This is a genomic window from Parafrankia sp. BMG5.11 (genome assembly GCF_004337455.1).
On record NZ_SJXI01000015.1, the window covers coordinates 172,281 to 282,528 of the forward strand.

111 protein-coding genes, 4 tRNA genes, 1 other RNA gene and 2 pseudogenes (2 of these 118 only partly in view) are annotated in these 110,248 nt (G+C 66.0%); 70 read left to right on the plus strand and 48 right to left on the minus strand.

Annotation, left to right across the window (positions count from 1 at the left end; all coding sequences use genetic code 11):
* A protein-coding gene (gene thiC / locus E0504_RS11680; protein WP_131624220.1) for a phosphomethylpyrimidine synthase ThiC crosses the window boundary here: on the plus strand, positions 1–1,067 show its 3' portion. Its footprint begins 790 nt before the window's first position; 1,067 of the gene's 1,857 nt are visible here — the last part of the coding sequence; the start codon falls outside the window, past its left edge; the stop codon is at positions 1,065–1,067.
* 154 nt (positions 1,068–1,221) lie between these two features.
* On the plus strand, positions 1,222–1,569 hold the full coding sequence (locus E0504_RS11685; RefSeq protein WP_131624222.1) for a hypothetical protein: 348 nt from the start codon (positions 1,222–1,224) through the stop codon (positions 1,567–1,569).
* Positions 1,570–1,571: 2 nt separating this feature from the next.
* Here the strand turns inward: E0504_RS11685 and E0504_RS54190 are convergent.
* Positions 1,572–1,769: pseudogene (locus E0504_RS54190) on the minus strand (Mpo1-like protein); the annotation flags it as partial.
* 118 nt (positions 1,770–1,887) lie between these two features.
* Between E0504_RS54190 and E0504_RS11695 the strand changes: the two are divergent.
* Positions 1,888–2,091 (plus strand): hypothetical protein, encoded by a 204-nt coding sequence (locus tag E0504_RS11695; RefSeq protein ID WP_131624224.1) that lies wholly within the window; start codon positions 1,888–1,890, stop codon positions 2,089–2,091.
* Positions 2,092–2,117: 26 nt separating this feature from the next.
* On the opposite strand, the gene E0504_RS53430 is transcribed toward E0504_RS11695, so the two are convergent.
* The 4 genes from E0504_RS53430 to E0504_RS11710 all read right to left on the minus strand — a co-directional run bounded on the left by E0504_RS53430 (position 2,118) and on the right by E0504_RS11710 (position 4,037).
* Positions 2,118–2,249 carry a hypothetical protein gene (locus E0504_RS53430; protein ID WP_282595934.1) on the minus strand — a complete coding sequence of 44 codons (132 nt, stop codon included), beginning with the start codon at positions 2,247–2,249 and terminating at the stop codon, positions 2,118–2,120.
* Between the two features lie 97 nt (positions 2,250–2,346).
* Entirely contained in the window at positions 2,347–3,234 is an 888-nt protein-coding gene (locus E0504_RS11700) for a hypothetical protein (protein WP_131624226.1), read from the minus strand.
* Between the two features lie 33 nt (positions 3,235–3,267).
* Positions 3,268–3,507, minus strand: a complete 240-nt coding sequence (locus E0504_RS11705; protein WP_131624228.1) for a hypothetical protein — start codon at positions 3,505–3,507, stop codon at positions 3,268–3,270.
* A gap of 53 nt (positions 3,508–3,560) precedes the next feature.
* Positions 3,561–4,037: a YaiI/YqxD family protein gene (locus E0504_RS11710; protein WP_131624230.1), complete on the minus strand. Its 477-nt coding sequence runs from the start codon at positions 4,035–4,037 to the stop codon at positions 3,561–3,563.
* Between the two features lie 98 nt (positions 4,038–4,135).
* Here E0504_RS11710 and E0504_RS11715 point away from each other — a divergent pair, with 98 nt between their 5' ends.
* The 4 genes from E0504_RS11715 (at position 4,136) to E0504_RS11730 (ending at position 6,218) form a co-directional block, all read left to right on the plus strand.
* Positions 4,136–4,699: a YbhB/YbcL family Raf kinase inhibitor-like protein gene (locus E0504_RS11715; RefSeq protein ID WP_131624232.1), complete on the plus strand. Its 564-nt coding sequence runs from the start codon at positions 4,136–4,138 to the stop codon at positions 4,697–4,699.
* A gap of 132 nt (positions 4,700–4,831) precedes the next feature.
* Positions 4,832–5,404: a DUF4142 domain-containing protein gene (locus E0504_RS11720; RefSeq protein WP_165938488.1), complete on the plus strand. Its 573-nt coding sequence runs from the start codon at positions 4,832–4,834 to the stop codon at positions 5,402–5,404.
* A 301-nt stretch (positions 5,405–5,705) separates the two neighbouring features.
* On the plus strand, positions 5,706–5,918 hold the full coding sequence (locus tag E0504_RS11725) for a cold-shock protein (RefSeq protein ID WP_131624236.1): 213 nt from the start codon (positions 5,706–5,708) through the stop codon (positions 5,916–5,918).
* A 69-nt stretch (positions 5,919–5,987) separates the two neighbouring features.
* Positions 5,988–6,218: a hypothetical protein gene (locus tag E0504_RS11730; RefSeq protein ID WP_131624238.1), complete on the plus strand. Its 231-nt coding sequence runs from the start codon at positions 5,988–5,990 to the stop codon at positions 6,216–6,218.
* On the opposite strand, the gene E0504_RS11735 is transcribed toward E0504_RS11730, so the two are convergent.
* Positions 6,197–6,679, minus strand: coding sequence for a hypothetical protein (locus E0504_RS11735; protein ID WP_131624240.1), 483 nt, complete (start codon positions 6,677–6,679; stop codon positions 6,197–6,199). The two genes, E0504_RS11730 and E0504_RS11735, sit on opposite strands and share 22 nt — an antisense overlap.
* Positions 6,680–6,808: 129 nt before the next feature.
* Here E0504_RS11735 and E0504_RS11740 point away from each other — a divergent pair, with 129 nt between their 5' ends.
* Complete coding sequence (locus E0504_RS11740) at positions 6,809–7,270, plus strand: COG3650 family protein (protein ID WP_131624242.1); 462 nt, start codon at positions 6,809–6,811, stop codon at positions 7,268–7,270.
* On the opposite strand, the gene E0504_RS11745 is transcribed toward E0504_RS11740, so the two are convergent.
* Complete coding sequence (locus E0504_RS11745; RefSeq protein ID WP_131624243.1) at positions 7,267–7,995, minus strand: folate-binding protein YgfZ; 729 nt, start codon at positions 7,993–7,995, stop codon at positions 7,267–7,269. The genes E0504_RS11740 and E0504_RS11745 overlap by 4 nt on opposite strands.
* Before the next feature lie 38 nt (positions 7,996–8,033).
* On the opposite strand from E0504_RS11745, the gene pyrC reads away from it, so the two are divergent.
* Positions 8,034–9,074 (plus strand): dihydroorotase, encoded by a 1,041-nt coding sequence (pyrC, locus tag E0504_RS11750; protein WP_131624245.1) that lies wholly within the window; start codon positions 8,034–8,036, stop codon positions 9,072–9,074.
* On the opposite strand, the gene rarD is transcribed toward pyrC, so the two are convergent.
* On the minus strand, positions 9,049–9,945 hold the full coding sequence (gene rarD, locus E0504_RS11755; RefSeq protein ID WP_131624247.1) for an EamA family transporter RarD: 897 nt from the start codon (positions 9,943–9,945) through the stop codon (positions 9,049–9,051). The genes pyrC and rarD overlap by 26 nt on opposite strands.
* A gap of 200 nt (positions 9,946–10,145) precedes the next feature.
* Between rarD and E0504_RS11760 the strand changes: the two genes are divergently transcribed.
* Positions 10,146–10,601, plus strand: a complete 456-nt coding sequence (locus E0504_RS11760; protein ID WP_131624249.1) for a glycine zipper 2TM domain-containing protein — start codon at positions 10,146–10,148, stop codon at positions 10,599–10,601.
* Positions 10,602–10,724: 123 nt separating this feature from the next.
* Complete coding sequence (locus tag E0504_RS11765; RefSeq protein ID WP_131624251.1) at positions 10,725–11,438, plus strand: hypothetical protein; 714 nt, start codon at positions 10,725–10,727, stop codon at positions 11,436–11,438.
* On the opposite strand, the gene astD is transcribed toward E0504_RS11765, so the two are convergent.
* Positions 11,435–12,868: a succinylglutamate-semialdehyde dehydrogenase gene (gene astD / locus E0504_RS11770; RefSeq protein ID WP_131624253.1), complete on the minus strand. Its 1,434-nt coding sequence runs from the start codon at positions 12,866–12,868 to the stop codon at positions 11,435–11,437. The genes E0504_RS11765 and astD overlap by 4 nt on opposite strands.
* A gap of 84 nt (positions 12,869–12,952) precedes the next feature.
* The gene (locus E0504_RS11775) at positions 12,953–14,398 is read right to left on the minus strand and encodes a protein adenylyltransferase SelO family protein (RefSeq protein ID WP_131624255.1); all 1,446 of its coding nucleotides are present in this window, start codon (positions 14,396–14,398) and stop codon (positions 12,953–12,955) included.
* 76 nt (positions 14,399–14,474) lie between these two features.
* Between E0504_RS11775 and E0504_RS11780 the strand changes: the two genes are divergently transcribed.
* The 5 genes from E0504_RS11780 (at position 14,475) to E0504_RS11800 (ending at position 20,219) form a co-directional block, all read left to right on the plus strand.
* A complete protein-coding gene (locus tag E0504_RS11780; RefSeq protein WP_131624257.1) occupies positions 14,475–15,377 on the plus strand; it encodes an alpha/beta fold hydrolase in 903 nt (300 codons plus the stop codon).
* Positions 15,374–16,528: a glycosyltransferase gene (locus E0504_RS11785; protein WP_131624258.1), complete on the plus strand. Its 1,155-nt coding sequence runs from the start codon at positions 15,374–15,376 to the stop codon at positions 16,526–16,528. Before E0504_RS11780 ends, E0504_RS11785 begins: the two co-directional genes overlap by 4 nt.
* Before the next feature lie 132 nt (positions 16,529–16,660).
* The gene (locus E0504_RS11790; RefSeq protein ID WP_131624260.1) at positions 16,661–17,425 is read left to right on the plus strand and encodes a tetratricopeptide repeat protein; all 765 of its coding nucleotides are present in this window, start codon (positions 16,661–16,663) and stop codon (positions 17,423–17,425) included.
* A gap of 23 nt (positions 17,426–17,448) precedes the next feature.
* Positions 17,449–18,798, plus strand: a complete 1,350-nt coding sequence (locus E0504_RS11795) for a PQQ-binding-like beta-propeller repeat protein (RefSeq protein ID WP_131624262.1) — start codon at positions 17,449–17,451, stop codon at positions 18,796–18,798.
* Positions 18,799–18,851: 53 nt separating this feature from the next.
* Entirely contained in the window at positions 18,852–20,219 is a 1,368-nt protein-coding gene (locus E0504_RS11800) for an isoprenylcysteine carboxylmethyltransferase family protein (protein ID WP_131624264.1), read from the plus strand.
* 4 nt (positions 20,220–20,223) lie between these two features.
* Here the strand turns inward: E0504_RS11800 and E0504_RS11805 are convergent, their stop codons facing one another.
* From E0504_RS11805 to E0504_RS11815, 3 genes are read right to left on the minus strand one after another with little or no spacing between them, the layout of a single operon-like run.
* Positions 20,224–20,523 carry a putative quinol monooxygenase gene (locus E0504_RS11805; RefSeq protein WP_131624265.1) on the minus strand — a complete coding sequence of 100 codons (300 nt, stop codon included), beginning with the start codon at positions 20,521–20,523 and terminating at the stop codon, positions 20,224–20,226.
* Positions 20,524–20,538: 15 nt separating this feature from the next.
* The gene (locus tag E0504_RS11810; RefSeq protein WP_131624267.1) at positions 20,539–21,909 is read right to left on the minus strand and encodes a glutamate--cysteine ligase; all 1,371 of its coding nucleotides are present in this window, start codon (positions 21,907–21,909) and stop codon (positions 20,539–20,541) included.
* Positions 21,910–21,950: 41 nt separating this feature from the next.
* On the minus strand, positions 21,951–22,688 hold the full coding sequence (locus E0504_RS11815; protein WP_131624555.1) for a 16S rRNA (uracil(1498)-N(3))-methyltransferase: 738 nt from the start codon (positions 22,686–22,688) through the stop codon (positions 21,951–21,953).
* A 54-nt stretch (positions 22,689–22,742) separates the two neighbouring features.
* Between E0504_RS11815 and ubiA the strand changes: the two genes are divergently transcribed.
* The 3 genes from ubiA to E0504_RS11830 are packed head-to-tail and all read left to right on the plus strand — an operon-like array spanning position 22,743 to position 25,551.
* A complete protein-coding gene (gene ubiA / locus E0504_RS11820; protein WP_131624269.1) occupies positions 22,743–23,663 on the plus strand; it encodes a 4-hydroxybenzoate octaprenyltransferase in 921 nt (306 codons plus the stop codon).
* A complete protein-coding gene (locus tag E0504_RS11825; RefSeq protein WP_131624271.1) occupies positions 23,663–24,307 on the plus strand; it encodes an SOS response-associated peptidase in 645 nt (214 codons plus the stop codon). The genes ubiA and E0504_RS11825 overlap by 1 nt, the downstream gene beginning before the upstream one ends.
* Positions 24,308–24,366: 59 nt before the next feature.
* Entirely contained in the window at positions 24,367–25,551 is a 1,185-nt protein-coding gene (locus E0504_RS11830; RefSeq protein ID WP_131624273.1) for an MFS transporter, read from the plus strand.
* On the opposite strand, the gene E0504_RS11835 is transcribed toward E0504_RS11830, so the two are convergent.
* Positions 25,548–26,075 carry a histidine phosphatase family protein gene (locus tag E0504_RS11835; RefSeq protein ID WP_131624275.1) on the minus strand — a complete coding sequence of 176 codons (528 nt, stop codon included), beginning with the start codon at positions 26,073–26,075 and terminating at the stop codon, positions 25,548–25,550. The two genes, E0504_RS11830 and E0504_RS11835, sit on opposite strands and share 4 nt — an antisense overlap.
* 1 nt (position 26,076) lies before the next feature.
* Entirely contained in the window at positions 26,077–28,809 is a 2,733-nt protein-coding gene (locus tag E0504_RS11840; RefSeq protein ID WP_131624557.1) for an ATP-dependent DNA helicase, read from the minus strand.
* A 222-nt stretch (positions 28,810–29,031) separates the two neighbouring features.
* Between E0504_RS11840 and E0504_RS11845 the strand changes: the two genes are divergently transcribed.
* Both E0504_RS11845 and E0504_RS11850 read left to right on the plus strand, forming a co-directional pair.
* A complete protein-coding gene (locus E0504_RS11845; RefSeq protein ID WP_131624276.1) occupies positions 29,032–30,645 on the plus strand; it encodes a lysine--tRNA ligase in 1,614 nt (537 codons plus the stop codon).
* Positions 30,642–31,196, plus strand: coding sequence for a DUF1003 domain-containing protein (locus E0504_RS11850; protein ID WP_131624278.1), 555 nt, complete (start codon positions 30,642–30,644; stop codon positions 31,194–31,196). The genes E0504_RS11845 and E0504_RS11850 overlap by 4 nt, the downstream gene beginning before the upstream one ends.
* Here E0504_RS11850 and E0504_RS11855 read toward each other — a convergent pair.
* Positions 31,193–31,861 (minus strand): 2OG-Fe(II) oxygenase, encoded by a 669-nt coding sequence (locus tag E0504_RS11855; RefSeq protein ID WP_131624280.1) that lies wholly within the window; start codon positions 31,859–31,861, stop codon positions 31,193–31,195. The genes E0504_RS11850 and E0504_RS11855 overlap by 4 nt on opposite strands.
* A 113-nt stretch (positions 31,862–31,974) precedes the next feature.
* On the opposite strand from E0504_RS11855, the gene E0504_RS11860 reads away from it, so the two are divergent.
* Positions 31,975–32,496: a cytochrome b gene (locus E0504_RS11860; RefSeq protein WP_207912494.1), complete on the plus strand. Its 522-nt coding sequence runs from the start codon at positions 31,975–31,977 to the stop codon at positions 32,494–32,496.
* A gap of 93 nt (positions 32,497–32,589) precedes the next feature.
* Here E0504_RS11860 and E0504_RS11865 read toward each other — a convergent pair whose 3' ends face one another.
* Together E0504_RS11865 and E0504_RS11870 are read right to left on the minus strand one after the other, a co-directional pair.
* Positions 32,590–33,564, minus strand: a complete 975-nt coding sequence (locus E0504_RS11865) for an RcnB family protein (protein WP_131624284.1) — start codon at positions 33,562–33,564, stop codon at positions 32,590–32,592.
* A 253-nt stretch (positions 33,565–33,817) separates the two neighbouring features.
* Positions 33,818–34,393 (minus strand): FMN-dependent NADH-azoreductase, encoded by a 576-nt coding sequence (locus E0504_RS11870; protein WP_131624286.1) that lies wholly within the window; start codon positions 34,391–34,393, stop codon positions 33,818–33,820.
* A 96-nt stretch (positions 34,394–34,489) separates the two neighbouring features.
* On the opposite strand from E0504_RS11870, the gene E0504_RS11875 reads away from it, so the two are divergent.
* The gene (locus E0504_RS11875; protein WP_131624559.1) at positions 34,490–34,870 is read left to right on the plus strand and encodes a helix-turn-helix domain-containing protein; all 381 of its coding nucleotides are present in this window, start codon (positions 34,490–34,492) and stop codon (positions 34,868–34,870) included.
* Between the two features lie 21 nt (positions 34,871–34,891).
* Here the strand turns inward: E0504_RS11875 and E0504_RS11880 are convergent, their stop codons facing one another.
* Positions 34,892–35,113: a hypothetical protein gene (locus E0504_RS11880; protein WP_131624288.1), complete on the minus strand. Its 222-nt coding sequence runs from the start codon at positions 35,111–35,113 to the stop codon at positions 34,892–34,894.
* Positions 35,114–35,167: 54 nt separating this feature from the next.
* On the minus strand, positions 35,168–35,389 hold the full coding sequence (locus tag E0504_RS11885; RefSeq protein ID WP_131624290.1) for a hypothetical protein: 222 nt from the start codon (positions 35,387–35,389) through the stop codon (positions 35,168–35,170).
* Between the two features lie 330 nt (positions 35,390–35,719).
* On the opposite strand from E0504_RS11885, the gene E0504_RS11890 reads away from it, so the two are divergent.
* Positions 35,720–37,018, plus strand: coding sequence for a L,D-transpeptidase family protein (locus E0504_RS11890; protein WP_165938489.1), 1,299 nt, complete (start codon positions 35,720–35,722; stop codon positions 37,016–37,018).
* Positions 37,019–37,126: 108 nt separating this feature from the next.
* Here the strand turns inward: E0504_RS11890 and ettA are convergent, their stop codons facing one another.
* Entirely contained in the window at positions 37,127–38,800 is a 1,674-nt protein-coding gene (gene ettA, locus E0504_RS11895) for an energy-dependent translational throttle protein EttA (protein WP_131624294.1), read from the minus strand.
* Positions 38,801–38,915: 115 nt separating this feature from the next.
* Between ettA and E0504_RS11900 the strand changes: the two genes are divergently transcribed.
* Positions 38,916–40,289, plus strand: coding sequence for a M20/M25/M40 family metallo-hydrolase (locus E0504_RS11900; protein ID WP_131624296.1), 1,374 nt, complete (start codon positions 38,916–38,918; stop codon positions 40,287–40,289).
* Here the strand turns inward: E0504_RS11900 and E0504_RS11905 are convergent.
* Positions 40,273–41,040, minus strand: coding sequence for a potassium channel family protein (locus E0504_RS11905; RefSeq protein ID WP_131624297.1), 768 nt, complete (start codon positions 41,038–41,040; stop codon positions 40,273–40,275). The genes E0504_RS11900 and E0504_RS11905 overlap by 17 nt on opposite strands.
* 137 nt (positions 41,041–41,177) lie before the next feature.
* On the opposite strand from E0504_RS11905, the gene E0504_RS11910 reads away from it, so the two are divergent.
* Positions 41,178–41,747, plus strand: a complete 570-nt coding sequence (locus E0504_RS11910) for an NADPH-dependent FMN reductase (RefSeq protein ID WP_131624299.1) — start codon at positions 41,178–41,180, stop codon at positions 41,745–41,747.
* Between the two features lie 37 nt (positions 41,748–41,784).
* Here the strand turns inward: E0504_RS11910 and E0504_RS11915 are convergent.
* From E0504_RS11915 to E0504_RS11930, 4 genes are all read right to left on the minus strand, one after another.
* Positions 41,785–41,861: transfer RNA gene (locus tag E0504_RS11915), tRNA-Pro, on the minus strand.
* 43 nt (positions 41,862–41,904) lie between these two features.
* A tRNA-Ile gene (locus E0504_RS11920) sits at positions 41,905–41,980 on the minus strand.
* A gap of 80 nt (positions 41,981–42,060) precedes the next feature.
* Positions 42,061–43,059 carry a polysaccharide deacetylase family protein gene (locus tag E0504_RS11925; protein WP_131624301.1) on the minus strand — a complete coding sequence of 333 codons (999 nt, stop codon included), beginning with the start codon at positions 43,057–43,059 and terminating at the stop codon, positions 42,061–42,063.
* 30 nt (positions 43,060–43,089) lie between these two features.
* Entirely contained in the window at positions 43,090–44,661 is a 1,572-nt protein-coding gene (locus tag E0504_RS11930) for a sensor histidine kinase KdpD (protein ID WP_207912495.1), read from the minus strand.
* A 287-nt stretch (positions 44,662–44,948) separates the two neighbouring features.
* On the opposite strand from E0504_RS11930, the gene E0504_RS11935 reads away from it, so the two are divergent.
* Together E0504_RS11935 and E0504_RS11940 are read left to right on the plus strand one after the other, a co-directional pair.
* The gene (locus E0504_RS11935) at positions 44,949–45,416 is read left to right on the plus strand and encodes an Lrp/AsnC family transcriptional regulator (RefSeq protein WP_131624303.1); all 468 of its coding nucleotides are present in this window, start codon (positions 44,949–44,951) and stop codon (positions 45,414–45,416) included.
* A gap of 89 nt (positions 45,417–45,505) precedes the next feature.
* Positions 45,506–46,021: a hypothetical protein gene (locus tag E0504_RS11940; protein WP_131624305.1), complete on the plus strand. Its 516-nt coding sequence runs from the start codon at positions 45,506–45,508 to the stop codon at positions 46,019–46,021.
* Between the two features lie 64 nt (positions 46,022–46,085).
* On the opposite strand, the gene accC is transcribed toward E0504_RS11940, so the two are convergent.
* The 4 genes from accC to E0504_RS11960 form a co-directional block, all read right to left on the minus strand.
* A complete protein-coding gene (gene accC, locus E0504_RS11945; RefSeq protein WP_131624307.1) occupies positions 46,086–47,435 on the minus strand; it encodes an acetyl-CoA carboxylase biotin carboxylase subunit in 1,350 nt (449 codons plus the stop codon).
* A 7-nt stretch (positions 47,436–47,442) separates the two neighbouring features.
* Entirely contained in the window at positions 47,443–47,928 is a 486-nt protein-coding gene (accB, locus tag E0504_RS11950) for an acetyl-CoA carboxylase biotin carboxyl carrier protein (protein ID WP_207912496.1), read from the minus strand.
* A 62-nt stretch (positions 47,929–47,990) separates the two neighbouring features.
* The gene (locus E0504_RS11955) at positions 47,991–48,425 is read right to left on the minus strand and encodes a type II 3-dehydroquinate dehydratase (protein ID WP_131624309.1); all 435 of its coding nucleotides are present in this window, start codon (positions 48,423–48,425) and stop codon (positions 47,991–47,993) included.
* Between the two features lie 92 nt (positions 48,426–48,517).
* Positions 48,518–48,931, minus strand: coding sequence for a holin family protein (locus E0504_RS11960; RefSeq protein ID WP_131624311.1), 414 nt, complete (start codon positions 48,929–48,931; stop codon positions 48,518–48,520).
* A 128-nt stretch (positions 48,932–49,059) separates the two neighbouring features.
* On the opposite strand from E0504_RS11960, the gene E0504_RS11965 reads away from it, so the two are divergent.
* The 3 genes from E0504_RS11965 (at position 49,060) to E0504_RS11975 (ending at position 53,800) form a co-directional block, all read left to right on the plus strand.
* Positions 49,060–50,832 carry a DUF885 family protein gene (locus E0504_RS11965; protein WP_131624313.1) on the plus strand — a complete coding sequence of 591 codons (1,773 nt, stop codon included), beginning with the start codon at positions 49,060–49,062 and terminating at the stop codon, positions 50,830–50,832.
* A 165-nt stretch (positions 50,833–50,997) separates the two neighbouring features.
* On the plus strand, positions 50,998–52,239 hold the full coding sequence (locus E0504_RS11970; protein WP_165938490.1) for a DUF2254 domain-containing protein: 1,242 nt from the start codon (positions 50,998–51,000) through the stop codon (positions 52,237–52,239).
* Between the two features lie 343 nt (positions 52,240–52,582).
* Entirely contained in the window at positions 52,583–53,800 is a 1,218-nt protein-coding gene (locus tag E0504_RS11975; RefSeq protein ID WP_131624316.1) for a site-specific integrase, read from the plus strand.
* Between the two features lie 369 nt (positions 53,801–54,169).
* On the opposite strand, the gene E0504_RS11980 is transcribed toward E0504_RS11975, so the two are convergent.
* The 3 genes from E0504_RS11980 to E0504_RS11990 all read right to left on the minus strand — a co-directional run bounded on the left by E0504_RS11980 (position 54,170) and on the right by E0504_RS11990 (position 57,576).
* The gene (locus tag E0504_RS11980; protein WP_131624318.1) at positions 54,170–54,940 is read right to left on the minus strand and encodes an NUDIX domain-containing protein; all 771 of its coding nucleotides are present in this window, start codon (positions 54,938–54,940) and stop codon (positions 54,170–54,172) included.
* Positions 54,941–55,028: 88 nt separating this feature from the next.
* The gene (locus E0504_RS11985) at positions 55,029–56,612 is read right to left on the minus strand and encodes an AarF/ABC1/UbiB kinase family protein (RefSeq protein WP_131624320.1); all 1,584 of its coding nucleotides are present in this window, start codon (positions 56,610–56,612) and stop codon (positions 55,029–55,031) included.
* 472 nt (positions 56,613–57,084) lie between these two features.
* Positions 57,085–57,576: a MarR family winged helix-turn-helix transcriptional regulator gene (locus tag E0504_RS11990; protein WP_131624322.1), complete on the minus strand. Its 492-nt coding sequence runs from the start codon at positions 57,574–57,576 to the stop codon at positions 57,085–57,087.
* A 124-nt stretch (positions 57,577–57,700) separates the two neighbouring features.
* Between E0504_RS11990 and E0504_RS11995 the strand changes: the two genes are divergently transcribed.
* Genes E0504_RS11995 through E0504_RS12005 form a run of 3 tightly spaced genes read left to right on the plus strand, consistent with a single transcriptional unit; the run spans position 57,701 to position 61,870 of the window.
* Positions 57,701–58,831 carry an HlyD family secretion protein gene (locus tag E0504_RS11995; RefSeq protein ID WP_131624324.1) on the plus strand — a complete coding sequence of 377 codons (1,131 nt, stop codon included), beginning with the start codon at positions 57,701–57,703 and terminating at the stop codon, positions 58,829–58,831.
* Positions 58,828–60,399 carry an MDR family MFS transporter gene (locus E0504_RS12000; protein WP_131624326.1) on the plus strand — a complete coding sequence of 524 codons (1,572 nt, stop codon included), beginning with the start codon at positions 58,828–58,830 and terminating at the stop codon, positions 60,397–60,399. Before E0504_RS11995 ends, E0504_RS12000 begins: the two co-directional genes overlap by 4 nt.
* Positions 60,400–60,406: 7 nt before the next feature.
* The gene (locus E0504_RS12005; RefSeq protein ID WP_207912498.1) at positions 60,407–61,870 is read left to right on the plus strand and encodes an efflux transporter outer membrane subunit; all 1,464 of its coding nucleotides are present in this window, start codon (positions 60,407–60,409) and stop codon (positions 61,868–61,870) included.
* A gap of 29 nt (positions 61,871–61,899) precedes the next feature.
* On the opposite strand, the gene E0504_RS12010 is transcribed toward E0504_RS12005, so the two are convergent.
* From E0504_RS12010 to E0504_RS12025, 4 genes are all read right to left on the minus strand, one after another.
* The gene (locus E0504_RS12010; RefSeq protein WP_131624328.1) at positions 61,900–62,295 is read right to left on the minus strand and encodes a hotdog fold thioesterase; all 396 of its coding nucleotides are present in this window, start codon (positions 62,293–62,295) and stop codon (positions 61,900–61,902) included.
* Positions 62,292–63,197, minus strand: a complete 906-nt coding sequence (locus E0504_RS12015) for an alpha/beta fold hydrolase (protein ID WP_131624330.1) — start codon at positions 63,195–63,197, stop codon at positions 62,292–62,294. The genes E0504_RS12010 and E0504_RS12015 overlap by 4 nt, the downstream gene beginning before the upstream one ends.
* 142 nt (positions 63,198–63,339) lie before the next feature.
* The gene (locus E0504_RS12020; RefSeq protein WP_131624332.1) at positions 63,340–66,366 is read right to left on the minus strand and encodes a TonB-dependent receptor; all 3,027 of its coding nucleotides are present in this window, start codon (positions 66,364–66,366) and stop codon (positions 63,340–63,342) included.
* Positions 66,367–67,342: 976 nt separating this feature from the next.
* On the minus strand, positions 67,343–67,996 hold the full coding sequence (locus E0504_RS12025) for an outer membrane protein (RefSeq protein ID WP_131624334.1): 654 nt from the start codon (positions 67,994–67,996) through the stop codon (positions 67,343–67,345).
* Between the two features lie 99 nt (positions 67,997–68,095).
* On the opposite strand from E0504_RS12025, the gene E0504_RS53435 reads away from it, so the two are divergent.
* Positions 68,096–68,224 carry a hypothetical protein gene (locus E0504_RS53435; RefSeq protein ID WP_306769235.1) on the plus strand — a complete coding sequence of 43 codons (129 nt, stop codon included), beginning with the start codon at positions 68,096–68,098 and terminating at the stop codon, positions 68,222–68,224.
* A gap of 886 nt (positions 68,225–69,110) precedes the next feature.
* On the opposite strand, the gene E0504_RS12030 is transcribed toward E0504_RS53435, so the two are convergent.
* Positions 69,111–69,719, minus strand: coding sequence for a hypothetical protein (locus tag E0504_RS12030; protein ID WP_207912499.1), 609 nt, complete (start codon positions 69,717–69,719; stop codon positions 69,111–69,113).
* Between the two features lie 1,296 nt (positions 69,720–71,015).
* A tRNA-Pro gene (locus E0504_RS12035) sits at positions 71,016–71,092 on the minus strand.
* A 197-nt stretch (positions 71,093–71,289) separates the two neighbouring features.
* Between E0504_RS12035 and yajC the strand changes: the two genes are divergently transcribed.
* Genes yajC through secF form a run of 3 tightly spaced genes read left to right on the plus strand, consistent with a single transcriptional unit; the run spans position 71,290 to position 74,216 of the window.
* Positions 71,290–71,610 (plus strand): preprotein translocase subunit YajC, encoded by a 321-nt coding sequence (gene yajC, locus E0504_RS12040; RefSeq protein ID WP_131624336.1) that lies wholly within the window; start codon positions 71,290–71,292, stop codon positions 71,608–71,610.
* 13 nt (positions 71,611–71,623) lie between these two features.
* Positions 71,624–73,222, plus strand: a complete 1,599-nt coding sequence (gene secD / locus E0504_RS12045) for a protein translocase subunit SecD (RefSeq protein ID WP_131624338.1) — start codon at positions 71,624–71,626, stop codon at positions 73,220–73,222.
* Positions 73,223–73,238: 16 nt separating this feature from the next.
* Positions 73,239–74,216 (plus strand): protein translocase subunit SecF, encoded by a 978-nt coding sequence (gene secF / locus E0504_RS12050; protein ID WP_131624568.1) that lies wholly within the window; start codon positions 73,239–73,241, stop codon positions 74,214–74,216.
* Here the strand turns inward: secF and E0504_RS12055 are convergent.
* Positions 74,213–75,394 carry a glycosyltransferase gene (locus tag E0504_RS12055; RefSeq protein WP_131624340.1) on the minus strand — a complete coding sequence of 394 codons (1,182 nt, stop codon included), beginning with the start codon at positions 75,392–75,394 and terminating at the stop codon, positions 74,213–74,215. The genes secF and E0504_RS12055 overlap by 4 nt on opposite strands.
* Before the next feature lie 8 nt (positions 75,395–75,402).
* Positions 75,403–75,975, minus strand: coding sequence for a helix-turn-helix transcriptional regulator (locus E0504_RS12060; protein WP_131624342.1), 573 nt, complete (start codon positions 75,973–75,975; stop codon positions 75,403–75,405).
* A gap of 87 nt (positions 75,976–76,062) precedes the next feature.
* Here E0504_RS12060 and E0504_RS54195 point away from each other — a divergent pair.
* Positions 76,063–76,537, plus strand: a pseudogene (locus E0504_RS54195) (DUF6456 domain-containing protein).
* Here the strand turns inward: E0504_RS54195 and E0504_RS12070 are convergent.
* Positions 76,522–77,211, minus strand: coding sequence for a CDP-alcohol phosphatidyltransferase family protein (locus E0504_RS12070; protein ID WP_131624344.1), 690 nt, complete (start codon positions 77,209–77,211; stop codon positions 76,522–76,524). The pseudogene E0504_RS54195 and the gene E0504_RS12070 overlap by 16 nt on opposite strands.
* A gap of 40 nt (positions 77,212–77,251) precedes the next feature.
* The gene (locus tag E0504_RS12075; protein WP_131624346.1) at positions 77,252–79,069 is read right to left on the minus strand and encodes an ABC-F family ATP-binding cassette domain-containing protein; all 1,818 of its coding nucleotides are present in this window, start codon (positions 79,067–79,069) and stop codon (positions 77,252–77,254) included.
* Between the two features lie 105 nt (positions 79,070–79,174).
* On the opposite strand from E0504_RS12075, the gene E0504_RS12080 reads away from it, so the two are divergent.
* The 4 genes from E0504_RS12080 to E0504_RS12095 all read left to right on the plus strand — a co-directional run bounded on the left by E0504_RS12080 (position 79,175) and on the right by E0504_RS12095 (position 82,472).
* Complete coding sequence (locus E0504_RS12080) at positions 79,175–79,882, plus strand: SIMPL domain-containing protein (RefSeq protein ID WP_207912502.1); 708 nt, start codon at positions 79,175–79,177, stop codon at positions 79,880–79,882.
* Between the two features lie 82 nt (positions 79,883–79,964).
* Positions 79,965–80,288 (plus strand): PepSY domain-containing protein, encoded by a 324-nt coding sequence (locus tag E0504_RS12085; RefSeq protein ID WP_131624348.1) that lies wholly within the window; start codon positions 79,965–79,967, stop codon positions 80,286–80,288.
* Between the two features lie 95 nt (positions 80,289–80,383).
* The gene (locus E0504_RS12090) at positions 80,384–81,064 is read left to right on the plus strand and encodes a response regulator transcription factor (RefSeq protein WP_131624350.1); all 681 of its coding nucleotides are present in this window, start codon (positions 80,384–80,386) and stop codon (positions 81,062–81,064) included.
* Positions 81,065–81,158: 94 nt separating this feature from the next.
* A complete protein-coding gene (locus tag E0504_RS12095) occupies positions 81,159–82,472 on the plus strand; it encodes a sensor histidine kinase (protein ID WP_373693894.1) in 1,314 nt (437 codons plus the stop codon).
* 24 nt (positions 82,473–82,496) lie between these two features.
* Here the strand turns inward: E0504_RS12095 and E0504_RS12100 are convergent, their stop codons facing one another.
* A complete protein-coding gene (locus E0504_RS12100; RefSeq protein ID WP_131624571.1) occupies positions 82,497–82,787 on the minus strand; it encodes a chorismate mutase in 291 nt (96 codons plus the stop codon).
* A 67-nt stretch (positions 82,788–82,854) separates the two neighbouring features.
* Between E0504_RS12100 and E0504_RS12105 the strand changes: the two genes are divergently transcribed.
* The 9 genes from E0504_RS12105 to E0504_RS12145 all read left to right on the plus strand — a co-directional run bounded on the left by E0504_RS12105 (position 82,855) and on the right by E0504_RS12145 (position 92,551).
* Positions 82,855–83,874: a polyprenyl synthetase family protein gene (locus E0504_RS12105; protein WP_131624354.1), complete on the plus strand. Its 1,020-nt coding sequence runs from the start codon at positions 82,855–82,857 to the stop codon at positions 83,872–83,874.
* Positions 83,875–83,982: 108 nt separating this feature from the next.
* Positions 83,983–86,436 carry an ATP-dependent helicase HrpB gene (hrpB, locus tag E0504_RS12110; RefSeq protein ID WP_131624356.1) on the plus strand — a complete coding sequence of 818 codons (2,454 nt, stop codon included), beginning with the start codon at positions 83,983–83,985 and terminating at the stop codon, positions 86,434–86,436.
* Positions 86,437–86,454: 18 nt separating this feature from the next.
* The gene (locus E0504_RS12115) at positions 86,455–86,733 is read left to right on the plus strand and encodes an ETC complex I subunit (RefSeq protein ID WP_131624358.1); all 279 of its coding nucleotides are present in this window, start codon (positions 86,455–86,457) and stop codon (positions 86,731–86,733) included.
* Positions 86,734–86,904: 171 nt separating this feature from the next.
* An RNA gene (ffs, locus tag E0504_RS12120) (signal recognition particle sRNA small type) lies at positions 86,905–86,999 on the plus strand.
* Positions 87,000–87,042: 43 nt separating this feature from the next.
* Positions 87,043–88,848, plus strand: coding sequence for a DNA polymerase III subunit gamma/tau (locus tag E0504_RS12125; RefSeq protein ID WP_131624360.1), 1,806 nt, complete (start codon positions 87,043–87,045; stop codon positions 88,846–88,848).
* The gene (locus tag E0504_RS12130) at positions 88,845–89,186 is read left to right on the plus strand and encodes a YbaB/EbfC family nucleoid-associated protein (RefSeq protein WP_131624362.1); all 342 of its coding nucleotides are present in this window, start codon (positions 88,845–88,847) and stop codon (positions 89,184–89,186) included. Before E0504_RS12125 ends, E0504_RS12130 begins: the two co-directional genes overlap by 4 nt.
* An 82-nt stretch (positions 89,187–89,268) precedes the next feature.
* On the plus strand, positions 89,269–89,541 hold the full coding sequence (locus E0504_RS12135) for a hypothetical protein (RefSeq protein ID WP_131624364.1): 273 nt from the start codon (positions 89,269–89,271) through the stop codon (positions 89,539–89,541).
* A gap of 84 nt (positions 89,542–89,625) precedes the next feature.
* Complete coding sequence (lon, locus tag E0504_RS12140; protein WP_131624366.1) at positions 89,626–92,013, plus strand: endopeptidase La; 2,388 nt, start codon at positions 89,626–89,628, stop codon at positions 92,011–92,013.
* A gap of 265 nt (positions 92,014–92,278) precedes the next feature.
* The gene (locus E0504_RS12145; protein ID WP_131624368.1) at positions 92,279–92,551 is read left to right on the plus strand and encodes an HU family DNA-binding protein; all 273 of its coding nucleotides are present in this window, start codon (positions 92,279–92,281) and stop codon (positions 92,549–92,551) included.
* 65 nt (positions 92,552–92,616) lie between these two features.
* Here the strand turns inward: E0504_RS12145 and E0504_RS12150 are convergent, their stop codons facing one another.
* A complete protein-coding gene (locus E0504_RS12150) occupies positions 92,617–93,450 on the minus strand; it encodes a hypothetical protein (RefSeq protein WP_207912504.1) in 834 nt (277 codons plus the stop codon).
* Between the two features lie 99 nt (positions 93,451–93,549).
* Positions 93,550–94,365, minus strand: a complete 816-nt coding sequence (rlmB, locus tag E0504_RS12155; protein ID WP_131624371.1) for a 23S rRNA (guanosine(2251)-2'-O)-methyltransferase RlmB — start codon at positions 94,363–94,365, stop codon at positions 93,550–93,552.
* Between the two features lie 115 nt (positions 94,366–94,480).
* Here rlmB and E0504_RS12160 point away from each other — a divergent pair.
* From E0504_RS12160 to rpmE, 18 genes are all read left to right on the plus strand, one after another.
* Positions 94,481–94,566 (plus strand) — tRNA-Tyr (locus E0504_RS12160).
* Positions 94,567–94,623: 57 nt separating this feature from the next.
* Complete coding sequence (locus E0504_RS50335; protein WP_165938492.1) at positions 94,624–94,767, plus strand: hypothetical protein; 144 nt, start codon at positions 94,624–94,626, stop codon at positions 94,765–94,767.
* Positions 94,768–94,809: 42 nt separating this feature from the next.
* On the plus strand, positions 94,810–95,940 hold the full coding sequence (locus tag E0504_RS12165) for a beta-ketoacyl-ACP synthase III (protein WP_131624373.1): 1,131 nt from the start codon (positions 94,810–94,812) through the stop codon (positions 95,938–95,940).
* Between the two features lie 67 nt (positions 95,941–96,007).
* Positions 96,008–96,757: a phosphatidylserine decarboxylase gene (locus E0504_RS12170; protein WP_131624375.1), complete on the plus strand. Its 750-nt coding sequence runs from the start codon at positions 96,008–96,010 to the stop codon at positions 96,755–96,757.
* Complete coding sequence (locus E0504_RS12175) at positions 96,754–97,617, plus strand: phosphatidylcholine/phosphatidylserine synthase (protein WP_131624376.1); 864 nt, start codon at positions 96,754–96,756, stop codon at positions 97,615–97,617. Before E0504_RS12170 ends, E0504_RS12175 begins: the two co-directional genes overlap by 4 nt.
* Positions 97,618–97,693: 76 nt before the next feature.
* Positions 97,694–98,011, plus strand: a complete 318-nt coding sequence (locus E0504_RS12180) for a hypothetical protein (protein WP_131624378.1) — start codon at positions 97,694–97,696, stop codon at positions 98,009–98,011.
* 143 nt (positions 98,012–98,154) lie between these two features.
* Positions 98,155–98,952: a 30S ribosomal protein S2 gene (gene rpsB / locus E0504_RS12185; protein WP_131624379.1), complete on the plus strand. Its 798-nt coding sequence runs from the start codon at positions 98,155–98,157 to the stop codon at positions 98,950–98,952.
* Positions 98,953–99,047: 95 nt separating this feature from the next.
* Positions 99,048–99,974, plus strand: coding sequence for a translation elongation factor Ts (gene tsf / locus E0504_RS12190; RefSeq protein ID WP_131624381.1), 927 nt, complete (start codon positions 99,048–99,050; stop codon positions 99,972–99,974).
* Between the two features lie 166 nt (positions 99,975–100,140).
* Complete coding sequence (gene pyrH / locus E0504_RS12195) at positions 100,141–100,875, plus strand: UMP kinase (RefSeq protein ID WP_131624383.1); 735 nt, start codon at positions 100,141–100,143, stop codon at positions 100,873–100,875.
* Complete coding sequence (frr, locus tag E0504_RS12200; protein ID WP_131624385.1) at positions 100,875–101,432, plus strand: ribosome recycling factor; 558 nt, start codon at positions 100,875–100,877, stop codon at positions 101,430–101,432. Before pyrH ends, frr begins: the two co-directional genes overlap by 1 nt.
* 22 nt (positions 101,433–101,454) lie before the next feature.
* Positions 101,455–102,138 (plus strand): polyprenyl diphosphate synthase, encoded by a 684-nt coding sequence (uppS, locus tag E0504_RS12205; protein WP_207912508.1) that lies wholly within the window; start codon positions 101,455–101,457, stop codon positions 102,136–102,138.
* Positions 102,139–102,181: 43 nt separating this feature from the next.
* A complete protein-coding gene (locus E0504_RS12210; RefSeq protein ID WP_207912509.1) occupies positions 102,182–102,850 on the plus strand; it encodes a phosphatidate cytidylyltransferase in 669 nt (222 codons plus the stop codon).
* On the plus strand, positions 102,850–104,004 hold the full coding sequence (dxr, locus tag E0504_RS12215) for a 1-deoxy-D-xylulose-5-phosphate reductoisomerase (RefSeq protein ID WP_131624389.1): 1,155 nt from the start codon (positions 102,850–102,852) through the stop codon (positions 104,002–104,004). The genes E0504_RS12210 and dxr overlap by 1 nt, the downstream gene beginning before the upstream one ends.
* 1 nt (position 104,005) lies before the next feature.
* Positions 104,006–105,124, plus strand: a complete 1,119-nt coding sequence (rseP, locus tag E0504_RS12220) for an RIP metalloprotease RseP (protein ID WP_373693895.1) — start codon at positions 104,006–104,008, stop codon at positions 105,122–105,124.
* Between the two features lie 169 nt (positions 105,125–105,293).
* Entirely contained in the window at positions 105,294–108,047 is a 2,754-nt protein-coding gene (bamA, locus tag E0504_RS12225; RefSeq protein WP_131624391.1) for an outer membrane protein assembly factor BamA, read from the plus strand.
* Positions 108,047–108,727, plus strand: a complete 681-nt coding sequence (locus E0504_RS12230; RefSeq protein ID WP_131624393.1) for an OmpH family outer membrane protein — start codon at positions 108,047–108,049, stop codon at positions 108,725–108,727. The genes bamA and E0504_RS12230 overlap by 1 nt, the downstream gene beginning before the upstream one ends.
* 28 nt (positions 108,728–108,755) lie before the next feature.
* Entirely contained in the window at positions 108,756–109,238 is a 483-nt protein-coding gene (fabZ, locus tag E0504_RS12235) for a 3-hydroxyacyl-ACP dehydratase FabZ (protein WP_131624395.1), read from the plus strand.
* A gap of 98 nt (positions 109,239–109,336) precedes the next feature.
* Positions 109,337–109,561: a 50S ribosomal protein L31 gene (gene rpmE / locus E0504_RS12240; protein WP_131624397.1), complete on the plus strand. Its 225-nt coding sequence runs from the start codon at positions 109,337–109,339 to the stop codon at positions 109,559–109,561.
* 107 nt (positions 109,562–109,668) lie between these two features.
* On the opposite strand, the gene E0504_RS12245 is transcribed toward rpmE, so the two are convergent.
* Together E0504_RS12245 and E0504_RS12250 are read right to left on the minus strand one after the other, a co-directional pair.
* Complete coding sequence (locus E0504_RS12245; RefSeq protein WP_131624399.1) at positions 109,669–110,211, minus strand: MOSC domain-containing protein; 543 nt, start codon at positions 110,209–110,211, stop codon at positions 109,669–109,671.
* A protein-coding gene (locus E0504_RS12250) for a 2OG-Fe(II) oxygenase (RefSeq protein WP_131624401.1) crosses the window boundary here: on the minus strand, positions 110,208–110,248 show its 3' portion. The gene runs 592 nt beyond the window's last position; 41 of the gene's 633 nt are visible here — the last part of the coding sequence; the start codon falls outside the window, past its right edge — the gene reads right to left on this strand; its stop codon occupies positions 110,208–110,210. The genes E0504_RS12245 and E0504_RS12250 overlap by 4 nt, the downstream gene beginning before the upstream one ends.

Consider the following 110,248-nt stretch of genomic DNA (forward strand, 5'->3'; position numbering starts at 1 on the left):
TCGGCACCGTGCCGATCTATCAGGCGTTGGAGAAGGTCGGCGGCATCGCCGAGGACCTGACCTGGGACATCTTCCGCGACACGCTGATCGAGCAGGCGGAACAGGGCGTCGATTATTTCACCATCCACGCCGGCGTGCGCCTGCCGTACATCCCGATGACCGCCAAGCGCGTGACCGGTATCGTCAGCCGCGGCGGCTCGATCATGGCGAAATGGTGCCTCGCGCATCACAAGGAGTCGTTCCTCTACGAACGCTTCGACGAGATCACCGAGATCATGAAGGCGTACGACATCGCCTATTCGCTGGGCGACGGCCTGCGTCCCGGCTCAATCGCGGACGCCAACGACGAGGCGCAATTCGCGGAGCTCTACACCCTGGGCGAGCTGACCAAGCGCGCCTGGGCGCAGGACGTGCAGGTGATGATCGAAGGGCCCGGCCACGTGCCGATGCACAAGATCAAGGCCAACATGGACAAGCAGCTGGAGGCGTGCGGCGAGGCGCCGTTCTATACCCTCGGGCCTCTCGTCACCGACATCGCGCCCGGATACGACCACATCACCAGCGGCATCGGCGCGGCGATGATCGGGTGGTTCGGCACCGCGATGCTCTGCTACGTCACGCCTAAGGAACACCTCGGTTTGCCCGACCGCGACGACGTGAAGGTGGGCGTGGTCACCTACAAGCTCGCCGCCCACGCCGCCGACCTCGCCAAGGGCCACCCCGCCGCCAAGGTCCGCGACGACGCGCTCAGCCGCGCCCGCTTCGAATTCCGCTGGCGCGACCAGTTCAACCTGAGCCTCGACCCCGACACCGCCGAGCAATACCACGACCAGACCCTGCCGGCGGAAGGCGCCAAGACCGCGCACTTCTGCTCGATGTGCGGACCCAAGTTCTGCTCGATGAAGATCACCCAGGAAGTGCGCGACTTCGCCGCGAAGCAGAACGCCGGGGTGGAGACGTTCGTCGCAGCCGAGGAGGCGGAGGCCGGGATGGCTGAGATGAGCCGGGTTTATAACGAGGGTGGGCGCGAGCTATACATTGGGACCGGTGGTAGGGAGCACGATTGAGCTTCGGGCCGTTGCTTCCTGAATCAAATAATCGCCAGCAAATAGTGGCGTCTTGTTGCGCGAGCTATGAGCGATTGAACTTTCACTGAGTTTCCGATCTGTCTGCGATCTCGGAAAAGATTAATTTTCGGCCATTCTGAAACGGAAATTTCTTATGAAAATTTTGTTGTACGTTTCAATTCTGGCCGCGCCGGTGGCCGTATCCGCTCATGAGATTACCGAGACGCTCGAGACGCCGATTAGGGCAACGTTGCATAGCCCAAAGCAGCCATTTGATCTGGAAATCTGTGTCGCTGATGCCATCACCCAGATTGGCGGTGCAGTTCCAGTCGCACTACGAAAGGGGCCGTCGGACGTTATGATGCTCGGCTACGGGAACACGCCGAAGATCATAATTATGTTGAGCGCTACCCCCTCTGGTACGACGCTCGAGGTGCGCACAAGGTCGGGTGACATGGACGACAAACTCGTGCGCAATCTCAGAGAAAGCTGTCAGATGTAGGTTCAATCAGGCCTTGCAATCCGTGCCGCCCTTAACTCCGGCCTCAGCGGCCCGGTCAGCCACAGCCACCGAATGCGGAAGTCGGCGGCGAGGCTTCATAGGGGGTAGGTGAAGGTCGCGGCGCGGTTCTTCTCGATGGTGAAGTGCGCGAGCACGGCGAAGAGGTAGCCCGCCACCGGCATCGCCAGCAGCCTCCACCAGCGGCTAGCACTACAGCGAAAACCGCTATCCCCGCCACCCGGCGCGGAGCCGGCGAGCGGCGCGCGCCCAGTCGGGCGCGGGGTTTACTCCCGCCGCTTGCGGTTCCACAGGACGCCCATGGCCGATCTGTATGCGAAAAAGCTCGAATCCGAACGCAAGACGCTGTGGGCGACCTGCCGGTTGAAGGGGCTGCCGGTGGGCACGCCCGAGCGCCAGCGGATTGCCGAGATCGATCAACTGATCGCCGAGCATAAGACCAGGCAGGGCGCGAAGCTGGCGGGCAAGCCGGCGCCGAAGCCGGACCGCAAGACCCCCGACTGACCGGCGGCCGGCGGCCGGCGGGCGGCTTACTTGTTGCGCATGTTCTCCAGCCCCTTGACCTCGCCGTGCTTCAGGGTCGGCGTGGAGGCGTTGGCCTTGGGCTTCTCCGCCTTGGGTTTGCGCTTTTCCTTGTTCGATTTAACCTGACCCTTGGCCATCTGCTCTCTCCGCTGGACGTGACGCCTAGGCGCTCTCTAGCCGCAGGGGCGGCGGATAGCGACAGGAGCCGGCAGACAGGTCGATCGCGGTCCGGTGTCAGCTCCGCGGCGGGTATGCCCCGATATAGAGCGCCGAGGGCTCCGAGGGTTCGTCGGCATCGTTCACGCACAACAACTCGGGCCCGCTGGCCGTTTCGCGGATGGCGATGCCTTCCACCTTGAGAGGCGGGTCCAATGGATGGATCGCCGCGACGGCGAACTCCGGGTCGAGCTCCACGATGGCGGCGCCCATCAGGTCCCCATCGGCGTAATTGTCCTCCGTTTCCTCGGCAACGGTGGACAGCAGGATGCGGCCGTCAGGCAAGCGGCACGCGTCGGTCACGTTCAGCGGCACGCCCGACACCACCGGCAGCGCCAGTTCTGCCCGGACGGAGGCCTTGACCGGGCCGCCCGCCAGCACCGCGCCCAAAGGCACCTCGAGCATGTGTGACGCGGGTGAGCGCATGTTTCCGCGATTGAACAGCAGCAGCCCGTCACCCGCCAGCACGGCGCCCTCCACGTTGATCTCCGGCACCAGCGGCTCCAGCGCGGCGAACAGCGGCCGAAGGTCGATCGGGCGGGCGCGGGACTGTCCGCCAGCGTCGCCCAGTCCGATGACCGCCCCGCGCATCCGCTGAGCGGTCGATCCGCTGCCAAGCGCCAACAGGCGGCCTCCCGATGCGCCGGGCACGTCCACCAGCGTCTCGAAATCCGGCTTCGCCCGTTTGCGGTCCGCCTTGTCGCTCGGCAGATCGCCCTCGATGAGGGTGATCAACTCCCCCGGCCTGTCGCCGTCGAGCGTGAACACCGCCAGGCAATGGGCATCGTCGGCGACCACGTACAGCCGGTTTTGCCGCACCACGATCCCGCTCGCCGCCGACACGAACGCGTGCCCGGAAGCGAGCGGGGATTCCACTGTCAGATCGCGCAGGTGGTTCAGCTTCATCGGGCGCTCGTCAGGTTCAGGGACCTGCGGCATTCAGGGGTCCTTGCTGACCCCGTTGTCGTTGTCCTGCTCATCGACATCCTTCTCACCCAGCTGGCCGTGCCCGTGATAGGCGGCGCCGCTCTGGCCGCCGTGAAAACCGTCGGTATCCTTGGGCCCGACCGGCCCGCCGCCGCCCGCGCCGCGGGTGTCCCGGGGGCCGCTGGTGCCGTCGTATTCGCCTTTGTGTCCGTCGTCGGGCGCCATGTCGGGGGTCGGGTGCTTGTCAGCCATGGGGGTTCTCCTTCCCCCGGCAACGAGCCGCTCTGCCGCGGCGTTCCCGGAAGCTATCCGCGCGCGAGCCGGACCAACGCCTGGTCGAGCGCCTGCAGGAACCGCGAGCGGTCGGCCTTGCTGAACGGTGGGGGGCCGCCGCCGCTGCCGCCAAGCGGGCCGTCCATCCCGGCGCGCAAGTCGGCCATGATGGCACGCGTGGCGATCGCCGCGCCGATGCTGCCGGCGTCGAACGGCTTGCCGGTGTGCGCCAGGACCTGGGCGCCTGCCTTGAGGCACCGCTCGGCCAGCAGGATATCATCAGTGACGACCACCGACGATGGCGAGGCGTGGTCGGCGATCCAGTCATCCGCGGCGTCGAACGCGTCCGACACCAGGACCCTGCGGATGAGCGGACTGTCGGGCACCCGGAACGGAGAGTTGCTGACCACGAATACCAGAGCCTTGTGACGCTGAGCGACGCGGTACACCTCGTCCTTCACCGGGCACGCGTCGGCGTCGACCAGCACGGTGGGGGGTTGGCGCTCCATGGCTTTGTCGCCTAGCGCGCTTTCGCGCCCACCGCCAACGGCGGAACCGTCCCGCCTCGCGCGGTTTTTTCGCACAACTGCAAGTTTAAGGAATAACGATGCTGGAACACGTCCCCGCTTTCCTCGGTCGCGCGCTCAAGAACGTGCGGGCCGGCCACGGCAAGCTGGCGATTGCACGGCTGGGCGCCGAGGACACGCTGCATAAGGACGGCTTTGCCCTGACGAGCGCGGCGTTCGCTGACGGCGAGGAGCTCGACCCGATGTTCACCGCCGATGAGGAGGATGCCTGCGCGCCGCCGCTGGCGTGGACCGCGCCGCCGGCCGGAACCCGGCAGCTCGCGCTGATCGTCGAGGATCCCGACGCTCCGAGTCCCGAGCCGCTCGTGCACCTGATCGGCTGGGGGTTCGACGGCAAGGCGGGCGATCTGTTCGAAGGCGACGAGCCGCCGATGGTGGGACTCAACTCGTACAATCAAGCGGGCTGGCTCGCGCCCGATCCGCCCACCGGCCATGGCGTGCACGATTACGTGTTCCAGCTGTTCGCGCTCGATCGCGCGCTCGATCTGCAACCCGGTGCCGGGCGGTCGGCGCTGGTGGACGCGATGGAAGGGCACGTGCTCGCCGCTGCCGTTCTGACCGGCACTTATCGCCGGGCAAGCTAGGTCTCGCTTAGGGGTTAATCCTCACAATTGTCAGGGTTTTTCCCTTTCCTTACGTGGAACCCGACGGGCGATTGAAGGTTGCGTGAGCACGAGCTTTCAATGCCCGTTCCACTCAATCGAAGGGATGCCATCATGAAATATCGCTTGCTGATATCCGCTGCCGCTGCGCTCGCTTTGTCCGCTTGCGGCGGAGGGACCGACACCGCCGATGCGGACGCGGTGGCGACTGATACTGCCATGGCCGGCGACACGACGACCGCCACCCCCGCCGGAGCGGACGCTTCCGCGATGACCGCGCAGGCGTTCGCCGACAAGCAGGCGGCGAGCGACATGTTCGAAATCGAAGCGGGCAAGCTGGCGCAGTCGATGGGCAAGAGCCAGGCGGTCAAGGATTTCGGCACGATGATGGTGACCGAGCACACCAAATCGACCGCCGATCTCAAGGCTGCCGCGGGTCAGGCGAGAGGCGCGACCGTGACGCCCAAGCTTGACGCCATGCAGCAGTCCAACCTCGATGCGCTGAAGAATGCCGGCGACCAGTTCGACGCGACTTACAAGCAGCAGCAGGTCCAGGCGCACGAGATGGCGCTGGCGACCCTGCAGGGCTATGCGCAGAACGGTGATACCGAGGTGCTCAAGCAGTTTGCCAGCAAGACCGCGCCGGTTGTCGAGAAGCACCTCGCTGAAGCGCGTGGGCTGAACTGACCCGCAAGCCGGGGCGGGCCCGTTGGTCGGCCCCGGCACCACCGGCGCTGCGATGAAATGAATGTCGCGCGCCGAGGGGCAGCCGCTCACGACCGTGTTTGATTCGCTTTTGTTAAATGCCTGTGCTAGGCAACTGTCGCTGACGTCGAAATGTGCGACGGACTTCGACTTTTGACGACCGCCCCCGCTTTAGCGAGCCTTGGCGTAACCCAGACGACGACTTCCTTTCATCAGACGATCTGACGCCTCTCGTCCGCAAGTGCGGGCGGGTTGAACCACCTGTTTCTTGAAAGGAAACACCATGTCGAAAACCGGCACCGTAAAGTTCTTCAACACCGACAAGGGCTATGGCTTCATCCAGCCCGATGATGGCTCGCCCGACAGCTTCGTGCACATCTCGGCCGTTCAGGCCGCTGGGATGCAGACGCTCGACAAGGATCAGCGCCTCAACTTCGAAATCGAACAGGGCCGCAACGGCAAGGCCAGCGCAGTCAACCTGAGCGCTGCCGACTGATCAACCGATCGGCCCCTCCCGGCGTGTCCGGGAGGGGCTTATCGCCCGTCCAAAACAGGAGCATCGCCGTTGAGCCAGACCTTCGAATTCTACAACGCCCGCGCCAACGAGGCTGCGGCCGAAGCGGACGCGGCAACGCTGGACAACGTGCGGGACCGTAATCTGCGGGCAGCCAAGACCTGGCGCGGCCTGGCGGATCAGGCACGCAAGGTGATGGTGGACCGGGTTACCTCGGAACGCGAACGGGCCGAGCGCCGCTCCGCCGAAGAAGCCGCGCTTCAGCCGCCGGCGAGCGCCTGATCCACGTCGATCAGGCGAGCCTCTCCGACAGGGGTGGGCTCCTCCTCGACTGAATAGTGGGCGGCATCCGCCACCTGCACTGCCGCATTGGCTGCTTCCTGAGCATCGACACGGACCGGTTCCGGCAGCGAATTGTCCGAACTGTAATCCTCCACGCTGTAATCGGGCAGTGGCGGCGGGTTCCATGCCGCTTCACGCCAGCCGAACCGGCGCTGCGCGTATAGCCCCCGCGTCGTCAGTTCGCCGACCTCCACGTTGCCTTCGGGCGTTTTCATCGCATAGTGATCGGGCAGCGATGGCTGATCCCGCAGCGGGGCGTCGATATCGATGACCGGGCGGGTGATCTCGTCCATGCCGATCCCCCCGCGCTGAATCGGGTTGGTATTGATGCTGGTGCCGCTGACCATTCCGGCGATCGAAACGAGTGCACACGCACCGAGGAACAAGGGCGTCGCCTGCATGGCTTTCGCTCCCAATAATGTTGCTTTGGTATTTTAATGCGCTGTATTCGGCAGTGTTCCCGCATCCCGCCACAACGAGCGGGTTTCAGGAGATCGTTTGTGCGCCGACCGACTTTACCGCTCCGCGCGATGCTCCTCGCCGTGCTGCCGCTCGCCGCCTGTCAGGGGGCGCAATCTTCCGGAAGCGGATCGGAGGCTGCGTCTGGCGCAGGCTCGATGCCGGGCGACATGAGCGAGACGCAGGCATACAGCGGCATCCGCGCGGACGAGACCGTGGGCTTCACCGGCACGGAGCCGTTCTGGGGCGGACAGGTCGCCGGGCCGACGCTGACGTATTCCACGCCGGAAACTCCCGACGGTACCCCGATTGCCGTCACCCGCTTCGCCGGGCGCGGCGGGGTATCATGGACCGGGACCTTGCAGGACCGGCCGTTTCATCTGGCGATCACCGAAGGCCAGTGTTCCGACGGGATGAGCGATCGCACCTATCCGTTCACCGCGACGCTTCAGGTGCTTGGTGAACAACGCCAGGGCTGCGCCTGGACTGAGCGGCGACCGGCGACGCTGCCGGACGGCGCGACGGCGCCCTAATCGCGAAGCTGCATCCAGGCGGGGGCGTCCCCCGGCTCGACGGTTTCGACCCGCAAGAGATCGACCGCCAGGCCAAGCTCCGGGTACGCGGCCTTGCGCCGGTTTTCCGCCGATCGGGCGAGTGGAACCACAAACAGGCGCCGGTTGACCTTCTGGCGCCAGTTCATCCGCGCCGTATTCTCCTGCCCGATGTAGCAGCCCTTGGTGAAGCTGACCCCATGCAGTTCCGAGGCATTGGTCTCCAGCCACAGCACGTCGCCCAGTTCTCCGCGCCCTTCCGCGATACCGAGCGACAGGCGGTGCGCGCGCCAGGCCGCGTCGGCCGCCTCGTCCTGAGCTGACACCGGTGCCAGCCACCGGTTGCCGAGGTCGGGCAACCGCGGGTCGGGGTGCGCGTCGCCGGCGGGCTGCGGTGACCAGTGCACCGCCAGTTTCGGCTCGCGTTCGATCGCGAGCTTGCGCCGCAGCCGGTAAAGCGACAGCCGTTTCACCAGTTCGTCCGCCACCGCCGCTTCGCAGTCCAGCAGCAGCGCGCCGTCCTCGCCCGGCCACACGAGCAGGTCGAACAGCGCCTTGCCCTGGGCGGTGAGCAGACCGGCGTAGACCGGCAGCGGCCCCGCGACATCGTTGGTCAGCAATCCTTGCAGGAAGCCCGCCGCATCTTCCCCCTCGGCTTGGGGAGAGACACGGACAATGGCGCGATCGAACAGGCGGGTGGCAGGCATGGGTGACAGATAGGAGCGCGCTCGCATAAGGGGAAGCAATGGCCGACTCCCTCACCATCCGCCGCCCCGATGATTGGCACGTCCACCTGCGCGATGGCGCCATGCTGCACGGGGTGGTCGCGCACACCGCCCGTCAGTTCGCGCGCGCGATCGTGATGCCCAACCTGTCGCCGCCGGTCACCGCCACCGCGGCGGCGCAGGCATATCGCGAGCGGATTTTGGCCGCGCTGCCTGACGGGTTGCCGTTCGAGCCGTTGATGACCGCCTATTTGACCGACCACACCGATCCTGCCGACCTGGTGCGCGGCAAGGGCGAAGGCGTGCTGACGGCGGCCAAGCTCTATCCCGCCAACGCCACCACCAACTCCGCGCACGGGGTCAGCGACATCCGCCACCTCGCCCCGGTGCTTGGCGCGATGGAGCAGGCCGGGCTGGTGCTGTGCGTGCATGGCGAGGTCACCGATGCCGAGGTCGACATGTTCGACCGCGAGGCGGTGTTCATTGACCGTCACCTGCAGTGGATCGTGCGCGAGTTTCCTGCGCTCAAGGTCGTGCTGGAGCATGTGACGACCGAGGACGGGGTGCAATTCGTCGAGGCTGCCGGCCCCACCGTCGCGGCCACCATCACGCCGCAGCACCTGCACCTCAACCGCAACGCCATGCTGGTGGGCGGGATGCGTCCGCACGCCTATTGCCTGCCGGTCGCCAAGCGCGAGCGGCACCGGATCGCGCTGCGCAAGGCGGCGACGTCAGGTTCGGCGAAGTTCTTCCTCGGCACCGACAGCGCGCCACATCCCCGGCACGACAAGGAATCGAGCTGCGGCTGTGCGGGCATCTTCAACGCGCCGTTCGCACTGGAAAGCTACCTGCAGGTGTTCGACGACGAAGGGGCGCTGGACCGGTTCGAAAGCTTTGCCTCGCTGAACGGTCCGGCCTTCTACGGCTTGCCGATCAACGAGGCGACGGTCACCCTCGTGCGCGGGGGAGTGCAGGTGTCCGATGAAATCGCCGCGGGCGAGACGGTGATCGTTCCGTTTCACGCGGGCGAGACGCTCAGGTGGCGATTGGCGTCCGGTTAGCGCGCAGGTCCCACACGAAGATGGCGATCGCGATCCAGATCGTCACGAACGCGGCGAGCTGGACCGGCAGCAGCGGCTTGTGGAACACCGTCAGGCCGAGGATGAACACGATCGTCGGGGCGAGGAATTGCACGAAGCCAAGAGTGGAATACGCCATCCGCCGCGCCGCCACCGCGAACAGCCATAGCGGGATGGCGGTCAGCGCGCCGCCGAGCATGATCAGCAGGCTGAGCTGCGAGTCATGTCCGAATGAGGAACCGACGGGCGACGCCGCGTACCACGCTGCCACCCCGATCGCCGGCGCCAGCAGGATCAGCGACTCGATCGTCAATCCCGGCAGCGCGCCCACCGGCACCCGCTTGCGCAACAGGCCATACGAGCCAAAGCTGAGCGCCAGGGTCAGGCTGATCCACAGCGTGGTGAGGGCACCGCCCAGCAACAGCGCGATGCCAGCAGCGGCGACGCCGACGGCGGTCCACCCGCGCGCGCTCAGCCGTTCTCCCAGCAGCAGCGTGCCCAGCAGCACGTTAATCAACGGGTTGATGTAATAGCCAAGGCTGGCGGCATAGACCTCGCCGGTCTGGATCGCCCAGATATAGACCAGCCAGTTCACCCCGATCAGCGCCGCGCTGGCCGTCAGCGTCAGCATGATGCGCGGATCGCGCAGCGCGGTCAGGATTTCCGGCAACTGGTGGCGCAGCCCCGCGATCAGCAGGCATAGCGGCAACGTCCAGACGATCCGCCAGGCGACGAACTCGACCGCCGGGACCGCGCTGACCAGAATCAGGTACAGCGGCAGGATGCCCCACGTGAGGTAGGCTCCGAGGGCCGCTGGCAAGCCGGAGGGGGTGGCGGGGGCGCGATCGTTCATCTTGGCGCGGGCCGTAGGCTCCCTCCAACGGCCTCACAAGCGCCAGCCTACGGACGCGCGAGATCAAAAATGTCGGCCGGTGAAGTTTTTTCAAAGCTGCACCCTTGGTTGCGCGTCGTTCAGCTTCGCCCCGCTATTTATGAACACATCAAATGAGGCTTCCACTCCGCCTCTCCGTTCAAGAGTGAAAGGAAGACCCGATGCAGATTTCTCAGTTCAAGAGCGCAGCGCTGGCGCTGGCCGTCCCGGGTCTTGCGATCGCCACCCCGGTGCTGGCCGCGCCCGCGCCGCATAGCGCCGCCTATGCCAACAGCGCAGTCTGGGGCGACCAGAACGTGAACCAGTCCCGCAAGCACAAGCGCCACTACGAGCGTCAGGATCGGCGCTATTACGGCGGCAGCAATTATCAGCAGCAGAGCTATTACGGTGAGCCCGTCTACGCCAACACCCGGGTGTGGCGCGGCGACAACAACCAGTACTACTGCAAGCGTTCCAACGGCACGACCGGCCTGCTGATCGGCGGCGCGGCGGGTGCCTTGCTGGGCCGTGAGGTTGTCGGCCGCAACGGCGACCGTACCCTAGGCGCCATTCTCGGCGCGGCGGGCGGTGCACTCCTCGGCCGCTCGATCGACAATGGCGGCGCCCGCTGCCGCTAGGCGGAAGGCTCAACAGCTTTGCGACCGTGCCCACCCACGGTCGCAAGCCGCGAACTCTCTAGGAGATCGCGGGAAGGCGTCTCTTGCTTCGGCAAGAGGCGCCTTCTTTCCTATGCGGTCGGGATGGGTTACGCCGTTTCGATGATCCGCGGCGCGCTTTTCGGTCTTCTGGCGCTTTGCCTTGCGGGCTGCGGCGATGACACCCAGCCCGCTGCTCCGGCCCCGCTCGATCCCGCGATTGCTCAGGCGCTGAACGAACCGCTGATGACCGACCCCGACCTGTCGTCCAGCAACGAAGGGGCGGCCGCCATCACCGTGCAAATCGATGGACCGCTGCCCATCCTCCCGCCGCGCGACCAGGCGGTCGAACAGGCGCGTGCCGAGGCCCGGAGGTTGCTTGGTGCCGGCAAGCCGGTGCCGGTCCCGCAGGCGTCGGGGCAGGTGGCCCGGTTACCGAACGATCGTGAGCCTGCCGACCACCTTGAATTGCTCAAGAACAGGACCTCGTGCCAGGCGAAGCTGAGTAATTCCGCCATCTGGGCTGCGCGCCTGCCGCCAGCGCTGCCGATATACCCCCGCGGCGCCACGCAGGCCGCCACCGGCGGTGACGGCAGCGGGTGCCGCGTGCTGGCGGTGATCTTCACCACCCCGGTACCGCTGGACGAAGTGCGCGCCTTCTATTGGCACAAGGCGCAGGGTGCAGGGCTTGCGCCAGTTCACCGCTCGGCGGGGGAGTGGGCCGTGGTCCAAGGGCAGGACAGCGCAATCGCGTTCGACTTGCGCCTGCGCGAACGCGGTGGTGAGACCATCGCCCAACTGGCGGTGGTCACCCGCTAGGTCACCGGCTTGCGCGTTTCCTCGCGAAACCCTGCGCCCAGGCTGGCGCGGGGCTGCTCCATCTCGGTGCTGGCCACCGGGTAAGCGCAGTAATCAGCGGCATAGAACGCCGCCGGCCGGTGGTTGCCCGACAGGCCCAGCCCGCCGAACGGCGCCTTGCTGCTCGCCCCGCTGGTCGGGCGGTTCCAGTTGATGATGCCGGCGCGCACATTAGCCCAGAAGCGGTTGTAATCCTGCGGATTGCCCCCGACGAGCGAGGCGCTGAGGCCGAAGCGGGTGTTGTTCGCCTCTGCAATCGCCTGATCGAAATCGTCGACCTTCACCACCTGTAACAGCGGCCCGAACAGCTCCACATCCGGGCGGTCCGTCATGGCCGAGACATCGATGATCGCCGGGCTGACGAAGGGCAGGTCTTCGCTCGGCCGCTGCATGTGCTTGATCGCGCGCCCGCCGTTGGACAGCAGGTACAGGAAGCTTTCGGTCAACTGGTCCGCCGCCCTATTGTCGATCACCGGGCCCATGAACGGCACGGGGTCGGCGAACGGATGATCGTACACGATCCGGTCGGCCAGCTTCTTCACCTCGCTCACCAAGGCATCGTACAAGCTCGCCTTGACGATCAGCCGCCGCGCGGCGGTGCAGCGCTGGCCCGCGGTCATGAACGCACTCTGGATCACCAGAATGGCGGCGTCGGTGACCAGCGGCGTGTCGATCACCACGATCGGGTTGTTGCCGCCCATTTCCAGCGCGACGATCTTGCCGGGGTTGGTGGCCAGTTTCTTGTTGATCGCGATGCCAGCCTGCACGCTACCGGTGAACAGCACCCCGTCGACATCGCGGTGCGCGACCAGCGCCTGACCCTCGCCGGGTCCGCCGACCAGCAGCTGGATCACCGCAGCGGAAATCCCGGCGCGGTGGAAGCAGCCGACCAGGAATTCGCCCACCGCGGGCGTCTTCTCGCTCGGCTTGAAGACCACCACGTTGCCCGCGATCAGCGCCGGGATGATGTGACCGTTGGGCAAGTGCGCGGGGAAGTTATACGGGCCCAGCACGGCCATCACCCCATGGGGCTTGTGGCGCACCGCGGAGCTGCCCTGCAGCGCACTGTCGAGCCGTTTCTGGCCGGTGCGTTCGGCATAGGCACTGACCGAGATATCGACCTTGGCGATGACCGCTTCCACCTCGGTCCGGGCCTCCCACAGGGGCTTGCCGGTTTCCCGCGCGATCAATTCGGCGAACGTGTCGCTTTGCTTGCGTACCTCGTTGGCGAACCGGCGGCACAATTCGATCCGGGTGGCGAGCGGCTGGGCCGCCCACGCTGGCCAGGCACGACGGGCGCGGTCGACCACCGCGTCGACGTTCCCGGGCGTGCCGCGCCACAGTTCAGCGCCCGTCGCGGGCTCGATGGAAATGATCTCACTGCTGGGCAATCGAGGATATCCGAAGTGAGGCGCCGCCGCGGCCGCGCGCGAAAGATGAACGTCGCGCGCTTTCTAGCGCAGGGGGTCTTGCGGTCAAATGGCCGGGCGTGGTGAAGAATGCGTAGTGGCCGCGCCGGGTTCCGCGTGCCCCGCAGCCTGGGGAGCGGGGCCGAGCCGCTCTCCGAAACTCCGGATGGCCGCGACTTGCGCCGTCAATGGCTGCCAGTCGTCGCGCTCGGCGATGGCGGTCCAGATGCGCTCCACCTGATCGATCACCAAGCTGGGCGGCGCTTCGTCGCTGTCCAATGGATCGCCCGTTGGCTGAAAGTCTGCCAGCGCCACGGCCAGCGCGCCCTCTGCCGCGCGCCCATGGCGATGGCGGTGGAAGAAAGCATCGGGTGACGCGCCGCTTTCGCTCATCGCCGCCTCGCTGGCAGCGACGACGGCCGTGTCGCGCTCCTCGCCCAGGCTGGCGAGGCCGAGCCGCCACAGCCAGCGGCGGCGGATATTCGCCATGTACAGCGGGCCGAACCGCTCCAGCGCGGCCAGCAGCGGCGCCCCGTCCGCCAGGGTGCGCAGCGCCATCGCCAGCTGTCCGCAGTTCCAGTACAGCGCTTCGGGCTGGCGACCGAAGGCGTACAGGCCCGCGTGGTCGAAATAGGCGGCGGTAAAGCCCGGATTCCACTCCGGCAACCAGCGCCACGGACCGTAGTCGAAGCTCTCGCCGGTCACGTTCATGTTGTCGGTGTTGAGCACCCCGTGGACGAACCCCGCCACCATCCAGCTGGCCGCCAGGTCGGCCAGCCGCTCGACCACCTGATGAAGCAAGATCACCGCGGGCTCATCCCGGCCCGGCGCGTCGGCGGGGGGCAGGGGTCCGGGGAATTCGCGGAGGCAATATGCCACCAGCTGCGCCATGTGGTCCCGCTCCTCCAGCGCCGCCAGCCGCTGAAACGTACCGATGCGGATGTGCCCGTGGCTGAGGCGGACCAGCACCGCGGAACGGGTGGGGGAAGGTTCATCCCCGCGCACCAGTTCCTCACCGGTCTCGACGATGGAGAACGTCTTGCTGGTGTTGACGCCCAACGCCTCCAGCATCTCGGTCGCCAGCAGTTCGCGCACCGCTCCCTTCAGCGTCAGGCGGCCGTCCGCCGTGCGGCTGTGCGGCGTGCGGCCGGAACCCTTCGTGCCAAGCTCGAGCAGCCGGCCGCGCCCGTCGCGCATCTGCGCGAAGGTGAACCCGCGCCCGTCGCCGATCTCGGGATTGTACACCCGAAACTGGTGCCCGTGGTAGCGCAGCGCGAGCGGGCCGGGCAACGTATCCGCCAACGGTTCGAACCGCGCGAAATGGCGCACCCAATCAGCGTCCGACAACTCCGCCAGGCCGATCCCGGCGGCCGCGCGATCGTTGCGCCAGCGCAAGGTGGTTTCGGGAAAATCGGCCGGGGCGACGGCGTCCGCGAGCCACTCGACAAGCTCCATCAGCGGTGCCCGCGGTTGATAGGCCTGCTGTTCGGCCTGTTGCGGTTCGCGTTCCATCAAGCGATAGTGGGGGCATGGGGACGACCGTTCAAGCGGCGCGTCCGATCGCTAGACCAGGAAACCGGACGCACCGATGGACATTCACGACCGCGCCGGTCCGGATCGCAGCGCTGCGGCAGCCAAGGGGTGGAGCGACCGGTTCTGGCACTCGGCCGACGGACTGCAACTCCACTACCGCGACTATGCGGGAGCCGCCGACCGCGCCCCCGTGATCGTGCTTCACGGGCTGACCCGCAATGCCCGTGACGGCGCGGAACTGGCCCAAAGGCTGGCAGGGACGCGCCGGGTGCTGGTCCCCGAAATGCGCGGGCGGGGCATGTCCGACTATGCGCCCGACAGCGCGAGCTACAATCCGGTGCAGTATGTCGCCGATCTCGTGGCGCTGCTCGATCAGGAAGGCATTACGCGGTTCGTAGCCGTGGGCACCTCGCTGGGCGGGCTGATGACGATGCTGCTGGCGCTGCAGCAGCCCGAACGGATCGCCGCCGCCGTGCTGGTGGACGTGGGGCCCGAGATCGACCCCGCGGGCATCGAACGGATCCTAGAATACGTGGGCCAGGGCGGCAGCTTCGCCACCTGGATGCACGCCGCGCGCGCGCTGCAGGAACTGCACGGCGACGTGCACCCCGACTTCGCGCTGGAGGATTGGCTCGCGATGGCCAAGCGGGTGATGGCGCTGGGCGCCAACGGCCGCGTGGCATACGATTACGACATGTCGATCGCCGACCCCTTCCATGCCGAGGCGGCACCCCCGGCAGCCGACCTGTGGCCGGCGTTCGAAGCGCTTGCCAACCGGCCGCTGCTGCTGCTGCGCGGTGAAAGCTCGGCGATCCTGTCCGCCGCGACAGCGCGCGAGATGCAGCGCCGCGTGCCGGACCTGACCGTCGTCACCGTCCCTCGCGTCGGTCACGCGCCGACGCTTGCCGAGCCGCAGTCCATCGCGTCGATCGAGGCCCTGCTCGCGAACGTGGCATGAGCGCTGCAAACCGCGCGCCCACAGCGCGCATCCTTCACCTGCACTCGACGTTCTCTGCCGGCGGCAAGGAACGCCGCGCGGTGCGGCTGATGAACGCGTTCGGGCCCAGGGTTGCGCACACGGTGGTCACCGGCGTCCCGGGCGAGACCGGCGCGGCGCGGGAATTGTCACGGGCGCTCAAGGTCGCGTACCCTACCGATTTCCCCGCGCTGGCCGGACGGCCGACGCCCGCGCGCCTGCAGAAGATCGCGCGCGCGATGCAGGGCCACGACCTCGTGCTGACCTATAACTGGGGGGCGCTCGATGCGGTGATGGCGCACACGCTGTTCGCCGACTTTTATCGCCTGCCGCCGCTGATCCATCACGAGGACGGCTTCAACGCCGACGAGCAGGGCAGCCTCAAGAAAAGCCGTAACTGGTACCGAAGGATCGCGCTGGGCCGCGCCCGCGCGCTGGTGGTCCCGTCCGAGGTGCTGGAGGAGATCGCGTTGACCGCCTGGGCCCAGCCTTTGGGCCGGGTGCACCGGATCCCCAACGGGATCGACACCGCCGCCTTCGCCAAAAAACCGCGCGCGGACGCGTTGCAGGGCATCATCAAGCGCAAGGGCGAACTGTGGGTCGGGACGCTGGCGGGTATGCGGCCAGTCAAGAACCTGCCGGGTCTCGTCCGCGCTTTCGCGCCGTTACCTGCGCAGTGGCAGCTGGTGATCGTGGGCGACGGCCCCGAACGGGCGGCGATCCGCGCCGAGGCCGAACGGCTGGGCATCGAGGATCGGGTTCATCTACCGGGCTTCGCCCCCGACCCCGCGCGGTTCGTCGGCCTGTTCGACATATTCGCGCTGTCTTCCCACAGCGAGCAATTTCCGCTTTCCCTGGTCGAGGCGATGGCTGCCGGCATCGCCGTCGCCGCGCCGGCTGTGGGGGACATCGCCGACATGGTGTCGCCAGACAACCAGCCCTTCATCACGCCGCGCGCTGACGAGGCCGCGCTGTCCGGCACGCTGGCGGCGTTGGCGGTGGACACCGGTCTCAGGAACCGGCTGGGCCAGTCGAACCGGCTTCACGCCCGCGCGCACTTCGAAGAACGCGCCATGATCGAAGCGTACCGCCGGCTCTATGCAGCGGCGATGGGCCGAGAGAGCCTGCCATAGCGCTTCACTTGGCGTTCACCGCCGGGGACGCATCCGGTTTGCAAGTTGAATTGGCCTGTCCTTAAGGTAAAGACGCCCGCGCGACCGGTTGGCGGATCGCATGGCACTACATAAACGAACGGCATCACGCGCTTGGCCCTGACCCCCGACAAATCACTCGCTCCTGACGACAAGCGCGCACGCGCCGCGGCGGCGCAGAACGACGTTCTGCTGCGCGAGGTGGACGATGCCGTGCGGCAGGACCAGTATGCCGATGCGGCCCGACGCTATGGCCGCCCGGCGCTGATCGCGGTCGTGGTGGTCCTGGCCCTGTTCGCGGCCTACCTTTTCTGGAACAGCCGGCAGGAAGCTGCGCGGGAACGCGATTCCGAAGCGCTGGTCGGCGCGCTCGACCAGGTGGAACGCGGCAATCTGGCAAGCGGCGCGACCGCGCTCGACCCGCTGATTGCCGATGGCACGGATGGTGCGAAGGCGGCCGCGCAGATGCTCAAGGCAGGGATCGCCATGGAGCAGTCCAAACCCGATGACGCCGTCAAGCTGTATGAGGCGGTCGCCGCCGACGGCGATGCGCCCCAGGCGCTGCGCGATCTGGCGACGATCCGCGGGGTCACCGCCCGTTATGACCGGCTCGCTCCGGCTGACGTGATCGGCCGGCTGAAGCCGCTGGCGGTGCCCGGCAACGCCTGGTTCGGACCTGCCGGGGAACTCGTCGCAATGGCGTATCTCGACCAGGGCAACACCGCCGAAGCCGGCGCGCTGTTCGCGGCGATCGCCAAGGACAAGGGCACGTCTGAAACGCTCAGGTCCCGCATCCGTCAGATGGCCGGCTTGCTGGGCGTAGACGCGATCGATGATGTCGACACAGTGCTCAACCGCCCGCAAGGCGCCGGCGAATGATTAGAACGAGGAACCGACCGCCGATGACCACTGCCAAGGCTCTATCAACAGCCGGGCGCGCGACGCTGACCCTGGCACTGGCGCTGGGGCTGTCGGCCTGTGGCGGCGGACTGTTCGGCGGCAAGGACAAGAAAGTCACGCCCACGGTCGGCAACCGCATCCCGGTGCTGTCGCGGATCGAAGGCGTGAAGATCGACCCGGCGCTGGCCGGCGTTTCGGTCGTGCTCCCGCCAGCTTCGGCCAATACCGACTGGGCGCAGGGTGGCGGCACTGCGGCCAAGTCTTACGGCCACCTCGCGCTGGGCGAGAACCTGTCACAGGCATGGAGCGCGCAGATCCCCGGATCGACGCAGCGCCGCCGGCTGGCCGCTGCGCCGGTGATCGGCGGCGGGATGCTGTTCGTCCAGGACAGCGCGGGCGTGGTCCACGCGTTCGATGCCCAGAGCGGCGCGCGCAGCTGGACCCACACCGCCGAGGTCGCGAGCAACGTCAGCTCGTCCAATTTCGGCGGCGGGGTCAGCTACGATTCCGGCCGGGTCTACGTCACCAACGGCGTGGGCGAAGTGATCGCGCTCGATGCCTCGAACGGCAGCCAGATCTGGAAGGTCAAGCCCGGCGGGCCGCTCCGCGGTGCTCCCACCGTGGCGTTCGGTTCGGTCTATGTGATGACGCAGGACAACCAGATCTTCGCGCTCTCCAGCGGCGACGGCAAGCTGCAGTGGACCGAATCCGGCTCCAGCGCGCAAACCGGCGTGTTCGGGGTGGCAGCGCCGGCCGCCGCGCAAGGGACGGTCATCGCGGGCTATTCCAGCGGCGAACTGGTTGCGTACCGGTACGAAAACGGCCGCTCGTTGTGGGCCGACGCGCTCGCCCGGACCTCGATCTCGACCGAGGTCGGCGCGCTGACCGACATCGACGCCGATCCGATCATCGATTCCGGCCGCGTCTATGCCCTGGGGCAGGGCGGGCGCATGGCGGCGTACGAACTGGTTACCGGCCAGCGCATCTGGGAACTCAACCTCGCGGGGATTTCCACCCCCGCGGTCGCGGGCGAGTGGATCTTCACGCTGACCGACGACGCGCGCCTGCTGGCGATCGCCCGCGGCACCGGCAAGGTGCGCTGGATCACCGACCTCGGCCAATGGCGCAACGCGGAAAAGAAGAAGGATCCGCTGTTCTGGACCGGGCCGGTGCTGGCCGGAGGCAACCTGTGGGTCGCCAATTCCGCAGGGCAAATCCATCGCGTAAGTCCGGCCGAAGGGTCGGCAACGCTGTTCCAGACGGTCAAGTCACCCGTCAGCCTGGCCCCGGTGGTCGCGAACAACACGCTCTACGTGCTGGATGACGGCGGCACGATCCACGCATACCGCTGACCCGTTCGCGCTTTGCCGCACTGTTAACCGTTAGCGGGTAATGCCGGGCGCCAATGAGCGCGCCCGATCGTCCCGCCGTAGCCCACCGCCCGCCGAGTGATGTCTCGGCGTGGGTAGGGTTGGCAGGTCTTGCCGGGCTGTTCGCCTGGTTCCTGATCTGCCGCCATTGGCCTGAGGTCGCCGCTTCCTTTGGTGTGCCCGGTCCACGGTTGCGGATGGACGGGCCATACGCCGCGCTGGCTGCGATGGTCTGGTCGGTGCTGCCGATGATCGCCGCCACGCTGGTGATCGACAAGGCGCACCGCCGCGCCTCGACCGGCATCGACTGGTCGCGCAAAAAGCTGCTGCGCGAGACGTGGCCGGTTTCGGCGGTCAAGCTGCTGGCGCTGTGGGCGACCTGGCTGGTCATCGCCGGCGTGTATTGCCTCGCCCGGTGGTACTGGGCCGAGCCGTACCTGTTCGCGATGGGCGTGCTGAAGGCGGCGGCCATCCCGCTGTTTGTTCTCGCGGTGCCGTACGTTGCGTGGCTGGATCGCTACATGGTGAACCCCCGCGATCATGCGTGGCACTTTGGCGCGATGCTGTTGGGCCAGCCGTTCGACGCAGCCGAGGTGAAGCGGCACTGGCGCGCGTGGATCATCAAGGGGTTCTTCGGCGCGTTCATGATCTCGATCCTGCCCGCCGGTTGGCAGGCTGCGGTCAATGCCGATTACGCCGCGATGCTGGGCAATCCCGCGGCGCTGGGCATGGCGCTCATCACCCTATTGTTTCTTATCGACGTGCAGATCGGCACGGTCGGCTATCTTGTCACGTTTCGCCCGCTCGACGCGCATATCCGCAGCGGCAATCCGCTGCTCGCCGGTTGGGTCGCGGCGCTGATATGCTATCCGCCGTTCGTCTACGGCTTCTTGGGCAACGGCATCCTGGGGTATGAGTTCGGCACGCCGGGCAGGGGCGATGCCAACTGGACCGTCTGGCTTGCCGCTCACCCCGGGCTGATGTGGCTGTGGGCCGGACTGCTGGTGACGCTGACCGCGATCTATGCTTGGGCGACGTTCGCTTTCGGCCTGCGGTTCTCCAACCTTACCTATCGCGGCGTGCTGACGAACGGCCCTTATCGCTTCACCCGCCACCCGGCGTACCTGTCGAAGAACGCGTTCTGGTGGGCCTCCACCCTGCCGTTCCTCGTCACCAACGGATCGCTTACCGACACCATCCGCAACACGGTGTGCCTGGCCGCGGTCAACGCGATCTATTTCTGGCGCGCGCGCACGGAGGAGGAGCACTTGTGGGCAGAAGACCCAAAGTACCGCGCGTACCACACATGGATGAGCGAGCACGGGCTGATCACCGCCCCGCTGGTGCGCCTGAAACGCCTGCTCCGACCGCGCGGAGGCGCGCTTCCCCTGCCGGCGGAGTGACCCGCTAGAGCGGGGTGCCTTCGCCGACCTCGTACCATTTGAGATCGCGTTCGACGACGCCAGCCTCGCGCATCGCGGACCCCCAGATCTTCATGTGCGTCGCGGCGCCGTGCGCCTTAAGCGCATCCATGTCGCGCCACAGCTCCGACACGTGCATCAGATCCGGATCGAGCACGTCGCGGGCGTAGGCGTACTGGATGCAGCCATCTTCCGCGCGGGTGGCGCTGAGAACCGTCTCCATCGCATCGCGCACCTTGTCGAGCCCGCCTGCAGCCACTCGAACCGTTCCGGCAATCAGGATCATCGGGTCATCCCCTCCTTAGAAGCTTTCTTCGTACACGCGGGTCAGATCGCCCGCCCACTCACCGTGATAGAGATCGAGCAGCCGCTGGGCCGGAACCTTGCCGCTTGCCACGATGTCTTCGAGCGGGCTCAGGAACCCCGTCTCGTTGTCGCCCCCGCTGCTCAGCTTGCCGCGCGCCGCAAGGCCCGCGCGGGCGATTCGCAGCGCCTCGGGCGCAATATCGCGCAAGGTGCGCCCGCCGCCCAATGGCGCGTCGAGGCCGAGCTTCGGCACCGCGTTGCGCAGCGCCTCACGCTCGTCCATCGTCCAGTCCTTGACCAGATCCCACGCGGCATCGAGCGCGCCCTGGTCGTACAGCAGCCCGACCCACAACGCGGGCAGCGCGCAGATGCGGTTCCAGGGGCCACCGTCGGCGCCGCGCATTTCGAGGAACGACTTAAGCCGCACCTCGGGAAAGGCGGTCGATAGGTGATCCCACCAATCCGACTGCCGCGGCTTCTCGCCCGGCAGCACTGACAGGTTGCCGTCAAGGAAATCGCGGAAACTGAGGCCGGAGGCATCGATGTACCGCCCGTCGCGGAACACGAAGTACATCGGCACGTCGAGCATGTAGTCGACGTAGCGTTCGTAGCCGAAGCCGTCTTCGAACACGAACGGCAGCATCCCGGTGCGCTGCGGATCGGTATCGGACCAGATGTGGCTGCGGTAACTGAGGTAGCCGTTCGGCTTGCCTTCGGTGAACGGCGAATTGGCGAACAGCGCGGTCGCCAGCGGCTGCAGAGCCAGGCTGACGCGGAACTTCTGCGCCATGTCCGCCTCGCTCGAATAGTCGAGGTTGGTCTGGATGGTGCAGGTCCGCAGCATCATGTCGAGGCCCAGGGTGCCGACCCGCGGCATGTGCCGCATCATGATCTCGTACCGGCCCTTGGGCATGATCGGCAGTTCGGCGCGGGTCTTGTCGGGCCACATGCCCAGGCCGAGGAAGCCCACACCGCAGCGGTCTCCGATGGCCTTGACCTGATCGAGGTGCCGCCCGGTCTCGGCGCAGGTTTCGTGCAGCGTTTCCAGCGGTGCACCGGACAGTTCAAGCTGACCCGCCGGCTCAAGGCTGACCGCGCCGTCCGGGCCGGTAAGCGCGATGACCTTGCCGCCTTCCTCAACCGGCCTCCACCCGAACTCCCGCATTTGCAGCAAGATGTCGCGGATACCTCCGGGCTCGTCATAGCTGGGGGCGGCGTGGTCGCTCCTGCGATAGACCAGCTTCTCGTGCTCGGTACCGATGCGCCAGCTCGCCTTGGGCTTCTCGCCCTTGGCCATGGGCTCCACGAGCTGGTCGCGGCTGTCGATGATCGGATCGTTGGCGTCGGAGGCCTGCCGCGTGCTCATGCAGGTTGCACTAGAAAACCCGCTTGAACCGCGCCAGCGAATTAATCGCGCCAGTCACCCGCCGCGCTCATCCACAGCGAAACGGCGGCGATGGCGGCAGTCTCGGCGCGAAGGATTCGCGGACCCAGCGAGATCGGCACCGACTGAGGCAGCCTGCGGATCGCCGCGTTCTCGCTGTCGTCAAAGCCGCCTTCGGGGCCGATCAGGATGGCCGCCGGACCGGGTCGGGCTGCCATTGCCGGCGCCGCCGGCACTCCGCCGCGCTCGTCGCAGAAGAACAGCGTGCGCTCGGGAGGCCAATCGGCGAGCAGCTTTTCCAGCCGCACAAGAGGTTCAACCTGCGGCAGGGCGGTGCGCTCGCACTGTTCGGCCGCCTCGATCATTCGCTTGGTGAGGCGGGACGCGTTGATCTGGCGAATCTGCGTCCGGCGCATCTCGACCGGCACGAACTGGCGCACCCCCAGCTCGCACGCTTTCTCCGCCGCCAATGCGAAGTTGTCGCGCTGGATCGGTGAGACGCACAGCCACAGGTCGGGGACTTCCTCGCGGGCGGCCAGCAAGCTGTCGATGGTGACGGAGGACCGCTCTTCCAGCCGGGCGACGTATTCGCCGGTGCGGTCGTCGAACAGGCGGACCGGGTCGCCCACTTTCAGCCGCAGCACGGTGCGCAGGTAGCGCGACTGGCCGGCGTCGAGCGGCACCTCGGCACCCACTGCCAGGGGCTGGTCGACAAACAGCCGCGGGGTCGATCGGGGCGGCCAGGCGGGGACCTGTGGCAGGTGCGGCGGGGTCATCGCTTTGCAGGTGGCATGCGCGGCGGTAGGGAACAAGCCATGGCGGATGCGATCGTCCCTGACAGCGAACAAGTTCCTGACAGTGAGTACGGGGGCCTAGTGGCGCGCCTGCCGCAGCGCCCGCGCGATCTGGCGATGCTGGCCCGGTTCGACCGGCCGATCGGCTGGTGGCTGTTGTTCTGGCCCTGTGCCTGGGGGGTGTGGCTGGCGGGGGCGGGGTGGCAGATCGGCCTGATGCTGTGGCTGCTGCTCGGCAGCATCGCGATGCGCGGGGCGGGGTGCGTGTACAACGATATCGTCGATGCCGATCTTGATGCGCGCGTGGCGCGCACCGCCAGCCGGCCGGTGGCGAGCGGGCGGGTATCCGCAAGACTGGCGTGGACGTGGCTGCTGGTCCTGTGCCTGATCGGCCTGGTGGTGCTGCTCCAGCTGAGGTGGCAGGCGCAGCTAGTCGCGCTGGCGAGCCTGGCGCTGGTGGCGGCCTATCCCTTCATGAAGCGCATCACCTGGTGGCCGCAGGCGTGGCTGGGGCTGGTGTTCACCTGGGGCGCGCTGGTCGGCTGGGTGGCGCTGCGGGGCGACCGGCTGGAAGTAGCGGGCGCGCTCTACGCGGGCGCGTTCTTCTGGTGCATGGGGTATGACACGATCTACGCGCTGCAGGATCGCGAGGACGATGCGCTGGTCGGCATCCGCTCCAGCGCGCTGCGGCTGGGTGCGCGGGTCAAGACGGGCGTCGCGCTGTTCTATGCCGCCGCGGTGATGCTGTGGTGCCTTGCGCTGTGGTTGCTGCGAAGCGATCCCATCGCCTTGCTCGCGCTCGCGCCGGCGGCGGCGCACCTGGGTTGGCAGGTGGTGACGCTTGACCCAGCGGACCCGGCCAACCCGCTGGCGCGTTTCCGCTCCAACCGCTTCGCCGGGGCGCTGGTCGCCGCGGCCTGCTTCGTTGCCGGAAACGCCTGATGTGCAACCTCTACCGCATGACCAAAGGCACCGACGAGGTTGCCCGGATGTTCGCAGTGACCAACGGGGCGGTCGGTGCCAATTTCGCAGAGGAAGTCTATCCCGGCTACCCCGGGCTGGTGGTGGCCGAGGGGCAAGTGCGCCAGATGGCGTGGGGCTTTCCGGTGGTGCTGAAGGGCAAGCAAGGCCAGCCGCTGAAGCCAAAGCCGGTCAACAACGCGCGCGACGACAAGCTGCTGACCGGTTTCTGGCGCGACAGCTTCGTCAACCGCAGGTGCCTGATCCCGGTGACCCAGTGGGCCGAGGCGGAGGGCGAGGCGGGGCGGATGACGCGCACCTGGTACCGGCTGGCAGGCCACGACCTGTTCGCGGTCGCCGGCCTGTGGCGCCCGACCGCGGAATGGGGTCATGCCTATACGATGGTCATGGCGGATTCGTGCAGCCAGATGGCCGAGGTGCATGACCGGATGCCGGTGATCATGACCCGCGAGCAATACGGCCAGTGGCTGGACGGCACGGCGGACGAGGCGCTGCGCCTGGTGCAGACCTGCGATCTTGAACTGCACACCGAAAAGACCGCCGAACTGTGGGTCGGCCGGCCGAAACCTGCAGAGCCGGCTGAACGCCAGGGCACGCTGCTTTAGCAGCGCCAACGATTTCGCCGGTTGACCCGCGCCCAAACCGCCCCGACAGGCCGCCGGGCATGACCGGCCATCTCACGCGAACTCAGGAATATCTGCTCGCGGTGGCCGCCGCTGTGGTGACCGCCAACGCGTATTACATCCATCCGATCATCGGCGAGGTGGCCCAGCATTTCGGCGTCAGCACCGCGCGGATCGGGATCGCTCCGGCGCTCAACCAGCTGGCCGTGGCGGTCGGCATCCTGCTGCTGTTGCCGCTGGGCGACCGGTACTCCAACCGCCTGCTGACGATCCTGTTCACCGGCGGGCAGACGGTGGGCCTGCTGGTGATGACGTTCGCGCAAGGGTTCACCCTGTTTGTCGCCGGATCGACCGTGCTCGGCTTTTTCACGGTCGCGCCCTACCTGCTGCCGGCATATGCCTCGAAGCGGGTCGCGCCGGAACGGCTCGGCCATGTGACCGCGATCCTCACCGCAGGGGTCATCTTCGGCATCCTGGTGGCGCGGGTCGGCGCCGGCGTGGTGGCCGAGCATTTCGGCTGGCGCACCGTTTACTGGATCGCCAGCGCGGCAATGATCGCGATCACCCTGGCGATGCCGCGGATCATGCGCGCCGAACCCGATGCGGCGCGCAAGGAGGGGCTCGGTTACCTGACGCTGCTCGGTTCGCTGATCGGCCTGGCGCGGACCCACCGGGAAATCCTGCTGTCCGGCGCGATCCAGGGGATCGGCTTTGGCCAGTTCATCGCCTTGTGGCTGGGCCTGGCTCTGTACCTCACCTCACCAGAGATGGGCTATGGCACCGACGTGGTCGGTTACCTCGCCGGGTTTGCCGCGATCAGCGTGTTCACCACGCCGATGTGGGGCCGGCTGGCCGATCGCGTTGGCCCACGGCGGGCCCGGCTGTGGTTCGCCGGGGCCCAGACTGCCGGCGTCGCGCTGCTCTATCCCTTCAGCGGCAACCTGATCCTGCTCGCGATCCCGCTGATCCTGGGCAACATCGTCGGTCCGGCGATCGACGTCACCACCCGGATGACCTTCCTCGCGCTCGACCCCGCGCTGCGTACGCGGCTGACCACGATCTACATCGTGCTGATGTTCGTCGGCGGCGCGGTCGGCAGCGTGGCCGGCACCGCGGTGTACGACGCGTTTGGTTGGGCAGGCACGGCGGCGTACGCGTTCGCTTCGTGCCTGGCGTTGACGGTGCTCGCCGCGATCGGATTGCGGCTCTACGGCAACCGGGTCTAGCTTTCCGGCCCGAGGGCGGGATCGAGATCGCGCGGCCGGGCGAAGTGGACCAGCTTGCCGCGTTCCTTTTCCAGCGAGGCCCAGTCGTCGATCGCGAGTTCAAGCGCCGCAAACGACGCGGTGGGAAACTTGACCGTGGCTTCATCGAACAGCTCGTTCTCGGCCGCCGGGGCGACCATCGCGAACAGCACGTCCTGCAGGCCCGGATTGTGCCCCGCGATCAGGACCGCTTTCGCGTCCCCCGCCTCGCGCAGCACATCCAGGAGGGTTTCGACATCGGCGAGGTAGAGCCGCTTGTCATAGCGCGGCTCGATCCCCGGCAACGCGGCCTCCAGCGTCTGCTTAACCCGTGCCGCGGGGCTGGCGATCAGCGCGTCCCACTTGACGCCGTGATCGCGGATGTGCGCGCCGATCAGCGCCGCGCCGCGCCGGCCCCGGTCGTTCAGCCCGCGGTCGAAATCGCGCATCCCGATGTCGTCCCAATCGGACTTGGCGTGGCGCAGGAGGCCGAGCAGCTTGGGCAGGTCAGGTCATCCCGTCAGCGGCCGCTTCGGCCGACTCTTGCGCGCCCGAAACACCGGATGCGAGGCGTTGTAAAGCCTCGTCGAGCGTGCAGCGGATCACCGGCGTGCCGGCGGGGAAGGCCGGCAACAGGCGGCTGGGGAACGCAGGTGACAGGACGACGAAGTGCCCCCGGTCGTCCTTGGACCGGATCAGCCGCCCGAACGCCTGCGCCAGCCGCGCGCGGATGATGCGGTCGTCGTACGCGCTGCCGCCGCCCGCCGCCCGGCGCGCGCGGTGCAGGATCGTGGGGCGCGGCCACGGGACCTGCTCCATGACGACGCACCTCAGACTTCGCCCGGGAACATCGACCCCGTCGCGCAAGGCATCGGTGCCGAGTAACGAAGCGGCGGGATCGTCGCGGAAGATATCGACCAGCGTGCCGGTGTCGATCGGATCGACGTGCTGCGAATAGAGCGGCAAACCCGAACGCGCGAGCCGGTCGGCGATGCGGCCGTGTACCGCGCGCAGGCGGCGGATGGCGGTGAACAGCCCCAGCACCCCGCCGCCGCACGCCTCGATGATGCGGCCGTATGCACCTGCCAGCCCCGGAACGTCGCCGCGCTGGATGTCGGTGACGATCAGCACCTCGGCGTTGCTGGCGTAATCGAACGGGCTTTCCGCCTCGCTCAACCGGGGCTGGGCGTCGAGATGCCGTGCCCCGCTACGCGCGACCGCCGCGTCCCAGTCCGGCCCGTCCTTTAGAGTCGCGCTGGTCAGCATCACCCCGTGCGCCGGCTCCAGCACCACCTGGGCGAACGGCTTCATCGGGTCGAGCCAGTGGCGATGCAGCCCGACGTCGAATTCGCGCGTATCGCTGCGCTCCACCGCCAGCCAATCGACGAATTCGGGGTCGCCCGGCCCGCCGAGCCGGTCCAGCAGCGCTTCCCACGCGGCGAGCAGGTCGCAGCGCCATTGCAGCGAATGACGCGCGCCTTCGATCCGGGCGCGGCCTTGCCCGTCCAGCCAATCGGGCGGATCGGCGATCACCGCCTCCAGCCGGCCGCCCAGCTTCATCAGGGGGGAACGGATCGCGGCGAGGGCACCGGCGGCTTGCGCGGCGAGCTCCACCACCGGCCCATCGAGGCCGGCGGCCTCGGTCTCGATGCCGTAACCCGCTTCCTGCCCGCCGCTTTCGTCGCGGGCATAGGTCGTCGCGCGCACCGCGCCGAGCAGCGCCTCGACCGGTCCCGCCGGCACGCCTTCGACCAGGCGCTGCAGCCAGCCTTCGCTCGGCAGTGCCTGCGCGGCATCCAGCGCCGCCTCGATCGCGGCGCCGCCCGCGTCATCGTAGCTGGCGACATCGGCCAGTCGCGCGGCGAGCCCGCGCCGCCGTCCGCGCGATTGCTTTTCCGGGCCGACGATCCAGCGGCGCAGCTCGATCGCCTCCGCCCCGGTCAGCGCGGCGGCAAAGGTCGAATCCGCCGCCTCGAACACGTGGTGCCCTTCGTCGAACACGATCCGCGTGGGACGCTGCGCATGATCCCTCCCGCGTGCGGCGTTCACCATCACCAGCGCGTGGTTGGCAATGACGAGGTCGGCCTGCGCGGAGGCGCGCGCGGCGTGCTCGATGAAGCACTTCCGGTAATGCGGGCACCCGGCATAGACGCATTCGCCGCGTTGATCGGTCAGCGCGGCGATCCCGCGCTTGCGGAACAGCGTGCCCAACCAGCCGGGCAGGTCGCCGCCGATCATGTCGCCGTCCTGGCTGAACGCCGCCCACCGCGCGACGAGCTGGGCCAAGATCGCCGCGCGCCCGCCGAACCCGCCTTGCAGCGCGTCTTCCAGATTGAGCAGGCACAGGTAGTTCTCACGTCCTTTGCGCACCACCACCGGGCGGGTGCCGTCCGCACGCGATTGCGGCCACGCACGGCCGCTTTCGCGGCGAAGCTGACGCTGGAGGTTCTTGGTGTAGGTGCTGACCCACACCGTGCCGCCGGACTTCTCGCTCCACAGATGCGCCGGCGCGAGATAGCCCAGCGTCTTGCCGATCCCCGTACCGGCTTGCGCCAGCAAAACGTGCGGCACCCCGCGCTTGGGACGCGGGGCGAACACTGCACCGGCTTCACGGGCGTAGCGGCGCTGGCCGGCGCGATGTTCGGCGCCTTCGCCGGTCAGCCGTGCGAGGCGGCCCTCGACCTCCTCCTCCTCGATCAGCACGTGACCGGGGGCGGGGCGCTCGGGCGCTTCCTCCCACTCGGGCAGGCGCGCGAACAGCCAGCGCTCGGCGCGTTCGGGCTTGCGGACATGGGGAACCAGCACCTGGGCCCACGGCCAGCGCATCCGGACCAGCGACTGGAGGGTGGACCACGCGCCCTCGCGCTCGGGCCAGTCGGCACTTTCGCAGGTGGCGATCAGCTTGCCCGCGGCTGCTTGCAGGAACGCCGGCACCGCGTCGTCGGCCCCCGGCTCGTCCAGCCCCAGCGCATGCGCCAGCCCCTTGGGCGTCGGCACCGCGAACCGCGCGGGGTGAACGAACGCGAACAGCTCCAGCAGATCCAGGCCCGACAGGTCGGGATAGCCGAGCCGGGTCGCGACCAGTGGCGCGTTGAGCAGCAGCAGCGGGGTGTCGGCCGCCGCCATCACCGCATCGCCCTTGCCGCACCCGCGGGTCACCTCGCGGTCGCGCAGCCAGGTGCCGGCATGGCTCGCGTGGAGGGCGGGGAGGGGCAGCAGCGCGCTCACCTGGCAATCCATGCGGAGCGGGGAACGAAAAGTAAACACGGCTTTCCTACAGCCGTACTGGCCGCCTAGAATCTAGACATGCAACTGTTCACGCCCGTAATGGCCAGCGATCCGGTGAGGTTCGCACAGACTGTGATATTTGCGCCGAGGACAGTGTGACACGTGTGACACAAGTCCCGTCGCGGCGGGCCGCTTGCCCTTGCGTCTGCGGCCGTTTCACTAAATGAAGCCCCGATGATCGATGATGCCCTGACCGAAGCCGCCCGCGTATCCAAGGCCTGGCCGTTCGAGGAGGCGCGCAAGCTGTTGAAGCGCTATCCCGACGGACGCCGCCCGGATGGCCAGCCGGTGGTGTTCGAAACGGGCTATGGCCCCAGCGGCCTGCCGCACATCGGCACTTTCCAGGAAGTGCTGCGCACCACGCTGGTGCGCCGCGCGTTCGAGGCGTTGACCGGCGGCGCGCCGACCCGCCTGATCGCGTTCAGCGACGACATGGACGGGCTGCGCAAGGTGCCCGACAACGTCCCCAACAAGGAGATGCTGACCCGCCATCTCGGCCTGCCGCTCAGCCGCATCCCCGATCCCTTCGGCACGAACGACAGCTTCGCGGGGCGCAACAACGCGATGCTGCGCGCGTTCCTCGACCGGTTCGGGTTCGAATACGAATTCGCCGCTGGCAGCGACCGATACAATTCGGGCGCGTTCGATGCCGAGCTGAAGAATGTCCTGCGAAACTACGACGCCATCATGGACATCATGCTGCCGACCCTGCGCGAAGAGCGGCGGCGGACGTATTCGCCGGTGCTTCCCGTCAGCGCGCTCAACGGCGTGGTGCTGCAAGTGCCGGTGGAAGTCGTCGATGCCGATGCCGGCATGATCCGTTTCGAGGACGCCGGCCGCACGGTCGAGCAATCGATCCTGGGCGGGCGGGCCAAGCTGCAGTGGAAGGTCGACTGGGCGATGCGCTGGGTCGCGCTGGGCGTCGATTACGAGATGTACGGCAAGGACCTGACCGACAGCGGCGTGCAGTCAGGCAAGATCGCCCAGGTGCTCGGCGGCCGGAAGCCCGAAGGACTGATCTACGAACTGTTCCTCGACGCCAATGGGGAGAAGATCTCCAAGTCGAAGGGCAATGGCCTGACGATCGACGAGTGGCTGACATATGGCACCGAAGAGAGCCTGGGGTTGTACATCTTCCCCAATCCCAAGAGCGCCAAGAGCCTGCATCCCGGCGTGATCCCGCGCGCGGTGGACGACTACTGGCAGTTCCGCGGGGCACTGGCCGAACAGCCGCTCGACAAACAGCTCGGCAATCCGGTGTGGCACCTGCTGGGCGCGACCGATCCCGCGCGGACAGGAGCGGGCGACACGGTGCCGGTGACCTATGCGCTGCTGCTCAACCTCGTAGGCGTGCTCGGCGCAGGAGCGACGCGCGAGCAGGTGTGGTCGTATCTGGAGAACTATGTCCCTGATGCCGATCCTGCCGCGCACCCCGAACTCGACAAGCTTGTCACCACTGCACTCGCCTATAACCGTGACCTCGTGGCGCCGGGGCTGCATCGCCGGGCGCCGAGCGAGAACGAGGCGGCCGCGTTGCGGGAACTGGACGCGCAGCTTGCCAAGCTTGGCAGCGATGCTTCGGCGGAGGAGCTTCAGACGATGGTGTACGAGATCGGCAAGCGCGAGGAATTCGGCTTCACCTCGCTGCGGGACTGGTTCCAGGCGCTGTATCGCACGCTGCTGGGCAGCGACCAGGGGCCCAGAATGGGCAGCTTCATCGCGCTTTACGGAGTGGACAACACCCGCCGCCTGATCGCGGAGGCACTGGCCCAGACTTCGCCCGCATGATCGGCGCGGCCGACCCGGAAACGCTTGCGCGCGAGTTGCTGGGCCGCGAACTGCACGAGCTCGATGACGAGGAGCAGGCGGTCATCTGCCGGGTGGCCGCGGGAACTTACTCGCAGCTTGATGCCGATGAGGCGGCGCAGATCGCATCCACCTTCGGCGACCGGCTGGCGGACCGGGTGGCGCGCGTCGGGGGAAGCTGGGGCTTCATTGTGTTCTTCGCCTGCGTGTTGCTGGCGTGGGTCCTGATCAACGCCGGTTACGTTTACGGCGTGCCGGTTTTCGACCGCTTCCCGTACATCTTCCTCAATCTGATGCTGTCGATGCTGGCCGCGATGCAGGCGCCGGTAATCATGATGAGCCAGAACCGGCAGTCGAAGAAGGACCGGATCACCGCCCGGCACGATTACGAGGTGAACCTGCGCACCCAGCTCGAGATCGTGCGGCTGTCACGCAAGCTGGACAAGATGGTTCACCTGGCGATCCGCGAGGCGAAAAAGGCGGAGGATTCCATCCAGGAGGTAGCGCAGGAGATGCGCAACACCACCGACTAGCTGTGGCGGCGGGTCCGGTACCACTTGGTCAGGACGTACTTTACGCCCTCCAGCACCGGCGTGCCGGCGTGCAGCGTGTTTTCGTTGGGTGAGCCGTCCGCCAGCGCGTTGTTCCACACCATCAGCACGCCGGCCTTGGGTTCGATCTTCGCGCCGACCTCCACGAAGTGGGTCTCGCCGCCCTTGTCCACGTTGTTGAGGAACGCCATCGCGGTCCAGCTGCGCTGGCCGCCGCGCTTCCGCTCGGTCTTCCAGTATTCCTCGCTGGTGTAGAACCAGTCGTTGTGCGGCTTGAATTCCTGCCCCGGATAATACCGCTGGCCCTGGATGGATTCGCCGCAGATGCCGTTGATTCCCAGGAGGTCGTCGATCCGCCGGCCGATCGCCTTGACCAGCGGGTCATGCCCGTTGAGGTCCCCGGAGTACGAGGTGCGAAAACCGGTCGAATAATCCTGGTCGTACAGCTTGCTCGGCTGCGCGACGGTGTCGATCATCCGCATCAGCCGCTGGCATTCGGACGGGGTGATGAAATCGCCGACCGCGAAGATCTCCGCCTTTTCGGTGGGCACTTTGTACACCCGCGGATCGGCTGCCAGCCGGGCGCGGACGGTTTCGCCCACCCGCCGCAGGGCGTCCTTGTCGGGAATCAGTTCGGTCGTCGGCATGGTGCGCCTCCTAGCAATCGGCTTGCCGCCCGCAAAGCCGGAGCTAGTGTGGCACGACAGGATAGAGAGGGGAGGCACTGATGCAGGCGGAGCAAGGCGCGCGATATTCAGGGGTGGCGATGCTGCTGCACTGGGTCATCGCGATCGCGGTGATCGTCAACTGGCGGCTCGCCGAAAGCGCCCACGATGGCCCGCGCGAAGCGGGCGCGAGCCTGATGGCGACGCACAAGGCGATCGGCATGACCATCTTGGCGCTGACGCTGGTCCGGCTCGCCTGGCGACTGGCGCATCCTTCGGCGGTGCGAACGGGCGATCTCAAGCCGTGGGAGCGGGTCCTTGCCAAGACCGTGCACGTGACGTTCTATGTCCTGCTGGTGGGACTGCCGCTGCTCGGCTGGCTGGGCTCCTCGGCGTTCGACAAGCCGGTGGACTGGTTCGGGCTGTTCCAGATACCCGCGCTGCCGGTGGGCCGGAATCCCGACACTGGCGAGACGCTGTTCGAGATCCACGAAACGCTGGGCGGGGCGATGGTCTGGCTGATCGCGCTGCATGTGGCGGGCGCGCTGAAGCACACGTTCTGGGACAAGGACGGCACGCTGTGGCGGATGCTGCCGTTCGGCAATCCCCGCGGCTGAGTTGGCGGAAAAGAACCCCCGCCGGCCGAAGCTGACGGGGGTCCAGTTTTTCCCGGACAGGCCACTCAATCCCACCCGGGAAGAGCGTGTCCGTTACCAGAAGAAGTCGTAGATCACGTCAGCCACCTGACCGGTGTAGACGTTCACCAGCAGCGCATCGTCATAGTAGCGCACCCAGCGATACGGGCCGTATGCTTCCGGCAGGCGGTACTGCCAAGGATCGTTGATCCAGTAGCGGTTGCTGTAGAACAGGCTGCCGAGACGGAAGCCGATGCTCAGCCGGTTGTAGCGATAGTTGTTGTACGGCGAGTAGTAGCGACCCAGCCGGTACCGATCCTGGTACTGGTTGCGGTAGCTGTACCAGTTGTACCGGTTGTCCTGCCGCCAGTCGCGGCTCCACGTCCGGTTATTGTCGCGGTAGTTGCCGTCCCGGCGCCCGTCGCGCCAGCTGTCGTTGCGGTCACCGTCGCGATAGCCGCTGCGATATGCATTCTGCGTCTGCTGCCGATCCCGGACATTGTCGATCCGGCGCCCGTCGCGATAGCCATCACGGTAGGTCTGGTTGCGCGTGTTGTCGGTGTAGGTCCGGTTGCGCTCCCAGGTGTTGTCGGTGCTGCCGGTGCGACCGTTCCAGCCCGAGCGATCGCGGCCCGCAGTCTGGGCCTGCGCGCGTGCCTGGGCTTGCGCCTGGGCACGGGCTTGAGCCTGCGCCTGCCAGTCGCCGCCGCTGCGGTTCCAATCGCGGCCTGAGCGAGCGGTGCCGGTGTCGCTGCGCCGATCACCGCGGTTCCAGTCGCGGCCGCTGCGCTGTTGCGCCACCGGTGCCGCCTGAGCGGCCTGGCGCTGCGGGGCTTGGTACGAACGCTGCGGAGCCTGCTGCGGAGCTTGGGCGGCCCGCTGCTGCTGGCGCGCCTGGCGTGCCTCGGTACGGACTTCGCGCTGTTCGGCGCGGCGGTTCTTGTAACCGTCCTCGTCCTGCGCATGGGCGATGGCAGGGAGGGCGCCGAACGACAGGGCAGCAGCAATCGCCGCGGCGCTTCCGGTGCGCAGAAGGGTCTTGATATTCACGGGCGTTCTCCAGATCGAAGAAGCCGCTCCACCACCTGCGGCCGTATGTCGATGAGTCGTTTTCTAGTTAATCCTGGCTGTCGCGAAACTGAACGATACGGCCAAAGTGTCACACGTGTCACACTGTTCATGGCAGCAGAAAACTTCCCCCTCCCATGCCCCGGTCCGTTTGTGGGTGAACGCAGACGGGGGTCGGAGGTGAGCCTTTGCTAGCAAGCGCCCGCGGATGTAGGAAAGCGGGAACCCCGCGTCCTCACGCAGCCAGCGGCGCGAGCCGGCTGATGTCGCGATGCGCGCCGGCGATCGCCTCGGCCTGCGCCGTCTCGCTGACCTTGAGCCCCTCGGCCACAATGAAGCGCAGATCGGTCACGCCGATGAACGCGAACACCGCGCGCAGATAGCTTTCGACGTGCTCGAAGGCGGCCTGGCCGCTGCCTTCACCATAGAGCTCGCCGCGCGCCACCGCGACGATCACCCGCTTGTCGCCCGACAGTCCTTCGGCAGCGCCAGTTTCGGTATAGCGGAAGGTTTCCCCGGCGATGGCGATCCGGTCGATCCACGCCTTGAGCTGGCTCGGCACGCCGAAGTTGTACATCGGCGCGCCGATCACCACCGTGTCGGCCGCCTTGAACTCCGCCAAGGCGGACTGCGATTCCTCGCTGGCGAACGCGGGCAGGGTGAGGTGCTCGATCGGCGCGGCGGCCAGGTCGCGGTAGACGACGCGCGCTTGCGGATCAGCGGCGGTCAGTTCGCGGACGATGGCGGCAGTCAGTTCACGGCTGGCGCTCGCCTCGCCGGTGATGGCGCTGTCGAGATGCAGGATGGTCATTAGCAGAAACTCCGGTCTGGAATGTTGACCAGCACCACATAAGTGACCACATCAGGGTCACAAGAACGCAAATTTTACAGACCAGGTCACATCGATATGACTACCTCTCCGCATCCCCACGCCAACCCGGACTGCCGCGCGGTCAGCGAACTGCTGAGCCGCGTGGGCGACAAGTGGACCGTGCTGATCGTCAAGTCGCTGGAGGGCGAAGCCTGCCGTTTCAACGAACTGAAGCGCGAAGTCGGCGGCATCAGCCAGCAGATGCTGACCCGCACCCTGCGCACGCTGGAGCGCGACGGGATGGTCGAACGCATCGTCCACCCGACCGTGCCGCCATCGGTGGAATACCGCCTGACCGCGCTCGGCCGATCGCTTGCCGTGCCGGTGATGGCGCTGGCGGACTGGACGTTCGCGCACCTGCCGCAGATCCACGCGAACCGGGCGGCGTATGACGGGGCGATCGACCAGGCCGCCTGAGCGGGCGGCCGGTCGCCCGGCTTACTTCATCGCAAATTCGCCGGGCTTCGCGCGGAACTCCGCAGCCGCATGCTGGCGCGCCTTGGTCGCGGTTTCGAACGCCTGGTCGACCACGGTCGCGGTGACCAGCGGATAACCCTGGCTGTTGTAACGCGTCTCGCGCACCGTCAGGCGGATCATGCCGTCGTCATTCTTGGTGATGAGGAACGGTTTTAGGGGAACGTAGGCTTTATCGGGCTTCATGGGCGGGACCTTTGCGCGTGGGGGTTAAGAGGACGATCGGGCGATCGAGGGACGTCACCAGCACTGCCATGCGCCGCGGTGGCGTTCGGCCTCAGGTAAGGCGGGCGTGGACCACCAGGCGGACGCTTCGGCGCCAAGCGCGGCCTGCGCCGCGGCGATATGGTCGGCAATGGCCGCCGCGCTGAGCAGATGGGCAGACCGCTTGTCGTTGGAACAGGTCCGGTCAGCCGCGATCAGCGACGCCTGATGATCGAAATAAAGGCGGTTGAGATCCATCTGTAGCTCCGGTCACAAGCGGGAGCACAAACAATCTCTCAGTCGCGGGGCGCTTATTCAGATCGACCGCGATGTGGATGAACTAGCACAGATCGCCCGAAATCCCAAATGGCTCGCGGGATGAAGCATACAGCTGATCAGCCGGCTGCTGTGGTCGGGCAGCTATCCGCCCGCTTCGCATTCTGACCGCTTCAGGGGCGAAACAGTCGGCCGCGCATGTCCAGAAACGGGTGGAAAGCGGTCAACGCTGCGGTCATCGGGTTCAGCCTACTGAAATTCCAATGCCGTAGGGCCTGGTCAGAGGCTGATCGCAGCCTGGAGAAAAACTGCATGAAAATCAGTCTGCTCTTGGGTGCCGCTGCATTAATGGCCGCCAGCCCCCTGTCGGCGAATCCACGAGGCGATGAGCCGATCGCGATCCCCGCTTCGATTAAGCAGGGGATCGACTTCATCTATGTTGATCCGCAGATGGCCGAAGTTGCGAAGCCGAAGCAAAAGCCGCGAAATTGGCTCCAGCGCATCTTCAAGGGTCGCGAAGAGACGCGAGGGAAAGAACCTAACTCGGTTTTCCTCGGCCTCGCGGGCGGTCTCGAACGGTACAAAACAAGTTGGGGCGGTTTGCCGCAGATCAAGGTTGCCGCGGGCGGTCCGCTCAAGGCGGGCTCTAAGGGAAGGCGCGTGGAGCAGCTTCGGACCCGCTTAGGGCTGCCTGAAGGGGGCGGCTATGACGAGACGCTTTTGCGCGCGGTGACCGAGTACCAGCGCGTGCATGGCCTTGACGCCGATGGCGTTGCTGGCCGGTCGACGATCGCCTCGCTCAACTTGGGCGCGGATCATTATGCTCGCCGGATCGCAATCAACATGGAACGTGCCTACCGCCTGCCGGTCACCCGCACGTTCGACCGATATGTGGTGGTCGATTCAGGCGCGGCCGAAGCATACCTCGTTCAGGGTGACAAGGTGGTGGCCAGCATGCGCGTGATCGTCGGCGCGCCGAAGACCAATACGCCAATGCTAGCGGTTCTGATGCAGCGCGCGAAGGCCAATCCGTACTGGAACGTGCCGCCGGACATGATCCAGACCGTGACGGCCAAGCGCGTGCTCAATCAGGGCGTCTCCTACTTGAAGAACTTTCATTACGAGGTGCTGTCCGATTGGACGCCCGCTGCCCAGGTGGTCGATCCGAAGACCGTCAACTGGAAGCAGGTCGCAGCGGGCAAGAGCAACATCCGCGTGCGCCAGCTGCCCGGCCCGTGGAATTCGATGGGTGAGATGAAATTCGAGATGCCGAACGACTACGGCATCTATCTCCACGATACCCCGACCAAGGAAGTGTTCGACTCAAAGGACCGCTGGCTGAGCAATGGTTGTGTTCGGCTGGAGGACTATCGCCGATTCGCATCGTGGGTGTACGGCGGTGTTCCGCAGCCCGGGCCGGCAGCTGAGCAAGTTCTCGAGCTGCCGAAGCCGGTCCCTGTATTGATGACTTACCTTACCGTGATGCTCAGCGGCACAAGCGTCCAGTTCCGCCCCGACCCCTATGGGTTTGACGCGCTGGCGATGCCGCAGATGTTTGCAGCCACCCGCAGCGCAGGCCTCGAACCCATGGAGAAGGGAGCCCAGTCCTAACGCTGCTTGGTGTCTCTGGCATCGTCACCTGTGTTCGAAGCACCTTCTACGGAACGTCGGCAATGGGCCGATACCCGGCAGTATGCAGGCAGGCGCGTTGCTGCCAATTTACCGCGTCAGCTTCTTGTAGGCGAGCCGCGTCGGCCGGTCCGCTGCATCGCCCATGCGGCGGCGCTTGTCTTCCTCGTACGCCTCGAAGTTGCCTTCGAACCATTCGACGTGGCTGTCGCCTTCGAACGCCAGGATGTGCGTCGCCAGGCGATCGAGGAAGAAGCGGTCGTGGCTGATGACCACCGCGCAGCCGGCGAAGTTCTCGATCGCTTCTTCCAGCGCGCCTAGGGTCTCGACGTCGAGATCGTTGGTCGGCTCGTCGAGCAGGAGGACGTTGCCGCCTGCCTTGAGCATCTTGGCCATGTGCACGCGGTTGCGTTCGCCGCCGGACAGCTTGCCGACGTTCTTCTGCTGGTCGGCGCCCTTGAAGTTGAACGCGCCGACATAGGCGCGCGTCGACATGTCGTGGCCGTTGACCTTCATGTAATCGAGGCCGTCGGACACTTCCTCCCACACGTTCTTCTTGGGATCGAGATCGTCGCGGCTCTGGTCGACGAAGCCGAGGTGGACGGTCGAGCCGATCTCCACCGTGCCGCTGTCGGGCGTCTCCTTGCCGGTGAGGATCTTGAACAGCGTCGATTTGCCGGCGCCGTTCGGGCCGATCACGCCGACGATGCCGCCGGGGGGCAGCATGAAGTTGAGGTCTTCGAACAACAGCTTGTCGCCGTATGCCTTGGAGATGCCCTTCGCCTCGATCACCTTGCCGCCGAGGCGCTCGGGCACCTGGATGACGATCTGCGCCTTGCCCGGCTTGCGGTTGTTCTGCGCTTCCTGCAGCTGCTCGAACTTGCGGATACGCGCCTTGGACTTGGTCTGGCGCGCGGCCGGGGTCTGGCGGATCCACTCCAGTTCGTCCTTGAGCGCCTTGGAGCGGCCGGATTCCTCGCGGCTTTCCTGCTCCAGCCGCTTGGCCTTCTTCTCCAGGTAGGTCGAATAGTTGCCCTCGTACGGGTAGTACGAGCCCCGATCGAGCTCGAGAATCCAGCCGACCACGTTATCCAGGAAATAGCGGTCGTGGGTGATCATCAGCACCGCGCCGGCGTATTCCTTGAGGTGGTTTTCGAGCCACTGGACGCTTTCGGCGTCGAGGTGGTTGGTCGGCTCGTCCAGCAGCAGGATGCCCGGCTTCTGGATCAGCAGGCGGGTGAGCGCGACGCGGCGCTTTTCGCCGCCCGACAGGCTTTCCACCCCCATGTCGCCCGGCGGGCAGCGCAGGGCCTCCATCGCGATCTCGAGCTGGTTGTCGAGCGTCCACCCGTCGACCGCGTCGATCTTGTCCTGCAGTTCGGCCATCTCGGCGCCCAGCGCATCGAAATCGGCGCCCTCCTCGGCCATTTCCATGCCGATGGCGTTGAACCGTTCGACCATGTCGGCGGTTTCGCGCGCCCCGTCCTTGACGTTTTCCAGCACGGTCTTGGTCGGATCGAGTTCCGGTTCCTGCTCCAGATAGCCGACGGTGATGTTCTCGCCCGCCCACGCCTCGCCGGTGTAGTCCTTGTCGATCCCGGCCATGATCTTGATCAGGGTCGACTTGCCCGCGCCGTTGGGGCCCACGATGCCGATCTTGGCGCCCTGGTAGAACTGCAGGTTGATGTCCTTCAGCACCGGCTTGGGCGCGCCGGGGAAGGTCTTCGTCATGCCTTTCATGACGTATGCGTACTGGGCGGCCATCGGTGGTCCTCGAAATAAAGCAGAGTGTGTCTGAAAGTTGGCCGCCAGATAGGGGTTGGCGCGGGGAGGGGCAAGCGGGTTGGCACCGCCGATGCGAGGCGCTAGCAGCGCGGGCATGAAGTCGCATTTCTCCGCGCTCGCCGCGCTGTCGCTCCTCGCCGCAACCGCCGCGTCTGCCGCGCCGCCGCCGCTCTCGCTCGAGCGGCTAGCTGATGACGCGCTGGAGAACGATCGGGTCGCGTGGGACTTTGTCGAAGGGATCACCACCGAAGTCGGTCCGCGCCAGGCCGGCACCGAAGCGGAAGCGCGCGGGCGGGACTGGGCGGTGAAGTGGCTCAAGGCCAACGGCTTCGCGGGCGTGAAGGTCGAACCCTACAAGATGCAGACCTGGGTGCGGGGCGAGGAACGCGCCGAGATCGTGGGGACCTTCGCCCAGCCGATGAAGATTACCGCCCTCGGCAACACCGCCTCGACCGGGGCGGCGGGCCTGACGGCGGAAGTGGCGTATTTCCCGACGTATGCCGACCTGGTCGCGGCCCCGGCGGGCAGCCTGGCGGGCAAGATCGCCTTCATCAGCCACGACATGCGCCCGACGCAGGATGGCTCCGGCTACGGATTTGCCGGCCCTGCGCGGTGGACCGGCGCCAGCCTCGCGGCGAGCAAGGGCGCGGTCGCGACCGTGATCCGCTCCATCGGGACGGAGAACCACCGCACCCCCCATACCGGCGGAACCACCTTCGCCGAGGGCGTTACGCCAACCCCGGCCGGCGCTCTGAGCAACCCGGATGCCGACAATCTTGAGCGGATGTTCGCCCGCGGCAAGCCGATCCGCATGAAACTGACGCTGACCCCCAGCGTGCTGGGCGAAACCGACAGCGGCAACGTGGTGGCCGAAATCACCGGCCGCAATCCGAAGCTGCCGCCGGTGCTGATCGCGTGCCATCTCGATAGCTGGGACCTGGGCACCGGAGCGATCGATGACGCGTCGGGCTGCGGGATCATCGCCGCCGCCGCCAAGCAGATCGCGCGGGGCGACCGGCCCTTGCGCACCATCCGGCTGCTGTTTGCCGGGGCGGAGGAGACCGGCCTGTGGGGCAGCCGCGCCTACGCCGCGGCCCACCGGGGCGAGGCGATTCACGCCGGCATCGAGAGCGACTTTGGCGCCGACCGGATCTGGCGGTTCGACAGCAACTTCACGCAATCCGCGCCCGCGCTCTATCAGCGCCTGGCCAAGGCCGTCGCGCGTTTCGGGGTAGCGCCGTCGCAGGAGGTGGCCACCGGCGGGGCGGACCTGAACCTGGCGCGCGAATCGAAGTCAGCCATCCTTGATCTGCAGCAGGACGGCACCCGCTATTTCGACCTCCACCACACGCCTGACGACACACTGGACAAGGTGGATCCCGTGCAACTGCGGCAGAATGTCGCCGTCTGGACCCAGGTGGTCGGCATCCTCGCGAACGAAGCCGGCGCGATCACCCCGGGGGCGTAGCGCGCGAGCTTTCGATCGCGCGGCGCAGCGCCGCCACCTCGGCCTTCAGTTCGGCCAGTTCGGCGGCGCCGGCGACCGGCGCGTCGTGGTCCTCGGCATCGCGTCCGATGAAGAAGCTGGCGATGGTTGCGGTCAGGTAGCCGAGCACCGCGAGGCCATAGATCGACAGCAGCAATGCCAGCACGCGGCCTTCGGTCGTGACGGGCCAGAACTGGCTGCCGATGGTGGTCAGCAACATCGCCGTCCACCATAGCGCGTCCCAGTAGCCGGCGAACCCGCCTTCGACTTCGCTCGCGGGTTCGAAATTGAGCATTCCGGCCGCTCCGAGTGCGATCACCAGGCCGGTCAGCGCGGTGACATAACCAAATTGCCGCCGGCGCAGCGTGGCTTGCAGCGCCCTCATGCTGCGGTTCGCGGTGGTGACGATCCGGATCAGCCGCAGGCCGCGCGCGGCGCGCAGGATCGCCAGGGCACGGAACAGCCGCAGCGCCGGGACGATGAGCGCGATGAGGGTGAGCCAGTTACGCTTGAGGAATGCGCGCTTGCGCGGGGCCAGCACGAAACGGATTACGAATTCCGCGATGAAGATGATCCAGATGACCACCGCCAGGTTGCCCAGAAGCGGGCTGGTTTCGCCGGTGAGGTCGATCACAATCAGCGCCAGCCATGCCAGGCTGAGCATCAGCATGGGCGCACGCAGCCAGTCGTCCAGGTCCTTGAGCGCGCGCCAGCGCTCGATCTGCTGTCGCATCCTTTGCTCCCCTGCCGCGATCGTACAGGAAAGACGCACGGGGCGCGCAAGCGGGTCCGGGAAGGGCGCCGGAAACACCCGCCCGCCCGCGCGTTCGGTCAGCGGACGGGCACACTTTCTTGCAGGAGCAACCAATAGTGGCGCAGCAATTCGACGTGGCGGTGATCGTGGGCAGCTTGCGCAAGGAATCGGTCAACCGGAAGGCCGCGCTGGCGCTCGCGCGCCTCGCCCCTGCCAACCTGACGCTGCGGATCGTCGAGATCGGCGATCTCGCGCTGTATGACGAGGACGTAGAGAAAGCCGGCGCGCCCGACGCGTGGCAGCGTTTCCGCCGCGAGGTGAGCGCGGCCGATGCGGTGCTGTTCGTGACGCCGGAATACAACCGGTCCGTGCCCGGCGCGCTCAAGAACGCGATCGACGTGGGTTCGCGCCCTTATGGCAGCAGCGCGTGGGCCAAAAAGCCCGCCGCGATCATGAGCGTGTCCCCCGGCGCCATCGGCGGATTCGGCGCCAACCATCATCTGCGCCAGGCGCTGGTGTTTCTCGACATGCCGACGCTGCAGCAGCCAGAGGCCTATGTCGGCGACGGGTTCAACCTGTTCGGCGAAGACGGCGCAATCGTGAAGGAGGGGACCGAGACGTTCTTCCAGACCTTCATCGACGCATTTGCCCAGTGGATCGAGCGCACGGCAACGCCGCGTACTTAGCCGAGCCGGTTTTCTCTCTCGCTCTCACTGGGTTGAATGGTCGGGGAGACAGGATTCGAACCTGCGACATCTTGCTCCCAAAGCAAGCGCGCTACCGGACTGCGCCACTCCCCGACCCATCGATGCCGGCCACCTGGCACGCCTTGAAAGGCGCCGGTGGTGGGCCCGGCAGGATTCGAACCCGCGACCTAGCCGTTATGAGCGGCCAGCTCTAACCGCTGAGCTACAGGCCCCCTGGCCGAACCGGACGGGCCGGTCCGGTCAAAGCCGGTGCGCGGGGCGGTAGACGTAGGGTCGCACGCTGGCAAGCGGCTCAACGCTCGGCAGCGGAGATGATCTCGCTGACGCTGGTGGGAGCCACTCCGCGCATGTCCAGATACATGTAAACGCGGCGGAACCAGTCATACAGCCGATCAAGGTCGGCTTCGGTGCGGACGTAGGGTGTGTGGCCGGGTGACAGCGACGGGCTGTGAAAGCTCAGCACCAGCAGCGGCAGGCCATCGTCCAGCGCCATGTCGATGCCGCGCAGCGCTTCCTCGGCGGTGACGCCTTCGGGGGTCAACGCGATCCGTTCGAGCACGCCGAACCGCGAGCACGCGCCGGCCACTCTCGGTAACTTGCGCAGCAGCGGATGCACCCAGCGGCCCTGCCGCCGCAGCATTCCCCAATAAACGGTGGTGAGGGGCAATTCGAGGAGTTCACGCGCCTCGTCCACCCAGTACGGCGCCAGTGGATGGCGGCTGTAATCGGGACCCTGGCCGTCCCGATAGTCGAAGTTCGCCCGCACCGAGGTGTCGATCGGCACCCCTGCATCGCGGAGCATGGCGGCGGTTTCGGCCCCCAGCCCATAACGGCCCGCCCGGTAGATCAGCGGGGTAGTCTCGAATGCCTGCTCGACCTGCCGGCGCAGCCGAAGGAACTTGGCGCGCTCGAGCGCCGGCGGAAGGTTGCCGGCATAGCTGTTGTGGACGCTCACCTCTTCATCGAAGGGCGGATTGACCCATGGGTGAAGCTGGACGCCGACTTCGGCGCGGCCCGCCTTGACCGCGCTGCCGATGATGTCGATCGCCAGCGGCGAGGTGGCGACCGGCCAGTCGACGAGGTACACCGGCACCACCCCCAGCCCTTCGCAGAACTCCTGGAAGCGGGCGATCCGCGGCACGTGCATCAGTCCGTGCCCGTCGCGAGTGAAGGGGTCCGCCCAGTTGAATTCTTCTTCCGTATCGACCGTCAGCAGCGAGCGGGTGCCGAACCGGGGGGCGAAGCGCGCGGCCGAACCGGGGAGCGGCGGCTGGGTGATCGGACGATCCATGCAACTCCCCCACTGGCGGGCGGCGTGAGGTCAGCCGTGAGCGGCGCCAGCGCGGTCGTGGCTAAGTTGCCCCTCGGCGGCGGTCAAGCCGGGGAGGGTGAGGACCAGCGCCTTGTTCGCGGCCACCAGGTCGCCGCCTGTGGCCCGCGCCTCCGCCCGGGCAAGCCGCAGCGCGAAGCCGGCGCCGAACATCCCCGCACTCACCGCGCCGCTGCCCGCGCGATAGTCAGCGGCGAAGACGTCGTCCTGCGTGGCCAGCGAGGCGGGCAGGGCAATGCGCAGTTGCACACCGTTCGCCAGGCGAGAGAGGCGCAGGGCAATGACTTCGCCCGGACCGGTCGCGCCGGTCACCGTCGCCAGCAGCCGCCAGGCGAGCGCTTCGGCATCGTGGCGGGCGAGGGGCACCGCGCCCGCGGCCCCGTCGATCTCGCTGAGAAACTGCGCATTGCGGCTGCGTAACACCTCGCCCAGCTGTACGATCAGCCCCTGCAAGGTCTGTGCGAAGTCCGAGCTCCCTTCGTCCAGGGACAGGGCGCCGCTCTCCAGCCGCGCCAGCCGGTCAAGCTCGTCGAACCCCGCCAGCATCCGCGCCGCGTCGCCCGCGATCGTCGCGGCCAGGGCGCGGTATTCGTGCGGGGTGGGGCCGAACAGCTGTTGCTGGATCACCTCGGCAAAGCCCTGGATCGCGTTCACCGGGGTCTTCAGTTCGTGCAGCAACTGACGCATGCGATCCGCCTGCGGGCTGGACGCGGCGGCAGCGGCGGCGAGTGCTGGCCGCCGGAACCGGCCCGCGTAGCCCATGAACCGGCCACCCGGATCGGAGAAGCGGGGACCCGCATCGATGAGCCAGTCGCCCGCTACCGCCGGAGCGCCGCTCCACGTCATCGCGACACGGCGCAGCGGCTGGTGCTGGTTGCGCCCGCTGTCCGCGGCGACGGGGACGAGTGCCCCCATGACCATCGGCGCGATCGGCGCATCGGCCCAGTCGATCCGCCCTTCGGCGTCGGTGGTGAAAGCGAACCCCTCGCACCGCGAGCGCGCCTGGTCGGGCCGTTCGTTTAGCGGCAGGCGCGGCGCTTCTTCCGGCGGACGCGCGGCGCGGGTCTTGCGGAAAGTCTCGATCCGGCGGACCAGCGCGCCGATTTCGCTGGCGGAGTCGTCATCGCTCTCCGCCAGGTCGTTGGCCGGGACCGGCCGCAGGGGCGGGAGCGGGGCGGCGGGCGCCGCGTCCATGGCGGGATAGGGGCTCGGCAGACCGCGGTCGCGAATCCCAAGCCGGTCGAGCACGTGCTGAGTCGCCTGCGGCAAGTCGCGCCGCAAGCGCAGAAAGCCGCGCGCGCGGATCGGCAGGCGCGGGATCAGCGCGTCCCAGTCGTCCACGCTCAGCTGCGCGACCGAGAGTGCCGCCGCCGCGACCTCGGGCTCGTCCTCGGCCAGGTGCAGCGCCAGTTCGGGGTTGCGGAACCGCAGTCCCGGTTCCCGGATCATCATCGCGCGCTGATCAGCGCCAATTGTCTCGCCCAGCGCCGCCAGCCTGAGCCACGCCGCCGCAAGCATGGATTCGTCGCGGCCGGCGCGGCGGTTGCCCAGCAGGTCGAGCAACTGGCGGAACTGGGTCATGGCCGCACGCTCACCCGTCGCCCGGTGGCGCAAGACGGTGGCAAGGCGGTCGTCGAAGTGCATCATGCTCCAGTCAGGCGCTCGGCGCGGGTGCGAGGCGGTATCCCAGCTCGTTCTATCACGGAGCGCCGATGTGAACATTGGGGCTCGGCCCCGCGTTGCAAAGCGGGACAATTGCTGGCAGAAACAATAAAATTAGCAGGCGGTGCCGTAATCTGCCGCCTTTATTGCCCAGCGATGTCTGGGTACCATCTCGCGGGGGCGCGGCAATGGCCAATCTCGACGATATCGACCGCAAATTGCTGGCAGAGCTGCAAAGCGAAGGCCGGGTGACGAATGTGGAACTCGCCAGCCGGGTCGGCCTCACCGCCCCGCCATGCCTTCGGCGCGTGCGCGCGCTGGAGGAAGAGGGCGTAATCCGCGGCTATCATGCCGATCTCGATCCGTCGAAGCTCGGCTTTGCGATCACGGTGTTCGCCATGGTCAGCCTGAAAAGCCAGGCGGAAAGCAGCTTGCGTGAGTTCGAGGATCACATGAAGTCGCTGCCCGAGGTGCGCGAGTGCCACATGCTCAACGGCGAGATCGACTTCATCCTCAAGATCGTCAGCCCCGATCTGCAGAGCTTCCAGGAGTTCCTGACAAGCAAGCTCACGCCCGCGCCAAATGTCGATAACGTAAAGACATCTTTGACCATTCGGACCGCCAAGCAGGAACCTGGGGTGCCGCTCGCCGACTAAACGGCCCGCGTTGGCGGATTGCTGCAGCGAGGACGGAACGCATCGCCGCGCCGGCGCTTGAGTATGTGATAACCCACAAGGAGATTCGCATGCCTACTCACGCCATTTTCGACAGCCATGACCATGCCCGCCGCGCGGTCGACGACCTGCGCACCGCCGGGGTGCGCGACGATTCGATCTCGGTCGTAGCCCACCATGGCCGCACCACCACCACTACGGACGCCGACGGCAACGTGACCGATGAAGACCACCAGAACATCCTGCGCGGTATTCTGGGCGGGGGCGCCTTGGGTGCCGGTCTCGGCGTTGCGGCGCTCGCCATCCCCGGCGTTGGCCCGATTGCGGCGGCTGGCGCGATCGCGGCCGGCGTAGTGCCCGAAGCGATGGGCATCGGCGCGCTGGCTGGCGCGGCGTTCGGGTCGATGAACGAAGTGCTGAAGGGCCACGGCGTCGATGACGATGACGCCGCGTACTACAGCCCGCGGATGAAGGACGGCGCGGTGTTCATGTCGGTCGACGACGAGAAATCGGGCTACGACGCTGATCGCACGTCCGAAGTGATGTACAACGCCGGCGGCCATAACCGCAGCCGCCCGCGCACGTAAGCAAATCGCGGGGGGCGGGCCAGACCGGCTCGCCCCCTGCTATCCCTTCAGGCGCGCGCGAAAGCTAGGCTTCGCGTTCCCGGAGCCAGTCCTCCAGCCATTTGATCGAATAATCACCGCTGAGGACATCCTCCTGGCGGATCAGTTCCTGGTGGAGCGGGATGCTGGTCTTGACGCCTTCGACGACCATTTCCTCGAGCGCCCGCCGCAGCCGCATGATGCATCGTTCGCGGTTGCGGCCATAAACGATCAGCTTGGCGATCATGCTGTCGTAGTACGGCGGGATCTTATACCCGGCGTAAAGCCCACTATCGACCCGCACGTGCATTCCGCCGGCCGCGTGATAGGCGGTGACCATTCCCGGTGAAGGGGCGAAGGTCCAGGCGTCTTCGGCGTTGATGCGGCACTCGATCGCGTGGCCGGTGAAAGTGATGTCGGCCTGGCTGCACGACAGATCCTTGCCATCGGCGATGCGGATCTGTTCGCGCACCAGATCGATGCCGGTGATCATCTCCGTCACCGGGTGTTCCACCTGCAGGCGGGTGTTCATCTCGATGAAGTAGAACTCGCCGTTTTCCCACAGGAATTCGATCGTGCCCGCACCGCGGTAGCCCATGTCGGCCATCGCGTTGGCACAGATCATGCCCATCCGATCGCGCTCTTTGGCGGTGATGATCGGCGAGGGCGCTTCCTCCAGCACCTTCTGGTGTCGGCGCTGGAGCGAACAATCGCGCTCTCCCAGATGGACCGCGTTGCCGCGCCCGTCGCCGAACACCTGGAATTCGATGTGGCGCGGGTTGCCGAGATATTTTTCGATATAGACCGTGGCGTCGCCGAACGCGGCCTTCGCCTCGCTGCCGGCCTGGCGCATCAGCGTTTCGAGCTGATCTTCCGCCTCGCACACCTTCATGCCGCGGCCGCCGCCGCCGCTCGCGGCTTTGATGATCACGGGATAGCCGATCTCCGCCGCGATGGCGCGCGCTTCGTCGAAGTCGCTGACCGCGCCGTCACTGCCGGGGACCAGCGGCAGGCCAAGCGCGCCGGCGGTCCGCTTGGCTTCCACCTTGTCGCCCATCGTGCGGATGTGTTCGGGCTTGGGGCCGATCCAGGCGAGGCCGTGCGCCTCGACGATCTCGGCGAACTTGGCGTTCTCCGACAGGAAGCCATAGCCGGGGTGGATCGCATCGGCGTGGGCGATCTCGGCCGCCGAGATGATCGCCGCGACGTTGAGGTAGCTGTCGGTCGCCGGCGGCGGACCGATGCACACCGCGTGGTCGGCCAGGCGCACGTGCATCGCATCGGTGTCGGCGGTCGAGTGCACCGCGACCGTCTCGATGCCCATTTCGTGGGCCGCGCGGTGGATCCGCAGCGCGATCTCGCCGCGGTTTGCGATCAGGATACGGGTAATCGGCATGGCCGGATCAGCCGATCACGACCAGCGGCTGGTCGTATTCCACCGGCTGCGCGTTCTCGACCAGGATCGCCTGGATCGTCCCTGCCTTGTCGGCGGCGATCGGGTTCATCACCTTCATCGCCTCGACGATCAACAGGGTGTCGCCCTGCTTGACGGTGTCGCCGACCTTGACGAACGGCTGGGCGCCCGGTTCCGGCGTAAGATAGACGGTCCCGACCATCGGCGACTTGAGCGCGTTTTCATTCGCGGCCGGTGCAGCCGGCGTCGGAGCGACTGCGGCGGACGCGGGTGCCGCGGCTGGCGCGGCCGCCACCGGTTGCGGCGCGGGTGCCATCATCACCCCGCCGCGGGCGACGCGGACCTTGCGGTCGCCATCTTCGACCTCGATTTCGGTCAGCCCGGTTTCCGCCAGCAGTTCGGCCAGTTCACGGACCAGTTTGGTGTCGACGTTCATGCCCGAGCTCCGCGCGCTTGCGTCCTTGGTTTCGGCCATTGCCTGCCCCTTGTTGTGTCAGGCGAGTGCCTATGCGCGGCTCGTCCGCCAACCGCAAGCCGCTAGAGCGCCGCCGCCTTTTCCAGCGCTACGACATAGCTTTGCGGACCCAGGCCCTTCACCTCGGCCACCGCACCCATGCCGACGTACGAGACATGGCGGAACGCCTCGCGCGTCAGCGGATCGGACAGATGCACCTCGATCACCGGCACGGCGATCGCCTTGATCGCATCGAGCAGCGCGATTGAGGTGTGGGTATAGGCCCCGGCGTTGAGCAGCACCGCTTTGGCGCCTTCGGCATTCGCCTCGTGCAGCCAGTCGACGAGATGGCCCTCATGGTTCGACTGGCGCACGTCGACCTCCAGCCCCAGTTCCTGCCCCCGGTCCTCGAGCATCCCGGCGATCTCGTCGAGCGTGGCGGAGCCGTAGATCTCCGGCTCCCGCGTGCCGAGCAGGTTGAGGTTGGGACCGTTGAGGACATAGACGAGGTTGCTCATCCGCGCTGCTTACAGACCCCGGGGCCCGGCGGGCAAGCATGCCGGACTGGGGCGAGTGTCACACGTGTCACACTGTTCAGAGCCGAAACAACTTATCCCTCCACCCCCTTGATCTTCCCCCACTGGCGCGCGGCGGTGTAGCCGAGGTAGCCGGTGCCGAAGAGGGCGTAGAGTTCATCCGGCAGGCCGCGCAGGTATGCGGTCATCGATCCGGCAATCGTCTCGGCGGTGCCGGGGGCAAACAGTGACAGGATGCCGATCGGCAGCGCGGCGAGCAGCATCACGTACATGACATAGAGGAAGCTCGGCCGCGCGCGGCTGGTCCAGGGATCGGACGACGCAGCCTCCGTAACAATGGCCGATAGCTGGGTTTCGATCAGCCTGAGTTCGTGCGTCCCTTCCAGTTGCAACAGTTCAAGCTTCGCCTGCGCGGCGGCCTGCTTGTCGGGAATGACCTTGTCGATGATCGAGGTGACGGGACCGATCAGAACGTCGAGGATAGACATGGCTGCTTACTCCGGTTGAAACGGTCGGTCTGTAACCAGATGGGTTTGTGTAGGAAAATTCTTTCACCATTCGTAGCTCTGGCCCGCCAGGTTTGACAGCACGCCGGCCGGGCAGCAGGAAGGCGCGCATGAAATCGACGCTGTTGCTTGCCGCCGCCCTCTCCTTGTCCGCCACCACCGCCGCCGCGCAGGGCGCCGCCGCGCAGGACGCCGCCGCAGGGCCTGCTGACCAGGCGTTGCAGGCGCTCTACGATGAATACTGGAACTGGCAGGTGCGCGAGTACGGCTGGATCGAGAACGCGGACGGGTCGACCGACCAGGGGCCGACCATCGCGCCCGTGACGCCCGCTGCCCAGCAGGCCCGCGCCGCCCAGGCGGCAGAGTTCCGCAGGCGGCTCGGCGCGATCGACCTGGCGGCCCTGTCGTCCACGGAAAAGACCAACGCCGCCGTGCTGCGCGCTGCGCTGACTGAGACGATCGAGGACGCGAAGTTTGCCGAATGGGAGATGCCGTTCGACAGCGATTCCAATTTCTGGAGCTATTGGGACGCGCCCACCGGATACCAGACGGTCACCGAGTACGAGCATTACATCGCCCGCCTGCGCGCGCTGCCGCGCCATTTCGACGAGCAGATCGCCAACGCGCGCGCAGGTTTGAAGCGCGGGTCCAGCGTTCCGCGCGTGACGTTGGCGGGGCGCGACGCGAGCCTGGCGGCCTATACCGTCGACGAGCCGGAGAAGAGCCCGTTCTGGCGCGCCTTTGCCGACATGCCGGCGCGATTTTCCGACGCCGACATGGCGCGGCTGAGGGCGGAGGGGCGCGCGGCCATCGCGCAAGGCGTCACCCCCGCTTATGCCGAACTGCTGACCTTCCTGCGCGACGAGTACGCGCCCAACGCGCGCACGACGCTGGCGGCCGAGGCGATGCCGGATGGCAAGGCGTATTACCAGCAGCAGATCCGCCAGTACACGACCCTCGATCTCACGCCGGCAGAGATCCACCGGACCGGCTTGGCCGAAGTCGCCCGGATCGAAGGCGAAATGCGCAAGATCATGGCCGAGGTCGGTTTCACCGGCACGATCGCGCAGTTCACCGAGAAGCTGCGCACCGATCCGGCGCAGGTCGCGGCCACGCCCGACGAGCTGATGGGCGTATCCGCCTACGTGGTGAAGCGGGTGGACGGGAAGCTGGCCGATTACTTCGGTTTCCTGCCGCGCAGGCGCTTCACTATCCGGCCGGTCGCCGATGCGATCGCGCCCTTCTATACCGCGGGGCGCGGCGGTCTGGACGCGTGCCAGATGAACACGTATAATCTCGCGTCCCGCCCGCTGTACAACATCCCCGCGCTGACGCTGCACGAGTGCGCGCCGGGGCATAGCTTCCAGATGACGTTCCAGCAGGAGCAGGGCGAGCAGCCCAAGTTCCGCCGCAACCTCTATTTTAGCGGGATGGGCGAAGGCTGGGGCCTCTACACCGAGTTCCTGGGCGAGGAGATGGGCATCTACCGCACGCCGGAAGAACGCTTTGGCCGGCTGAGCTACGAGATGTGGCGTGCCGCGCGGCTGGTGATCGACACCGGCATTCACCACGATGGCTGGACCCGCGACCGGGCCATCGCCTATCTCGCGGACCGCACCGCGCTGTCGCGGCACGAGGTGGAGACCGAGGTGGACCGGTACATCTCGTGGCCCGGCCAGGCGCTCGCCTACAAGCTGGGGGAAATGACCATCCGGCGGATGCGGACCAAGGCCGAAGGCGCGCTGGGTGCGGCGTTCGACATCCGCAAGTTCCACGATGTGGTGCTGGCGCTCGGATCGGTGCCGCTGCCCGAACTCGAAGCGCGGATCGACGCCTTCATCGCCGATGGCGGGCAGGGGTTGCCGGGCGTGACGTACGATTGACCCCGGGACCATTCCCGCTGACCCGCGTTGACCCTCAAAAGGGGAAGCACATGACCGCCGACAGCGGAAGTGCCGGCAGCGGCTGCGCGATGACGCGCGGTTTCCTGGCGACCTGTGCGCCGCCAGCGACGCGCGCGGGCTGAGCGGATGGCGTTTCGCGTACGCGTGCGCAAGCTGGTCGAGGACATCCGCGACAGCTACTGGTTCGTCCCCGGGCTTCTGGCGCTGGTCGGGCTGGTGCTGGGCCTTGCCGCCATCCTGCTCGATGTGCGGATCGGCGATGCCTGGCTGGGCCGCTACGAATGGCTCTATGGCACGCGCCCCGATGGCGCCCGCCAGATCCTTGCCACCATCGCAGGGTCGACCATCACTGTCGCGGGCGTGGTGTTCTCGATCACCCTGGCGGCCGTGACCTACGCCTCGGGCCAGTACGGGCCGCGATTGCTGAGCAACTTCATCCGCGATCGCGGCAATCAGGTGACCCTGGGCGTGTTCGTGGGGACGTTCCTTTATTGCTTGGTAGTGCTGAGGACGATCCGCAGCGCGGAAGAAGCGAGCGCCGACACGGCAGGCGCCGTGCGCGAGGCATTCGTGCCGCACGTAGCGATGTTCGGGGCGCTGGCGCTGGCGATCCTGTCGATCAGCGTGCTGATCTACTTCGTGCACCACGTCACCTCGGGCATCCACATCAACAACGTGATCGCGAAGATCGGCAGGCAGCTGCTCAGCGACATCCGCGACCGTGCCGCCGAGCGCAGCGACCTGTTACCCGGACCGCCGGCATCGCCCCTCGATGGAGCGGTCCGCGTCGCCGCCGACCGGACAGGCTATATCGAAGCGATCGACGAAGGCGTGCTGATCGATTTCGCCGAGCGTCATCAGCTGACGGTGCGACTGGTCCGCCGCGCGGGTGATTTCATGCACAAGGGCCGCGCGATCGTGGAGGTCTGGCCTGGAGAAGCGGTGGATCCGTCGATCGCGCAAGCATGCAACGCCGCCTTCGCCATCGGTGATCGCCGGAGCGCGCAGCAGGATTTGCGCTTTGGCATCGATGAACTGGTGGAGATCGCCACGCGCGCCCTGTCGCCCGGGGTCAACGATCCCTTCACCGCGATCGCCTGCATCGACTGGCTGGGCGCGGCCTTGTCCGAACTTGCTCTCATGCGACCGGCCCCCGACGTCATGGCGGGCGAGGGTGGCGAGGCCCGGCTGGTCGCCGATCGTCTGGGCTTCGAAGATTACCTCGCCAGCGCGTTCGGCCAGCTGCGTCCGTACCTGGCGGGGGACGTCAACGCGCGCACCCGCGCCCTTGCTGCGCTGGATGAGGTGGACGCGACGCTGTCGGACCCCGGAAATCGATCGCTGCTAGCCGCGGAGCGGCGAGCGCTGCGGGCGTGCGCGGCGTAGATTTCGGGTCTTGAGGGGCAACCATGCCCGCGGCGCGGCCGCGCGCTGGCAAAGAAAGCTGAAACCACTGGTCGGGACGAGAGGATTCGAACCTCCGACCCCCACACCCCCAGTGTATTAATCCGACACGCATGCTTTTCTCAAATTCGATTGCTTGACAGGCATTTAGCGCAAAATTTAGCGAAATCGATGACAATGACCTCTATCCGTATTCTAGCTGTCATGTGAGCACGGTGATTGCTATGTGATTGCTGGAAACGAGATCGAGGCAAGGTATGGAGCGCCGCAAACTCACTCGCAAAGTGGTTGATGCCGCAGGCCCGCGAGCGAGCGACTACTTTCTGTGGGACCCGGATCTGAAGGGTTTGGGTTGAAGGTCACCCGCAGTGGGCGGAAGGTCTATGTCGTACAGTATCGTATGGGTGGGCGCGCTTTCCCAACGAAGAGGCGCACCATTGGCGCTGACGGAAGTCCGTGGACACCGCTAACAGCGCGCGCGGAAGCTGAGCGTGTGCTCCACATGGTGGGCTTGGGGCAGGACCCTGCGGTCGCCGAGCAGGAGAAAGAGCGTCAGCAGCTCCATGGCCGCTTTGAACAGTTAGCTGAGCACTTCCTCGCAGACAGTCAGCGCAACTGGGCGCCGCGCACGTACATCAATCGCAAGAGCGACATCGAACGCTGGCTCCTTCCCGTGCTTGGCAAAAAGACGCTTTGCTCGATAACTCGTCGCGACATCACGGCGGTGCTCGACCGCATTCCGGACGGCCGGCCTGCGCTGCCACGTAACGTATTCGTGCTCATGCGCACGATCTTCAACTGGGCGCTCGGCCGCGGAGACATCGAGAAGTCGCCGACGCTCGGCATGAAGGTGCCGCGCGCTGCTCCAGAGCGGCATCACATCCTGGCTGACGATGAGCTAGTCGTTGTGGCAGCCACCGCGCCTAAGCTAGGGCCCGTCTGGGGCAACTTAGTTCACATGCTTATTCTGACGGGCCAGCGTCTTAGGGAAGTCGCGCATATCGAATGGTCTGAGCTCGATAGGGTGGGGCGCATTTGGCAAATCCCGCGCAGCCGGACGAAGAACGGTCGCGATCACGTCGTGCCGCTCAATCGCGCTGCGCTGGCTACACTCGACGCAATAGCAGGTGTAGAGGCCGACGACGAAGAGGAGCGCAAGTGGCCACGCTCAGGCTTTGTTTTCTCGCACGTCCCAGGCACGCCCGTATCCGGATTCTCGAAGGTAAAAGCGCGCTTGGATGCGATGCTCGCAGGGACGACTGACCCAACGGTCCGGCCATGGCGCTTGCACGATCTGCGGCGCACTGTGGCAACCAACATGCAACGGCTGGGCGTACGCTTCGAAGTTACCGAGGCCATTCTTAATCACGTGTCGGTCACGCAAGCCGGCGTTGCATCAGTGTACCAGAGGCACGACTGGTTGGATGAAAAGCGCGCTGCACTCGACGCATGGAGCGACAAGCTTGTAGCGATGGTGGAGAGCTATCAAGCGACGCGGTGGGAGAAACCGAAGAAGTCTAAAGTGCTTAAAAAGGCAGCGTGATCGCGCGCCAACGAATTCCAGTTTAGTTGTGTTGAAACAAACCATTCTGATCTGACGCTCGCTACCCTATCGGGCGCTGCCGCGCGGATGTCAGCTTTGCGCCCAATTGTTGTCGTTCACGCGATACAGACATACGGCCAATACCAGACCTTTGCGGCGCTTCTGTTCGTTGGGATCTAGCGATAGGCACGCTACGTGGTCGGGACAACCGATACGCCGCTACCGCGCTACCAGAGCAAGGTTCTCTGTCGCGCGTATGGTTTAAGCTTATCGACTTGTGTTAGCTCCGCCGCAAATTCCGACGCCGGTCACGTGGATGCACGCGTCGTCACGTGAATACCTAGTTCCTAGGCCTCTCCCATTCGGTTCTTAGCCCATGACTTCGAATGCGGGACCATATCCTGTATTTTCTGGAATCGTGAGGACGTTCTTGCCCTCGCGCTGGACGATCTCAGGAATGACCGTCACGATTTTACGAGCAATGGCCTTGGCAACACACTCTTCGGCGCTGTCTGCTTCCGCCAGCAGTTGCAGGTTTAGCCGGGTGGGGAAGATAATCGTTCGCTCGCCAGATTCCCCCAATTGAAGCGCCTTGCGCGGCGAAAGCCATTCCGCATCGACAGTCTCGTAGCCATCGCATGCCGCAATCTGGCGGTCGGGAGCTCGAACAACAAAGAAATGTGTGTCGAAGCGCTTGTGCATAAAGGTCGGCGTTATCCATCTGGCAAAATGAATTAGGGGGTCAAGGCGCAGGCGCACGCCGGCATCGCGGACGATGTCTAAAAACGCCCGCGTTCCCACCTCTACCGCTTTGCGGCTTTCGAGGTCGCACGCGTCCTCGAATTCGGTGCCGTCGTTATTCTCGGCCAGGAGAATCCCCGCTTCTTCGTAGGCTTCGCGGATCGCAGCGATCCGCAAGGTCCGCTGCGTGTGGTCAAAATTTTCCCAGCCGCAGCAATGATCTGCCCATCCAGGGGCTTCGTCACTAGCCGTCGGCTTCCCGCCAGGAAATACCAACGCTCCGGAGGCAAAATCGATTTGATGGTGCCGCTTGACCATCAAAACCTCGAACTCAGGGTCGTCGCGAAGAAGCAGCATGGTGGCCGCCGGAACCGGAGCGACGGGATTTCGTAACGTCATGCTACTCTCCTTGTGTAGATCTGCCCCGTCCGGGCACTCGCACCCAGAAACCCATAAACCGCCCGATGTTCATTTGCGGAGCAAATGTTCATTTGCGGAGCAAGACCACGGCGGCACTCGCCAGCGAGATACCCGCGAGCAACCAGGATTGACCGACAAGAAGCGCGGCGGAAACAATCAGTGCGGCGCCTATCGGCCCTTTGGTGGACGGGGTCTCTTGGCGAGCGGCCGCAAGCCGTTCGACGCTCGCCGGGTCGAGCTGTATTGGCAGGTATCCTGACCTCGCGATCGAGTTCGCATTGGCCAGCAATCCGGGCAAGGAAGCCGATAGACCCAGCAGCTGACCGCCGAATTTCTTCAAACCCGTCCGAGCGCTGCCGAGCGAGAACCGCTCTGTGAGAAGCTCCGCGATGATCGGCCGGGTTTCTTGGGCGATGTTATAGTCGGGTGCCAGCGATCGGACGAAACCCTCTGCAGTCAACAGGGTACGCAGAAGAATGGCGAGATCGGGTGGCAGGACCAACTTATAATCCCGCAATAGATCGAACACGCGCGAAAAAATCTGCGAGAACTCGATGCCCGAAAGCACGGTCCCCCTGAACTCTCCGATCAACTGATCCAGATCCACCCCAAGCGCGGCGCGATCTACCTTCGGTTCCTCCGCCCAGCCGAGCAGGACATCGGCGACAGCGTTCGGTTCCTCACCGGCGATCGCGAGCACGAGGCGGACGATCTCGTCGCGCCTGGCCTTGGTCAGCGTGCCGACCGATCCGAAATCGATGAAACCGACATCCTCTTCGCCAATCAGGAAGACATTACCGGGATGCGGGTCGCCGTGGAATTCACCGTTCAGGATGATCATGCGCAGGACTGCGTCCGCATACCTTTTGGCGAAAGCCGCAATCTGCGGGTCGCCCGAGGCGGTGCCCAGCGAAGAAGCCGTTCTGCCGTACAGGCGTTCCTGAACGTTGACCCGCAACCCCGTCAGTTCCCAGTGAATCGCCGGGGTTTTGCTGCCGATGGTATCGAGATAGGCGCCGACCCGCTCGCAGGCTCGGGATTCCGCAGCCAGATCCATCTCCCAGGCCAGGTTGCGGCCGAAGGTCCGTAGAAACTCGACTGGCCGGTAGCGCGCGATATCCGGAGATCGGGCTTCGGCGATCCCAGCAAGGCGTAAGAGGAGGCGTACATCTGCTTCCATCCGCGCGGCGGTACCTGGCCGCCGCACCTTTACGATGACTTCGCTGCCGTCCCGCAGTTCGGCGGAATAGGTTTGCGCTATGGAGGCCGAGGCCAGAGGCTGTTCATCGAATCGCGCGAAGTCGCTCCGCCAATCCTCACCCCAGCTTGAAGCAAGAACGGGCTCTATGAGTGCAAAAGGCACTGGCGACACCTGATCGTGCAGCGTTGAGAATGCCGCAATCCAGTGTTCGCCAAACAGATCGCTGCGCGTGGCGAGAAGCTGACCCAGCTTGATACCGACCGGTCCGATATCTCGCAGGAACGCAACGACAGCGGCCGGACGAAATTCGCGTGGGTCGAAGATACCCTCTGGATGAGGAACGATCCCGAGTGTGCCAGCGAGATTTTTGGCGCCATGCCTGACGAGGATCTGCCCAATCTCGGCGGCACGTGCGATGTTGCTGATCGGGTTTTCCCGAGAAGCGGTCATGTCTCCGTTTCCTTCTCAGACCCGCTATGATCTCGGTTTCTTGCTACCCATTGTGGTATCATCTCCGCAGGCTGGACGCTCGCAGCCCTGCGAAAGACGGAACGACCGCCCCGGAGCCACCACAGCAACTCCGCCTCCTTCAATTCTAATTCTCGATGCTCCCGCCCATTTCTTCAGCGGGGTACGCCAATACAAAAAAAGGGGGGCAACCCAGGGAGTTGCCCCCCCCCCAAGTCAAGGAGAGGAAAGGATGATCCTTCCTCGAGGACAGATTTTAGCCACGCAAGATTTTTTGTAAAGTGGTTTACCATGTACCCTATGCACAAGGCAGCTCCGAGCTCGGCTCGCCGCTTCATAGGACGATCTCAAATCCCACGCGGCCAAGGACTCGCACTCGTGCGTTCGATCTAACGGCATCCGCTGATTCAACGCCCGCGGGCGGTCAGGGGCAGGCGCTCGACTTGAGCACACGTCAGCGGGAGTCCGGCACCGTCGCAGATCCTTCTAGGTTTGCCGAAATTTTAGCGAGAAGCTGTTTCAAAAGGTGTTTATCGCTTGGCGCTATGTCGCGCCAAAGCACAGTGTGGAGTTGATCCGCCGCCTCTCTCAGTTCGGGGATTAGGGCACCAAGCTTGCGCGTCAGGATGAGCTTCCATGCCCTTCGATCCGTTTCAGCTCGCCGCCTTTCCAGTAACCCTTGTGCGCAGAGTACAGCAACCGCCTGCCCGATAGTTGCCGATTCAAGCTCGAGCGCCTTGGCGATTTCCGACTGCGTCAGCGATGGGTCGCGAAGGAGTTGCCCGATGATCCTCCACTGGGTCTGATTAAACCCGGTCTTGGCGGCCCGCGCATCGTATGCCCTTCTCGCGCCTCGACTTACTTCGTTCAGCAGATATAGAATTTGGTCATCGTCGGTGATGACATTTCGGCGTGATCGACTCAGCGGCTCGGCACTATCGTCCATGCCGTTTGCCTAGCTAAACCGACCCTGCAATCCTACCTTCAAATAACTAAACCGTTTTACTATCTGGCCCGGCCTCCCTAAGGGCGCAGAACAAGCCACCCAGCGAAATCGCCGAGAGATCCAGATGACAGACGACGACTCCATCGAACCGGAGCAGCAAACTGCACCGGCGGCGAGCCCACAATCGCGGCGCCGGTTGCGTCTTGTGCTTGTCGTCGTCGGCTTGGCCGTCCTGCTCGCCGGTGGTTGGTGGTATTACCGGCATGTGACCTACGGCCAGTACATGCAGTCGACGGACAACGCCTACGTCGCCGCCGACAGCGTAGTGGTCTCGTCGAAAGTTGGGGGCTACATCGAAGAGGTCTTCGTTGCGGAAAACGAGCAAGTGGCTAGGGGCGAAGCGCTCGCGCAATTGGACTTGCGGGATTACCGCGCTCAGGCGCAACAGGCGCGCGCACAAATTACGGCTACGTTGGCCGGCGCCGACACGATCCGCTCTCAGGTTACGGAGCAAGACGCGGCCATTCGCCAGGCGCGCGCCCAACTTCCCGCCGCCCGCGCGGCGCTCAAACTCGCCAATGAGCAGGTCGCCCGGTATCGGCCTCTTGCCGCTACCGGAGCCGAACCCCGCGAAAAGCTCGACCAGTATGAGGCGCAGGCGCGCCAGGCACGCGCGGATCTAGAGAAGGCACAGGCGGCGGTTGCGGCGGCCACCGCGCGCAAGTCTACTCTTTTCGAGCAAATCGGCCAAACCCGGGCGCAGGCAGACGCAGCGCGCGCGGAATTGGAGGCCGCCGATCTTACCGTTGAGTCGACCCGGCTCCGAGCCAGCAAGGCAGGGCGCGTCGGTGACCTCACGGTCAGGGTGGGACAATTTGTGCAGCCCGGTCAGAGGCTGATGACCATCGTTCCGGTCAATGCGATCTACGTCACAGCCAATTTTAAGGAGACGCAGGTCGGCCTGATCCGGGCCGGCCAGCCGGTTATGCTGGAAGTCGATGCACTTCCGGATGTAGAGATCAAGGGAAGGGTGGACAGCATTTCGCCGGGGACCGGCGCGGAGTTTTCAATTCTTCCGCCTGAGAATGCCACCGGCAACTTCACCAAAATCGTTCAACGCATAACCGTTCGCATCGCGATAGACGCCTCGCCGGAACTGCGCCGAGTCCTCGTTCCTGGAATGTCGGTTGTCGCGACTGTCGACACGCGTGCAGCCGCTGATGCGCTCAAAGGGATCTCGGGCACCAAAAGATGAGCGGGGCGCTGCCATCCAGTAATTCGTCGGACCAATCTTCCTCGCTCCGGCAGAACGCCGACGTTACAGCTTGGGTCGCTGTAGCTGCGGGTGCTCTCGGCGCCATGCTCGCGACGCTGGACATATCGATCGTCAATTCCGCACTCCCGGTCATTCAGGGCGAGATCGGGGCGAGCGGCACCGAGGGCACCTGGATTGCGACCTCCTTTCTCGTCGCCGAGATTGTCGTCATTCCGCTGAGCGCCTGGCTGGAGCGCCTCTTCGGTCTGCGAACTCTCCTCATCATTGCGGTCAGCGCATTCACCGCTTTTTCGGTGCTGTGCGGGGTCGCAACCGACCTTACCACCATGATCATCGGCCGAACGGGCCAGGGCTTCATGGGCGGAGTGCTCATTCCGACCGCTATGACCATAGTGGCCAAGAGACTACCCCCGCATCAACAGCCGATCGGAATGGCGCTATTCGGCATGACCGTGATCCTCGGGCCCGTGATGGGGCCTTTGATCGGCGGTTGGCTGACTGAGAATTTGAGCTGGCACTATGCCTTCTTCGTCAACGTTCCGGTCTGCGGTCTGCTGCTGCTCCTGCTGTTCGTTGGTCTTCCCCACGAAAAACCGAAGTGGGAATATCTTACAGACGCGGATTGGGCAGGCATTCTCGGACTCATCTTGGGGCTGGGCGGCCTGACGGTTGTCCTTGAAGAGGGCCACCGCGAGGAATGGTTTGAATCCTCGCTCATTCGCTGGCTCACCTTAATCACCCTCATCGGGTTCGCCTCGCTGATTTACGGACAGGTGAAGGCTCGCAAGCCGGTTTTGAAACTGCAGCTCCTGTTCAATCGACAGTTCGGCAGCGTAGCGATCATGGCGCTGGCCCTGGGTATGGTGATGTATGGTTCGACCTACGTCATCCCCCAGTTCCTGGCGATCATCTCTGACTACAACGCGCTTCAGACGGGGCTGGTCATCTTCTGGATGGGCGTCCCGGCATTCTTGTTAATGCCTGTGCTTCCCTTGATGATCCGGAAGATTGACATACGCATCGCCGTGGGCGCCGGCATGTTGTTTATGGCGGTCAGCTGCTTTGTCAGCACCAGCCTTACAGCCGAATCCGGTGGTGCCGTTTTCACCGAGAGCCAGCTCCTACGCGGTGTCGGCATGATATTGTCGATGATGTTCCTGAACCAGGCGACGGTGGCTTCGGTGGCCCATGAGGATGCAGGAGACGCTTCGGGGATATTCAATGCGGCACGCAATCTCGGTGGCTCTTTCGCGCTTTCAGCTCTGGCATCGTTCCAGGATCAGCGGATCTGGCATCATAGCCGGCGAATGGAAGAGACCCTGAATGCGAACAACGTTTCTCTGCAGGCCTATCTTGACGGGCTGTCGCGAAACTTCGGCGGCATGGAGGGGGCCATGGCCGTCCTGAGCCGCACCCTTCAGCGCGAGGCGTTCATAATGACCTACAATGATGTCTTCATGGTGATGGGGGTTCTCACGCTCGCGACCGTTCCGCTGGTCCTCTTCCTGAGGCCGCTTCCGAAAAATGCTTCTCTTTCGATGCACTGAGCCCAACATGATGCGCCGTTCAATACCATCGCTTCTCCTCATCGCCTTGCTGGCTGGCTGTACGGCTGGGCCGGACTACCGGGGCCCTCCTGAAATACTGTCGGCGGATAGCGTCCATCGTTTTGTCCGCACCGGCGAAGAGCTGAATGCGTCGGACCCGGCTCTTGCCGAATGGTGGTTGCTGCTCGACGATGCTGAACTGACGCGGCTGGTCACGGCTGCACTGTCCGCCAATCCTTCGCTTCAGGCAGCGCAAGCGCGCATCGCGCAGGCCAGGGCATCGGTCCGACAGGATCGGGCGGGGAGAATGCCGACGCTCGGGACGCAGGCCACCACCATTCAGGGTCGTCTTCCCGGGCTCGACCTCCAGGGCGGCCCACCTCACTCGTCGGGGCAAACCGAACCGGAGGCGGAAAGCGACGACGCGCTCAGTTTCTACAATGTGGGTCTCAATGCCAATTGGGAGTTGGAGTTCGCGGGCGGCTCCCGGAGGCGTGTAGAGGCCAGCAATGCGCAGGCTGCTGCAACCGTGGCCAATGCGGAGGACGCGAGGGTCCAGCTGACCGCTGAAGTTGCCAGCAACTACGTCAACCTGCGGGAGGCTCAGTTCCGCGCCGAACAATACCAGACGCAGATAAAGTTGCAGGAAGAAATCCTGGCCCTGACCTATCAACGGTATCAGCAAGGCGCGTTGCCGCTGTTCCCGGTGGGCAACGCGAACGCCGAGCTCGAAGTTCTCAAGTCCCAGCTCGCCGAAGCGGACGCTGACAAAGCCGTCCTGCTCGATGCGCTTGCCATCCTGATTGGCCGGGTCCCGGGATCGACTGACGAAGACCTTTCGACGCCGCGGGATATCCCCTTGCCCCCGGATCAGGTTACTGTCGGCGATCCAGCAAGTCTCGTGGCGCGTCGGCCTGACATCAGGGCGGCTGAGCGCAGTCTCGCCGCCGCAACGGCGCGGATCGGGGTGGCCGAAGCGGCAAGGTTCCCGAAGTTGTCCTTCATGGGGATTCTGGGCCTAGGCGGATCTTCCCCCGAAGAGGTCTTTGATCTGGGCGAATTTTCAGCATTGGCGATACCCCGCCTGGAATGGAACTTCCTCGATTTTGGAAGGGTGGACGCGTCGGTCGATCGCGCCGGGGCGGTCCGAGACGAGGCAGTCGCCAACTACCGTCAAACCGTCCTCTCGGCTCTACAGGATGCCGAGCGAGCACTGGCACGCTTTGGCCAGCAACGGGTCGCACTGGCAGCCCGCGCGCAGATCAAGAGCCAGGCCGATAGCGCTGCCGACCTCAATCGCCAGCGCTTCGCGGCGGGAGTGATCTCAAGGGCTGACCTCAATCGTGCGCTACGCGACCAGCAGCAGGCTTCGGCAGACCTCGTCCGGGCAAAAGGTGCCCTTACTTTAGCTTGGATTGCTCTGCAGAAGTCACTGGGCCTAGGGTGGCAGGAGCCTGCTCGAGATCAGTAGGTTCGTTTGCGTTTAACAATCGATCCGGTTCACGAAAAATACGCGCCCCTGCCGCTGGCGATCAACTTTCCGTCGGGCCCCACAACCCGGGTCTCCGCCACCGAAATCTGCCGCCCTAACTTCACGACCTGCCCATGAGCAGTGAGAGGGCCTGAGGTTGCAGGACGGTGGTAATCGACGTGTAGATCGGCCGTCGCTTTCGCCGGGGCACCACCTGCAAGCAAAGTATAAAGCCCGGTGAGGTCGACCAGTGAAGCCAGGACCCCTCCATGCGCCGACCCAATCATGGGGTTCGACACGATCTCTTCGCGCCATGGCATGGTGATCTCGATTCCCTGATCGGAGCATGTTGCAATCTCCAGCCCAAGCCATCGGTGAAACGGCGCGAGGTGAAGCATCTCCTGCAAGCGGTCTCGATCAATCATGTTCCACTCGTCCCCTGCATCTGAGTCGTATCGGAGGGGTGATGGCGCCTTAGGAACTCCACGATAGCGGCGGAAAAGGCGTCGTTCGCATCGCCCACGACCATATGTGTGGCATCGGCGATGTCCGTGTATTCTGCATGGGGGGCGAGTTGTCGCAGATGCGCTACGGCTTCGAGAGAGACCAGATCGCTGGATGCTCCACGAATGAGGTGAAGCGGTAGGGTCAGTTGAGCGGCGGCCTGTCCCAAAGCGTCGAATTGCTGCCGTTGCCGATGGGGACTCTCGCCTCCAGACACGGTTATGTTGCGGATGAAGGCAGGATCCCAGTGCCAGTAGTATCGGCCGTCCGCTTTTTGTCGCAGGTAGCTTTTCAAGCCGCTGCCCGCGCTGCGGTTGGGACGGTGGGGCAGGTAGCGTGAAATGACATCCGCCGCTTCTTCGGGAGAGCCGAAGCCTGAATCGACATGTTCTTCCATGAAGCCGACGACGCGGGCCACGCCATCCGGCTCCATGCGCGGCGCGATATCGACCAGCGTTAGCGACGCGAAGGTGCCCGGCGCTAGGTCACCTTCCGCCATCAGCCCGGCAAGGCCGCCGAGCGAGGCGCCTACGAGAGCCGGCTTGACCTCCATCGAAGCCGCCGCAGCAACCAGGTCAGCCGCGAAGTCGCGAATGTCATATGCGCCGGCTTTCGACCACTCGCTGGCGCCATGTCCGCGCATGTCGAATGCGATGGCACGAAAGCCAGCCTGCGCCAGTTCGCCCATGACTCGCTTCCACGCGCGCCGGGTCTGGCCACCGCCGTGTGCGAGCAGGACGGGCATTCCGCCAACATCGCCGTGAGCTTCCGCGGCAAGGGTGATCCCGCCGGCACCTTCGATCGAGAACGCCTCAGTGCTCATCTAACCAAGAGTATCTGAAACCAGAGGTGATCGCCACCAGATCAGCGACGACAGCTCCGATGCAACGTTCGCCACGAGGCCGAAGTTAACGGGGTTATCCCGCTATCCTCGGCTTCATCGTGGCCGCGGGCCAATGACCCCTTTAGAATCTGAACCCCGCCGCGATGCCATAGCGCCTCGGCTCGAGGGTAAAGATATTCGTATAGTTGCCGGACGACTGATCAGTGACGTACAGGCCGGTCACCGCGGTGCTGTCGAAGATGTTCTGGATGTAACCTCGGACGTACCAGCGGCTGTCCGGACCATCGAGTTGGATCTGCGCGTTGGCCTGCACGAAGCTGTCGATGCTGTTGACGTTGCCATTGAATACGTTGCCGGTGGTCTCTCCCGTGTAGGCGACGTCCACGCGCGGGGTGAGTTTGGCCTCGCCGATGGGGAACGCATACTGGGCCCCCATCGATACCTTGTAGTTGGGCGCGCCCGGCAGCTTGTTACCCTTGATATTGACGGGGATACCCGCCGAGTAATCGTAAGTAACGCCGTCGATGACGGTGCTGGTCTCGATGCCCCCGAATTGGGCACCTATGTTCGGCGCTAGCCCCTGGAGCGCCTCGCAGATGCTAAACGCGCCGGTCGAGGCAATCCCGCTATTGGGCCCGAAGGAAGTCGGCGCCCGCAGCCCCGCACCTGCAGAAACGCCGGGAATGACGCCCGCGTTGATCAAGTTGTTCACCTGAGCGACGTACGCATTGACCCCGGCTACGTTGCCCGAGGACGAGGCGACGGCGCAGTTCGCGGCGTTGGTGATGTCCTTGATAATCACTGCATCCGCACGCCCGCCCCCGAAATCCCGCGGGTTCGACAGGTACTTGTCCGAAGCGACCTCTGTATGGAGGTAGCTGGCGGTCATGTTGACCGTCAGCTCAGGCACAGGACGGATTACCGCTTCTGCCTCCAGTCCCCAGATGTTCGCGTCGACGTTGTCGTTGACTGAGGTGCGGGCAACGATGCGGCTGAGCTGCAGTTGCTTGTACTGGTAGTAGAACCCAGTCAGATTCAGCTGAAGTCCGCCGAAGGTATTCTTCGAGCCGATCTCGAACGCGTTGACGTGCTCAGGAGCGAACGCTTCTGGCACCGCGAAGATCGGTGACAGAGGCGGATTGATGCCGCCCGACTTATAGCCACGCGAATAAGATGCATAGAGCAGGTTCGACGGCGTGATCTGGTAATCGATCACGGCGCGACCTGTGACCGCTTCGAAGCTCGCGCTGCGAACTGCATATTCCTGCGGCCCGGGCAGGCCGGCATCATAATCGAGGTTTGCGTATCCAAGCGCATTGGTGAGATCGGTGGCACCGGTCGGCACCAGCACCGAAGCGCCCGCCGCGTCGACTAACAGCGGCGTGCGAGCCCTGACCGATTTCTCGTCGTGGTTATAGCGCAAGCCCAGTGTGAGCTTGAGCTTGTCGTTGAATTCAAAATAAGTCTCTCCGAATATACCGTAAGTCGTGACCTTCAGGTCGTCCGACGTGTTTCGGTAAAACGGCGAGCCCAAGAAATACGAAGTTCCAGGCCCGGGTGGAATTCCCGCACCCGCCGCGCCAAGCGCCCCGAGAATGCCGGCCGCATAGTCGAGCCCGAATGCATTGACGTAATAACTGCTCTCGTCGAGGTGAAGCTTTCCGTAGATCCCTCCAAGTAGGAAGTTGAACATCCCGTCCCAGTCGGAACTGACGATGGCTTCCCCGGTCCAGCTGGTCTGGAACGCGTTCGATCGGTCGAACGCGAGTGGGTTCATCGAGCAGATCGAGTTATTCGCCGCGCCGAACACGCCGACCAGATTGGGGTCCGACTGCGAGGTGCAGAGCTTGCCGTTTGGACCGTCCGGAATGAGGCGGTCCGCGATCGGCTTGAGATAGGCTTGCAGGACAGGACCGAACGCGCCCGAAGCTGCGGCAGCGAGGTTGTTGAGCCCAATCTGCAGCGGCGCGCGGCTTTGCGCAGCGTTGTTGTAGTCCTGCTGCGCGTCCACCTTGACCTTCTGCCAGTTGCCCCCCAGCTTGACGTTCAGACCGCCGCCAAGCTCCTGATTGACTTGCCCTTGGACGATCCACTCCTCGGCAAAGTAGTTGGGCTCGAAAGCGGTGTTGATCACCCGGGGATCTTCGGGATTCGCAGCGGCGGCGAACACGTCGGTCCCGTAAAGGCTGCCCGTCGAGAAATTAGGTGTCAGCGCCGTCTGACCTGCTGGCACACCGCGGATGCGGAAGAATTCCTGCGACGCGAAAATCGCTCCCAGCGTCGAGTTGCCGTTCGTGAAGCTATTGTCGAGACGGGAGTTGAGGCAACCCAGCACGCCAGTCGGATCACGCTGGCACAGCTGCTTCTGAATGCGCATGCGCTTGTCGTTCTCGCGGAAGTACTGCGCCACCAGATCGACCGTCGTGCTGCTTGAAGGCTCCCACCGCAGCGAGCCACGAATGCCGTACATGTCGCGGTCGTCGTAGCGGTCTCCGTTGAATTGATTGAAAGTGTAACCGTCACGGTTCAGATAGAACCCCGCGATGCGAACCCCGAGGGTTTCGCCAACGGGAAGGTTCACCATCCCCTTGACCTTGATGCTGTTGTAATTGCCGTACTCGGCCTCGCCGGCTGCGCCAAAGCCGCTGAGGTCGGGCCGCGCGGTTCGGATGTTGACCACCCCAGAGGTGGCGTTGCGTCCAAACAGTGTGCCCTGCGGTCCGCGCAGGACCTCGATCTGGGCAAGATCATAGAACTCGCCTTCGAACAGGCGGGTGCCGAATAGGGGGGCGTCGTTCAGGTGGATTGCCGTCGCGCTGTCGCATGACACGCCGACGCACAGGTCGCCGATCCCGCGGATGGTAAAGCTCGAGCTGGTGAAGTTCGTCTTCGTGAACGTGACGTTCGGCAGCGTGAGCTGGAGGTCCGATGTCGTTTTGATCTGCTGTGCTTCAAGCGCTTCGGCCGTGAATGCGCTAACCGCGATCGGCACGTTCTGCAGAGCCTCGGCCCGGCGTTGCGCCGTGACAACGATGACGCTGCCCTCCTCGGCCCCCACGGGGTCGGTAGGCGTGTCGTCCTGGGCATATGCGGGAACTGAAGCAACCGACGCACAAATGCCAGCAAGCAGGGCGGCCTTGATCCTCATTCGCATCTCTCCACTCGAGGCGCCATCTGTTGCGGCACCTTCGAACGCGAAGCTAAAGCAGTTTACCGTCATCTGGCAATAGGACGGTGGGCAATATGTCGCATTTGGTAGGGAGAGTCCGACTTTTGCTCTGCCGCGCGTTCAGTGTATGAAACTTTCTTACAGCGCGAAATTCTGGCAACTCGGAATCCCGCTTCGCTTCGAGGTGTGGCTTGAACATTCGGTGCTGGCGATCGGCGCTAGCAGCAAACTGCCAGTTCCCTTCGGTTTAGGTCACCCCGGAGGTTGACTACTCCACTGCACTTGGGATCAGGCGGATCCGATCTTCTTTTCGACGGCCTCAGTTCCGGAAGATAGTCGGCCAGCATCTATCCGGCATGTGGACGATTTTAGTGTTGATTTCGGAAGTACGTTTCTGCCGTGGCGGTGTCGTGAAGGACGAAGTGGCGACTGAACAATAGCGTCCACCCGAGCCCCCGGATGGAACTGGCAACCTTACAGCCTTAGCTCCAGGCGGCGTTCTCGGTGCGGCGCGCGCGGTTCCTTCGGTCATTAACAGCGGTAAGCAAGGGTACTCGGGCACAGCGTTCGTGGTTCATCGATCCCATACCGACTGCTCCCATTTCGCCCGTGATCCCCACCATCTCCTATGGCATCTCGTCCCTGGTCTTTCCTAATAAAAGACCGCCGCTGATGTGCTAAGGTTTTCGCACGTATTGATGAGCTGCATCGGGCCATCGCAGCGCTGGCTGAAGGTCCGCTATTAATCGGTTTCGGAACGGCAGCTTAGCGCACTCAACAAACCATGAGCTGCCAGTCAGCTAACGGCCCAGGAGCAGACGCAACTTAGCGCCTGTCACCCAAGCTATCCGACAGCCTAGAGCTCAGTTTCAATGCAGGAATTCTCACTGCCGCATGCATCCAAAATGAGATAAGCAAGAACGAAGGGCCGGCGTCTAGCCGGCCCTTGCGGAACTTAGAAGCGTACGCCGACGCCTGCGACGACTTGGTGACGCACGAAGCCGAGCGACAGACTCTCGGTGCCGTCGACGAAGTTAACGTCCTTGTAGTCCGAGTAGCGGTACTCGAGCTTCGCGAAGGTGTTGGCTGACAGCGTCTGCTCGAGGCCGAGGCTCAGGCGGTACCCATCGCGGTCTTCCGAGAATGCGAAGTTGTCGGCCGGGGCCGTGGGGTCGGTGTAGCTGACGCCAGCCTTGCCGTTGACGTAGCCGACGCCGGCGGTGAGCGCCGTGCTCGGCGTGAGGCGGGTGCTGCCCTTGAGGCCGACGTACAGGTTGCGCTTGAGCGAGGCGCACGCCTCGTCGCCGCCGAACACTTCTTCGCAGCGCTTGCTGTCGGTCCACTCGGCGCCGACTTCCACCCCGATGGTATTGCTGCCGAGGCCGAAGTCGTAGCCGGCGTTGATGCCGTAGAGCACGCTGCCCTCGGAGCCCGAGTCCTCGAAGTTGTCCGCCGGGAAGGCGCTATCTTCGTAGTCGACGGTGCCCTTGGTGCTGTCGTAGCCGACTACGCCTTCGACGTGGAAGCCGCCAGGCTGCGCGTCCTGTGCCATGGCCGAGGTCGACGACACCGCAGCGACGGCCGCCGCGGCAAACAGAGCGTATTTCATTCTTTTTGTTCCTTTTCCTGTCCTGGGGCCGGTGCCGCTAGTCGCGCGACCGGCTCCCGGGCAATCCCTTTCCGGCGAACGCCGCACATTGCCGGACGAATGTTGCTGCTGGGACTGACCACATCGAAGGAAAGTCGACTGACCATCGCCGAGATGATCGACTCAGCGATCGAGCGCGAGGGCGGGTACTCGAAGCAGCCCTCCTACCACGGCGGCGAGACGATTTAGGGGGTCACCAAGAAAGTGGCGCGCGCCTACCGCTACGCGGATGCGATGGGCGATCTGCCGCGGCGGCGGTGCGCATCTACCAGCGGGGGTACCGAACGGCCGGGCTACGTAGCTGTGGCCGGGTTCTACCCGAGGTCGCAGCCGAGCTCTTAGACAGCGGCCTCAACATGTGCCCCGCGTGGCCTCGCTGTGGCTGTAGCGCTGCGATAAGGCGCTAAACAACCAGGGGCGGCTGGATGCCGACATGATCGCCGATGGTTGCAGCGGCTCTGCCAAACGCGCCTTCCGGTATGATCAGATGGCGAAGTCACTGCACAGATAGTCGCACGCGAGACGCAAGCGGCCGCAATTCGGACACGCAGACGTCAGATTGCCGCCGGTGCTAGGTCGAGAGCAGCCAATCCGCTACCGGCTCAGCATGCGACATAGAGCCGCGCGAGCACAAGAATTCTGCTGTTCAGCCCGCTCTTGGTGATGAGCAAATTGGACGGCCCGCGCCTCGGTCCTGGTCATTCCGCCTTCGCCGGCTTGAACAGCTTTCCAAACCGCTCATTGGATCGCTGTTCGTTCTGTGACCTGAGGGCTTCCACAGCTTCACGGAAGCTTGTCAGAACTCCGACCTCTTCGCGAGTCAATCTCGGGTCGATGCTTTCCATTGGTCCGCAAGCGTCCAACTCGAGAAGAAAAACCCCCGCCGAAGCGGGGGCTAGTTGATGGGGTAATGGCACACCAGGGACGGGAGGGGATATGTGTGCCGTTGTGGCTAGAAAGCACGATCGGCCCACTGGTTCCTCACGATCAGCTCGCAGAACCCTGGCTTTCCTCCCGCTGATCGTCGGGAACCTTGGTGTTAAGGGCGCGGCAGGAAGCCGCGCCCTTAAGCTGATCAGTCTGCGGTGGCGATCGTCGCCTCAGCAGCCGCAGGTACAACAACCTGCATCGGCGCAACCGGCGCCGTGCTGACGGCGAGTTCGATATCCTCGTCTAAGAAAGCAGCGACTTCGCCACCATTCGGTAGCACCGCACTGGTGCCGGTGACGAAGAAGCCCGCAATGGGAACCAGAGCGATTGCGCCGACCACGCCTGCGGTCCCGGTTACCCCCTTGTCGTCGAAGGTCCCGGCTAGGCGGATCTGCCGGCCGTTTACTCGGGCCCATAGCGCTCGCGCGCCAAGGTGGCCCGACTTGCCCCACATCCCCTTGTTGCGCACGCTCGTGATTTCGCCCTCAGCCGGTGAACCAGCCGGGATGACGACCACTCCGTTGTATTCGACGGGAGAGGCCACCTCCATGCGGAAGCGCTGTCCCACACGGGCCTGCTTCTCCTTGGTGGTCACCTCTTCGAGAAGGCGCAGTGAAACCGGCGTGCCCGCGCGTATCACGGCGCTGCTGGGTGCAACCATGGTCACGGCTGAGGCCGGCGCAGCATTCTGTGCCGCAGCTGGCGTGGCCGCAAGCGCGGCGAGCACGGCGACCGCCGCAAAAGTCTTGTTCATGTTTATTCCCCCTTTTTGAAGCCGCTGCCCCTGCGGCGACTCTCCCCGACGCCGATAGAGCGCGCGGGTTGGGATCTAGTCAATGCAAATGGTTGCCGGAGCATTGCGAGGGTTCGCCGGCGACGACTGGAGTTGCAGTCGGTCGGGCAATCGCGTTACGCGCCTCGCATGTCGGGGCCCAATCGCATGCTTCTGGGGAGCTTGTTCTTGCTCGCCGCTTTGGGCCTCGCGATCATATTTGGGACACAAAGACTACTTAGCCATGATCTACATCGTAAAACGAGGCCGGCTACTTCCCGGTGGTCAACGAGGCGGGCGAGGAAGAAAAAACAAGCCGACGCCGTGTGCTCGAAGGCTCCAATCGGAATGGCCGCACGCATCTACTCCGAGTTCTGCTCAGCGGCGGCGAAAGGGTGCGAGGTAGTTTACGCCAGCAATCCATCATTGAAGAACAGGTGCGCCGCAATTGACTTCCGATTAGTAAAGTATGCGATCTAACAAATCTTCACCTGCACACCGCAGCGTGTCCTCAACGCCTCGGAAGCGGAACGGCAGCTTCTGGAGCTTCGTCGCTTGAAAGCGGACTGGCCGCATACGGCCCAGCAGCGGCCGGGCAGCTACGCGCCCCAATCAGGACGTTAGAGTTTACTCAGGCTCATCCTAAGAGCCGTCGTACGTTTATCACCATCGTCGGTGGGCGTGTGCCGCACCAAGGTCGTACCGGAAGACCGTCGGTTGCTTCTGAGCCCTGTAATTATATCGATCTATCCGACGCCCAAACAGCATGGCCGCCCCAGACGCGTATTCGCTCATTCCTTGTAGTGTCACAGGAAGGCAACGTTCTGATCGCTGACTTGATACTAACAAGTAAATGCAGCTCATTAACTTGTTGTAGCAGCTGAATACGTTTCGAATCCAACACATAAGATCTAGTCGCGAGCGGCGGAGTGACTGTCGATGAGCTGACCGATATTCTGCAGAAAGCTTGCGAGCAATGGAGAGGGTTGTCTGCCGAAAGCCAGCTGCGATGTCGATCGTCGGGGGGTTGCCGCTGAGGGGTCGCTTGCGGAATGCCAGCTTACGGCGCTGCGGCCATCAATAGCGGCCAGTCCGCTACTGGCCTCGGTAGCAGCCACACCTCAGGCCTGCGGCATGGCCGTCCATCTAGTTCGATCTTAGAGGGCCAGTTGCTTCGGACGATCGCCAGCATGCCCGTCGATCGCACTTCGCGTACTTACTAAGGGCCTACTTTGCGGAAATCGCCAGCCGCGGAGTGCCGCTAGCTATTAAAACCACTGGTCGGGACGAGAGGATTCGAACCTCCGACCCCCACACCCCCAGTGTGATGCGCTACCAGGCTGCGCTACGTCCCGAGACCAGTGGAGCGGGCGCCTATAGGTCCGGCATTCCGGCAGCGCAAGCTGCGCAAGTGCAGGTGTGTCGCGCGCGCAACGGTTGTCACTCGATTGCCCTTGCCAGGCGATGCTGCTAGGCGCGCCGCCATTGCCGCTGGAGCGAGAGTTCCTACGTTTTCCGGCGCCCATTCTCGTTCGAACGGACCATTTTGACGATGCTCGATTTTCTCGCTGCCGCCGCCGGTGGTGCCGCGCCCCCGGTATGGATCAGCTGGCTGCCGATCGTCGGCATGATCGCGATCTTCTGGTTCCTGCTGATCCGCCCGCAGATGCGCCAGGCAAAGCTGCACCGTGAAAAGATCGGCGGGCTGAAGCGGGGTGACCAGGTGGTCACCGCTGGCGGTCTGGTCGGCAAGGTGTTGAAGGTGGATGATAACTACGTCGAGCTCGAACTGGGCAAGGGCGTTCAGGTCAAGGCGGTCAAGCACACGATCGGCGACGTGATCCCGCCCGCCGGCTCTGCCGCGAACGACTGAGGCGCAGCGCACAATGCTCGATTTCCCGCGCTGGAAGAAGATCTGGCTGTGGAGCGTGATCGTCCTGGTCTCGCTCGCCGCGCTGCCGTCGCTGGTGTCGCTGGCTGGCGGCAAGTGGCCGCAGAACCTGCCGGACCCGTCGATCAATCTCGGGCTGGACCTCGCCGGCGGCAGTCACATCCTGCTCGAAGCGGACAGCCGCCAGATCGCCGCCCAGCGGCTGGAGACGATGGAGGAATCGGTTCGCACCGTGATGCGGCAGGCCACCCCCGCGGTTCGCATCGGTGACGTGTCGACCCAGGGCCAGCGCCTCAGCTTCATGGTCGAGAGTGCCAGCGACGTCGATCGCGCGCGCGAGCTGTTGCTGCCGCTGGTCAACGGCGAAGGCCTGCGCCGCGAATGGACGCTGGAGGTGGTCGACGAAACTCGTTTCGTGCTGACCCCGACGCAGGAAGGGCTCGACGCCGCGCTCGACCAGGCGATGGACAGCGCCAAGGACGTGATCGACCGGCGGATCAACGCGATCGGCACGCTGGAGCCAACGATCATCCGCCAGGGCGACACCCGGATCGTGGTGCAGGCGCCCGGGCAGGAAGATCCCGAACAGCTCAAGGCGCTGATCGGGCAGACCGCGAAGCTCGAATTCAAGCTGGTCGACGAGACCGCGCTGCCGAGCGACGTGCAGGCGGGCAATGCGCCCCCGGGGAGCGAAATCTTCCCGTATGCCGAAGGGACGCCGTTCACCGGCCAGAACCTCGCGGTTCGGCGGCTCGGCGGGATCAAGGGCGACAGCCTCACCAACGCGCAGGCCAGCGTCAATCCGCAGACCAACGAACAGGTCGTCAACATCCAGTTCGACCAGCAGGGCGCCGCCAAGTTCGCCCGGCTGACGACGCAGAACGTCAACAAGCCGTTCGCGATCATCCTCGACAACAAGGTGCTGTCCGCGCCCAACATCAACGAACCGATCCGCGGCGGCACTGCGCAAATCTCGGGCAGCTTCACGTCCGAAAGCGCCAACCAGCTCGCGATCGCGCTGCGGTCCGGCGCGTTGCCGGTCGATCTCAAGGTGATCGAGGAGCGGACCGTCGGGCCTGACCTGGGCGCGGATTCGATCCGCAGCGGGATGATCGCGATGGGCATCGGCACCGGTCTGGTGCTGATCCTGATGCTCGTCACGTACGGCCGGTTCGGAGTCTACGCGTGCGCCGCGCTGGTGCTGAACGTGGTGATGATCCTGGGCATCATGGCGGTGCTTAACACCACGCTGACGCTGCCCGGCATCGCCGGCTTCGTGCTGACCATCGGCGCCGCGGTGGACGCCAACGTGCTGATCAACGAGCGTATCCGCGAAGAACGGCACCGAGGCCGGCGCGTCGTCCAGGCGGTCGAGTTCGGGTATAGCGAGGCGAGCCGCGCGATCTTCGATGCGAACATCACCAACGTGATCGCAGCGACCTTGCTGTTCCTGTTCGGTCAGGGCCCGGTGAAGGGGTTTGCCGTCGTGCTCGTCATCGGCGTGATCACCTCGGTGTTCACCGCCGTCACCATCACCCGCATGTGGGTTGCCGGCTACCTGCGCCGCAAGCGCCCCACCGACCTGCACATCTGATCGAGGGCCGAAAGCCATGAAACTCCTCAAGCTGGTGCCCGATCACACCAACATCCACTTCCTGAAGTGGCGGATTCCGTTCTACGTCGTCTCGATCCTGCTGATCGCCGCCAGCTGGGGGCTGGTGATGACCAAGGGGCTCAATCTGGGCGTCGATTTCGTCGGCGGGCAGATGATCCGGGCAACCTTCGTGGGACAGGCTGATGCGCCGGTCGCCTCGATGCGCGAAGAGATCACCCGGCTGGGTTACGGCGATCCGATCATCCAGCGGTTCGGCGCGCCTAACGAGGCGTCCATCCGGATGAAGCTGCCCGAAGGGTCGGAGGCGCGGCCCGATCTTGCCAACACCATGGCCAGCCGGATTACCGGCGCGCTTAAGGCGGCACATCCGGAAGTGCGGATCGACGGGGTGGACTCGGTCTCCGGCAAGGTATCGGGGGAGTTGTTCCAGACCGGATTGATGTCGCTGCTGTTCGCGATGATCGCGATCTCGATCTACATCTGGGTGCGGTTCGAATGGCAGTTCGGGGTGGGCGCACTGTTCGCGCTGCTTCACGACGTGTCGCTGACACTGGGCATGTTCGCGCTGACCCAGCTCGAATTCGACCTCAACATCGTCGCCGCGATCCTGACGATCATCGGTTATTCGCTTAACGACACGATCGTGATCTACGATCGCATCCGCGAAAACCTGAAGAAATTCCGCAAGATGCCGCTGCCGGAATTGCTCGACCTGTCGGTGAACGAAACGCTGGCGCGCACCGTGATGACATCGATGACGTTGCTGATCGCGCTGATCCCGCTGCTGCTGTTCGGGCCCGCGAGCCTGTTCGGCCTGACCGCCGCCATCACGCTGGGCATCTTCGTCGGCACCTACAGCTCGATCTACATGGCGGCGCCATTGCTGATCTGGTTCGGGGTCAAGTCCGACAGCTTCGTGCCGACCGACAAGGGGCCCAACCAGGCCGAGCGGATCGCGCGCGGCGAGGTCTAGGCGAGTAGACTTTCGTAGTATCGGGCCAGCGCCTCTGCGTGGGCTTGCCAGCTGAACCGCTCGGCCATCGCGGCCACGGCCTGGCGCTGCGGCGGATCATCCAGCAGCTCGCGCACCCCCTCGGCGATCGCCCGCGCGTTGCGGGCGACGATCCGCCCGGCCTCAGGCGCGGTGAGCACCTCGCGCGCGCCGCCCGCGTCGGTGATCACCAGCGGCGTGCCGCAGGCCAGCGCCTCAACCCAGGCGTTGGCCAGGCCCTCGCGGGCCGAAGGCAGCACCATCGCATCCGCGGCCGACAGCACCAGCGGCAGCAGGTCGTGATCGAGACTGCCGAGGAAGTGGACGCGGTCCGCCACCCCGAGTGAGCGCGCCTGGGCTCGCAGCCCGGCTTCGTCGTCGCCCCGGCCAACGAGCAGCAGCACGGTCCTTTCCGGCAAGTCGGCGAGCGCGTCGATCACCAGCGACTGGCCCTTGTGCGGCAGCAGCGCGCCCAGGGTCACCAGCACCGGCGCCGTATCGGGCAACGCCACGCCGAGTTCGTGGCCGAGGCGCCGGCGCAGCTGCGTGTGTTGCAGGGGCCGGAACCGATCGCGGTCCAGCCCGGTGTAGTGAACCGTGACCTTGTCCCCGGGCAGCCCGATGGTCGCCATGTCGCCGGCCAGCGCGCCGCTGACCGCCAGCAATCCGCCTGCGTGCTTCCCCGCCGCAATCATCTGCGCCAGCGCCCATGGGCGGGTGCTCCAGTAATGGATGTCGCTGCCGCGCGCCTTGATCGACAATGGCAGGTCCAACGCGCGGGCGATGCGCGCCGCGGCGGGCCCGTCGGGGTAGAAGAACTGCGCGTCCACCAGGTCGAACGGCGCTTCGGCATGGAGCCGGCGGGCGAGGGGGAGCGCCGTGCGTGCGATCAGCGCGGGGTTGATCCGGCCGCCCACCCTGGGGACCAGCGGAAAGGTCGGGCGGCGCACCGTCACGCCATGCTCCACGCCATCGGTCGCCGCTGCCTTGAGCGCGCGGTACCGGCCGAACGCCACCGGCGGCACGCCGATCGGGTTGATCACGGTCACCTGCCAGTCGCGGCGCGCCGCCAGCGCTTCGAGACTGCGCGCGACGAAAGTGCCAAAGCGGGGCGCGGCCGCGTTGGGATAGAGCGTCGCCAGCGACAGAACGCGCTTCATGACCGTAGCTACAGCCGGCGCACGAGCATTTCGGCGACCGCGATCCACGCCGGATCGTCGACCACCAGTTGCTTCTGCCCCGCGCCGACCGGCAGCACGCCCACCTTTCCGCCTTGCCGATCGATCAGCCGGCCGAACGCGAAGCGGCCGCCCTTCCGCGGGACCAGGACGTCGCGGTTAACGGCGCGGCCCGCGTCCTCCGGCGCGATCTGGCGCAGCCACAGCTGGTCGCCCGCGCGGTATTCGCCCGCGCTCTCCTCGATCGCGAGCACCACGCGCACCGCTTCACCGCCCAGTTCGCTCGGCAGCAAGGCATCGCGCGGGCTGCTGAGCGCTTCGGCTCCGCCAGCGGTCAGCTGGGCGATCACCTGCGCAGGCGCGCTGCCTTCGGACCGGATGAGCATCTCCGCCTCCACGCCCAAGGCGGCGGCGATCCGGTCCATCCATTTGATCGACAGGTTGCGCATCCCGGTCTCCAGCCGACCGATCGTCTGCGGCGTGGTGGGCGGACGGCATGCATCGGCGAGGTCTGCCAGCGTCATGCCTTTTTCCCGGCGGATATCGCGGATGCGGTTGATCACAGGCGAAGCGTCCTAACCAAATCGGTTTTCGACTTTCCTACAGCAAACCCCTTCTGGCAAGCGGCGTTTCTCAGCCAGGAGAATCCGATGCGCCGCCAACTTGTCGAACGCGAACTCACGCCGGAAGGTCCACGGCGGTCCGGAGCCACGCAGGACAAGCGGCGGACGGTGACAGTCAACCTGGGCGAATCGCCCATCGCTTGGCTCCACGCGCGCGGCCATCTCGACGATCGGCTGTTCGATGCCGGCGAGCGCCTGCGAGCCGATTACGAGCGGGCCCAGCTTGCTCCCAGTGTCACCATGCGGTGGGATCCGGTGCGCATCCGGTCGACCGGGGGACACCGGCCTGACCCCGGGCGAGCGGCAGATCGCTGCCAAGGCGCGCTTCGACGGTGCGATCGGCGCCGCCGGCGAAGGGCTGTCGGACGTGCTGTGGCGGGTGGTCTGTGCCGGGGAGACATTGCCCGATGCGGAGAGGGCGCTGGCGTGGCCGGCGCGCAGCGGCAAGGTGGTTCTGCGGATCGCGCTCGATCGGGTGGCGCGGTTCTACCGGATTTTCTGACTGCCGCGGTCGAGCGCCGCCAGCGTCCGGCCTTCGCGAACGGTCTGGACCATGAACAGGACGACCAGCAGCGTGGCCAGCGCGGTAAACAGGATATCGAATCCGTTGAACCCCGCGACCCGGCCGACGTCCGGGCCCAGGAACCCCATGATCACGGTCAGCGCGATCAGCACGATCCGCAACTCGGTCGGTCCGGCACCGAGGTGCGAGAGGGGAAACTCGCCAGCCACCTTGGCGAGCAGGAACGTATGCACGGACATCAGCAGATAGGCGACGACCGCGAATAGGGCGACCTCCACCTGCAGATACGGGCTCACCCCCAGGCCGCCCAGGATCAGCAGGGTCGCCAGCCCGTCGCAGCTATGGTCGATGAAATAGCCGTAGCGCGGCCGTTCCACCCGCCGGTAACGCGCGATGGTCCCGTCGAGCGAATCGCCGAACCAGTGCGTGAAGTACCCGGCGACCGACAGCGCCAGCCACCACGGGTTCCAGGTGCTCAGCGCATAGCCGAGGCCGATCGCGACGGCGGACAGCAGCGCCAGCGCGGTCAGGCCATCGGGCGTCACCCACGCCGGCAGCCGCGGGCACAGCCACGCCAGCAGGCGCTTCTCGCCGCTGGCGAGCAGGTTGCGCTGGATGCGGCGGGGTGGCGCCGGGTCGAGTGGCCGTGTCATGAAACTGCAATGCGCCCGCGACGGTCACCGGGGCAAGCTTTTATACCGCTTGCTGTTCGACCATCTCTGCCAGGGTGAGCCAGCGCTCCTCGGCGGCGTCCTTTTCGGCCCGCGCGTTGGCCAGCCCCTGGTTGATGGTCGCAAAGCGCTGCGGATCGCGGGTGAATAGGTCCGGATCGCTCAGGATTTCCTCTCCCCGCGCGATCGCCTGGTCGAGTTCCTCGATCCGCGCGGGCAGGAGTTCATAGTCGCGCTGGTCCTTGTAGGTCAGCTTCGTCCGGGCGGCCTGGGGCGGGGCGGGGGCCGGTTCGCGGGTGCGTTCGGACCGCGCGGAGGCCTTGGCAGCCGTGCTGCGCGCCTTGCGCTTGGCGACCCAGTCCTCGTAGCCGCCGGCCACTACGTCGACCGTGCCGCTGCCGTCGAGGCCGAGGGTGACGGTCACTGTCCGGTCGAGGAAGTCGCGATCGTGGCTGACGATCAGCACGGTGCCTTCGTAATCGGCGATCACTTCCTGCAGCAGGTCGAGCGTTTCGAGATCGAGATCGTTGGTCGGCTCGTCGAGCACCAACAGGTTCGATGCCTTGGCGAACTCGCGCGCCAGCAGCAGCCGGCTGCGCTCGCCGCCCGAAAGCATGCCGACCTTGGTATCGACGATCGCCGGTTCGAACAGGAACTGTTTGAGGTATCCCTGCACGTGCGTGCGGTGCCCGCGCACGTCGATCCAGTCGCCGCCTTCGGCCAGCACGTCGCGCACGGTCTTGTCCGCCGCCATGACGCTGCGCTGCTGATCGATCATCACACCGGTCAGCCGCTTGGAGATCTCGACCGTGCCGCTGTCGGGTGCCAGCTCGCCGGTCAGCAGCTTGAGCAGCGTGGTCTTGCCCGCGCCGTTCGCGCCGACCACGCCGATCCGGTCGCCGCGCTGGATGCGCAGGGTCAGGTCGCGGATGATCCGGCGGTCACCGAACGACTTGGACACCTTGTCGGCGACGATCACCGACTTGGACTTGAACTCGCCGTCGGTCGCCAGTTTGAGCTTGGCTGCGCCTTGCGGGTCGATCATGGCCGCGCGCTGCGCGCGCATCTGCCACAGCTTCTCCAGCCGCCCCTGGTTGCGTTTGCGCCGGGCGGTCACCCCGCGTTCAAGCCAGTGCGCCTCCAGCTTGAGCCGCGCGTCGAGCCGTTCGGCGGCGCGCGCCTCCTCGGCATAGACCTGTTCTTCCCACGCCTCGTAGCCGCCGAAGCCCACGTCCTTGCGGCGCAGCCCGCCCCGGTCGAGCCACAGCGTGGCGTTGGTCAGGCGCTTGAGGAACGTGCGGTCGTGGCTGATCACCACGAACGCGCCGGTGTAGCGGCTGAGCCAGTCCTCCAGCCAGTCGATCGCGGCCAGATCGAGGTGGTTGGTGGGCTCGTCCATCAGCAGCAGGTCCGGTTCCTGCGCCAGCGCCCGGGCGATGGCGGCGCGCCGCCGCTCGCCGCCGCTCGCCTTGTCGGCCGGACGGGTCATGTCGATACCCAGCTGGCCGGCGATCGCCTCCACCTCGTGCGCGGCCGGGGGCTGATCACCCGCCAGCGCCCAATCCATCAGGGTGGCATATCCGGTCAGGTTCGGATCCTGCTCCAGCAGCACGATGCGCGTGCCGGGCTTCACCTTGCGCAGGCCGCGGTCGGGATCGATCTGCTGGTCGATCAGGCGGAACAGCGTCGTCTTCCCCGCGCCGTTGCGGCCGATCAGCGCCAGCCGGTCGCGCGGGCCGATGTGCAGGTCGAGGCCATCTGTGCCCGGCCCACCGAACAGCCAGCGCCCGGCCTGTTGCAGGCCGAGCCCTTCCCAGCTCAAGATCGGTGGCTGTGCCATAGGGGGCCGCACCTAGCGACGGCGGGGAAGGGGAACAAGCCGGTTCACCCGTGCGTAATCGCGGCCGAGCCAGCTAGGCCTTCAGAAATGATAAGGAGCCTCTCAATGATCCGCACCGTGCTTTCGCTTGCCGCCGCATCGCTTGCCATGCCCGCCGCCGCCGCCGAGGTTCAGGTGACCTCCCAAGGCCCGGTGGTGGAGCTTGCGGTCACCGAAACGGTCAAGGCGAAACCCGATATCGCGGACGTCAGCGCGGGGGTGACCACGCAGGCGGCGACCGCGGTCGAGGCGATGCGTGCGAACGCCGCCGCGATGGACCGCGTGGTGCAGCGGATCAGGTCGCTCGGCATCGCCCCGGCCGACATCCAGACCACGGGCATCAATCTCGGCGCGCAGTACGATTACGACCAGCAGACCCAGCGCCAGGTGTTTCGCGGTTACCAGGCGTCGAACCGCGTCAGCGTGACCCTGCGCGACGTGAAGCGGACCGGACCGGTGCTCGATGCGCTGGTGGCGGCGGGCGCGACCGACATCGGCGGGCCGAGCTTCTCGATCGACGACGACACCGCGCCCCGCGCGCAAGCACGCCAGGCCGCCTTCAGGAAGGCCCAGGCCCAGGCGACCGAATACGCGCGCTGGGCGGGCTATAACGGCGTCCGGCTGCTGTCGATCGACGAGGCGGTGAACCCCGTCCGGCCGATGCCGTACGCCGAGGCGCGCGCTGCCTCGATGGATGCCAAGAGCACTCCGGTAGAGCCCGGGCTGGTCGGCACCTCGGTCACCGTAGCGGTGACCTTCGAGATGACGCGCTAAGTCGGACAGCGTCCACCTGAACAGCGTGGGGAGGCGACATTCACGGGTTGTTCAATGCACCGGCTTTAATCAGGTCGGCATCATGAACAAGCCGGTCGCCTCCCTTCTCGCCCTTATGCTCGCCCCCGCGCTTGCCGTGACCGCGCTGCTTGCGCCGGCTGCGCCCGCGCTGGCCCAGCGCAATGACCAGGGCGAAGCGCGCAAGGAAATGCGCGCGGGCAACGTGCTCAGCTTGCGGCAGATTGAAAGCCGCGTGGTCCCCACGATGGACAGGCAGCAGTATCTGGGCCCGGCGTACGACGCGACCGCGATGGCGTACCGCCTGAAGTTCATCGACCAGAAGGGTCACGTGACCTACGTCGATGTCGATGCGCGGACTGGCCGGGTGCTGGGCGTCACCCGCTGAGGCGACGGTTCGGAAACCGCGCGCTCGGTTGACGCGTTCATGTCTTGCGCCCACATCGCGGCGGCAAGATAGAACACACAGGGGATCACTCGCCCATGCGCATCCTGATCGTCGAGGACGAGCCCACTCTCGGCAAGCAGCTCAAATCCACGCTGGAACAGACCGGCTATGCCGTGGACCTGTCAACGGACGGGGAAGACGGTCATTTCCTGGGCGCGACCGAGGAATACGACGCGGTGATTCTCGACCTGGGCCTGCCCGAGATCGACGGCCTGACCGTGCTCGGCATGTGGCGCAAGGAGGGGCGCAAGTTCCCGGTGTTGGTCCTGACCGCGCGCGACAGCTGGTCGGACAAGGTCGCGGGCCTGGATGCCGGGGCCGACGATTACCTCGCCAAGCCGTTCCAGACGGAAGAACTGATCGCCCGGCTGCGGGCGCTGATCCGCCGCGCTTCGGGCAACACGTCCAGTGAACTGACCGCGGGGCCGGTCCGGCTCGACACCCGGTCGGGCCGGGTGACTCTCGCCGGGGAGCCGGTCAAGCTGACCGCGCAGGAATACAAGCTGCTGTCGTACCTGATGCATCACAAGGGCAAGGTCGTCAGCCGCACCGAGCTGATCGAACACATCTACGACCAGGATTTCGACCGCGATTCCAACACGATCGAAGTTTTCGTCACCCGTATCCGCAAGAAACTGGGCGCGGATGTCATCACCACGATCCGCGGTCTTGGATACAGCCTCGACGATCCCGACGGCCAGCCGCGCGCCAACTGAGCCGGCCGTCCAGGACGCGGGCCATCCTGCGTCCGGAGCGCCGGTGAGCGCGGAGCCGGCGCACGTCCCGCACACCGGCAGCCTGGCGCGCCGGATGATGCTGATCGCGTTCGGGTGGATCGCGCTGCTGCTCGTCGGTGGCGGTTTCGCGCTCGACCGGACGCTGACTAATCTGGTGGAAAGCAATTTCGACGATCAGCTCGAATACCTGCTGAATTCGATGCTCGTATCGGCCGAGATCGGCCCGGACGGCGAGGTTTATTTCAACCGCACCATCGGCGAACCGCGCTTCCTGGAGCCGAACAGCGGCCTCTATTTCCAGATCAGCGCACAGGGGCAGGAGGGGTATCCCTCACGCTCGCTGTGGGACAAGACCCTCGCCACCCGGCCCGACCACGTCGATTCGATGCCCCACTTCTACGACAGCGCCCAGTTTCCCGATGAGCCGCTGCGCGTGATCGAGCGTACCGTCACCCTGCCGTTCAGCGACGCGCGCTGGACCTTCACCGTCGCTTCGGCACGCGTGCAGCTTGACGAGCAGATCCAGCGCATCCGCTCGATCCTGGTGTGGAGCTTCGCGATCCTGGGGCTGGGCCTGTTCCTGATGGCGGCGCTGCAGACCTGGTACGGCCTCAGCCCCTTGCGCCGGGTGCGGATCGCCATCCAGCATATGCGCACCACCGGCATCAACCGGGTCGCCGACCCGCTGCCGCAGGAAGTGCGTCCCCTGGTAGAGGAGCTCAACGCCCTCCTCGCCCACTCGGAAAAGCAGGCAGAGGAAGCGCGCACGCACGCCGGCAATCTCGCGCATGCGCTGAAGACCCCGCTGACGGTGATCAACAACGCGGCCACCGCCAAGTCGCCCGACCTTGCCGACACGGTGATCCGCGAGGCGGGCACGATCCGCCGCCATGTCGATCACCACCTCGCCCGCGCGCGCGCCGTGGGCCGCCGCGCGGTCGGCCACGCGCGGACGCCGGTGTGCGAAAGCGCCGAAGCGGTCCGCCGCGCGGTCGAGCGGCTATATCCCGAAGTGCGCTTCGATCTCGACGGCAACCGCCAGGCGAAAGTCGCCATCGAGCGGCAGGACCTCGATGAAATCCTCGGTAACCTGATCGAGAATGCCGCAAAGTACGGCGGCGGCAGCGTGTTCGTGACCGTCGATGCCGAGCCGGAAGACGCCGCCTGCGTCATCTGGGTAGAGGACGACGGCATGGGGATTCCCGACGAAGAGCGCGGCCGCATCTTCGCGCGCGGGGCGCGGCTCGACACCGGCAAGCCTGGCACCGGCCTTGGCCTCGCGATCGTGCGCGATGTGGCGGAAATCTATGGCGGCGGGGTGACGCTGGGCGAGAGCGAGGATCTCGGCGGCCTGCTGGTCCGGCTGATCCTGCCCAGGGCCGGATAACGCGCTGGGTAACGGGCCGGGGAGCTACGCCTCGCGCGCCTGCTCGTGATGGCGGATCACCTCGTCGATCACGAAGCGGATGAACTTTTCGCTGAATTCGGGATCGAGCTGCGCCTCCTCCGCCAAAGTGCGCAGGCGCTGGATCTGCGCCGCCTCGCGCGCTGGATCAGCCGGAGGCAGCTCTGCGTGTGCCTTGTACTCGCCGACCGCCTGCGTAATGCGGAACCGTTCGGCCAGGATGTGGATCAGCGCGGCATCGAAGTTGTCGATGCTCTTGCGATAAGCGGCCAGCACGGGATCGGGGGCGTCGGTCATCTGGCGGTGCACGATAGCGGCGATTCCCGGCTTGCCAAGCGTGGTCCAGCCCCCCATGTCGCCCGCCATGAGCGCCGACATCGTCCCGCTGAAGCGACACGCAGGCGAGACGCCGTCCCTCGACCCCATCCTTGCGCTGACCGCGCCCGGCATGAACGCGGTCAATGCCGTGATCCTCGACCGCATGCAGTCGAAGATCCCCTTGATCCCGGCGTTGGCGGGCCACCTGATCTCAGGCGGGGGCAAGCGGCTGCGGCCCATGCTGACGCTCGCGGGGGCCGAGCTGGTGGGATATAACGGCGCGCGGCATCACAAGCTCGCCGCCGCGGTCGAATTCATCCACACTGCCACCCTGCTGCACGACGATGTGGTGGACGGCAGCGACCTGCGCCGCGGCAAGGCGGCGGCCAACATCATTTTCGGCAATCCGGCAACCGTGCTGGTGGGCGATTTCCTGTTCAGCCGCGCGTTCGAGCTGATGGTCGAGGACGGCAGCCTCAAGGTCCTGAAAATCCTGTCCAACGCCAGCGCGGTGATCGCGGAAGGCGAGGTCGACCAGCTGACCGCCCAGCGCCAGATCGAAACGAGCGAGGAACGCTACCTTGCGATCATCGGCGCCAAGACCGCCGCGCTGTTCGCCGCCGCCAGCCGGATCGCGGCGGTTGTGGCCGAGTGCGATGACCGGCGCGAGCAGGCGCTCGACGATTACGGCCGCAACCTCGGCATCGCATTCCAGCTGGTCGACGACGCGATCGACTACGATTCCGATGCCAGCACCATGGGCAAGGCGCGGGGCGACGACTTCCGCGAAGGCAAGATGACCCTGCCGGTGATCCTCGCCTACGCCCGCGGCAGCGAGGCTGAGCGCAAGTTCTGGCAGGCGGCCATCGCCGGCCATCGCGGCGGCGACGAGGCGCTCGCCGAAGCCACCAGGCTGATCGCGCAGCATCAGGCGCTGGAGGCCACGCGCGAGCGGGCGCGCCACTTCGCCCAGCGCGCGATCGATGCGCTATCGATCTTTCCCGACGGCGCGGCGCGGCGGGCCATGACCCAGGCCGCGCAGTTCGCGGTGGCGCGCGGTTACTGACTCTCTGCGTTGCCCCGATGAGAAGGCGGGGCTTCATTCCCCGATGCATGTGATCGCCGCAACCAGTCCCAGCTTCCGCTCGAACGGCAGGGTGGGTAGGGCAGGTCGATGAGCGCCGATCTGCCCATCGACGCGGTGCTGCCCGATCTCCTCGCGGCGCTGCGCGAACGAACCGGAGCCGTGCTGATCGCTCCCCCCGGTGCCGGTAAGACCACCGCCGTAGCGCCCGCGCTGCTCGGTCAGCCATGGTGTACCGGACAGGTCATCGTCACTTCGCCCCGCCGGGTGGCCGCCCGCGCCGCTGCCGAGCGGATGGCGGAGCTGATGGGTGAGAAGGCGGGCGAGACGGTCGGCTACCTCACCAGGCTCGACAGCAAGCAGTCAGCGCGCACCCGCATCCTGGTCGTGACCGAGGCGATCCTGGTCAATCGGCTGCTCGACGACGCCGAGTTGTCTGGCGTTTCCGCGCTGCTGTTCGATGAAGCGCACGAACGGCATCTCGACGGTGACCTTGGCCTCGCGCTGGCGCTGGAAACGCGCGCGGTGCTGCGCGAGGATCTGCGGGTGGTGGTCATGTCCGCGACCATCGACGGCGCGCGCTTTGCCGATCTGATCGGCCCCGGCACGCCGGTGATCGAGAGCGCGGGCAAGGCCTTTCCGCTGGAAATCAGGTGGCTGGGATCGGCTCCCGCCAAGCGCATCGAGGATGCGATGGCGGACGCGGTCATGCAGGCGTGGCGCGAAACCGCGGGCGACCTGCTCGCTTTCCTGCCGGGCGTGCGGGAGATCGAACGGGTTCGCGAACGGCTTGAGCTGCGCCTTGCCGATACGCCGATCCTGCCGCTTCATGGGCAGGTCGAGCCGGGCGCCCAGCGCGCCGCAATCCGCCGCGATCCGCAGGGACGACGCAGGATCGTGCTGGCGACCAGCATCGCTGAAACCTCGCTCACGCTCGACGGCGTGTCGGTGGTGGTCGACAGCGGGCTGGCCCGCGGCGCCGCGTTCGACAAGGCAGCCGGGACCACTCACCTGGTCACCAGCCGGGCGAGCCAGGCCGCCGCCGCCCAGCGCGCCGGCCGCGCGGCGCGGCAGGGGCCGGGGGTCGCCTATCGCCTGTGGGAAGCCGCCGCGCACGCTGGCCGTCCGGCGTTCCAGGCGCCCGAGATGCTGACCGCCGACCTTGCGCCACTGGTGCTGGCGCTTGCCCAATGGGGCGCGGCCGATCCGGCGGGCCTGCCGTGGCTTGATCCGCCGCCCCCCGCCGCAGCGGCTGCCGCGAGAAGTGCCCTGGCGAGCCTGGGCGCGATCGGCGGGGACGGGCGCATCACCGCACACGGCCGCGCGATGGCGCAACTGGCGATGGCCCCTGGCCCAGCGCACATGGTGCTGTTCGCAGCGCAGAACGGGGCTGCGCGCGATGGCGCCGAACTGGCGCTGCTGCTGCAGGAGCGGGGACTGGGCGGGCGGGGTGAGGACCTGGCCCAGCGCCTTTCCCGCTGGCGGGGCGACCGCTCGCCCTCCGCCACCGCAGCGCGCAAGCTCGCCGCCCGCTGGGCGCGCCGCGCCGAGGAGCTGACCGGCCAAGACGCCGCTGCCAATGCGCCGACTGCCGGGGTGCTGCTGGCGGAGGGCTTCCCCGACCGGGTGGCGCGGCGGCGGGGTCCGGATGCGGAAGAATGGCTCTCCGCCGGCGGGCGCGCTTACCGCCTTGAGCGGACCTCCCCCCTCGCGGGCGCTGAATGGTTGGCGATCGGCGACGCGCAAGGCTCGGCGCAAGGAGCGCGGATCACCGCCGCCATCGAACTGCCGTATACCGAACTGACCCGCTGGCTGGACCACCGGATCGAGGAGCGCTGCCACGTCCGCTGGATCGCTGAGCGGGAGGCGGCCGAGCCGGTGCGCGAGCGGCGGCTGGGTGCCATCGTGCTGTCGCGCGGGCACGACCCGTCGGCGGCCCAGGGCGCGGTAACCGCGCTGCTGGTCGACCATTTTCGCCGGGAAGGGCTGGCGGCGCTGCCGCTGTCGCCGGCGTGCCGCACCCTGCTCGCCCGGGCGCGGTATGCCGGGATCGAGGCGCTGTCGGAGCCCGCGCTCAAGGCCGATGCCGAAGGCTGGCTGGGCGACATCGCCGGGGCGTTGAACTCGCTGCGCAAACTCGATCCCGCGGCGATCCGCCAGGCGCTGCACAACCGGCTGACCTACCAGCAGCGGATGGATCTGGAACGCTATGCCCCGGCCGAATTCACCAGTCCCGCGGGCACCAGCCATGCGATCGACTACGCCGGCGACGACGCGCCCAGTGTCGAGGTTCGGGTCCAGGCGCTGTTCGGGCTGGAAGTGCATCCGATGATCGGGACCACGCCGCTGCTGCTCAAGCTCACCAGCCCCGCCGGTCGCCCGCTCCAGTCCACCCGCGATCTGCCGGGCTTCTGGCGCGGCAGCTGGGCGGACGTGAAGAAAGATATGAAGGGCCGCTATCCCAGGCACCGCTGGCCGGACGAACCGTGGGCGGAAAAGCCCAGCCTCAAGACCAAGAATGCCTTTTCCCGCTCCCCAAGCTGATCTAGGACGAAAGCCACCATGGCAGCACGTATTTACCAACGTCCCAAAAGCACGATGCAGTCCGGCAAGGCACGGACGGCAGAATGGGTGCTCGAATTTGAAAGCACCGAAGCCCAGCGGCCCGATCCGCTGATGGGCTGGGCCGGTGGGTCCGACACCCAGAGCCAGGTGGTGCTGACCTTCGCCAGCGTGGCAGAAGCGACCGCCTATGCCGACAAGTACGGCATCCCTGCGCGGGTCCAGCCGACCCCGCCCAAGCGGCTGAAGCTGCAGGCCTACGCCGACAACTTTCGTTAGTGCGGGGACCGGTCATCTGCGGATGATCTCGCGCGGATCCAGCCCAACTCCCCCGCCCGGCCACCCGATAGCATCACGGTATCGTATCGGGTGGCCGGGCGGGGGAGTTGGGCCGGCACCGTGGCCAGCCGGACGGCTGGACAAAACACCACGAAGACTCCATATGCCCGGCCGGGAGTCGGTCGGACGCTTGCGTCCGCCAACCTGGTCAGGTCCGGAAGGAAGCAGCCACAACGGGTTGCGGCGGGTCGGCCGGCTCCTCCTCATTCATCCGATGACTTTCGCCCCCTCAATCCCTAGCTTCGCTTCATGAGCGAATCCGGGGACATGTTCGGCGAGACCCCGCCCGAAGACGATACCGACCGCGCCCCCAGTGCGGCGGAGCTGGAGGCGGCGGGCCAGAACGCGATGTTCGTCGATCCCGCGCCGGCCCCGACGCCCGCACCCGCACCCGCACCCGCACCCGCAGCTGCGCCGGCACCCTCTCCGGCAGCGCAGCCGTATCGCGTCCTCGCCCGCAAGTACCGGCCACAGACCTTCAGCGAGCTCATCGGGCAGGAACCGATGGTCCGCACGCTGGCCAATGCGATCAAGCGCGACCGGCTGGCGCACGCTTTCCTGATGACCGGCGTGCGCGGCGTGGGCAAGACTTCGACCGCGCGGCTCATCGCCAAGGCGCTCAACTGCATCGGCCCCGATGGCACCGGCGGCCCGACGATCGACCCGTGCGGAGAGTGCGAGCCATGCCGCGCGATCGCCGAAGGGCGCCACATCGACGTGATCGAGATGGACGCGGCCAGCAACACCGGCGTCGACGACGTGCGCGAGATCATCGAGGCGGTCCGCTACGCGGCAGTCAGCGCCCGCTACAAGATCTACATCGTCGACGAAGTCCACATGCTGTCGCGCAATGCGTTCAACGCCTTGCTCAAGACTCTTGAGGAACCCCCCGCGCATGTGAAGTTCCTGTTCGCGACCACCGAGGTCGAGAAGCTGCCGGTCACCGTGCTTAGCCGGACCCAGCGGTTCGACCTGCGGCGCATCTCCGCCGAGCTGCTTCAGCAGCATTTCGCTAGCATCTGCCGCCAGGAGGGCGTCGAGGCGGAGGACGAAGCGCTGCACCTGATCGCCGGCGCAGCAGAAGGATCGGTGCGCGACGGCTTGTCGATCCTCGACCAGGCGATCGCCCACGCCGACCTCGACACCGAGGGGCCGACCAACGCACCGATGGTGACCGCAGAGCGGGTGCGCGACATGCTCGGGCTGGCGGACAAGAGCGCGCAGCGGCGGCTTTTCACGCACCTGCTCGAAGGCGATGCCAAAGGGCTGCTGACCGCGCTTGCCGACCAGTACGCGCTCGGCGTCGAGCCGATGGCGCTGATGCGCAGCCTGATGGAACTGACCAACCGCATCACCGTGTGCCAGGTCGGCGGCAGCGGCGCCGATGCGCCCACCATCGAAGAACGCGCCGTGATCGACGAGTGGGCGGAGCGGCTCTCTCCCGGCCAGCTTCACCGGCTGTGGCAGCTTCTGCTCAAGGGCTACGACGAGGTGCGGGCCGCGCCCGATCCGCTGGTCGCCGCGCAGATGGCGCTGCTCCGCGCCCTCCATGCGAGTGATCTGCCCGACCCGGGCACGCTGGCGAAATCGCTGGAGGAGATGGCGGCGCGCGCCGCCGCGTTGCCCTCTGCAAGTGCTGGCGCCGATGCCGCGCCCGTGGCACCCGCCGCGCTCGACTGGACGCAGTTGGTCGATGACATCGAGAACAAGATCGGCCGCCTGCAGCTCGCCTCGCAGCTCAAGATGCAGGTGCGCCCGGTCGAGGTGGTCGCGGGCCAGCTGACGTATGCGCTGGCGCCCGGCTTCAGTGACGATCTGGCCCCCGATCTCAGGCAGGCGCTGCTCGAGCTGACGGGCGAGCGCTGGCAGGTCGAGCGCGTGGCCGAGGGCGGCGCGCCCACGCTTTACGAACGCGAGCAGATGGACCGCGATGCCGCCGCGCAGAAGCTGCGCGCGCATCCGCTGGTTGAAGCCGCCTTCGCCGCATTCCCCGACGCCGAACTGGTGCCTGAAGAAGGCGCCGCCGGCATACCCCCATGGAGAAGTCGCGCATGAAATCGATGGAAGAGATGCTGGCCGCCGCGCAGAAAGCGGCTGAAACGATCCAGCAGCAGATGGGCGACGCCCAGGCCAAGCTCGACGCGCTTGAGGTCGAAGGCGTATCGGGCGGCGGCCTGGTCAAGATCCGCTGCACCGCCAAGGGCCGCATCCTAGGCGTGTCGATCGACGACAGCCTGATCGTGCCGGAAGAAAAGACGATGCTGGAAGACCTCGTCACCGCCGCGTTCAACGATGCGCGCGGCAAGGCGGACCGGGTGGCCAACGACGAGATGCAGAAGATCCAGTCGGGCATGGGACTGCCCCCGGGACTGGAAATCCCCGGCTTCAGCTGAGCGGAAGCGGCCCCGCGCCTAGGGGTTGATACGGAGGCCCTGGTCAGCAGGCTGTTGATGCCCGGCGGCATAGCCCTGCCGCGTGGCGCGCTTCTTTCTGCTGATCGGCCCCGTCTTCGCCGCCGCCGCTCCTGTGCTGGCAGCGGAAGAGCGCGCCACGATCAACGTCTCCCTCAAGATTGAGCCGTTTTGCGCGGCGCGCTCCGTGCCGGCGAGCAACAGCGCGGGGCCCAGCTTCGCGATCGACTGTGCACGGAACCCGCAGCGGGCCGGACCCGGGCGCGAGGGTTCGCCGCCCTACTCCGTGCGGACCGTGCGCAATGCCAGGGGCACGGTGATCTCGTTCGAGTTCTGATGCGACTGTGCGCAGCGGTGCCTGCGCCCGTTGCGCGCCCGCGCGCCAGCTCCCATATCCGTTTCCAACAGACGGATATCTTTCATGAACCAGCTTTTCCCCCTCCTCCCCTTGCGCGACATCGTGGTCTTTCCGGGCCAGGTCGTGTCGATCTTCGTCGGCCGCGAGAAGTCGGTCGCCGCGCTGGAAGCAGCGATGGAAGGCGACAAGGACATCTTCCTCGTCGCGCAGCTCGATCCGGGATGCGACGATCCGTCGGACGACGATCTGTTCGATACCGGCGTGATCGCGCAGGTCCTGCAGCTGCTCAAGATGCCCGACGGCACGGTCCGCCTGCTGGTCGAGGGTGGCACTCGCGCCAATCTGGTCGCCATGCGGCAGGAAGGCGGCTTCGTCGTCGCCGAAGTGGAGAGCACGTCGCCGGAAACCGCCGCGGGTAGCGAAGTCGTGGCGATGATGCGCCAGGTGGTCGAGCAGTTCGGCGAGTATGCCAAGCTCAACAAGAAGCTGGGCGAGGGCGCGGGCAACGATCTGACCGAAATCGACGACGCCGGGGAACTGGCCGACACGATCTCCGCCGCGCTGGCGGGCAAGGTCGCCGACAAGCAGGCGCTGCTGGCCGAACGCGATCCGCTCAAGCGGCTGGAAATGGTCATGTCGATCATGGAAGGCGAGCTGTCGGTGCTCAAGGTCGAGCGCAAGATCCGCGGCCGCGTGAAGCGCCAGATGGAAAAGACCCAGCGCGAATATTACCTCAACGAACAGTTGAAGGCGATCCAGAGCGAGCTGGGCGGCGACGGCGAGGACGGCGACGAGATCGCCGAGCTGACCGACAAGATCGCCAAGCTGAAGCTGAGCAAGGAAGCGCGCGCCAAGGCCGAAAGCGAGCTCAAGAAGCTCAAGACCATGCAGCCGATGAGCGCCGAAGCAACGGTCATCCGCAATTACCTCGATGTGCTGCTGGGCCTGCCGTGGGGCAAGAAATCGAAGGTCAAGAAAGACATCGCGCAGGCGCAGGCCGTGCTCGATGAGGACCACTATGCGCTGGAAAAGGTCAAGGACCGGATCGTCGAATACTTGGCCGTCCAGGCGCGCACCAACAAGCTTAAGGGGCCGATCCTGTGCCTCGTCGGTCCTCCGGGCGTCGGCAAGACCAGCCTCGGCAAGTCGATCGCCAAGGCGACCGGGCGCGAATTCGTGCGCCAGTCGTTGGGCGGCGTGCGCGACGAGGCGGAGATCCGCGGCCACCGGCGCACCTACATCGGATCGTTGCCGGGCAAGATCGTGTCCAACCTGAAAAAGGCCGGGACCAGCAACCCGCTGTTCCTGCTCGACGAGATCGACAAGCTGGGCCAGGATTTTCGCGGCGATCCGGCCTCGGCTCTGCTGGAAGTGCTCGACCCTGAACAGAACTCCAAGTTCCAGGATCACTACCTGGAGCTGGACCTCGACCTGTCGGACATCATGTTCGTGACCACCGCGAACAGCCTGAACCTGCCGCAGCCGCTGCTCGACCGGATGGAGATCATCCGGCTGGAAGGCTATACCGAGGACGAAAAGGTCGAGATCGCCGAGCGCCACCTGATCGCCAAGCAGATCGAGGCGCATGGCCTGAAGGACGGCGAGTTCGTCCTCACCACCGATGGCCTGCGCGACCTGATCCGCTATTACACTCGCGAGGCGGGCGTCCGCACGCTGGAGCGCGAGATCGCACGGCTCGCGCGCAAGAGCCTGCGCAAGATCCTCGAGAAGCAGGTGAAGAGCGTCACCGTCACGCCTGAAAACCTTGGCGAGTTCGCCGGGGTGCGCAAGTTCAAGCACGGCGTCTCCGAGGAAGAGGCGCAGGTCGGCGCGGTCACCGGGCTGGCGTGGACCGAGGTGGGCGGCGAACTGCTGACCATCGAAAGCGTGACCACGCCGGGCAAGGGCGAGATCAAGACCACCGGCAAGCTGGGTGACGTGATGACCGAGAGCATCGCCGCGGCGTTCAGCTTCGTGAAGGCGCGCGCGCCGGCCTATGGCATCCGGCCGAGCGTGTTCCAGCGCAAGAACATCCACATCCACCTGCCCGAAGGCGCGGTGCCCAAGGACGGGCCCAGCGCGGGTGTCGGCATGGTCACCTCGATCGTTTCAACGCTGTCGGGCGTCGCCGTGCGACCCGACGTGGCGATGACCGGTGAGGTCACCTTGCGCGGACGGGTGCTGGCGATCGGCGGGCTTAAGGAAAAGCTGCTCGCGGCCCTGCGCGGCGGAATCAAGACGGTTCTCATCCCGGAAGACAACGTCAAGGATCTTGCCGAGATACCGCAGAACATCAAGGATGGGCTGGAGATCGTGCCGGTCGGCCATGTGGATCAGGTACTGGAACGGGCGCTGGTAACCCCGCTCGATGCGATCGAGTGGAGCGAGGCCGACGACCTTGCCAGCCAGCCGCTGCGGCATGGGCCGGGCGAAGGCGCCACCGCGCACTAGGTCTGCCGCGACATCGGCGTGCGCGGCCAGCAACGCCGGAAACGCCGGTGGTGCGACGCTACGGCATCCGAACCGGACCGTTTCGAGACGGTTCGGCTCGGTTTGCCCCGCGTGACAGGGGACCGGCCCTATTTGGCTTTGACTCAGGTGCCAAAACCTCGTCAGAAGTCCGCCCTTCGCAGCAGCGAATCCTGGGGGACGAACGGCGGGTCCGCGCGCGCCATCCCAGGCGGGTCTGACATATCATCGCCGCAAGGGGGAATGAATGAACAAGAACGATCTCATCGGCGCGGTCGCCGAGAATGCGGGGCTGTCGCGCACTGACGCCGCCAGCGCGGTGGAGGGCGTGTTCGACGCCATCACCGGCGCTCTCAAAAAGGGGGACGAGGTCCGCCTGGTTGGCTTCGGCACGTTCACCGTGTCCCGCCGCAAGGCATCGACCGGACGCAACCCCCGGACCGGCGAACCGATGAAGATCAAGGCATCCAACCAGCCCAAGTTCAAGGCGGGCAAGCTGCTGAAGGATTCGGTCAACTGACCGTCTAGCCAGTCACGGCCATCGGCGACACCGGGCGCCCCAGCGGGGACACCCGGTGCCAGCCGCTAATCGATCTTGATCAGCGCGGTCGGCGCCTGCTTGGTGCGCACGTTGATCGTCCAGGCCAGCGTCTTGCCGCGGGCACCCGTGGCGGCTCCCTCGTCGGTGTTATTGGCCAGGATCTCGCCATCGGTGGTGACGGTGAAGGTGCCCTCCGTCACCGGCCACACGGGCGGCGTGACCGAGCCTTCGCCGGCCTCTGCCGCGACCCTGGTCGCTTCGTCCGCCGCGCCCGCCATCATCCCGCCCATCATCATCGCTTGAAACGGGTTGGTCCCCGCCGGGGAGACGAGGCCCGCAGCGTCGATCCGCACGGTCCCGCCCTGGCGGCGGGTGGCGGTGACGAAGAAGTTCGCCATCGGGAAGCCTTCGAGTGTCGGGAACACAAAATCGTGGTCCAGCTTCCCGCTCAACGCAAAGCGAACGTCGAACAATCCGTCGCCCTTGTAATCGACCCGGCTCCAGCCGGCCTGGCGCCGAAGCCGGGCGGCCAGTTCTTCGGCCGCCGCGGGGTCTGCCGGATCGATCCCGCCGAGCATCGCGCGCATCGCCGCGGCTTCCTGATCCTTTTTCGCCAGCCGCGCGGCCGCGCCGTCGTCCCACGCCTGGCGCTGCTCGGCTTCCTCCTCCGGCGTGCAGTCGCGCTGCTCGAACGTATCGTCGTCGGCGCAGAAAGCGGTGAAGGTTTCCTCGGTTTTCGCGCCCTGACCCATCTGCGCCAGCTTGCTCAGCGCCAGCAGGTGGATCTCGCCGTCATAGGTATAGGTAAAGGCGCCGCCCTTGCGGATGTCGAGCGTGGAGGCGAACTTGCCCGGCGTCAGCAGGCATCCGGCCAGCAACAGCGCGGCGGCGGCCGTGATTGCCGCGGCCGCAAACCGGCGCGGTCGTTTTATCCAGATCATCGAGATTCCCCCCAGTTAAACCCCGTTGCGGCGCGCTTACGGCGTGCGTGTGGCCACCGCATACAGCGCGATCGCCGCCGCGTTCGATACGTTGAGGCTTTCCATCGCCTCGCTGATCGGCAGCCGCGCCAGCGCATCGCAATGACTGGCGATGTTGTGCCGCATGCCTCCCCCTTCCGCGCCGAGCACCAGCGCGACCCGCCCGGCGGGCAGTGCCTCGGCCAGTGTCGTGTCCGCTTCGCCGGCGAGGCCGATGCGCCAGTATCCCGCCTCGGCCAGCTCCTCCAGCGCGCGGGCGAGGTTCACCACCCGCACCCACGGCACGATTTCCAGCGCGCCGCTGGCCGATTTGGCCACCGTGCCCGATTCGGGCGGAGCGTGACGGTCCTGCGTGACGATGGCTGCCGCCCCGAACGCGGCCGCCGAACGCATGATCGCGCCCACGTTGTGCGGATCGGTCACCTGGTCGAGCACCAGCACCGGGCCGCCGCCTCGACCCTCATCAAGGTCTTCTTCGCTGGCGATCACGTCGTCGAGAAACACGTCTTCCAGTGGGACGCATTCGAGCACCAGCCCCTGGTGCGGTGCATCGCGCGCCACCAGCCGACCCAGATCGTGCGCATCGGCGTATTCGACCGGGAAGTCCGCCGGCAGTTCGCCATCGAGCGATTCAATGCCTTCGCGCGTCGCCCACAACTTGCGATGCTGGCGTTCCGGGTTCTTGAGCGCGGCTTCCACCGCGTGCCGGCCCCACAGCCGGACCTGCCCCGTGCCGGCGCGTCCGCTGCCCCGGCCGCCCTGCATGCGCCCGGCGCGTCCGCGCATCGCTCGTTTTTTCTCGCCCTTGGCCATCGGCAGCCCCTGCCAGCGCGGCCATTGACAGGCAAGCGCTGCTTCGCCATGGCGCGCCTCTCTCGGCCCACGGACCCCGCATGCGGGATGGAAGTGGAGCTCGTAAGCCCTGTGTGGACAGGTGGCCGAGTGGTTAAAGGCAGCAGACTGTAAATCTGCCCGTGCAAGCGTACGCTGGTTCGAATCCAGCCCTGTCCACCACCGCCTTTTCAAGGTAGGGCTTTCCCGGTGGGGCGTGTTTCTCGGTGGGCGGGGATCATGAAGCGAATACCAATGGGTTACGAAGCGCGGCTCAAGGCCGCGTCGCGGCGGCGCAAGCTGGTGCGGATCGGGAAGGCCTCGATCGTCGGAGTTGTGGTGCTGACCGCAGGTCTGTGGGGATACGTGCTGCTGACGGGCTGAGCGGCGCTTGCCGTGCCCGGCCCGCGCGCCTAATCCGCCGCGATGGACGCAACGCACCGCCCGGTGATCTCGGCGACGGGACTTTACACCCCGCCGGAAACAGTCACCAACGCCGAACTGGTCGACAGCTTCAACGAGTATGTCCGGCGCCATAACGCCGAGCACGCCGACGCGATCGCGGCGGGAAACCGTCCGGCGCTGGAGCCAAGCTCTGTCGAGTTTATCGAGAAGGCGAGCGGGATCAAGTCGCGCCACGTGGTCGACAAGGCGAGCGTGCTCGATCCCGGAACGATGTGCCCGCGCATCCCGGAACGCGCGAATGACGAACTGTCGATCATGGCGGAGGTCGGCGTCACCGCCGCGCGCCAGGCGCTGGAGCGGGCGGGGCGCGCGCCCGGCCAGGTGGACGCGGTGCTGTGCGCGGCGTCCAACATGCAGCGCGCCTATCCGGCGATGGCGATCGAGATCCAGCACGCGCTGGGCATCGACGGCTTCGGGTTCGACATGAATGTTGCGTGCTCGTCCGCCACCTTCGGCATCCAGACCGCCGCCGATTACATCCGCGCGGGGAACGCGCGCAGCGTGCTGGTGGTCAGCCCCGAAATCACCAGCGGCCACCTCAACTGGCGCGACCGCGACAGCCACTTCATCTTCGGCGATGTCGCCACTGCGGTGCTGGTAGAGGATGCTGAGCTGGCGCCGGCGGACCACTGGGACATCCTCGGCACCAAGCTGAAGACGGTGTTCTCCAACAATATCCGCAACAACTTCGGCTTCCTCAACCGCGCCGCGCCAGAGGGCGCCGGCCAGCCCGACAAGCTGTTCGTCCAGGAAGGGCGCAAGGTGTTCAAGGAGGTGGTGCCGATGGTCGCCGCGATGATCGTCGAAGAAGCGGACCGGTTGGGCATCGATCCGCGCTCGCTGCGGCGGTTGTGGCTCCACCAGGCGAACGCCGGAATGAATCGCCTGATCGCGCAGAAAGTGCTGGGGCATGAGGCGAGCGAGGACGAAAGTCCGACGGTGCTGGATACCTATGCCAACACCTCCAGCGCCGGCTCGATCATCGCGTTCCACCAGCACTCCGGCGACTTGGTGGCGGGCGACACCGGGATCATCTGCAGCTTCGGCGCGGGGTATTCCGCCGGGACCGTGTTCGTCCGCAAGGCGGGGTAGCGCCCGCGCGGTTTCGCCTGCTCGGTTTTACTTGTGAGCATCGGGCGCACGACCTAAGCCGCTGCCTATGGCCGGAGAAATTCTCGACAACAAAGGCCGCGGCGACGCGCACTGGCAGTGGCCCTCGGTCCATCCTGAAGGAAGAAAATTCGCGCTGATCAGCGCGACGGCGGCGTTCGTGTGCGCGCTGCTGGCGTGGGAGACTATCGCGTGGCCGCTCGCCTTCCTGACCTTGGGCGTGCTGGCGTTCTTCCGCGATCCGGAGCGCGTGGTCCCGCAGGACGATCGGCTGATCGTCTCGCCGGCGGATGGCATGGTCTCCCTGATCGCGCAGGTGGAGCCTCCGGCCGAACTGCAGGTCGATGATGGCAGCGGTGCGCGCGGGCTGTCTGCCGGACCCGTCACCCGCATTTCGATCTTCATGAGCGTGTTCGACGTGCACATCAATCGCGCGCCGATCGGCGGCACGGTGCGGCGGGTGGTCTATATCCCGGGCAGGTTCGTCAACGCCGACCTCGACAAGGCGAGCGAGGAGAACGAGCGTCAGCATATCCTGATCGAACGGCCGGACGGCACCGCGATCGGCTTCACCCAGATCGCCGGCCTGCTGGCGCGGCGGATCGTCCCGTTCATCAAGCCGGGCGACATGGTCGCGGCCGGCCAGCGGGTCGGGCTGATCCGCTTCGGCAGCCGGGTGGATATCTACCTTCCGGCCGGCACTGACGCGAAAGTCGTGTTGGGGCAGACGGTGGTCGCAGGCGAAACCCCGCTCGCCGAAATCGGTACGCAGAAGCTGCTGGAAGGCATCAACCAATGACAGATTTCGACCGGCCACGGGTCGGCCCCAAGGCGGCCGAGGACGAGGTTCCGCTCGCCACTCGCCGCCGCCCCAGCGGACTGGCGATGCGCGCGGTCGTTCCCAATGCCATCACCGCCGCGGCGATGTGTTCCGGGCTGACCGGCATCCGTTTCGCGATGGGCGGGCTGTGGGCGGAAGCGGTCATCGCCGTCATCCTGGCCGGGGTGCTGGACGGGATGGACGGGCGCATCGCGCGGCTGCTGCAGGCGCAGTCACGCTTCGGCGCGGAACTCGATAGCCTGGCCGATTCGCTCAGCTTCGGCACCGCTCCGGCGCTGATCCTGTTCCTGTGGTCACTGGGCGATCCGGCCAGCCCGCTCGCGCGGCTCGGCTGGTTCGCGGCGTTGGCGTTCGCGATCTGCGGCGCATTGCGGCTTGCCCGGTTCAACGCGCAGATCGACGTGAAGGAGCAGCCGCACAAATCCGCCGGTTTCCTGACCGGGGTGCCCGCCCCGGTGGGCGCGGGGCTGGCCTTCCTGCCGGTCTACCTGTGGCTGGCGACTGGCGAGGACATCTTCCGCGATCCGCGGCTGGTGGCGCCGTGGATTGCGCTGATCGCGTTCCTGATGATCTCGAACGTGGCGACGCTCAGCTGGACGCTGATGCGCCCCCGGCGTGACGTGCGGCTGGGAGTGATCCTGGTGGTTGGCCTGGTGTTCGCGGCATTGCTCCTGGAACCGTGGTGGACGCTGGTGGCGATCTGCGCCGTGTATCTGGCGCTGATCCCGTATGCCTGGATGCGCTATGCGCGGATCAAGCGGCAGCGCGCAGCGGCTTTGCCGTCCACACCACCCGGCGCGCTCCCCGAGCACCCCTGACCGCGAGCGGGCGCAGCGCGGGCAACGGCTGCAACATGTCTTCGCCTTGGAACCGCACCGTCACCCGCCGGTCCTCATGAGCCGACACCTGCTCGCTCCGCAGCAGCCGGAACGCGTTCCGGCCGCGGACGGCGGCATCGGCAAGAGTGGCGACACTGGTCACGGCGACAGCGGCAAACAGTGCGACAAGCAGGAAAGCGATCATTTTTGCGAGACCTTCAATGGTCGGCACAACCGCGTTGACGGTATGTGGACAACTGGTGGAAAACTCCGAATCGGTTGTGGTTCCCGATACGAGACAATGTTCGCTTTTTGTTCCGCCCGGTCAAGGGTAATTTGCGCCAGTCCGAATCAACGGCGCGGTGAATTGAAGGTGGCAATCGGCGCGCGTTGACGCTATGGGCCGCCCCGTTCGTCATCTTTCCCGATGGGAAATGGCGGGCAAATCCACATGGAGAGCACTTCATACCGGTGCCGCGCGCGGGATCTCCGCACGGGTTCCAGCTCTCCAGAGGCCAAACCGGAAAGGAATTACCTATGGCGGCTCCGACCGTCTCCATGCAGCAATTGATCGAGGCCGGCGCGCACTTCGGCCACCAGACCCACCGCTGGAACCCGCGGATGAAGCCGTACATCTTCGGCGCCCGCAACGGTGTGCACATCATCGACCTGTCGCAGACCGTGCCGCTGATGGCGCGCGCGCTCGACTTCATCCAGGACACCGTACGTTCGGGCGGCAAGGTGCTGTTCGTCGGCACCAAGCGCCAGGCGCAGGAGCCGATCGCAGAGGCCGCACGCCGTTCGGGCCAGCACTTCGTCAACCACCGCTGGCTGGGCGGGATGCTGACCAACTGGAAGACCATTTCCGGTTCGATCAAGCGCCTCAAGAGCCTGGACGAGCAGCTGTCGGGCGAAATCTCGGGCCTGACCAAGAAGGAAATCCTCCAGCTCACGCGTGAGCGTGACAAGCTCGAGATGAGCCTGGGCGGCATCCGCGACATGGGCGGCATTCCGGCGGTCATGTTCGTGATCGACGCGGGCAAGGAAGACCTCGCGATCAAGGAAGCCGGCGTGCTCGGCATTCCGGTCGTCGCCGTGCTCGACACCAACGTCGATCCGAGCGGCATCGCGTTCCCGATCCCCGGTAACGACGACGCCGCGCGCGCCGTCCGCCTGTACTGCGACGCGGTGGCCGAAGCCGCCTCGAGCGGGAAGGGCCGCGCGACCATCGATTCGGGCCAGGACATCGGCGCGATGGCCGAACCGCCGGCGGAAGCCGACGTGGCCGAAGCGAGCGGCGCCCAGGCCCCTGCCGAGGCTGCCGCACAGGGCTGATGCCCGCGCATCGCCTGCCTGCCTAATACCCTGTTCGCGCGGCGCCGGGCTCAAATCCGGCGCCGCGCCGCATGATACCAAGAAGGAAGACTGACATGGCTGCTTTCACCGCCGCCGACGTGAAGAACCTGCGCGAGAAGACCGGCGCGGGCATGATGGACGCCAAGAAGGCGCTCGAGCAGACGAACGGCGACATCGAAGCCGCGGTCGACGCGCTGCGCGCCAAGGGGCTTGCCACCGCCGCCAAGAAATCGAGCCGCACCGCGGCCGAAGGCCTGGTCGGCGTGGCCGTCGAGGGCACCAAGGGCGTGGCCGTCGAGGTCAACTCCGAGACCGATTTCGTCGCCAAGAACGACAAGTTCCAGGATTTCGTCCGCAAGGTCACTGAAGTAGCGCTGACGGACGGTGCCAATGATGTCGAAACGCTGAAGAGCGCCGCCTATCCCGACGGCGGCACGGTGGCTGACAAGCTGACCGACAACGTCGCGACGATTGGCGAGAACCAGCAGGTCCGCCGGATCAAGCATGTGTCGGTGAACCAGGGCGTGGTGGTGCCGTACATTCACAACGCCGCCGCGCCGAACCTCGGGAAGATCGGCGTGCTGGTCGCGCTGGAATCGACCGCCGACAAGGGCGCGCTCGAAAGCCTCGGCAAGCAGCTGGCGATGCACATCGCCGCCGCGTTCCCGCAGGCGCTCGACGCTGACGGCCTCGACGCGGAAGTGATCGAGCGCGAACGCAAGGTCGCCGCCGACAAGGCTGCCGAGAGCGGCAAGCCGGCTGACGTGCAGGCCAAGATGGTCGAAGGCGCGGTCAAGAAGTTCGCCAAGGAGAACGCGCTGCTCAGCCAGCTGTTCGTCATGGACAACAAGACCGCCATCAGCGACGTCGTCGCCGCCGCCGGCAAGCAGGCGGGCGCGGAGATCGTGCTCAAGGATTACGTCCGCTTCCAGCTCGGTGAAGGCATCGAGAAGGAAGAGACCGACTTCGCCGCCGAAGTCGCGGCCGCGGTCAAGGGCTGAGCCTCAACCCGAACAACGGGCGGCCGCCGGAGCGATCCGGTGGCCGCTTTCGTTTGTGGCCCCGGGACCCTTACCGCCGACCCTCACCGCCGACCCTTGCCGCAGGGGTCCCGCCGCCTATAAGAGCGCGCAATCCGCCCCGGCCGTTACACGAGAAACCAGCTTCATGGCCCTGCCACCCCTTAAGCGCGTGCTCCTCAAGCTGTCGGGCGAGGTGTTGATGGGCAGCCAGCAGTTCGGCATCGACCCCGCGTTCGTGGCGGAGCTCGCCCAGGAAGTGAAAGCGGCCAAGGATACCGGCCTTGAAATCTGCCTGGTGATCGGCGGCGGCAATATCTTCCGCGGAATGGCGGGCGCGGCTGCCGGCATGGACCGCGCGCAGGCCGATTACATGGGCATGCTGGCGACCGTGATGAACGCGCTGGCGATGCAGAACGCGCTCGAACAGATCGGGGTGCAGACCCGCGTCCAGTCAGCGGTGCAGATGGACACAGTGTGCGAACCGGTGATCCGCCGCCGCGCCGAACGGCATCTCGAAAAAGGCCGCGTGGTGATCTTCGCTGCCGGCGTCGGCGCGCCATACTTCACCACCGACAGCGGCGCCGCCCTGCGTGCGGCCGAGATGCGCTGTGACGCCCTGCTCAAAGGCACCAGCGTTGACGGGGTGTACGACAGCGACCCCAAGAAAAACCAGTCCGCCCGCCGTTTCGATACCGTGACTTACGACCGGGTGTTGGCAGACAACCTCAAGGTGATGGACGCCTCCGCCGTGGCGCTGTGCCGCGACAATGACATCCCGATCGTGGTGTTCTCGATCCGCGAGCAGGGCAATCTGGCACGGGTGCTGAGCGGGCTGGGCGTGCAGACAATCGTTCAATCCGATGACGCGGGAGAAGCCTGATGGCAAAGTATGACAAGGCCGACATCGAGCGGCGGATGAAGGGCGCGGTCGAATCGCTGAAAAGTGATCTCGGCGGCCTCAGGACCGGGCGCGCCAATGTCGCGCTGCTCGATCCGGTGGTGTGCGAAGTGTACGGCGCGATGATGCCTTTGAACCAGGTCGCCACCGTGTCGGCGCCCGAGCCGCGGATGCTGAGCGTCCAGGTGTGGGACAAGGCCAACCTCACCGCGGTGGAAAAGGGCATCGCCAAGGCCAACCTGGGCCTGAACCCCATGATCGACGGCCAGACCCTGCGCCTGCCGCTGCCCGACCTGACGCAGGAACGGCGCAAGGAACTGGCCAAGCTGGCCGGCGAATACGGCGAAAAGGCCAAGATCGCGATCCGCAACGTCCGCCGCGACGGGATGGAGAACCTGAAGGACGACGAAAAGAAGAAGGACATCTCCGAAGACGACCGCAAGCGGTCCGAGGAAGACGTCCAGAAGCTGACCGACGCGCACGTCGCCGACACCGATGCCGTCGTCGCGGCGAAGGTGAAGGAGATCCTCACCCAGTGAGCACCCGGACGGGAGCGCGTGGGTGACGAACGAGGCCGGGGTCGCACGGCACGTTGCGATCATCATGGACGGCAACGGGCGCTGGGCCAAGGCGCGCCACCTGCCGCGCGTGGTCGGGCATCAGCGCGGGGTGGAGGCGGTGCGCAAGCTCGTCCGCAGCCTGCATGACACGTCCATCGAGTGCCTGACGCTGTACGCGTTCAGTTCCGAAAACTGGAAGCGACCGGACGATGAGGTCGACGATCTGATGAACATGATGCGCAAGTTCATCAAATCGGACTTGCCCGAATTCATCGCGAACGACGTCAAGCTGCACATCCTGGGTGACTGGCGCGGTCTTGCGCCCGATATCGTCGCGCTGCTCGAAGATGCACTGGCACAGACCGCCAAGGGCAGCCGGACGCTGGCGGTCGCGCTGAACTATGGTTCGCAGCAGGAAATCGCCCGCGCCGCGACCCGCGCCGCCGAGGAGGGAGCGATCACCGCCGAGGCGATCGAGCGCCACCTCAATACGGCAGCCCTGCCGCCGCTCGACCTGCTGATCCGCACCAGCGGCGAGGTGCGGCTGTCGAACTTCCTGTTGTGGCAGTGCGCCTATGCCGAGATGATGTTCACCGACGTGCTGTGGCCGGATTTCACTCCGGCGCATTTAACCGATGCGCTTGACGACTTCGCGCGCCGGGAGAGGCGGTTTGGTGGACGATAGGATTAACCCGGCAGCGCCGCGAGCAAGGCGCAGCGACCTGCCGGTGCGGCTCGCTTCGGCCCTGCTGATGCTGGCGGTGACCATCGCCGCGCTGGTGATCGGCGGGCGGGTGTTCGATGCATTCGTGGTGCTGGTGGCGCTGGTCGCCTTCGCCGAATTCGTGATGCTGGTGATGAAGGCGACGGCAAGCGTCGCCATCCGCCTCGCCGCGATCCTGGCGGGCGCGCTGTACTTCGGTTTTGCCGGCGGGGTGCTCGCGGGCGCGGGCGATTTCCTGATCGTGCTGATCATCGGGGTGACTGTGTTCACCGACACCTTCGCCTATTTCAGCGGGCGCACCATCGGCGGCCCGAAGGTGGCGCCGTCGATCAGCCCCAACAAGACCTGGGCTGGCGTGATCGGCGGGATGATCGGCGCAGGCTTGTGGGTGGTGCTGTGGATCGTCGCGATCGACGGCGGGATCGCCGGTCCGCGGTTCGAGCTGGGCCTGCCGCTGATCGCGGAAAACCTGGGGCTCGCGGCGATGCTCGGCGCGATCCTCGCGGTGCTGGCGCAGGCGGGCGACTTCTTCGAAAGCTGGCTCAAGCGGCGGGCGGGGGTGAAGGATTCCTCCAGGCTTATTCCGGGGCACGGCGGCGTGTTCGATCGGGTCGACGGCATGTTGCCGGTGGCGATCGCGGTCGGCGTGCTGGCAGCGACGCTGGTCAACTGATGCGGACGATCTCGATCCTCGGCGCGACCGGATCGGTGGGCGCCTCGACGCTCGACCTGATCCGGCGCAACCGGGAAGACTGGCGGGTCGTCGCGCTGACCGCCAACTGCAACGCGCAGGAACTTGCCGCTCTAGCGCGCGAGTTCGGCGCGGAAATCGCGGTGGTGGCGGATGAAAGCTGCCTGCCTGAACTGCGCGATGCGCTCGGCGACAGCGGGATCGACGCCGCGGGCGGGGCATCGGCGCTGATCGAGGCGGCCGCGCGGCCGGCAGACCTGACTGTTGCTGCGATCGTCGGCTGCGCGGGCCTGGCACCGGTCATGGCCGCGATCGAGCAGGGCGGCACGATCGCGCTCGCCAACAAGGAAGCGCTGGTCTCCGCCGGTGACGTCATGACCGCCGCGGTCGCGCGGCACAGGGCGACGCTGCTGCCGGTGGACAGCGAGCACAACGCGATCTTCCAGTGCCTCGCCGGCAACCGGATCGAGGATGTGCGGCGCATCACGCTCACCGCCAGCGGAGGGCCGCTGCGGACGTGGGACGCGGCGCAGCTTCGGGCCGCGACGCCCGCGCAGGCCGTCGCACACCCCAACTGGGACATGGGCGCCAAGATCAGCGTCGATTCCGCGACGATGATGAACAAGGGCCTCGAATTCATCGAGGCGCACCACCTGTTTCCCGTGGGGCTCGACCGGATCGCCATCGTGGTTCACCCGCAGAGCGTGATCCACTCGATGGTCGAATACCGCGACGGGTCGACCCTGGCGCAGCTTGGCCCCAGCGACATGCGGGTGCCGATCGCCAGCTGTCTTGCATACCCTGCACGGATGGAGACGCCGATGGCGCCGCTCGACTTGCCGGCGCTCGGCACGCTGACCTTCGAGGCGCCCGACGAAGCGCGCTTTCCCGCCACCCGCCTTGCGCGTGAGGCGGCCCAGGCGGGCGGGGCGGCACCGGCGGTGCTCAACGCCGCGAACGAGATCGCGGTCGCACGCTTCCTCGCCGGTCAGATCGCGTTCACCGATATTGCCGCATTGGTCGCGCGCGCGCTGGAGGAAGGCAACCTCCCGCCCGCCCCGCAAACCTTTGCCGAAGTGCTTGATCTGGACCGTGCGACCCGCGCACGGGTGACCGCCATGCTGGAGCTTGCCTGAGTTGATCGAAAGCCCCCCTTTCTGGCTGTACATCGTCGGTTTCCTGCTGCTGCTGGGGCCGCTGGTGACGGTGCACGAGTTTGGCCATTATCTGATGGGCCGCCTGTTCGGCGTCGGGGTGGAGGCGTTCTCGGTCGGATTCGGCAAGGAGATCGCCGGCTTCACCGACAAGCGCGGCACCCGCTGGAAGCTGTCGGCCCTGCCGCTGGGCGGATATTGCCAGTTCAAGGGCGACATGAACCCCGCCTCGATGCCCGATGCGGCCAAGGTCGCGGCGATGAGCCCGGCGGAGCGCGACGGCAGTTTCCATCATGCGCCGCTGTGGCAACGATCGCTGATCGTGCTGGCCGGCCCGCTGACCAACATCGTCGTCGCGCTGGCGATCTTCGCCTCCTTCAACCTCGCGTATGGCCGGGTAGAGGCACCGCCGGTGGTCGACCGGTTCGCTGCCGGATCGGCGGCGGAAGCGGCGGGGCTGGAGGCGGGCGACCGGATCGTCGCGCTCGACGGTGCGCCGGTCAGCGATTTCATGGCCATCCGGCGCGAGGTCGCGCTCTATCCCGGCCGCGCGATCGAACTCACCGTCGACCGCGAAGGCGATACGGTGGAGATCCCGGTCACGGTCGGCGAGATGATCCAGCGCGACACCTTCGGCAACGAATCGCGCGTCGGCGTGCTCGGCATCTACGCGGTCGAGCCGCGGATGGTGCCGATGGGCGTGGGCGAGGCGGTGGGCCAGGCGTTTGTCCAAAGCTGGCAGATGGCCGAGATGATGGCGGTCGGGATCGGCCAGATCGTCACCGGCGACCGGTCGGTGCAGGAACTGGGCGGCCCGATCAAGATCGCCAAGTTTTCGGGCGAGCAGCTCAGCCTGGGGCCGCAGGCGTTCGTGTGGTTCGCGGCGCTGATCTCGCTTAATTTGGCATTCATCAACCTGTTGCCAATCCCCGCCCTCGACGGTGGGCACCTGGCTTTCTACGCGGCCGAGGCGGTCCGCCGGAAGCCGATCGGCGCTCGCGGTCAGGAAGTGGCGTTCCGCGCCGGCGTGGCGGTGATCCTTGCGCTGATGGTGTTCGTCACGATCAACGACCTGCTCTCGCTGCCGATCCTCGGGCGCTAGCAGCACTCGGTTCGGGGATCGCAGCGCGGGAACAAGCGGTGCCGCACCGCTTGATCGGGACCCCGCTATCGGGCAAGGGCGCACGCACGTGCCGCCGGGCCTGTAACCGGCAGGCGGCGGGCGCGCACCTTCGCGCACAACTTGGAATTTGGACGGGAGTCCCACCTCAATGATGGCACGCGAAATCGCCGGTTCACGCACCCGGCCGGGCATGACCAGACTGGCTTTGTCCCTGCTGTGCGGAACCGTGCTGAGCGGCATCCCCGCGGTTGCCCTGGCGCAGGATGCTGCCCCTGTGCCGGGCGCTTCCGCGGACGTGGCCCCGCAGGCTGACGTCATCCGCTCGATCTCGGTCTCGGGCTCCCAGCGGCTCGAAGCCAACACGATCGTGTCGTACATCCGCCTGCGCACCGGCCAGGTCTACACCCAGGCCGCGGCCGACCAGGCGCTGAAGGACCTCTACGCGACCGAGCTGTTTTCCAGCGCCAACATCGTCAACAACGGCGGCGACGTGATCGTCACCGTGGTCGAGAACCCGGTGATCAACCGCATCGTGCTGGAAGGCAACAAGCGGATCAAGTCGGACAAGATCACGCCCGAGATCAAGCTGGCCCCGCGCCAGATCTTCACCCGCTCCAAGGTCCGCGCCGACGTCGCCCGCATCGTCGAGCTGTACAAGCGGCAGGGCCGCTTCGCCGCGACGGTCGAACCCAAGATGGTCGAGCTGTCGCAGAACCGCGTCGACGTGGTGTTCGAGATCAACGAAGGACCCAAGTCCAAGGTCCGCCAGATCAACATCATCGGCAACGAGGCGTTTTCCGACAGCGATCTGCGCGGCGAGATGGTCACCAAGCAGGCGCGCCTGACCAGCTTCCTCAGCTCCAACACCAGCTACGATCCGGACCGGCTGGCGTTCGACCAGCAGAAGCTGCGCGAGTTCTACCTGACCGAGGGCTACGCCGACTTCCGCGTCGTGTCCGCGGTGGCCGAGCTGACGCCCGACAAGCAGGACTTCATCATCACGTACGTGGTCGAGGAAGGCGAGCGCTACAAGTTCGGCGATGTCGCCGTGCGCAGCGAGATCCGCGATTTCGACAGCGACGTGCTGACCCGTAACCTGCCGCTGAAGGAAGGCGACTGGTTCAACGGCAAGCAGGTGCAGGACACCGAGGAACAGTTTACCGAGCTGGCCGGCACCTTCGGCTACGCCTTTGCCGACGTGGAGGCGCAGTACCGCCCCAACCGCGAAGAAAAGACGATGGGCCTGACCTTCGTGCTGAAGGAAGCGCCGCGCGTCTATGTCGAGCGGATCGACGTCAACGGCAACACGCTGACCCAGGACAAGGTCCTGCGCCGCGAGTTCCGCCTGGTCGAGGGCGATGCGTTCAACTCGCTGCAGGTCAAGCGCACGACCAACCGGATCAAGTCGCTGGGATATTTCCAGGACAGCTTCGAAGTCGCGCAGAAGGACGGCAGCACGCCCGATCGCATCGTGCTGGAAGCCAACGTGGAGGAGCAGCCCACCGGCCAGCTTCAGCTTTCGGCCGGTTTCTCGTCGATCGAAAGCTTCATCCTCGCCGCGTCGATTCAGCAGCGCAATTTCCGCGGCCGCGGCCAGACCGTCGGCTTCGGGGTGAACTATTCACGCTATTCGAAAAGCGCGAACATCAGCTTTGCCGAACCGTACGTGTTCGATCGCAACATCTCGATGGGCGTCGACCTCTACCGGCGCGACACCAACAGCTTCAACTTCCTGAACAACACGCGCAACACGACCTTCCAGCAGACCACCACCGGCGGCCAGGTGCGGCTGGGCGTGCCGCTGACCGAGTACATGTCGGCGGTCGCCAGCTACACGCTGAACTTCGACGACGTGACGCTCGACCGGAACCGGTTCTTCACTCCCGATTCGGCCGGCAACCTGTCGTGCAACCCGATCCTGGCGGGCCGGTACCTGTGCGACGCAGTGGGCAGCCGGACCAGCTCGATCCTGGGCGTCAACGTGGTGTACGATTCGCTGGACAGCCGCCTGCGGCCCACCCGCGGTCGCTCGATCTCGCTGGGCGCGGAATTCGCCGGGCTGGGCGGATCGGTGAAGTTCGCCCGCATCCGCGGCAAGGCTTCGCAGTTCTGGCCGCTGGGCGGTGGGTTCATCTTCTCCACCTCGATCGAAGGTGGGGCGATCAAGGGACTGGGCGATGGCGACGTCCGCCTGACCGACCGCTTCTTCCTGGGTGAGCCGCAGTTCCGCGGGTTCGCGATCCGCGGGGTTGGCCCGCGCGTGATCCGGCGCCCGCTGGTGGACGATCCCGCCAGCACCGATCCGACCAAGTTCCTGGAACTGACGGACCGGCGCAGCGTGTCGGACGATGCACTGGGCGGTAACTACTATTACCTTGGCCGGGCCGAGCTGGAGATTCCGCTGGGCAGCGGGGCGCAGGAACTTGGCCTGCGGCCGTCGATCTTCGCCGATGTCGGCGCGCTGTGGGGCGTTCGCACCCCGCAGCTCAACGACAGCAGCAGCACCTTCCCGACTGGCTTCGAATTCCCGATCCGCGATGCCAGCGGCAGCCCGCTGTTCACCCAGATCAACGTTGCCACCCTTGTCACGCCGACCGGCGGCGGAACGCCTGTCTGCACCCCGGGCACGGCGGCTGGCGACGTCACCACGGTGACCAACCCGACCAATCCCAATCCGCCGAGCTGCCTCGGGACCAACACCAACACGGCGCTGATCAATTCGATTCCGCCGTTCCGCGAGGTGTTCCTGGGCGATTCCCCCAGCCCGCGCCTGTCGGTCGGCATCGGGGTCAACTGGAACTCGCCGTTCGGCCCGTTCAGGATCGATTTTGCTCACGTGCTCTTAAAGCGTGCCGGTGATGACACGAAGCGATTCACATTCAACGTAGGAACTCAATTCTGATGAAGAGCTATCTCAAGCCGGCGCTGGCCGCCGGGATCATGTTCGCGGCCGCATCGCCGATGATCGCAGCGCCCGCCGCGGCGCAGGTCGTCAAGGGCATCGGCGTGGTCAGCCTCCCCGCGGTGGTGGCCAACTCCAACGCCTACAAGACGGCCGAGACCCAGCGCCCGGTGACGTACAAGGCGCAGGTCGATGCCGCCGAAGCGCGCCGCGCGGCGATCGCCGCCCAGCTTCAGCCGCTGCTCACCAAGTACAACGCGGACCAGGCGGCGAACGCCAACAATCCCGCGCTCAATGCGCAGCGGCAGACGATCCAGCAGATCGGCCAGTCCGGTCAGCAGGAACTACAGCAGCTGCTCGCGCCGATTTCGCTGAGCCGTGCCTATGTCACCGAACAGATCGAGGATCGCCTCGACACCGCGGTGCAGAATGCCGCCAAGCGCAAGAACATCCAGCTGATTCTCGATCCCACGCAGGGCGCGGTGATCTATGCCGATGCGGCGTACAACATCACGCAGGACGTGCTGAACGAACTCAACACCCTGCTGCCGAGCGCGCAGCTGGTGCCGCCGGAAGGCTGGCTCCCGCGCGAAATCCGCGAACAGCAGGCGGCCGCCGCGCAGGGCGGGGCAGCCGTGCCGACCGTGCCGCAGAACCCGCCGGCCGCGACCGGCCGCTAAGACCAGGCCGAAACCGGGGGCAGGGCCGATGAGCGACATCAACACCGAGGGTAACGCCGGCCAGACGCCGTATGACATCCTGAAGGTGCTCGAGGCCCTGCCGCACCGTTATCCGCTCCTGCTGGTCGATCGGGTTCGCTCGATCGACCTCGGGGAGCGGATTCATGCGGTGAAGGCGGTTTCGTTCAACGAGCAGTTCTTCCAAGGGCACTTCCCCGGTCGCCCGATCATGCCGGGCGTGCTGCAGATCGAGGCGCTGGCCCAGGCCGCCGGCGTGCTCGGGATCGAGACGTTCGAGCTGGCGGGCACCGGCAAGCTGGTGATCTTCATGGCGATCGAGAACGCCAAGTTCCGCGCGCCGGTGGAGCCGGGATGCCTGCTCGACCTCGAAGTGGAATTCACCCGCAAGTCGAGCCGGGTGTGTAAGTTCAAGGGCCGCGCCAGCGTGGAAGGGCAAACGACTTGCGAGGTCGAGTTCACCGCGATGATCGCCGATCCTCCCAAGGACTGACGCCGCGCTTGCCAATCCGCGTCGCCATCGCTAAGCGCGCGCCTTTCTCATCACAGCTGGACCGGTCGGAACCGTTCCGAGGCTACGGAGCATATGCCATGAAGGCCGATACCCACCCCGATTACCACATGATCACCGTCAAGATGACCGACGGCACCGAATTCCAGACCCGTTCGACGTGGGGCTCGGAAGGCGACACGCTGGCGCTGGATATCGATCCGACCAGCCACCCGGCGTGGACCGGTGGCAAGCAGCAGCTGCAGGAAGGCGGCCGCGTGGCCAAGTTCAACCAGCGCTTCGGTGGGCTCACCCTCAAGAAGTAAGCCGCGGCCCGGGACTCGTTCCGGGGCCTCAGCACAAAACACCTGGGCGGTCCTGCGGGGCCGCCCTTTGTGCGTCTACACCAGCGTGCTTCTACACCGGCGTGCGCTTACACCGGCTCCAGTCTCCGGCGCGGTCCAGCCGGCTCCTCGATCCTGATCGGTGCTCCGACGGCGATTTCGCCACCGTGCTCGACCACCGCCATGACCCCGCACTTGCGGTTGAGCGAACCATCGGCGCGCTTCTCGATCATGTGCTTGAGCAGTCCGGGCATGAAGTCGTCGATCTGGCGGCACGGATTGCGCAGACCCGTCACCCGGATCACCGCTTCTCCGATATGCAGCCGGGTACCCTCGTGCAGGGCGAGCAGGTCGATCCCGCGAGTCGTGACATTTTCCCCCAGCGCGCCGGGCGCCAGGACATAGCCGTGCTCAACCAGGTTATCGAGCAGCTCGGCATGGATCAGGTGGACCTGCCGCAGGTTCGGCTGGTCGGGATCCTGCTTGATCCGTGACAGGTGCTGGACGGTCACCCCGGCATGGGCGTCGCCTTCCACCCCCAGCCCCTCGATCAGGCACAGGCTGTCGCAGGGAAGCTTGGAAAAGTGATGCGCCACGCTGCGGGCGAGGCCGAACACGTGCGGTTCGTTCATCGCCAGGGCCGCTCCCGATACCATTTGGTGATCACGT

Bases quoted from the DNA above. Each gene is read 5' to 3' on its own strand.
- E0504_RS12020 (WP_131624332.1), bottom strand. From the start codon at position 66,366: ATGAGGATCAAGGCCGCCCTGCTTGCTGGCATTTGTGCGTCGGTTGCT.
- E0504_RS50335 (WP_165938492.1), top strand. From the start codon at position 94,624: ATGAAGCGAATACCAATGGGTTACGAAGCGCGGCTCAAGGCCGCGTCG.
- accC (WP_131624307.1), bottom strand. From the start codon at position 47,435: ATGCCGATTACCCGTATCCTGATCGCAAACCGCGGCGAGATCGCGCTG.
- ettA (WP_131624294.1), bottom strand. From the start codon at position 38,800: ATGGCCGCCCAGTACGCATACGTCATGAAAGGCATGACGAAGACCTTC.
- E0504_RS11960 (WP_131624311.1), bottom strand. From the start codon at position 48,931: ATGTCTATCCTCGACGTTCTGATCGGTCCCGTCACCTCGATCATCGAC.
- E0504_RS12125 (WP_131624360.1), top strand. From the start codon at position 87,043: ATGAGCGAATCCGGGGACATGTTCGGCGAGACCCCGCCCGAAGACGAT.
- E0504_RS11840 (WP_131624557.1), bottom strand. From the start codon at position 28,809: ATGGATTGCCAGGTGAGCGCGCTGCTGCCCCTCCCCGCCCTCCACGCG.
- E0504_RS12230 (WP_131624393.1), top strand. From the start codon at position 108,047: ATGAAGAGCTATCTCAAGCCGGCGCTGGCCGCCGGGATCATGTTCGCG.
- E0504_RS11935 (WP_131624303.1), top strand. From the start codon at position 44,949: ATGGCCAATCTCGACGATATCGACCGCAAATTGCTGGCAGAGCTGCAA.
- fabZ (WP_131624395.1), top strand. From the start codon at position 108,756: ATGAGCGACATCAACACCGAGGGTAACGCCGGCCAGACGCCGTATGAC.
- E0504_RS11710 (WP_131624230.1), bottom strand. From the start codon at position 4,037: ATGGAGCGCCAACCCCCCACCGTGCTGGTCGACGCCGACGCGTGCCCG.
- E0504_RS12080 (WP_207912502.1), top strand. From the start codon at position 79,175: ATGATCCGCACCGTGCTTTCGCTTGCCGCCGCATCGCTTGCCATGCCC.
- E0504_RS12015 (WP_131624330.1), bottom strand. From the start codon at position 63,197: ATGAGCACTGAGGCGTTCTCGATCGAAGGTGCCGGCGGGATCACCCTT.
- E0504_RS12085 (WP_131624348.1), top strand. From the start codon at position 79,965: ATGAACAAGCCGGTCGCCTCCCTTCTCGCCCTTATGCTCGCCCCCGCG.
- E0504_RS11715 (WP_131624232.1), top strand. From the start codon at position 4,136: ATGCTGGAACACGTCCCCGCTTTCCTCGGTCGCGCGCTCAAGAACGTG.
- E0504_RS11885 (WP_131624290.1), bottom strand. From the start codon at position 35,389: ATGGATCTCAACCGCCTTTATTTCGATCATCAGGCGTCGCTGATCGCG.
- E0504_RS12145 (WP_131624368.1), top strand. From the start codon at position 92,279: ATGAACAAGAACGATCTCATCGGCGCGGTCGCCGAGAATGCGGGGCTG.
- E0504_RS11720 (WP_165938488.1), top strand. From the start codon at position 4,832: ATGAAATATCGCTTGCTGATATCCGCTGCCGCTGCGCTCGCTTTGTCC.
- E0504_RS11905 (WP_131624297.1), bottom strand. From the start codon at position 41,040: ATGCGACAGCAGATCGAGCGCTGGCGCGCGCTCAAGGACCTGGACGAC.
- E0504_RS11825 (WP_131624271.1), top strand. From the start codon at position 23,663: ATGTGCAACCTCTACCGCATGACCAAAGGCACCGACGAGGTTGCCCGG.
- pyrC (WP_131624245.1), top strand. From the start codon at position 8,034: ATGGCCGACTCCCTCACCATCCGCCGCCCCGATGATTGGCACGTCCAC.
- E0504_RS11845 (WP_131624276.1), top strand. From the start codon at position 29,032: ATGATCGATGATGCCCTGACCGAAGCCGCCCGCGTATCCAAGGCCTGG.
- E0504_RS12005 (WP_207912498.1), top strand. From the start codon at position 60,407: ATGATGCGCCGTTCAATACCATCGCTTCTCCTCATCGCCTTGCTGGCT.
- hrpB (WP_131624356.1), top strand. From the start codon at position 83,983: ATGAGCGCCGATCTGCCCATCGACGCGGTGCTGCCCGATCTCCTCGCG.
- tsf (WP_131624381.1), top strand. From the start codon at position 99,048: ATGGCTGCTTTCACCGCCGCCGACGTGAAGAACCTGCGCGAGAAGACC.
- E0504_RS12130 (WP_131624362.1), top strand. From the start codon at position 88,845: ATGAAATCGATGGAAGAGATGCTGGCCGCCGCGCAGAAAGCGGCTGAA.
- dxr (WP_131624389.1), top strand. From the start codon at position 102,850: ATGCGGACGATCTCGATCCTCGGCGCGACCGGATCGGTGGGCGCCTCG.
- E0504_RS11965 (WP_131624313.1), top strand. From the start codon at position 49,060: ATGAAATCGACGCTGTTGCTTGCCGCCGCCCTCTCCTTGTCCGCCACC.
- E0504_RS11810 (WP_131624267.1), bottom strand. From the start codon at position 21,909: ATGAGCACGCGGCAGGCCTCCGACGCCAACGATCCGATCATCGACAGC.
- E0504_RS12170 (WP_131624375.1), top strand. From the start codon at position 96,008: ATGGCCGGAGAAATTCTCGACAACAAAGGCCGCGGCGACGCGCACTGG.
- rpsB (WP_131624379.1), top strand. From the start codon at position 98,155: ATGGCGGCTCCGACCGTCTCCATGCAGCAATTGATCGAGGCCGGCGCG.
- E0504_RS11740 (WP_131624242.1), top strand. From the start codon at position 6,809: ATGCTCCTCGCCGTGCTGCCGCTCGCCGCCTGTCAGGGGGCGCAATCT.
- E0504_RS12070 (WP_131624344.1), bottom strand. From the start codon at position 77,211: ATGACACGGCCACTCGACCCGGCGCCACCCCGCCGCATCCAGCGCAAC.
- E0504_RS11685 (WP_131624222.1), top strand. From the start codon at position 1,222: ATGAAAATTTTGTTGTACGTTTCAATTCTGGCCGCGCCGGTGGCCGTA.
- E0504_RS12025 (WP_131624334.1), bottom strand. From the start codon at position 67,996: ATGAAATACGCTCTGTTTGCCGCGGCGGCCGTCGCTGCGGTGTCGTCG.
- E0504_RS12115 (WP_131624358.1), top strand. From the start codon at position 86,455: ATGGCAGCACGTATTTACCAACGTCCCAAAAGCACGATGCAGTCCGGC.
- rlmB (WP_131624371.1), bottom strand. From the start codon at position 94,365: ATGGCCAAGGGCGAGAAAAAACGAGCGATGCGCGGACGCGCCGGGCGC.
- E0504_RS12055 (WP_131624340.1), bottom strand. From the start codon at position 75,394: ATGAAGCGCGTTCTGTCGCTGGCGACGCTCTATCCCAACGCGGCCGCG.
- E0504_RS11940 (WP_131624305.1), top strand. From the start codon at position 45,506: ATGCCTACTCACGCCATTTTCGACAGCCATGACCATGCCCGCCGCGCG.
- E0504_RS12090 (WP_131624350.1), top strand. From the start codon at position 80,384: ATGCGCATCCTGATCGTCGAGGACGAGCCCACTCTCGGCAAGCAGCTC.
- E0504_RS11900 (WP_131624296.1), top strand. From the start codon at position 38,916: ATGAAGTCGCATTTCTCCGCGCTCGCCGCGCTGTCGCTCCTCGCCGCA.
- E0504_RS12180 (WP_131624378.1), top strand. From the start codon at position 97,694: ATGAGCCGACACCTGCTCGCTCCGCAGCAGCCGGAACGCGTTCCGGCC.
- E0504_RS12245 (WP_131624399.1), bottom strand. From the start codon at position 110,211: ATGAACGAACCGCACGTGTTCGGCCTCGCCCGCAGCGTGGCGCATCAC.
- E0504_RS12095 (WP_373693894.1), top strand. From the start codon at position 81,159: ATGATGCTGATCGCGTTCGGGTGGATCGCGCTGCTGCTCGTCGGTGGC.
- E0504_RS11830 (WP_131624273.1), top strand. From the start codon at position 24,367: ATGACCGGCCATCTCACGCGAACTCAGGAATATCTGCTCGCGGTGGCC.
- E0504_RS12165 (WP_131624373.1), top strand. From the start codon at position 94,810: ATGGACGCAACGCACCGCCCGGTGATCTCGGCGACGGGACTTTACACC.
- E0504_RS12000 (WP_131624326.1), top strand. From the start codon at position 58,828: ATGAGCGGGGCGCTGCCATCCAGTAATTCGTCGGACCAATCTTCCTCG.
- E0504_RS11855 (WP_131624280.1), bottom strand. From the start codon at position 31,861: ATGCCGACGACCGAACTGATTCCCGACAAGGACGCCCTGCGGCGGGTG.
- frr (WP_131624385.1), top strand. From the start codon at position 100,875: ATGGCAAAGTATGACAAGGCCGACATCGAGCGGCGGATGAAGGGCGCG.
- E0504_RS11775 (WP_131624255.1), bottom strand. From the start codon at position 14,398: ATGGAACGCGAACCGCAACAGGCCGAACAGCAGGCCTATCAACCGCGG.
- E0504_RS12075 (WP_131624346.1), bottom strand. From the start codon at position 79,069: ATGGCACAGCCACCGATCTTGAGCTGGGAAGGGCTCGGCCTGCAACAG.
- E0504_RS11925 (WP_131624301.1), bottom strand. From the start codon at position 43,059: ATGGATCGTCCGATCACCCAGCCGCCGCTCCCCGGTTCGGCCGCGCGC.
- E0504_RS53430 (WP_282595934.1), bottom strand. From the start codon at position 2,249: ATGGCCAAGGGTCAGGTTAAATCGAACAAGGAAAAGCGCAAACCCAAG.
- E0504_RS11700 (WP_131624226.1), bottom strand. From the start codon at position 3,234: ATGAAGCTGAACCACCTGCGCGATCTGACAGTGGAATCCCCGCTCGCT.
- secF (WP_131624568.1), top strand. From the start codon at position 73,239: ATGAAACTCCTCAAGCTGGTGCCCGATCACACCAACATCCACTTCCTG.
- E0504_RS11780 (WP_131624257.1), top strand. From the start codon at position 14,475: ATGGACATTCACGACCGCGCCGGTCCGGATCGCAGCGCTGCGGCAGCC.
- pyrH (WP_131624383.1), top strand. From the start codon at position 100,141: ATGGCCCTGCCACCCCTTAAGCGCGTGCTCCTCAAGCTGTCGGGCGAG.
- lon (WP_131624366.1), top strand. From the start codon at position 89,626: ATGAACCAGCTTTTCCCCCTCCTCCCCTTGCGCGACATCGTGGTCTTT.
- E0504_RS11695 (WP_131624224.1), top strand. From the start codon at position 1,888: ATGGCCGATCTGTATGCGAAAAAGCTCGAATCCGAACGCAAGACGCTG.
- E0504_RS11890 (WP_165938489.1), top strand. From the start codon at position 35,720: ATGAAAATCAGTCTGCTCTTGGGTGCCGCTGCATTAATGGCCGCCAGC.
- yajC (WP_131624336.1), top strand. From the start codon at position 71,290: ATGCTCGATTTTCTCGCTGCCGCCGCCGGTGGTGCCGCGCCCCCGGTA.
- E0504_RS11880 (WP_131624288.1), bottom strand. From the start codon at position 35,113: ATGAAGCCCGATAAAGCCTACGTTCCCCTAAAACCGTTCCTCATCACC.
- accB (WP_207912496.1), bottom strand. From the start codon at position 47,928: ATGGCCGAAACCAAGGACGCAAGCGCGCGGAGCTCGGGCATGAACGTC.
- E0504_RS12100 (WP_131624571.1), bottom strand. From the start codon at position 82,787: ATGACCGACGCCCCCGATCCCGTGCTGGCCGCTTATCGCAAGAGCATC.
- rarD (WP_131624247.1), bottom strand. From the start codon at position 9,945: ATGAACGATCGCGCCCCCGCCACCCCCTCCGGCTTGCCAGCGGCCCTC.
- E0504_RS53435 (WP_306769235.1), top strand. From the start codon at position 68,096: ATGTTGCTGCTGGGACTGACCACATCGAAGGAAAGTCGACTGACCATC.
- ubiA (WP_131624269.1), top strand. From the start codon at position 22,743: ATGGCGGATGCGATCGTCCCTGACAGCGAACAAGTTCCTGACAGTGAG.
- E0504_RS11955 (WP_131624309.1), bottom strand. From the start codon at position 48,425: ATGAGCAACCTCGTCTATGTCCTCAACGGTCCCAACCTCAACCTGCTC.
- E0504_RS11800 (WP_131624264.1), top strand. From the start codon at position 18,852: ATGAGCGCGCCCGATCGTCCCGCCGTAGCCCACCGCCCGCCGAGTGAT.
- E0504_RS12030 (WP_207912499.1), bottom strand. From the start codon at position 69,719: ATGAACAAGACTTTTGCGGCGGTCGCCGTGCTCGCCGCGCTTGCGGCC.
- secD (WP_131624338.1), top strand. From the start codon at position 71,624: ATGCTCGATTTCCCGCGCTGGAAGAAGATCTGGCTGTGGAGCGTGATC.
- E0504_RS12010 (WP_131624328.1), bottom strand. From the start codon at position 62,295: ATGATTGATCGAGACCGCTTGCAGGAGATGCTTCACCTCGCGCCGTTT.
- E0504_RS11725 (WP_131624236.1), top strand. From the start codon at position 5,706: ATGTCGAAAACCGGCACCGTAAAGTTCTTCAACACCGACAAGGGCTAT.
- E0504_RS11870 (WP_131624286.1), bottom strand. From the start codon at position 34,393: ATGACCATCCTGCATCTCGACAGCGCCATCACCGGCGAGGCGAGCGCC.
- E0504_RS11985 (WP_131624320.1), bottom strand. From the start codon at position 56,612: ATGACCGCTTCTCGGGAAAACCCGATCAGCAACATCGCACGTGCCGCC.
- E0504_RS12175 (WP_131624376.1), top strand. From the start codon at position 96,754: ATGACAGATTTCGACCGGCCACGGGTCGGCCCCAAGGCGGCCGAGGAC.
- E0504_RS11745 (WP_131624243.1), bottom strand. From the start codon at position 7,995: ATGCCTGCCACCCGCCTGTTCGATCGCGCCATTGTCCGTGTCTCTCCC.
- E0504_RS11980 (WP_131624318.1), bottom strand. From the start codon at position 54,940: ATGACGTTACGAAATCCCGTCGCTCCGGTTCCGGCGGCCACCATGCTG.
- E0504_RS11850 (WP_131624278.1), top strand. From the start codon at position 30,642: ATGATCGGCGCGGCCGACCCGGAAACGCTTGCGCGCGAGTTGCTGGGC.
- E0504_RS11875 (WP_131624559.1), top strand. From the start codon at position 34,490: ATGACTACCTCTCCGCATCCCCACGCCAACCCGGACTGCCGCGCGGTC.
- E0504_RS11765 (WP_131624251.1), top strand. From the start codon at position 10,725: ATGGGTTACGCCGTTTCGATGATCCGCGGCGCGCTTTTCGGTCTTCTG.
- E0504_RS11785 (WP_131624258.1), top strand. From the start codon at position 15,374: ATGAGCGCTGCAAACCGCGCGCCCACAGCGCGCATCCTTCACCTGCAC.
- E0504_RS11990 (WP_131624322.1), bottom strand. From the start codon at position 57,576: ATGGACGATAGTGCCGAGCCGCTGAGTCGATCACGCCGAAATGTCATC.
- E0504_RS11760 (WP_131624249.1), top strand. From the start codon at position 10,146: ATGCAGATTTCTCAGTTCAAGAGCGCAGCGCTGGCGCTGGCCGTCCCG.
- E0504_RS11805 (WP_131624265.1), bottom strand. From the start codon at position 20,523: ATGATCCTGATTGCCGGAACGGTTCGAGTGGCTGCAGGCGGGCTCGAC.
- E0504_RS11795 (WP_131624262.1), top strand. From the start codon at position 17,449: ATGACCACTGCCAAGGCTCTATCAACAGCCGGGCGCGCGACGCTGACC.
- bamA (WP_131624391.1), top strand. From the start codon at position 105,294: ATGATGGCACGCGAAATCGCCGGTTCACGCACCCGGCCGGGCATGACC.
- E0504_RS12105 (WP_131624354.1), top strand. From the start codon at position 82,855: ATGAGCGCCGACATCGTCCCGCTGAAGCGACACGCAGGCGAGACGCCG.
- E0504_RS11735 (WP_131624240.1), bottom strand. From the start codon at position 6,679: ATGCAGGCGACGCCCTTGTTCCTCGGTGCGTGTGCACTCGTTTCGATC.
- rpmE (WP_131624397.1), top strand. From the start codon at position 109,337: ATGAAGGCCGATACCCACCCCGATTACCACATGATCACCGTCAAGATG.
- E0504_RS11995 (WP_131624324.1), top strand. From the start codon at position 57,701: ATGACAGACGACGACTCCATCGAACCGGAGCAGCAAACTGCACCGGCG.
- E0504_RS11705 (WP_131624228.1), bottom strand. From the start codon at position 3,507: ATGGCTGACAAGCACCCGACCCCCGACATGGCGCCCGACGACGGACAC.